The 115,343-nt window shown below is 72.1% G+C and carries 92 protein-coding genes and 2 tRNA genes (1 of these 94 running past the window's edge); 27 read left to right on the top strand and 67 right to left on the bottom strand.

Annotated elements, in window-relative coordinates:
- Positions 1–180: 180 nt before the first annotated feature.
- Positions 181–735, top strand: a complete 555-nt coding sequence (locus tag R2E43_RS25610; RefSeq protein ID WP_003976277.1) for a GNAT family N-acetyltransferase — start codon at positions 181–183, stop codon at positions 733–735.
- Here the strand turns inward: R2E43_RS25610 and R2E43_RS25605 are convergent.
- Complete coding sequence (locus tag R2E43_RS25605) at positions 732–1,427, bottom strand: TerB family tellurite resistance protein (RefSeq protein ID WP_011028407.1); 696 nt, start codon at positions 1,425–1,427, stop codon at positions 732–734. The two genes, R2E43_RS25610 and R2E43_RS25605, sit on opposite strands and share 4 nt — an antisense overlap.
- Before the next feature lie 184 nt (positions 1,428–1,611).
- Positions 1,612–3,333, bottom strand: a complete 1,722-nt coding sequence (gene leuA, locus R2E43_RS25600; RefSeq protein WP_003976275.1) for a 2-isopropylmalate synthase — start codon at positions 3,331–3,333, stop codon at positions 1,612–1,614.
- 362 nt (positions 3,334–3,695) lie between these two features.
- Here leuA and R2E43_RS25595 point away from each other — a divergent pair, with 362 nt between their 5' ends.
- The 7 genes from R2E43_RS25595 to R2E43_RS25565 all read left to right on the top strand — a co-directional run bounded on the left by R2E43_RS25595 (position 3,696) and on the right by R2E43_RS25565 (position 9,825).
- A complete protein-coding gene (locus tag R2E43_RS25595) occupies positions 3,696–4,766 on the top strand; it encodes a M4 family metallopeptidase (RefSeq protein WP_003976274.1) in 1,071 nt (356 codons plus the stop codon).
- Positions 4,767–4,787: 21 nt separating this feature from the next.
- Positions 4,788–5,054 carry a protealysin inhibitor emfourin gene (locus R2E43_RS25590; protein ID WP_003976273.1) on the top strand — a complete coding sequence of 89 codons (267 nt, stop codon included), beginning with the start codon at positions 4,788–4,790 and terminating at the stop codon, positions 5,052–5,054.
- Between the two features lie 57 nt (positions 5,055–5,111).
- Positions 5,112–6,458: a GH1 family beta-glucosidase gene (locus R2E43_RS25585; protein ID WP_011028409.1), complete on the top strand. Its 1,347-nt coding sequence runs from the start codon at positions 5,112–5,114 to the stop codon at positions 6,456–6,458.
- 105 nt (positions 6,459–6,563) lie between these two features.
- Complete coding sequence (locus R2E43_RS25580; RefSeq protein ID WP_003976271.1) at positions 6,564–7,643, top strand: PhoH family protein; 1,080 nt, start codon at positions 6,564–6,566, stop codon at positions 7,641–7,643.
- A gap of 12 nt (positions 7,644–7,655) precedes the next feature.
- Positions 7,656–8,153: an rRNA maturation RNase YbeY gene (gene ybeY, locus R2E43_RS25575; RefSeq protein ID WP_003976270.1), complete on the top strand. Its 498-nt coding sequence runs from the start codon at positions 7,656–7,658 to the stop codon at positions 8,151–8,153.
- Entirely contained in the window at positions 8,150–9,454 is a 1,305-nt protein-coding gene (locus tag R2E43_RS25570) for a hemolysin family protein (RefSeq protein WP_011028410.1), read from the top strand. Before ybeY ends, R2E43_RS25570 begins: the two co-directional genes overlap by 4 nt.
- Positions 9,451–9,825, top strand: a complete 375-nt coding sequence (locus R2E43_RS25565) for an MmcQ/YjbR family DNA-binding protein (RefSeq protein WP_136208392.1) — start codon at positions 9,451–9,453, stop codon at positions 9,823–9,825. Before R2E43_RS25570 ends, R2E43_RS25565 begins: the two co-directional genes overlap by 4 nt.
- On the opposite strand, the gene R2E43_RS25560 is transcribed toward R2E43_RS25565, so the two are convergent.
- Positions 9,787–11,280, bottom strand: a complete 1,494-nt coding sequence (locus R2E43_RS25560) for an MFS transporter (protein WP_003976267.1) — start codon at positions 11,278–11,280, stop codon at positions 9,787–9,789. The two genes, R2E43_RS25565 and R2E43_RS25560, sit on opposite strands and share 39 nt — an antisense overlap.
- Before the next feature lie 103 nt (positions 11,281–11,383).
- Here R2E43_RS25560 and R2E43_RS25555 point away from each other — a divergent pair, with 103 nt between their 5' ends.
- The 3 genes from R2E43_RS25555 to era all read left to right on the top strand — a co-directional run bounded on the left by R2E43_RS25555 (position 11,384) and on the right by era (position 13,691).
- Positions 11,384–12,277 (top strand): helix-turn-helix transcriptional regulator, encoded by an 894-nt coding sequence (locus R2E43_RS25555; RefSeq protein WP_003976266.1) that lies wholly within the window; start codon positions 11,384–11,386, stop codon positions 12,275–12,277.
- Positions 12,278–12,315: 38 nt separating this feature from the next.
- The gene (locus tag R2E43_RS25550; RefSeq protein ID WP_136208394.1) at positions 12,316–12,672 is read left to right on the top strand and encodes a cytidine deaminase; all 357 of its coding nucleotides are present in this window, start codon (positions 12,316–12,318) and stop codon (positions 12,670–12,672) included.
- Positions 12,673–12,737: 65 nt separating this feature from the next.
- Positions 12,738–13,691, top strand: a complete 954-nt coding sequence (gene era / locus R2E43_RS25545) for a GTPase Era (RefSeq protein WP_016326176.1) — start codon at positions 12,738–12,740, stop codon at positions 13,689–13,691.
- A 22-nt stretch (positions 13,692–13,713) separates the two neighbouring features.
- Here era and R2E43_RS25540 read toward each other — a convergent pair whose 3' ends face one another.
- The 4 genes from R2E43_RS25540 to R2E43_RS25525 all read right to left on the bottom strand — a co-directional run bounded on the left by R2E43_RS25540 (position 13,714) and on the right by R2E43_RS25525 (position 18,694).
- Entirely contained in the window at positions 13,714–14,850 is a 1,137-nt protein-coding gene (locus R2E43_RS25540) for a carbohydrate kinase family protein (RefSeq protein ID WP_247703356.1), read from the bottom strand.
- A 133-nt stretch (positions 14,851–14,983) separates the two neighbouring features.
- A complete protein-coding gene (locus tag R2E43_RS25535) occupies positions 14,984–16,369 on the bottom strand; it encodes an MFS transporter (RefSeq protein ID WP_003976262.1) in 1,386 nt (461 codons plus the stop codon).
- 64 nt (positions 16,370–16,433) lie between these two features.
- On the bottom strand, positions 16,434–17,729 hold the full coding sequence (locus tag R2E43_RS25530; RefSeq protein ID WP_011028417.1) for a glucarate dehydratase family protein: 1,296 nt from the start codon (positions 17,727–17,729) through the stop codon (positions 16,434–16,436).
- A complete protein-coding gene (locus R2E43_RS25525; protein ID WP_011028418.1) occupies positions 17,726–18,694 on the bottom strand; it encodes a 5-dehydro-4-deoxyglucarate dehydratase in 969 nt (322 codons plus the stop codon). The genes R2E43_RS25530 and R2E43_RS25525 overlap by 4 nt, the downstream gene beginning before the upstream one ends.
- A gap of 114 nt (positions 18,695–18,808) precedes the next feature.
- Here R2E43_RS25525 and R2E43_RS25520 point away from each other — a divergent pair, with 114 nt between their 5' ends.
- Both R2E43_RS25520 and R2E43_RS25515 read left to right on the top strand, forming a co-directional pair.
- Positions 18,809–19,606: an IclR family transcriptional regulator gene (locus tag R2E43_RS25520; protein WP_011028419.1), complete on the top strand. Its 798-nt coding sequence runs from the start codon at positions 18,809–18,811 to the stop codon at positions 19,604–19,606.
- 173 nt (positions 19,607–19,779) lie between these two features.
- On the top strand, positions 19,780–21,129 hold the full coding sequence (locus R2E43_RS25515; protein ID WP_011028420.1) for an MFS transporter: 1,350 nt from the start codon (positions 19,780–19,782) through the stop codon (positions 21,127–21,129).
- Between the two features lie 19 nt (positions 21,130–21,148).
- Here the strand turns inward: R2E43_RS25515 and R2E43_RS25510 are convergent, their stop codons facing one another.
- From R2E43_RS25510 to R2E43_RS25490, 5 genes are all read right to left on the bottom strand, one after another.
- The gene (locus R2E43_RS25510) at positions 21,149–22,147 is read right to left on the bottom strand and encodes an adenosine deaminase (protein WP_161270038.1); all 999 of its coding nucleotides are present in this window, start codon (positions 22,145–22,147) and stop codon (positions 21,149–21,151) included.
- A 20-nt stretch (positions 22,148–22,167) separates the two neighbouring features.
- Positions 22,168–23,073: a ribonuclease Z gene (locus R2E43_RS25505; protein ID WP_003976257.1), complete on the bottom strand. Its 906-nt coding sequence runs from the start codon at positions 23,071–23,073 to the stop codon at positions 22,168–22,170.
- Between the two features lie 28 nt (positions 23,074–23,101).
- The gene (locus tag R2E43_RS25500) at positions 23,102–23,455 is read right to left on the bottom strand and encodes a histidine triad nucleotide-binding protein (protein WP_003976256.1); all 354 of its coding nucleotides are present in this window, start codon (positions 23,453–23,455) and stop codon (positions 23,102–23,104) included.
- 357 nt (positions 23,456–23,812) lie between these two features.
- Complete coding sequence (locus tag R2E43_RS25495) at positions 23,813–27,016, bottom strand: S41 family peptidase (RefSeq protein ID WP_332056603.1); 3,204 nt, start codon at positions 27,014–27,016, stop codon at positions 23,813–23,815.
- Positions 27,017–27,083: 67 nt separating this feature from the next.
- Positions 27,084–27,572 carry a hypothetical protein gene (locus R2E43_RS25490; protein WP_016326181.1) on the bottom strand — a complete coding sequence of 163 codons (489 nt, stop codon included), beginning with the start codon at positions 27,570–27,572 and terminating at the stop codon, positions 27,084–27,086.
- A gap of 99 nt (positions 27,573–27,671) precedes the next feature.
- Between R2E43_RS25490 and R2E43_RS25485 the strand changes: the two genes are divergently transcribed.
- Positions 27,672–28,049, top strand: a complete 378-nt coding sequence (locus R2E43_RS25485) for a hypothetical protein (protein WP_332056602.1) — start codon at positions 27,672–27,674, stop codon at positions 28,047–28,049.
- 40 nt (positions 28,050–28,089) lie between these two features.
- On the opposite strand, the gene R2E43_RS25480 is transcribed toward R2E43_RS25485, so the two are convergent.
- The 4 genes from R2E43_RS25480 to hrcA form a co-directional block, all read right to left on the bottom strand.
- Positions 28,090–28,839 carry a 16S rRNA (uracil(1498)-N(3))-methyltransferase gene (locus R2E43_RS25480; RefSeq protein ID WP_003976252.1) on the bottom strand — a complete coding sequence of 250 codons (750 nt, stop codon included), beginning with the start codon at positions 28,837–28,839 and terminating at the stop codon, positions 28,090–28,092.
- Complete coding sequence (locus tag R2E43_RS25475) at positions 28,836–29,930, bottom strand: nitronate monooxygenase (protein WP_030863710.1); 1,095 nt, start codon at positions 29,928–29,930, stop codon at positions 28,836–28,838. The genes R2E43_RS25480 and R2E43_RS25475 overlap by 4 nt, the downstream gene beginning before the upstream one ends.
- 88 nt (positions 29,931–30,018) lie before the next feature.
- On the bottom strand, positions 30,019–31,155 hold the full coding sequence (dnaJ, locus tag R2E43_RS25470) for a molecular chaperone DnaJ (protein ID WP_003976250.1): 1,137 nt from the start codon (positions 31,153–31,155) through the stop codon (positions 30,019–30,021).
- Positions 31,156–32,172, bottom strand: coding sequence for a heat-inducible transcriptional repressor HrcA (gene hrcA, locus R2E43_RS25465; protein WP_003976249.1), 1,017 nt, complete (start codon positions 32,170–32,172; stop codon positions 31,156–31,158).
- A gap of 184 nt (positions 32,173–32,356) precedes the next feature.
- Here hrcA and R2E43_RS25460 point away from each other — a divergent pair, with 184 nt between their 5' ends.
- Positions 32,357–33,100, top strand: a complete 744-nt coding sequence (locus R2E43_RS25460) for an MBL fold metallo-hydrolase (protein ID WP_093456131.1) — start codon at positions 32,357–32,359, stop codon at positions 33,098–33,100.
- A gap of 34 nt (positions 33,101–33,134) precedes the next feature.
- Positions 33,135–33,959, top strand: a complete 825-nt coding sequence (locus tag R2E43_RS25455; RefSeq protein WP_106517873.1) for a DUF3097 domain-containing protein — start codon at positions 33,135–33,137, stop codon at positions 33,957–33,959.
- Here the strand turns inward: R2E43_RS25455 and R2E43_RS25450 are convergent.
- The 5 genes from R2E43_RS25450 to lepA all read right to left on the bottom strand — a co-directional run bounded on the left by R2E43_RS25450 (position 33,937) and on the right by lepA (position 42,593).
- Positions 33,937–34,527 carry a Uma2 family endonuclease gene (locus R2E43_RS25450; protein ID WP_016326184.1) on the bottom strand — a complete coding sequence of 197 codons (591 nt, stop codon included), beginning with the start codon at positions 34,525–34,527 and terminating at the stop codon, positions 33,937–33,939. The genes R2E43_RS25455 and R2E43_RS25450 overlap by 23 nt on opposite strands.
- Positions 34,528–34,631: 104 nt before the next feature.
- Positions 34,632–35,864 carry a radical SAM family heme chaperone HemW gene (gene hemW, locus R2E43_RS25445; RefSeq protein ID WP_016326185.1) on the bottom strand — a complete coding sequence of 411 codons (1,233 nt, stop codon included), beginning with the start codon at positions 35,862–35,864 and terminating at the stop codon, positions 34,632–34,634.
- A 71-nt stretch (positions 35,865–35,935) separates the two neighbouring features.
- Complete coding sequence (locus R2E43_RS25440; RefSeq protein WP_332056601.1) at positions 35,936–38,314, bottom strand: SpoIIE family protein phosphatase; 2,379 nt, start codon at positions 38,312–38,314, stop codon at positions 35,936–35,938.
- A gap of 225 nt (positions 38,315–38,539) precedes the next feature.
- Positions 38,540–40,417, bottom strand: a complete 1,878-nt coding sequence (locus tag R2E43_RS25435) for an AMP-dependent synthetase/ligase (RefSeq protein WP_189282974.1) — start codon at positions 40,415–40,417, stop codon at positions 38,540–38,542.
- A gap of 307 nt (positions 40,418–40,724) precedes the next feature.
- Positions 40,725–42,593, bottom strand: a complete 1,869-nt coding sequence (gene lepA, locus R2E43_RS25430) for a translation elongation factor 4 (RefSeq protein ID WP_003976242.1) — start codon at positions 42,591–42,593, stop codon at positions 40,725–40,727.
- Between the two features lie 237 nt (positions 42,594–42,830).
- Between lepA and rpsT the strand changes: the two genes are divergently transcribed.
- Entirely contained in the window at positions 42,831–43,097 is a 267-nt protein-coding gene (rpsT, locus tag R2E43_RS25425) for a 30S ribosomal protein S20 (RefSeq protein ID WP_003976241.1), read from the top strand.
- A gap of 294 nt (positions 43,098–43,391) precedes the next feature.
- On the opposite strand, the gene holA is transcribed toward rpsT, so the two are convergent.
- From holA to leuS, 8 genes are all read right to left on the bottom strand, one after another.
- Positions 43,392–44,381 (bottom strand): DNA polymerase III subunit delta, encoded by a 990-nt coding sequence (gene holA / locus R2E43_RS25420; RefSeq protein WP_181924133.1) that lies wholly within the window; start codon positions 44,379–44,381, stop codon positions 43,392–43,394.
- 65 nt (positions 44,382–44,446) lie between these two features.
- The gene (locus R2E43_RS25415) at positions 44,447–44,692 is read right to left on the bottom strand and encodes a hypothetical protein (protein WP_037666679.1); all 246 of its coding nucleotides are present in this window, start codon (positions 44,690–44,692) and stop codon (positions 44,447–44,449) included.
- 31 nt (positions 44,693–44,723) lie between these two features.
- Positions 44,724–45,605, bottom strand: coding sequence for a YceI family protein (locus tag R2E43_RS25410; RefSeq protein ID WP_136208399.1), 882 nt, complete (start codon positions 45,603–45,605; stop codon positions 44,724–44,726).
- A gap of 442 nt (positions 45,606–46,047) precedes the next feature.
- Positions 46,048–48,633, bottom strand: a complete 2,586-nt coding sequence (locus tag R2E43_RS25405) for a ComEC/Rec2 family competence protein (RefSeq protein WP_332056600.1) — start codon at positions 48,631–48,633, stop codon at positions 46,048–46,050.
- Positions 48,630–49,697, bottom strand: a complete 1,068-nt coding sequence (locus tag R2E43_RS25400; protein WP_011028432.1) for a ComEA family DNA-binding protein — start codon at positions 49,695–49,697, stop codon at positions 48,630–48,632. The genes R2E43_RS25405 and R2E43_RS25400 overlap by 4 nt, the downstream gene beginning before the upstream one ends.
- Before the next feature lie 154 nt (positions 49,698–49,851).
- Complete coding sequence (locus R2E43_RS25395; protein ID WP_003976234.1) at positions 49,852–50,697, bottom strand: DegV family protein; 846 nt, start codon at positions 50,695–50,697, stop codon at positions 49,852–49,854.
- Positions 50,698–50,788: 91 nt separating this feature from the next.
- The gene (locus tag R2E43_RS25390) at positions 50,789–51,565 is read right to left on the bottom strand and encodes a hypothetical protein (RefSeq protein WP_011028433.1); all 777 of its coding nucleotides are present in this window, start codon (positions 51,563–51,565) and stop codon (positions 50,789–50,791) included.
- Between the two features lie 168 nt (positions 51,566–51,733).
- On the bottom strand, positions 51,734–54,634 hold the full coding sequence (leuS, locus tag R2E43_RS25385) for a leucine--tRNA ligase (protein WP_003976232.1): 2,901 nt from the start codon (positions 54,632–54,634) through the stop codon (positions 51,734–51,736).
- A 536-nt stretch (positions 54,635–55,170) separates the two neighbouring features.
- On the opposite strand from leuS, the gene R2E43_RS25380 reads away from it, so the two are divergent.
- Both R2E43_RS25380 and R2E43_RS25375 read left to right on the top strand, forming a co-directional pair.
- Complete coding sequence (locus R2E43_RS25380; protein ID WP_003976231.1) at positions 55,171–56,457, top strand: ferric reductase-like transmembrane domain-containing protein; 1,287 nt, start codon at positions 55,171–55,173, stop codon at positions 56,455–56,457.
- Entirely contained in the window at positions 56,454–58,064 is a 1,611-nt protein-coding gene (locus tag R2E43_RS25375) for an NADH-quinone oxidoreductase subunit NuoF family protein (RefSeq protein ID WP_016326195.1), read from the top strand. The genes R2E43_RS25380 and R2E43_RS25375 overlap by 4 nt, the downstream gene beginning before the upstream one ends.
- A gap of 57 nt (positions 58,065–58,121) precedes the next feature.
- On the opposite strand, the gene R2E43_RS25370 is transcribed toward R2E43_RS25375, so the two are convergent.
- The 9 genes from R2E43_RS25370 to R2E43_RS25330 all read right to left on the bottom strand — a co-directional run bounded on the left by R2E43_RS25370 (position 58,122) and on the right by R2E43_RS25330 (position 63,333).
- A tRNA-Ala gene (locus R2E43_RS25370) sits at positions 58,122–58,194 on the bottom strand.
- A gap of 140 nt (positions 58,195–58,334) precedes the next feature.
- Complete coding sequence (locus tag R2E43_RS25365) at positions 58,335–58,568, bottom strand: hypothetical protein (protein WP_003976229.1); 234 nt, start codon at positions 58,566–58,568, stop codon at positions 58,335–58,337.
- Between the two features lie 378 nt (positions 58,569–58,946).
- Positions 58,947–59,019 (bottom strand) — tRNA-Ala (locus R2E43_RS25360).
- Between the two features lie 108 nt (positions 59,020–59,127).
- On the bottom strand, positions 59,128–59,799 hold the full coding sequence (locus R2E43_RS25355) for a histidine phosphatase family protein (RefSeq protein ID WP_003976227.1): 672 nt from the start codon (positions 59,797–59,799) through the stop codon (positions 59,128–59,130).
- A complete protein-coding gene (rsfS, locus tag R2E43_RS25350) occupies positions 59,796–60,242 on the bottom strand; it encodes a ribosome silencing factor (protein ID WP_003976226.1) in 447 nt (148 codons plus the stop codon). Before rsfS ends, R2E43_RS25355 begins: the two co-directional genes overlap by 4 nt.
- Positions 60,243–60,335: 93 nt before the next feature.
- Positions 60,336–62,114, bottom strand: a complete 1,779-nt coding sequence (gene pdtA, locus R2E43_RS25345; protein WP_003976225.1) for a polydiglycosylphosphate transferase PdtA — start codon at positions 62,112–62,114, stop codon at positions 60,336–60,338.
- 16 nt (positions 62,115–62,130) lie between these two features.
- Positions 62,131–62,847 carry a nicotinate-nucleotide adenylyltransferase gene (nadD, locus tag R2E43_RS25340; protein ID WP_003976224.1) on the bottom strand — a complete coding sequence of 239 codons (717 nt, stop codon included), beginning with the start codon at positions 62,845–62,847 and terminating at the stop codon, positions 62,131–62,133.
- Positions 62,848–62,906: 59 nt separating this feature from the next.
- The gene (locus tag R2E43_RS25335; RefSeq protein WP_003976223.1) at positions 62,907–63,074 is read right to left on the bottom strand and encodes a hypothetical protein; all 168 of its coding nucleotides are present in this window, start codon (positions 63,072–63,074) and stop codon (positions 62,907–62,909) included.
- A gap of 97 nt (positions 63,075–63,171) precedes the next feature.
- Complete coding sequence (locus R2E43_RS25330; protein WP_030869987.1) at positions 63,172–63,333, bottom strand: hypothetical protein; 162 nt, start codon at positions 63,331–63,333, stop codon at positions 63,172–63,174.
- A gap of 141 nt (positions 63,334–63,474) precedes the next feature.
- On the opposite strand from R2E43_RS25330, the gene R2E43_RS25325 reads away from it, so the two are divergent.
- Positions 63,475–64,683, top strand: a complete 1,209-nt coding sequence (locus R2E43_RS25325; protein WP_011028434.1) for a M48 family metallopeptidase — start codon at positions 63,475–63,477, stop codon at positions 64,681–64,683.
- A gap of 13 nt (positions 64,684–64,696) precedes the next feature.
- On the opposite strand, the gene R2E43_RS25320 is transcribed toward R2E43_RS25325, so the two are convergent.
- The 5 genes from R2E43_RS25320 to proB all read right to left on the bottom strand — a co-directional run bounded on the left by R2E43_RS25320 (position 64,697) and on the right by proB (position 69,695).
- On the bottom strand, positions 64,697–65,767 hold the full coding sequence (locus R2E43_RS25320; RefSeq protein WP_003976220.1) for an SCO2583 family membrane protein: 1,071 nt from the start codon (positions 65,765–65,767) through the stop codon (positions 64,697–64,699).
- A gap of 86 nt (positions 65,768–65,853) precedes the next feature.
- Positions 65,854–66,423: an SCO2584 family spore wall biosynthesis protein gene (locus tag R2E43_RS25315; RefSeq protein WP_319217247.1), complete on the bottom strand. Its 570-nt coding sequence runs from the start codon at positions 66,421–66,423 to the stop codon at positions 65,854–65,856.
- A gap of 123 nt (positions 66,424–66,546) precedes the next feature.
- A complete protein-coding gene (locus tag R2E43_RS25310; RefSeq protein ID WP_003976218.1) occupies positions 66,547–67,833 on the bottom strand; it encodes a glutamate-5-semialdehyde dehydrogenase in 1,287 nt (428 codons plus the stop codon).
- 71 nt (positions 67,834–67,904) lie between these two features.
- On the bottom strand, positions 67,905–68,435 hold the full coding sequence (locus R2E43_RS25305; RefSeq protein WP_011028437.1) for a hypothetical protein: 531 nt from the start codon (positions 68,433–68,435) through the stop codon (positions 67,905–67,907).
- Between the two features lie 135 nt (positions 68,436–68,570).
- Positions 68,571–69,695, bottom strand: coding sequence for a glutamate 5-kinase (proB, locus tag R2E43_RS25300; RefSeq protein ID WP_011028438.1), 1,125 nt, complete (start codon positions 69,693–69,695; stop codon positions 68,571–68,573).
- Between the two features lie 995 nt (positions 69,696–70,690).
- On the opposite strand from proB, the gene R2E43_RS25295 reads away from it, so the two are divergent.
- The 4 genes from R2E43_RS25295 (at position 70,691) to R2E43_RS25280 (ending at position 80,828) form a co-directional block, all read left to right on the top strand.
- A complete protein-coding gene (locus R2E43_RS25295) occupies positions 70,691–72,850 on the top strand; it encodes a hypothetical protein (RefSeq protein ID WP_332056599.1) in 2,160 nt (719 codons plus the stop codon).
- Positions 72,851–73,078: 228 nt separating this feature from the next.
- Complete coding sequence (locus R2E43_RS25290; RefSeq protein ID WP_332056598.1) at positions 73,079–75,310, top strand: bifunctional glycosyltransferase/CDP-glycerol:glycerophosphate glycerophosphotransferase; 2,232 nt, start codon at positions 73,079–73,081, stop codon at positions 75,308–75,310.
- Between the two features lie 23 nt (positions 75,311–75,333).
- Positions 75,334–78,927 carry a bifunctional glycosyltransferase/CDP-glycerol:glycerophosphate glycerophosphotransferase gene (locus tag R2E43_RS25285; RefSeq protein ID WP_332056597.1) on the top strand — a complete coding sequence of 1,198 codons (3,594 nt, stop codon included), beginning with the start codon at positions 75,334–75,336 and terminating at the stop codon, positions 78,925–78,927.
- Between the two features lie 170 nt (positions 78,928–79,097).
- Positions 79,098–80,828, top strand: coding sequence for an FG-GAP repeat domain-containing protein (locus R2E43_RS25280; protein WP_093456141.1), 1,731 nt, complete (start codon positions 79,098–79,100; stop codon positions 80,826–80,828).
- A gap of 76 nt (positions 80,829–80,904) precedes the next feature.
- On the opposite strand, the gene R2E43_RS25275 is transcribed toward R2E43_RS25280, so the two are convergent.
- The 11 genes from R2E43_RS25275 to R2E43_RS25225 all read right to left on the bottom strand — a co-directional run bounded on the left by R2E43_RS25275 (position 80,905) and on the right by R2E43_RS25225 (position 98,630).
- On the bottom strand, positions 80,905–83,733 hold the full coding sequence (locus R2E43_RS25275; protein ID WP_011028443.1) for a stealth conserved region 3 domain-containing protein: 2,829 nt from the start codon (positions 83,731–83,733) through the stop codon (positions 80,905–80,907).
- A 6-nt stretch (positions 83,734–83,739) separates the two neighbouring features.
- Entirely contained in the window at positions 83,740–84,729 is a 990-nt protein-coding gene (locus R2E43_RS25270; RefSeq protein ID WP_011028444.1) for a hypothetical protein, read from the bottom strand.
- The gene (locus R2E43_RS25265) at positions 84,729–86,537 is read right to left on the bottom strand and encodes a stealth family protein (protein WP_003976207.1); all 1,809 of its coding nucleotides are present in this window, start codon (positions 86,535–86,537) and stop codon (positions 84,729–84,731) included. The genes R2E43_RS25270 and R2E43_RS25265 overlap by 1 nt, the downstream gene beginning before the upstream one ends.
- A 211-nt stretch (positions 86,538–86,748) precedes the next feature.
- Entirely contained in the window at positions 86,749–88,185 is a 1,437-nt protein-coding gene (gene obgE, locus R2E43_RS25260; protein WP_003976206.1) for a GTPase ObgE, read from the bottom strand.
- A gap of 110 nt (positions 88,186–88,295) precedes the next feature.
- Positions 88,296–88,550, bottom strand: coding sequence for a 50S ribosomal protein L27 (rpmA, locus tag R2E43_RS25255; RefSeq protein WP_003976205.1), 255 nt, complete (start codon positions 88,548–88,550; stop codon positions 88,296–88,298).
- Between the two features lie 14 nt (positions 88,551–88,564).
- Entirely contained in the window at positions 88,565–88,885 is a 321-nt protein-coding gene (rplU, locus tag R2E43_RS25250; RefSeq protein ID WP_003976204.1) for a 50S ribosomal protein L21, read from the bottom strand.
- 198 nt (positions 88,886–89,083) lie between these two features.
- Positions 89,084–90,145 carry an iron-containing alcohol dehydrogenase family protein gene (locus R2E43_RS25245; protein WP_030869951.1) on the bottom strand — a complete coding sequence of 354 codons (1,062 nt, stop codon included), beginning with the start codon at positions 90,143–90,145 and terminating at the stop codon, positions 89,084–89,086.
- A gap of 152 nt (positions 90,146–90,297) precedes the next feature.
- Complete coding sequence (locus R2E43_RS39020) at positions 90,298–92,631, bottom strand: Rne/Rng family ribonuclease (RefSeq protein WP_387845655.1); 2,334 nt, start codon at positions 92,629–92,631, stop codon at positions 90,298–90,300.
- 1,924 nt (positions 92,632–94,555) lie between these two features.
- On the bottom strand, positions 94,556–95,332 hold the full coding sequence (locus R2E43_RS25235; RefSeq protein ID WP_003976201.1) for a TIGR03936 family radical SAM-associated protein: 777 nt from the start codon (positions 95,330–95,332) through the stop codon (positions 94,556–94,558).
- Between the two features lie 48 nt (positions 95,333–95,380).
- The gene (locus R2E43_RS25230; RefSeq protein ID WP_329432044.1) at positions 95,381–96,457 is read right to left on the bottom strand and encodes a hypothetical protein; all 1,077 of its coding nucleotides are present in this window, start codon (positions 96,455–96,457) and stop codon (positions 95,381–95,383) included.
- 49 nt (positions 96,458–96,506) lie between these two features.
- Positions 96,507–98,630, bottom strand: a complete 2,124-nt coding sequence (locus tag R2E43_RS25225) for a TIR domain-containing protein (protein ID WP_332056595.1) — start codon at positions 98,628–98,630, stop codon at positions 96,507–96,509.
- 205 nt (positions 98,631–98,835) lie between these two features.
- On the opposite strand from R2E43_RS25225, the gene R2E43_RS25220 reads away from it, so the two are divergent.
- Positions 98,836–98,982 (top strand): hypothetical protein, encoded by a 147-nt coding sequence (locus R2E43_RS25220; RefSeq protein ID WP_016326208.1) that lies wholly within the window; start codon positions 98,836–98,838, stop codon positions 98,980–98,982.
- Positions 98,983–99,164: 182 nt separating this feature from the next.
- Here R2E43_RS25220 and R2E43_RS25215 read toward each other — a convergent pair whose 3' ends face one another.
- Positions 99,165–99,350, bottom strand: a complete 186-nt coding sequence (locus R2E43_RS25215; RefSeq protein ID WP_003976198.1) for a hypothetical protein — start codon at positions 99,348–99,350, stop codon at positions 99,165–99,167.
- Between the two features lie 204 nt (positions 99,351–99,554).
- On the opposite strand from R2E43_RS25215, the gene R2E43_RS25210 reads away from it, so the two are divergent.
- A complete protein-coding gene (locus tag R2E43_RS25210; protein ID WP_332057133.1) occupies positions 99,555–101,111 on the top strand; it encodes a recombinase family protein in 1,557 nt (518 codons plus the stop codon).
- A gap of 135 nt (positions 101,112–101,246) precedes the next feature.
- Here the strand turns inward: R2E43_RS25210 and R2E43_RS25205 are convergent, their stop codons facing one another.
- Positions 101,247–102,182 (bottom strand): hypothetical protein, encoded by a 936-nt coding sequence (locus tag R2E43_RS25205; RefSeq protein ID WP_011028450.1) that lies wholly within the window; start codon positions 102,180–102,182, stop codon positions 101,247–101,249.
- Between the two features lie 163 nt (positions 102,183–102,345).
- On the opposite strand from R2E43_RS25205, the gene R2E43_RS25200 reads away from it, so the two are divergent.
- Positions 102,346–103,047: a hypothetical protein gene (locus R2E43_RS25200; protein WP_332056594.1), complete on the top strand. Its 702-nt coding sequence runs from the start codon at positions 102,346–102,348 to the stop codon at positions 103,045–103,047.
- Positions 103,048–103,086: 39 nt separating this feature from the next.
- On the opposite strand, the gene R2E43_RS25195 is transcribed toward R2E43_RS25200, so the two are convergent.
- From R2E43_RS25195 to R2E43_RS25145, 11 genes are all read right to left on the bottom strand, one after another.
- Complete coding sequence (locus R2E43_RS25195) at positions 103,087–103,272, bottom strand: hypothetical protein (protein ID WP_332056593.1); 186 nt, start codon at positions 103,270–103,272, stop codon at positions 103,087–103,089.
- Between the two features lie 23 nt (positions 103,273–103,295).
- On the bottom strand, positions 103,296–105,245 hold the full coding sequence (locus tag R2E43_RS25190; protein ID WP_003976193.1) for a TIGR03960 family B12-binding radical SAM protein: 1,950 nt from the start codon (positions 105,243–105,245) through the stop codon (positions 103,296–103,298).
- A 114-nt stretch (positions 105,246–105,359) separates the two neighbouring features.
- Positions 105,360–106,556 carry a rod shape-determining protein RodA gene (gene rodA, locus R2E43_RS25185; RefSeq protein WP_003976192.1) on the bottom strand — a complete coding sequence of 399 codons (1,197 nt, stop codon included), beginning with the start codon at positions 106,554–106,556 and terminating at the stop codon, positions 105,360–105,362.
- Positions 106,553–108,862: a penicillin-binding protein 2 gene (gene mrdA, locus R2E43_RS25180; RefSeq protein WP_011028453.1), complete on the bottom strand. Its 2,310-nt coding sequence runs from the start codon at positions 108,860–108,862 to the stop codon at positions 106,553–106,555. Before mrdA ends, rodA begins: the two co-directional genes overlap by 4 nt.
- Before the next feature lie 52 nt (positions 108,863–108,914).
- Positions 108,915–109,586, bottom strand: a complete 672-nt coding sequence (mreD, locus tag R2E43_RS25175; RefSeq protein ID WP_003976190.1) for a rod shape-determining protein MreD — start codon at positions 109,584–109,586, stop codon at positions 108,915–108,917.
- Positions 109,587–109,599: 13 nt separating this feature from the next.
- Positions 109,600–110,643: a rod shape-determining protein MreC gene (gene mreC / locus R2E43_RS25170; protein WP_030869935.1), complete on the bottom strand. Its 1,044-nt coding sequence runs from the start codon at positions 110,641–110,643 to the stop codon at positions 109,600–109,602.
- A gap of 182 nt (positions 110,644–110,825) precedes the next feature.
- Positions 110,826–111,845 (bottom strand): rod shape-determining protein, encoded by a 1,020-nt coding sequence (locus tag R2E43_RS25165; protein WP_007449816.1) that lies wholly within the window; start codon positions 111,843–111,845, stop codon positions 110,826–110,828.
- Between the two features lie 319 nt (positions 111,846–112,164).
- Positions 112,165–112,578, bottom strand: coding sequence for a nucleoside-diphosphate kinase (gene ndk, locus R2E43_RS25160; protein WP_003976187.1), 414 nt, complete (start codon positions 112,576–112,578; stop codon positions 112,165–112,167).
- A gap of 124 nt (positions 112,579–112,702) precedes the next feature.
- Positions 112,703–113,059 carry a DUF4233 domain-containing protein gene (locus tag R2E43_RS25155; protein WP_003976186.1) on the bottom strand — a complete coding sequence of 119 codons (357 nt, stop codon included), beginning with the start codon at positions 113,057–113,059 and terminating at the stop codon, positions 112,703–112,705.
- A gap of 6 nt (positions 113,060–113,065) precedes the next feature.
- On the bottom strand, positions 113,066–114,589 hold the full coding sequence (gene folC, locus R2E43_RS25150) for a bifunctional tetrahydrofolate synthase/dihydrofolate synthase (RefSeq protein WP_003976185.1): 1,524 nt from the start codon (positions 114,587–114,589) through the stop codon (positions 113,066–113,068).
- Positions 114,590–114,881: 292 nt separating this feature from the next.
- Positions 114,882–115,343, bottom strand: the 3' end of a protein-coding gene (locus R2E43_RS25145) for a valine--tRNA ligase (RefSeq protein WP_016326212.1). The gene runs 2,163 nt beyond the window's last position; the window shows 462 of its 2,625 coding nt (coding positions 2,164–2,625); its start codon lies off the right edge, out of view; the stop codon is at positions 114,882–114,884.

The raw sequence follows: 115,343 nt of genomic DNA, 5'->3' as shown, positions 1-115,343 counted from the left end.
TACGCCATCCTCATCCGCCCGGCGCACGTCGGGCGCATGGTCGCACACCCGAACTCGCCCTTGCATGAGGGAAGTTGGACGCTCACTCTAGCCAGAAGCAGACACTGGCCGCCACATGAGTCCTTCACTCGACCGTGTGGGGCACGGATGCCCAAGAGTTGACGCAGACCAGGGGGTTGCATGACCGCCGAACCGCTGGAACGTTCCCTCGACCACGACCCGCTCACCCGGCCCGGACTGCCACCGGACGACCTGCCACTGGACCTGCGCACGGCACGGGAGTCCGACCTGCCGGAGCTGCGGCGGCTGGACGAGGAGGTCTTCCAGGACTTCGCCTATCCCGGGTTCCTGCTGCGCCAGCTCTTCGACATGTACGAGGAGCACTTCCTGGTCCTCGACGACGGCACGGGCAGGCTGCGCGGCTACGTGCTGGCCGCCACCCGGACGCTCGGCCGGGACAGCTGGATCCTCGGCCTGTGCGTGACCCCGGACCGGCGCCGCCACGGGCTGGGCCGGGAGCTGATGCGGGAGGTCCTGAGCCGGTTGCGCCGGGACGGCATACAGGTCGTCCGCCTCACGGTGGAGCCCGCCAACCTCGCCGCCATCTTCCTCTACCGTTCGCTGGGCTTCCGCCCCGAGGAACCCGACGGCGGCCTGCGTCCGGACTACTTCGGTCCGGGTGTGCACCGCCAGATCATGCGGCTGGACCTCGCGCCGGACCGGGGCCTGCCCTAGGAGGGCGTGCCCGCCGACTCCAGGAGGCGGGTGACGTCGTCGGAGCAGATGGTCAGGGCCGCGCCGACGGTGGCCAGGGCGTCGCGTTCGGCGGGGGTGTAAGGGCCGTCCGCCAGGGCGATGCGGGCACCCTGCAACAGGATCGACTCGCGGCCGACGGCGGCGAGGTGCGGTGCCAGCGGGTCGAGGGCCTCGTGCAGTTCTATCGCCAGGCCCGGCACGCAGGGTTCGCCGCGGACCCGGCCGGTGTCCGCCTCCAGCGCCTCGACGAGCGCGTTCAGCTGCTCCTCGGTGCAGTCCTCGAAGCCGGCCGCGCGCACCGCGACGGTCGCGGTCTCCAGCGAGGTGCGGGAGCAGGTGCCGCCCGCGGTGAGGACCGCGAGGGCGACGGTGTGCACGGCGTCGCGGAGCATCGCGGAGAAGCGGGTGGTGGTCGGGTGGTCGAGGACGTCGGTGCCGTAGTGGCGGCGGCAGGCGGCGCACTCGACGGTCGGCGCGGACTCGCCGCGGGGCAGCACGGGCACGCCGAGCAGGGTGAAGCGGCGGCGGCCGGTGAGCCGCGTGTAGTTGCGGTCGCCGCCGCAGCCGGGGCAGAAGAACTCGCCGTCGCCGACGGGCGTCCACGCGGTGCGGGTGCCCAGGATGCGTGGCAGCCGGGCAGCTCGGCCGTTCGGTCCCCGTCCAGGCAGCACGTCGCACCTCCATAACGGCGCGACAGCATCGTCGCGCTGGCGTGATGTTAGCCACATCACCGACGCGGAGTCAGTACCCAGGACGAGACCTTTCCGTGACCATCACAGATATATGGCCGGTATATGACGGGGTCCCGCCCACCGGTTTCCGGCGGGCGGGACCTCAAACCGCTGATTCGGCTGGTCAGCGAGTCGCGCGGTTGACGGCGGAGACGACGGCCTTCAGCGAGGCGCGCGTGGTGTTCGCGTCGATTCCGATGCCCCACAGCACCTTGTCGCCGATCGCGCACTCGATGTAGGAGGCGGCCTGCGCGGAGGCGCCCTCGCTCATCGTGTGCTCCTGGTAGTCCAGCAGCCGTACGTCGATGCCGACGCCCTGCAGTGCGTGGAAGAACGCCGAGATCGGGCCGTTGCCGCTGCCGACCAGGGTGGTCTCCGCACCGTCGACCGTGGCGTCCACGGTGAGGGTGTCGACGCCGTCGCGGTCGGTCGTGGTCTGCCCGTTGGCCACCTGGATGCGGCCCCAGGGGTTGTCCGGATTGGGCAGGTACTCGTCCTGGAAGACGTCCCAGATCGCGGTCGGCGTGATCTCGCCGCCCTCGGCGTCGGTCTTGGCCTGGATGAGCTTCGAGAACTCGATCTGCATCCGGCGCGGCAGGTCCAGGCTGTGGTCGTTCTTCAGGACGTACGCGATGCCGCCCTTGCCGGACTGCGAGTTGACGCGGATGACGGCCTCGTAGGAGCGGCCGACGTCCTTGGGGTCGATGGGCAGGTACGGGACGGCCCACTCGATGTCGTCGACGGTGACGCCCCTGGCGGCCGCGTCGGCCTCCATGGCGTCGAAGCCCTTCTTGATGGCGTCCTGGTGGGAGCCGGAGAAGGACGTGTAGACCAGGTCGCCCACGTACGGGTGGCGCGGGTGGACCTCCATCTGGTTGCAGTACTCCCACGTGCGACGGATCTCGTCGATGTCGGAGAAGTCGATCTGCGGGTCGACGCCCTGGGAGAACAGGTTCATGCCCAGGGTGACCAGGTCGACGTTGCCGGTGCGCTCGCCCTGTCCGAACAGGCAGCCCTCGATGCGGTCGGCGCCGGCCATCAGCGCCAGCTCGGCCGCCGCCACCGCCGTACCGCGGTCGTTGTGCGGGTGGACGGACAGGCAGACGTGCTCGCGGCGGGACAGGTTGCGGCCCATCCACTCGAAGCGGTCGGCGTGCGTGGACGGCGTGGAACGCTCCACCGTGGCGGGCAGGTTGAGGATGATCTCGCGGCCGGGGCCGGGCTGGTAGGTGTCCATCACCGCCTCGCAGACCTCCAGGGCGAAGTCCAGCTCGGTGTCGGTGAAGATCTCCGGCGAGTACTGGTAGCCGAACTCCGTCTCCGGGCCCAGCAGCTTCTCGGCGTACTCCATGACCAGGCGGGTGCCGTCGACCGCGATCTGCTTGATGTCGTCGCGCGAGCCGCGGAAGACGACCCGGCGGAAGACCGGGGCGGTGGCGTTGTACAGGTGGACGGTGGCCCGCCGGGCGCCCTTCAGGGACTCCACCGTGCGCTCGATCAGGTCCTCGCGGGCCTGGGTCAGTACGGAGATGGTGACGTCGTCCGGGATGGCGCCGGGCTCCTCGATGATGGAGCGCACGAAGTCGAAGTCGGTCTGGCCGGAGGCCGGGAAGCCGACCTCGATCTCCTTGTAGCCCATCTTGACCAGCAGGTCGAACATGGCGCGCTTGCGGACCGGCGACATGGGGTCGATCAGGGCCTGGTTGCCGTCGCGCAGGTCGGTGGAGAGCCAGCGGGGAGCGGTGGTGATCCGCTGGTTCGGCCAGGTGCGGTCGGCGATGTCGACCTGGTCGTAGCCGCGGTACTTGGCGGTCGGCATGGGGCTGGGCTGCTGGCGGTTGGCCATGATGGCGTGGGCTCCTCGTGATGTCCGCGGATCTCGGCGGTGTCCGCGTCGTCCGCGTGTCCGGAAGGACGGCCGACGGCACCACCAAGCTCCGCGGGGAGGGAGTCGGCCTCTACAGGCCCTCGCCGCGGCAGCTAAGGAGAAGCAGCCCGAATCGCATGATGCCCAGCACCCTAGCCGAGTCACGCGGGTCACGCGGGTCCGTATCAGTATGCGGGACCGGGGTGAGAAAGGGGACAAAAAGTGCGGTATACCACTCCCGGCCGGATCGCGGGGGTCCCTTCCCGCCTCTTCCCACCTCCGTGCACCGATCCCGGTTGCGGGTAGTGACAGGGCGGTCACGCAGTGCGAGAGTGCCGGACATGACGCCACACGGGGGCTTCCAGCCCGTCTTCTGCACGATCGTCCCGCCCCACGTCCTCGACCGGCTCGCCCGCAACACGGACCCCGTGCTCGCCGGGCCCGCCCGCCGCACCATCCAGCGCGACGCCGCCGAACGCACCCGCCGCGGCCTGACCGCGGTCGTCGGCGCCCCCTCGGTGGCCCCGCGCGCGGACGCGGAGCCCGGGAAGCCGCAACGCACGATCTACGACGCCGGCCACGGCACCGACCTGCCGGGCGACCAGGTGCGCGGCGAGGGCGACGAGCCCGGCCAGGACGCCACCGTGAACCGCGCCTACGCGGGGCTGGGCGCCACCTTCGAGCACTACCTCGAGGTCTACCGGCGCGACTCCATCGACGGCGCGGGCCTGCCGCTGGACGCGACCGTGCACTACGACCGCGAGTACAACAACGCCTTCTGGAACGGCGAGCAGATGGTGTTCGGCGACGGGGACGGCGAGATCTTCCTCGACTTCACCGTCGCCCTGGACGTGATCGGCCACGAGCTGACCCACGGCGTCACCCAGCACACCGCCAACCTGACCTACTACGGCCAGCCCGGCGCCCTGAACGAGTCGGTCTCCGACGTCTTCGGCTCCCTCATCAAGCAGTACGCGCAGGGCCAGACCGCCGCCGAGGCCGACTGGCTGATCGGCGCCGGACTGCTCGCCCCGCGGGTGACGGGCGAGGCGCTGCGCTCCATGAAGGCGCCGGGCACGGCCTACGACGACGACGTGCTCGGCAAGGACCCGCAGCCCGCGACGATGGACGACTTCGTGCGCACCGGCCGTGACAACGGCGGCGTGCACATCAACTCCGGCATCCCCAACCACGCCTTCTACCTGCTCGCCACCGCGCTCGGCGGGCACGCCTGGGAGCGGGCCGGGCAGCTCTGGTACGACGTGCTGACCGGCGGCGAGCTGGCCGAGGACGCGCTGTTCGCGGACTTCGCGACGCTGACGGTGAAGGCCGCCCGGGAGCGCTACGGCGACGGGGACGAGCTGGAGGCGGTCGGCAAGGCCTGGGAGCAGGTCGGGGTGCGGACGCTGTAGTTCCGTACTAGACACGGGTCCATGCGGATTCAGGTGAGGCGCACAGGAGGCTTCGCGGGCATCGAACGCCACGCGGAGGTCGAGACCGCGGGACGCCCCGACGCGGACGAGTGGCACGCCCTGGCCGAGCGGGCGGTCGCCGACGGCCGGAGCACCCCGCCGGTCGGGGTGCCGGACGGGTTCAGCTACCAGCTCACCGTGGACGGGCGGACGGTGTACGCCGCCGATCCCCGGCTGACGGACGAGCAGCGCGCGCTGATCTCGCGGGTGCTGAAGGAGGGCGCGTAACGCCGCCCGCGCGCACGGGCGTTGACTTCGCTCACCGCGGGTACGGATGATCCGCGCATGGCGACTGACGACGCGATGCCGGCGAAGCCGATGCCGCGGTTCCCGGACGGCTTCCTGTGGGGCGTGTCCACGTCCGCGCACCAGATCGAGGGTGCGGCCGGGCTGCGGGGGCCGTCCGTGTGGGACGCGTTCACGGCGGAGCCCGGCCGGGTGAGGGACGGCTCGACGGCGGCGGTGGCCTGCGACCACTACCACCGCTACCGCGAGGACGTGGCGCTCCTCGCCGGCCTGGGCGTGGACGCCTACCGCTTCTCCGTCTCCTGGCCCCGGGTGGACTCCCCCGGCGGCCTGGACTTCTACGACCGCCTGGTGGACGAGCTGTGCGCGGCGGGCGTGCGGCCGGTGCCGACGCTGTTCCACTGGGACCTGCCGGCGGGCCTGGACTGGCTGGAGCGGGACACGGCCGCCCGGTTCGCCGAGTACGTGTCACTCGTCGCGGAGCGCCTCGGCGACCGGGTCGGCAAGTGGATCACCCTCAACGAGCCCGCCGAGCACACCCTGCTCGGCCACGCCCTGGGCGTCCACGCCCCCGGCCGGGAGCTGCTCTTCGACGCCCTCCCGGTCGCCCACCACCAGCTCCTGGCGCACGGCCTGGCGGTGCGGGCGCTGCGCGCGGCGGGCGCGACGGACGTGGGGATCGCCAACTCGCACGGTCCGACGTGGCCCGCCTCGGACGACCCGGCGGACCGGGAGGCGGCGGACTTCTACGACCTCCTGCTGAACCGGATGTTCGCCGACCCGCTGCTGACCGGGCGGTACCCGGAGGGCGTCGGCGCGCTCATGCCCGGTTCCGCCGAACGGGTCGAGGCCGACCTGGAGGTCATCGCCGAGCCGCTGGACTGGTACGGCGTGAACTACTACGCGCCGACCCGGGTGGGCGCCCCGCAGGGCGCGGAGATCGAGTTCGGCGGGGTGACGCTCCCGGCCGAACTGCCCTTCTCGGTGCGCCGGATCGAGGGGCGGCCGGTGACGGACTTCGGCTGGCCCGTGGTCCCGGAGGGGCTGACGGAGCTGCTCACCGGTTTCCGGGACCGCTACGGCGACCGGCTCCCGCCGGTCGTGATCACGGAGAACGGCTGCTCCTACGAGGGCCTCGACGACCATGACCGCATCGCCTACCTCGACGGGCACGTGCGCGCCCTGCACCGGGCGATCGAGGCGGGCGTGGACGTGCGCGGCTACTTCGTGTGGTCGCTCCTGGACAACTTCGAGTGGGCCGAGGGGTACGCCCGCCGCTTCGGACTGGTCCATGTGGACTTCACGACGCTCGCGCGCACGCCCAAGGCGTCGTACGGCTGGTTCCGGGATCTGCTCGACGGGCAGCGGCGGGTACCGGTCGGATAAACCCCTCGGTGCTGTCGGCGGGGAGTCGTACGCTGGAGTCAGCAGACACACCCGTCACGCGGCGGACGCCGCAGAGGAGGACGAGCAGGCCTAGAGCGCCGGCCCATGACTCAGACACCCTCAGCCCACACCCCCGCGCAGGGGCAGGCGAGCGCACGGATCACCGTCCCCGCCCAGCACCCCATGGTGACCGTACTGGGCTCCGGAGACTCCCTCCTGCGCGTGATCGAGAAGGCCTTCCCGGCGGCCGACATCCATGTCCGGGGCAATGAGATCAGCGCCGTCGGCGACACCCATGAGGTCGCCCTCGTACAGCGCGTGTTCGACGAGATGATGCTGGTGCTGCGCACGGGGCAGCCGATGACGGAGGACGCAGTGGAACGCTCGATCGCCATGCTCAAGGCGAGCGAGAACGGGGAGAGCGACGGCCAGGAGACCCCGGCCGAGGTGCTCACGCAGAACATCCTGTCCTCGCGCGGCCGCACGATCCGCCCCAAGACGCTGAACCAGAAGCGGTACGTCGACGCGATCGACAAGCACACCATCGTCTTCGGCATCGGCCCCGCGGGCACCGGCAAGACCTACCTGGCGATGGCCAAGGCGGTGCAGGCCCTGCAGTCCAAGCAGGTCAACCGCATCATCCTGACCCGCCCGGCGGTCGAGGCCGGGGAGCGGCTCGGCTTCCTGCCGGGCACGCTGTACGAGAAGATCGACCCGTATCTGCGCCCGCTGTACGACGCGCTGCACGACATGCTCGACCCGGACTCGATCCCGCGTCTGATGGCGGCGGGCACGATCGAGGTCGCGCCGCTGGCGTACATGCGCGGCCGTACCCTGAACGACGCGTTCATCATCCTGGACGAGGCGCAGAACACCAGCCCCGAGCAGATGAAGATGTTCCTCACCCGGCTCGGCTTCGAGTCGAAGATCGTGATCACGGGTGACGTGACGCAGGTCGACCTGCCGGGCGGCACGAAGTCGGGGCTGCGGCAGGTGCAGGAGATCCTGGAGGGCGTCGAGGACGTCCACTTCTCCCGGCTCACGTCGCACGACGTCGTCCGGCACAAGCTGGTGGGCCGTATCGTCGACGCCTACGAGCAGTACGACAGCAGGAACGGCACCGAGAACGGCGGCCACAACGGCGGCCGGACACCGAGACACGGTGCCAAGGCCAAGGGGAAGTAGACCAGCACGACCATGTCGATCGACGTCAACAACGAGTCCGGAACCGAGGTCGACGAGCAGGCGATCCTCGACATCGCCCGCTACGCGCTCGCGCGGATGCGCATCCACCCGCTCTCCGAACTGTCGGTGATCGTCGTGGACGCCGAGGCCATGGAGCAACTGCACATCCAGTGGATGGACCTGCCCGGCCCCACCGACGTGATGTCCTTCCCGATGGACGAGCTGCGTCCGCCGTCCAAGGACGAGGAGGAGGCGCCGCAGGGGCTGCTCGGCGACATCGTGCTCTGCCCCGAGGTCGCCGCCAAGCAGGGCGCCGAGGCGCCGACGGAGCACTCCATGGACGAGGAGCTCCAGCTCCTGACCGTCCACGGGGTGCTGCACCTGCTCGGGTACGACCACGAGGAGCCCGACGAGAAGGCCGAGATGTTCGGTCTGCAGGCCGCGATCGTGGACGGCTGGCGTGCGGAGAAGGGCCTGACCGGCCCGTCCCCGGCCCCGACGGTCTCATGAGCTTCCCGCTCGTCGCCGGCGCCGTCGCCCTGGTGGTGGTCGCCTGGCTGGCCGCGTGCGCGGAGGCGGGGCTCGCGAGGGTCTCCAGCTTCCGCGCCGAGGAGGCGGTACGGTCCGGGCGCCGGGGCGGCGAGAAGCTCGCCCAGGTCGCCGCGGACCCGACGCGCTACCTGAACGTGGCGCTGCTGGTGCGGGTCGCCTGCGAGATGGCGGCCGCCGCGCTGGTCACGTACGCCTGTCTCAGGCAGTTCGACGGCACCGGCGAGGCGCTGATCATCGCCATCGCGGTGATGGTGCTGCTCTCCTACGTCGCCGTCGGGGTCTCGCCGCGCACCATCGGGCGCCAGCACCCGCTGAACACGGCGACCGCCGCGGCGTACGTGCTGCTGCCGCTGGCCCGGATCATGGGCCCGATCCCGTCGCTGCTGATCCTCATCGGCAACGCGCTGACTCCGGGCAAGGGCTTCCGCCGGGGGCCCTTCGCCTCGGAGGCGGAGCTGCGGGCGCTGGTGGACTACGCCGAGAAGGAGTCCCTGATCGAGGCCGAGGAGCGCCGCATGGTGCACTCGGTGTTCGAGCTGGGCGACACCCTCGTGCGGGAGGTCATGGTGCCGCGCACCGACCTCGTGGTCATCGAGCGCTACAAGACCATCCGGCAGGCCCTCACCCTCGCTCTGCGCTCCGGTTTCTCCCGGATACCGGTGACCGGCGACAGCGAGGACGACATCGTCGGCATCGTCTACCTGAAGGACCTGGTCCGCAGGACGCACATCAGCCGGGACGCGGAGAGCGACCTGGTCTCCACCGCGATGCGCCCGGCGTCCTTCGTGCCGGACACCAAGAACGCCGGTGACCTGCTGCGCGAGATGCAGAAGGAGCGCAACCACGTCGCCGTCGTCATCGACGAGTACGGCGGCACGGCGGGCATCGTCACCATCGAGGACATCCTGGAGGAGATCGTCGGCGAGATCACCGACGAGTACGACCGGGAGCTGCCGCCGGTGGAGGAGCTGGGCGGGGACCGCTTCCGGGTCACCGCCCGCCTGGACATCGGCGACCTGGGCGAGCTGTACGGCCTGGACGAGTACGACGACGAGGACGTGGAGACGGTCGGCGGTCTGCTCGCCAAGGCGCTGGGCCGCGTCCCGATCGCCGGGGCTTCGTCGATCGTGGAGCTGCCCGACGGCCGTGAGCTGCGGCTGACGGCGGAGGCCGCCGCGGGCCGCCGGAACAAGATCGTGACGGTGCTGGTGGAGCCGGTGGGCGCGGCGAAGCCGGCCGAGGAGGCCGTGTCCGAATGACCCCCGGGGAACTGCGCGACCTCTGCCTGTCCTTCAACGCCGCGGTGGAGGACTTCCCCTTCAACCCGGAGACCTCGGTCTTCAAGGTGCTGGGGAAGATGTTCGCGCTGACCTCGCTGGACGGACGCCCGCTCACCGTCAACCTCAAGTGCGACCCGGACGACGCGCTCCGGCTGCGCCGCGAGCACCCGGGCCTGATCGTGCCCGGCTGGCACATGAACAAGCGGCACTGGAACACCGTGACGGTGGGTGCCGGGCCGGACGCGGGACGGCTCCCGGACCGTGTCGTCCGGGAGCTCGTGGAGGACTCGTACGACCTCGTCGTCGCCGGTCTACCGCGCGCGGAGCGGCTCCGCCTCGACCGCCCCTGAGCCCGCCGGGCGGTTGCTGCGCAGCCCCACCGCGACCAGTACGGCCGCCGCCAGCACGATCGCCGCGTCCAGGACCAGCACCGTGTGGACGCCGGAGCGCAGGTCGGTCGCGGTGGTGGCGAGCACGCCGAGCAGCGGGATGCCGACGGTGATGCCGACCTGCTGGGTGGAGGTGACCAGGCCGGTCGCCAGGCCCTGCTCCTCGTCGGGGACGCCGGAGGTGACGGTCAGGCCGTAGGAGATGATCGCGCCGAGGTGGCACATGCTGGCGAGGGACACGGCGGCCGTGGCGAGCACCACCGACCAGCTTCCCTCCCCCATCACCAGCAGCGGCAGCCCCAGCAGGCCCTGCCCGGCGAGCGAGCCCACCAGGGTGCGGCGGGCACCGAAGCGGCCGATGACGCGCGGGGCGAGGGAACCGGCCACCACCGACAGCAGGCCCTGCACCCCGAAGACCAGGCCGGTCTCGAAGGCGCTCAGACGCAGGACCTCCTGGAGGTACAGGGTGAGCACGAAGACCACCGTCGACATCGTCGAGAAGGTGACCAGGCCGCCCAGGTTGCCCCAGGCCACCGTGCGGCGGCGCAGCATCGGCAGGGAGACGAGGGGCGCCGCGCTGCGGGACTCGACGGCCACGAAGGCGGCCAGGAGCAGCAGGCCCGCGCCGAGGGTGACGAGGACGTCGGTGCGGCCGAAGCCGTGCTCGGCGGCCGTGGTGAGGGCGTAGATCAGGGAGAGCAGGCCGCCGGTGACGGTGACCGCACCGGGGACGTCGAGGCGGGGCCGCTCGGGGAGGGGGGCGCGTCCCACGCCTTCGAGGCTGCGGGGGAGGGAGTCGGGCAGCAGGCGGGGCGCGAGGGGCAGCACGATCAGGGCGAACAGGGCGAGCAGGCCCATGGTGGAACGCCAGCTCAGCAGGTCGGTCAGGACGCCGCCGGCCACCATGCCGACGGTGAAGCCGAGCGAGAGCAGGGTGCCGGAGATGCCGAGGGCGCGGTCGCGGGCGGGGCCCTCCGGGAAGGTCGTCGTCAGCAGCGACATGCCGGTCGGGACGATGGCCGCCGCGCCGAGGCCCTGGAGGGCGCGCCCGGCGAGGAAGGAGGCCGGGTCCCAGGCGAGGGTGGCCAGCAGGGAGGCGGCGCCGAAGAGCGCGAGCCCGGCGAGGAAGAGCCGCCGCCGGCCGTAGAGGTCGCCCATGCGGCCGAAGAGCAGCAGGAACCCGCCGGACGGCAGCGCGAACGCGGTGACCGCCCACTGGAGGGCGGAGGTGCTCATGCCGAGGTCCGCGCCGAGCACGGGCAGGGCGACGTTCAGGACGGAGAAGTCGAGCGCGACCATGAACTGGGCCGCGCAGAGCACGAACAGGATGAGCCGGTCGCGGGCCGAGAGCCGGGGAGCGGCCTGCTGTTCGGCAACGGGGGCCGGGGTGGGAGTCGGGGTGGTGTCGATCGCCATGGACATGAGCCTCGGGCCCCCGGAATAGTTGTGGGGAGACGCCGATTGTCCTGGTGGTGCCACCACCAGGCACCGGCGGGTTGGCTACGGGGGGAGTGCGTACGTGCCGGACGTGATCACGAGGGCCGGGACCGCGGGCCGGGACCGGCGCCGCAGTGAGCTGCGGGAGTTCTTGATGAGCCGCCGGGCGCGGGTGTCCCCGGCCGAGGTCGGCCTGCCGGACGGCGGGGCGCGGCGCCGCACGCCGGGGCTGCGCCGCGAGGAGGTGGCCGTGCTCGCCGGGGTGGGCGCGTCCTGGTACCAGTGGCTGGAGCAGGGCCGCGACATCTCCGTCTCCCCGCAGGTGCTGGACGCGGTCGGCCGGGTGCTGCGGCTCAGCAACACCGAGCGCCGCCATCTGTACGTGCTGGCGGGGCTGAACCCGCCCGCGGCCGAGGTGGAGCCGTCGAAGCGGGACATGTGCGAGGGGCTGCGGCGCCTGATCGACACGTGGATGCCGTATCCGGCGCACATCATGGACCGCTACTACAACTGCGTGCTGTACAACGACGCGGCGGCGACGGTGCTGGGCATGCGGCCCGAGACGACGTGGAACTGCATCCTCGACTTCTTCACCGACCCCCTCTACCGCTCCCGGGCCCGCAACTGGGAGCACAACGCGCGCACGGTCGTCGCCCAGTTCCGCGCCACCTGCGCGGCCAACCCGGACGACGAGGGCTTCCAGCAGGTACTGGCGGACCTGACGGGGGCCAGCGCCGAGTTCGCCGCGCTGTGGGAGGAGCGGGACATCGAGGACGCGGGGCAGATCCGCAAGGAGCTGGACCACCCGCTGGTCGGCCTCCTCAGCCTGGAGTCGACGGCGCTCCAGGTCCCGGCCCGCCCCGACCTGACGATCGTGCTGCACACGCCGCTGGAGGAGGCGAACACGGCGGCGAAGCTGGAGTGGCTGGCGTCGCCGGAGGGCCGGCGCGGGGCGATGTACCCGGTGGCGGGGTGAGCGGTCCGGCACCCGGCGGGGCTCCGTATGCTCACCCCATGACCACCGAGACTCCCGGCCTCGACCCCGAGGACCGCAAGATCGTCACCCTGGCCCGCTCGGCCCGCGCCCGCAACGGCGTGCCCGAGGGCGCGGCCGTTCGCGACGAGACCGGCCGCACGTACGTCGCCGGGACCGTCGCCCTGGACTCCCTGAAGCTCAGCGCCCTGCGTACGGCGGTGGCGATGGCGGTGGCGTCCGGCGCGAAGTCCCTGGAGGCCGCGGCCGTGGTGACGGAGGCCGGGTCGGCGTCGGACGAGGACCGGGCGGCGGTACGGGACCTGGGCGGGGCGAAGACGCCGGTGCTGGTGGCCGCGCCCGACGGCACGGTGCGGGCCGCGGTGAGCGCGGGCTGACGCGCGCGGGCCCGGCGGACGACCGTGGTACGGCGGGGCTTCGGGGATCAGGGACAATGGGCGCCATGAGCGTTCGTACCCAGTCATCCGAAGAACCGGCCGAGACTGTTCACCGGGCCGGCTTCGCCTGCTTCGTGGGCCGTCCCAACGCGGGCAAGTCCACCCTGACGAACGCTCTGGTCGGGCAGAAGGTGGCGATCACCTCCAACCGCCCGCAGACCACCCGGCACACCGTGCGGGGCATCGTGCACCGCGAGGACGCGCAGCTGATCCTGGTGGACACCCCGGGGCTGCACAAGCCGCGCACCCTGCTGGGCGAGCGGCTGAACGACGTGGTGCGCACCACGTGGGCCGAGGTGGACGTCATCGGCTTCTGCCTGCCGGCGAACGAGAAGCTGGGCCCCGGCGACCGCTTCATCGCCAAGGAGCTGGCGGGGATCAGGAAGACCCCGAAGGTCGCGATCGTCACCAAGACCGACCTGGTGGACTCCAAGACGCTGGCCGAGCAGCTGATCGCGATCGACCAGCTGGGCAAGGAGCTGGGGATCGCCTGGGCGGAGATCGTCCCGGTGTCCGCCACGGCGAACCAGCAGGTGGACCTGCTCGCCGACCTCCTCACCCCGCTGCTGCCCGAGGGTCCGGCGCTCTATCCCGAGGGCGACCTGACGGACGAGCCCGAGCAGGTCATGGTCGCGGAGCTGATCCGCGAGGCCGCGCTGGAGGGCGTACGGGACGAGCTGCCGCACTCCATCGCGGTGGTCGTCGAGGAGATGCTCCCGCGCGAGGACCGCCCCGCGGACAAGCCCCTCCTGGACATCCACGCCAACGTCTACATCGAGCGCCCCAGCCAGAAGGGCATCATCATCGGCCCCAAGGGCAAGCGCCTGAAGGACGTCGGCATCAAGTCCCGCACCCAGATCGAGGCCCTCCTCGGGACCCCGGTCTTCCTGGACCTGCACGTGAAGGTCGCCAAGGACTGGCAGCGCGACCCGAAGCAGCTGCGGCGGCTCGGGTTCTGACGCTCCCGAGGAGCGCCGGCGGTCAGGGTGTCGGGCGGCGGAAGCCGATCGTCGGGACCGCGCGGCGCAGGGGCCAGGAGCCGGGCTGGGCGTCGGGGACCAGGTCGGCCAGGAAGGCGTAGCGGCGCAGGGCCGTCGGGTCCTGGCTCTCGACCGACTGGACCTTGCGCCACCAGGTGGCGATCTCGCACCAGCCGGGTGCCGCCAGCGAGCCGCCGAACTCCTGGACGGACAGGGCCGCGGTCAGGCCCGCGAAGGCGAGCCGGTCGGCGAGCGGCCAGCCGGCCAGGGTGCCGGTGACGAAGCCGGCCACGAACACGTCCCCGGCGCCGGTCGGGTCCAGGGCCTCCACCTCGATGGCCGGGACCTCGGCGCTCTCCCCCGTGCGCCGGTCCACCGCGTACGCGCCGTCCGCGCCGAGGGTGACCACGGCGAGCGGCACGTGCTCGGTCAGGGCGTGTGCGGCGGCGCGGGGACAGGTGGCGCCGGTGTAGCGCATGGCCTCCTCCGCGTTCGGCAGGAAGGCCTCGCAGTGCGCCAGGTCGGGCAGTCCGGCCAGGTCCCAGGCGCCGGTGTCGTCCCAGCCGACGTCGGCGAAGACGCGGGTGCCGCGCGCGGCGGCCTGGGCGATCCAGGGGGCGCGGACACCGGGCGTGAGGGAAGCGACGGCCGCACGCGCGCGGGGCGGGCAGTCGGGAGACGGCTCCTCCGGCGGCGGTTCGTGGCCGTGGGAGACCATCGTGCGCTCCCCCTCGTACGCCATCGAGACCGTCACCGGCGAGTGCCAGCCGGGCACGGTGCGGGACGGGGACAGGTCGATGCCCTCGCCCTGGGCGAGCGCGTCCCAGCAGTAGTCGCCGTAGTGGTCGTCGCCGAAGGCGGCGGCCAGCGAGGTGCGCAGGCCGAGGCGGGCCAGCGCGGTCGCCATGTTGGCGATGCCGCCCGGGCTCGACCCCATCCCCCGGGCCCAGGACTCGGTCCCGCGCACCGGGGCGGAGTCGAGCCCGGTGAAGATCACGTCGAGGAAGACCGTACCGGTCAGATACACGTCCCAGGGCGGGTCCTGCGGGGTGCGCAGGGCGGCCAGGGGATCGACCTGGGGGTGGCGGTGCGATCCCTCGGGCGAGACGTGGCGGTGCGTTCTCTCGTCGGCCGGCATGACCGGAACGTCGGTCGCGCCGGGCACGTCGGTGGACACGGTGGACGCTGTCACGGTGCGCTCCCTGGCATGGTGCGGACCCCGCCAGTGTGCACCACGCCACCGACAGTGCGGTGGTGCCGGCCGCGTGGCGTCAGGCGGTGGCAGGACCCGGCTGCGCGGTCCGGGCGGCGCCCGGGGTGGTCTCCGGCGCGGGCGCCGCGACCGCCCTGGCCGGCCGGGTGCGGACCCGGTCGTTGCGTCCGCCGCCGCGCACCAGCAGCACGCTCAGCGCGGCCAGGAAGCCGACGACGGTCAGCCCGACCAGGCCGCCCTTGGTCGAGCCGGTCGTGTCCTCGATGATGCCGAAGGCGGTGGGGGCGACGAACCCGCCGAGGTTGCCGATCGAGTTGATCAGCGCGATGCCGGGGGCCGCGGCGCGGGCGTCGAGGTAGCTCTGCGGGATGGTCCAGAAGACCGGGGAGGCCGGTTTGAAACCCATCGCGGCCAGGCACAGCGCGCCGAGCCCGACCCAGGGCGAGACGAACACGGCCAGCAGGGTGCCGCACCCGCCGAGCAGGAGCAGGACGACCAGCACGGGCCGGCGCCTGCCGATGCGGTCGGAGACCCGGCCGCTGACGAACAGGGCGGCCAGCGCGCACAGCCACGGCACGGCGGTCAGCAGCCCCACCTGGAAGTCGCTGACCCCGCCGATGTCGTCCACGATCGACGGCAGCCAGAAGGTCACCGCGTACAGGGCGACGTTGATGGCGAAGTAGATCCAGAGGAAGAGCAGCATCTGGGGGTCGGCGAGCAGCTTCCAGCGGGAGACCCCGGCCGCCTTCCCGCCGCGCCGGGCGTCGCGTTCGTCCTGCTCGGCGTCGATGGCCGCGACCAGGCCGGACTTCTCCTCGTCGGTCAGCCACGTGGCCTGCTCGACGCCCGAGTCGAGGAAGCGGTAGACGACGAAGCCGAGGACGACGGAGAAGACGCCCTCGATGAAGAACATCCACTGCCAGCCCGCGTGGCCCCAGATCCCGTGCAGCTCCATCAGCGCGCCCGAGACGGGGCCGACGATGACGGTGGCGGTGCCGGAACCCATCAGGAAGATCGAGGTGGCCCGGCCCCGGTGGGAGTCGGGGAGCCAGCGGCTGAAGTAGTAGATGACGGCCGGGAAGAAGCCCGCCTCGGCGACGCCGAGCAGGAAACGCAGGGCGTAGAACATCTCCACGCTGTCGACGAAGGCCATCGCGGTGGCGACGACACCCCAGCTGATCATGATGCGGGTGAGCCACACCTTGGCCCCGAACCGCTCCATCAGCATGTTGGAGGGGACCTCGAAGATGGCGTACGCGATGAAGAAGATGCCGGCGCCGAGGCCGAACGCGGCGGCCGACAGGCCGACGTCGGCGCGGAGTTCGTCCTGGGCGAAGCCCAGGTTGACGCGGTCCATGTAGTTCGCCACGAACATGACGAAGAAGAGCGGGACCACGCGGCGGAAGATCTTGCGGACGGCGGACTGTACGGCGGGGGAATGCACCTCGGGGACTTCGGCGGACACGAGCGGCTCCGGTCGTGGCAGGGAAGGGAGAGGGGGAACGGCTTCACCAGCGGGGCACGGACGGGGTGACCCACTCCGGGTCGGCGACCCGCATCGCCGCCGCGTCGTCGCGGTCGCGGAGCGTGCCGTCGTCGTCGAGCCAGCGCCGGTGCAGGAACGCCAGGCGCTCGCGGTCGAGTGCGACGCCGAGGCCGGGGGCGTCGGAGACGGCGACCTTGCCGCCGTCGAAGGCGAGCCGTTCGGTGAGCACGTCCTCGGACTGCCAGGGGTAGTGGGAGTCGCAGGCGTGGTGGAGGTCGGGAACGGTGGCCGCGACGTGGGTCATCGCCGCGAGGCTGATGCCCAGGTGGGTGTTGGAGTGCATGGAGACGCCGACGCCGAAGGTGCGGCAGACGGCGGCCAGTTGCTGGGTGTTGCGCAGTCCGCCCCAGTAGTGGTGGTCGGAGAGCACGACCTGCACGGCGCCCTTGGTGAACGCCTCCTGGATCTCGGCGAACGTCGTCACGCACATGTTCGTCGCGAGCGGCACCCCGGTCTTCGCGGCGACCTCGGCCATCGCCGGGGTGCCGAGCGCGGGGTCCTCCAGGTACTCCAGGACGTCCCCGAGTTCCGCCGCGACCTTCAGGGAGGTCTCCACGGACCAGGCGCCGTTGGGGTCCAGGCGCAGGGGGTGTCCGGGGAACGCCTCGGCGAGGGCCTTGACCGCGGCGATCTCCTCCTCCGGCGGGAAGACGCCGCCCTTGAGCTTGAAGGAGGTGAAGCCGTACCGCTCGGTGAAGGCGCGGGCCTGGGCGACGACTCCTGCCGGGTCGACGGCGGCGCCCCAGTCGTCCTTCTCGCTCGCCACGCCCTCGGGGTGGTCGGCCCACTTGTAGAAGAGGTACGCGCTGTACTCGACGGCGTCGCGGACCTTGCCGCCGAGCAGCGCGTGCACGGGCAGGCCGAGCGCCTTGCCGAGGGCGTCGAGGCAGGCGACCTCGAAGCCGGAGACGACGGACAGGCGCAGCTTGTCGGCGGTCTGGACGCCGCGCAGTCCCCCGACGTCCACCTGTCCGAAGACCCGGGAGGAGTCGACGGCGACCTCGTCGGCGAGGGTGAACAGGCCGTTCAGGTCGGACACCTGACGGCCGACCAGCTTGGCGGCGAACGGGCGGGCCAGCTCCAGGTACTTGGCGTCGCCGTAGGTCTCGCCGACGCCGGTGACGCCGTCGGCGGTCTCCACCTCGACGATCAGGCGGGGGGTGTACGGCTGGTGCACGCCCTGGGTGTTCAGCAGGGGCGGGTCGGCGACCAGGATCGGCGTCAGGTGGACGGCCGTGATGGTGAGATCGCGGGTCACAGGGCGGCTCCTACGAGGTCGAGTCCGGTGGTGAGCAGGGTCGTGAGGGCGGCGAGGTCGGCGGGCGACGGGTCGGTGAGGGGGGCGCGGACGGGGCCGACGGGGCAGCCGCGCAGCCGGGCCGCCGCCTTCACCAGGGACACGGCGTAGCCGGGGACGCGGTCGCGCAGTTCGACGAGGGGGACGTAGAAGTCGCGCAGCAGCTTGTCGACCGTGCCGGTGTCGCCGCCGCGCAGGGCGGCGAGGAAGGCGTTCGCGATCTCGGGCGCGAAGGCGTGCACGGCGGAGGAGTAGGCGGGTACGCCGACGGCGGCGTAGGCGCGGGCCTGGACCTCGGCGGTGGCGGCGCCGTTGAAGAACAGGAAGTCGTCGGGCGCGGCGAGGACCGCGCGCTGGAGGCGGTCGAGGTCGCTGTGGCCGTCCTTGAGGCCGATCACGCCGGGGACGCGGGTCAGGCGCCGGACGGACTCGGCGGTGTAGGCGACCTGGCCGCGCTGGTAGGCGATGAGCGGGAGCCGGGTGCCCGCGGCGATCCGCTCCATCTGGGCGACCAGTCCGTCCTGCGGGGCGGCGGTGAGGTAGTGCGGCATGACGAGGAGGGCGTCGGCACCCGCGTCCTCGGCGATGCGCGCGAACCGCAGGGCCTGCGCCCAGCCGTAGCCGGTCCCGGCGACGACCGGCACGCTCCCGGCCGTCTCTTCGACGGCGATGGCGACCGCCTGCCGGTACTCGTCCTCGTCCAGGGAGAAGAACTCGCCGGTGCCGCAGGCGGGGAAGAGGGCTCCGGGACCGGCGGCGAGCCGTTCGGCGACGTAGGCCCGGTATCCGTCGGCGTCGAAGGAGCCGTCCTCGTGGAAGCTGGTCAGCGGGAAGGACAGCACGCTCGCCGCCATGCCTTCGCGCAGCCGCCGGACGACGGCTGCCCGACCGGTGCCGGGGTCGGAGCCGGGGCCCGCACTCGTCATCTCCATCAACTCTCACTGTCTCCGTATGTAGATGTCGTCTACGTATGGAGATGGAGATTAGAGAGGTGACCGTCGGGCGTCAATGGGTCGGGGGCATCCGATTACGATCGGCCCATGTCGGAGACTGGGGACGCGACGCCGGGCGGCGTCCGCGAGGTGAAGTCCGCGGCGCGCACAGTGGAGTTGCTGGAGGTGCTGGCCGCGCGCGGCGACCGTCCGGCCCGCCTCCAGGAACTGGCGGACGAACTGGGGGTGCCGCGCAGTTCGATGTACGCGCTGCTGCAGACCCTGATCTCGCGCGGCTGGGTCCGCACCGACGTCACCGGCTCGCTCTACGGCATCGGCATCCACGCCCTGCTCACCGGCACCAGCTACCTGGACTCCGACCCCCGGGTGCGGGCGGTGCGGCCGTATCTCGACGAGGCGTCCGAGGCGCTGGGCGAGACCATCCACCTGGGGCGGCTGGACGGGCACGACGTGGCGTACCTGGCCACCCGGGAGTCGCACGAGTACCTGCGCACGATCAGCCGGGTGGGACGCCGGCTGCCCGCGCACGTGGGCGCGCTCGGCAAGGCGCTGCTGGCGGAGCGGCCGGACGCGGACCTGCCCGAGGGGCCGTACGAGGCGTTCACCCCGAACACGCACACCGGCAGGGAGGCCCTGGCGGCCGACCTCGCCCGGACCAGGGAGCGCGGATACTCCGTCGACCGCGAGGAGGGCGTGGCCGGCATCGTCGGTTTCGGCTTCGCGCTGCGCTACGACGTCCCGGCGCTGGACGCGGTCAGCTGCTCGGTGCCGGTGGCCCGGCTGACGCCGGATCACGAGGCGCGGATCGTGGCGGTGATGCGGGAGATCAGGGCAAAACTGGAGGCGACGGTTCCGGTCGGAGGCGGCTCGATCCACTGGCGTTAGCGACTGCTGCTACCCAGCCTTCAAACCCCCAAACAGGTATGTGACCTAGATCACATCATCTCGCCTGTTTCGGGGCTCCTTCCGCTTGATACAAATTGCCCGCGCGTCCTCGTCGGTCGACGGTCGTCGCTCCCTCCCTTCCCACCGTCCTTTCGCATGCCCTGGGAACGCCCGTGTTCGCCCCCCGCACCACACCCTGGCCCCTCGTCGCCCTCTTCACGGCCGGGTACCTGCCTCCGTACCTGCTGCCCACCACCGTCGGCAGACTCGACACCAGCCTTCCGCTGTCCACCACGCAGGCGGGCGCCGTCGGCAGCGCGCTGCTGCTGAGTTCGGCGACCGCGGGCTTCCTGCTGGCCTCCCGGGTCCAGCGGTTCGGCGCCCGGACACCGGCCCGCCTCGGCCTCGTACTGGCCGTCCTCGGCTACGGCGCCGCCGCGCTCACCACCGCCGTCCCGGCCGTCGTCCTGGGCGCGGTGGTGGGCGGTTTCGGATCGGGGACGGCCATGACGGTCGCCGCCACCCGGATCGCCGCCGAGAAGGATCCCCACCGCGCCTCCACGGCGGGCCTGCTGAGCGTGTCCGCGCTGGCCGGTGCGGTGTACCTGACGGTGCCCCACCTCGGCCGGGCGCACGGGCTGCCGCTGGCCGCGATCGCCCTGACGGCGCTGGCGGTGTGGCCGCTGACCGGCCGCCTGCCGGGCCCGGCGGCCGCCTCCCCGGCCGCACCCGGCGCCGACGCCACCGCCCCGCTCCCCCACCGCCGTTCGGGACTCGTCCTCGCCGTCACCGTGCTGTGCTGGTCCCTGGCCCAGAACTCCCTGTGGGGCGTCAGCGGCCGGATCGGGCTGACGCAGGCCGGACTGGGCGACGCCACCCTCGGCGTCGTGTTCGCCGTCGCGCTGGGCGCGGGCCTGGTGGGCGTGCTGGTGGCGGGTGCGCTCGGGCCGCGGCTGGGCCGGGCGATGCCCGTCGGCGCCGGCACGGTGCTCATCGCGGGCTGCATCGCGGTGAGCGCGTCGGCGACGACCCCGACGGCCTTCGCGACCGGCGAGATCGCCTGGAACACCGTCTACCCGGTCGTCCTGTCGTACCTGATCGGCCTCGCCGCCTCGCTCGACGCGCGCGGCCGGTGGGCGGTGCTCGTCGGCTCGGCGTCCTCGCTGGGCACGGCGGCCGGACCGCTGGCCGGCAGTGTCCTGTCGGCGCAGGCCGGTTACGCGGGCATGGGGCTGGTGCTGGCCGCCGGGCTGCTGCTGGTCGCCGCGCCGATGACCGCCGTCGCACTGCACACCTCGGGGCGCCCGCTGCTGCCCGGCGCGATCCGCCGCCGCGGCGGCACCCCGGCCGCGCTGGTCGCCGCCGCCACCGGAACGCCGAGCGGTGCGGTGCCCGAGATCGGTGCCGTGGAGCAGCCGGTCGTGGAGATCGACGTGGAGGTCCCGGCGGTCGCCGTCCAGGGCGCCTACGACACGGCGGGGCCCCGGCAGGCGGCGGCCGCACCGGGGTCCGGGCCGGGCTGAGACCCGCGCGCGGGATCCGCTACGCGGCGGGGAACCGGTACGCCTCGACCTCCGCGAGGTACCGCGCCCGCAGTTCCTCGTCGTCCTCCAGGAAGGAGGCGAGGAAGGAGTTGCGGGCCAGCTCCCGCAGCCGCTCCCCGGTCAGGCCGAGGGCCTGGCGCACGGCGTCGAAGTTGTCGCCCGCGTAGCCGCCGAAGTAGGCCGGGTCGTCGGAGTTCACCGTGCACATCAGGCCCGCGTCGAGCATCGCGGGCAGCGGGTGGTCGGCGAGGGTGTCGACCGTGCGCAGCCGCACGTTGGACAGCGGGCACAGAGTGAGCGGGACGCGCTCGCGCACCAGCCGCTCGACCAGCGCCGGGTCCTCCACCGAGCGCAGCCCGTGGTCGATCCGCTCCACGCCGAGGACGTCCAGGGCCTCGACGACGTACGCGGGCGGGCCCTCCTCGCCGGCGTGCGCGACCCGGCGCAGGCCGAGGGCTGCGGCGGCCTCGTACACCTCGCGGAACTTGACCGGCGGGTGGCCGACCTCGGCGGAGTCGAGGCCTACGCCGGTGATGCGGTCGAGGTAGGGCCCCGCCGCGTCCAGCGTCCGCATCGCCGACTCGGCGGACTCGTCGCGCAGGAAGCAGAGGATCAGCCGGGTGGAGACGCCGTGGTTCTCACGGCTGGCGCCCAGTGCCCGCCACAGCCCTTCTACGACCGTGCCCATCTCCACGCCCCGGGCGAGGTGGGCCTGCGGGTCGAAGAAGATCTCGGCGTGCCGGACGCCCTGGGCGGCGGCGCGGGCGAGGTAGGCGTCGGCGAGGTCCTCGAAGTCCCGCTCGGTGCGCAGGACGGCCATCAGTTCGTAGTACAGGTTCAGGAAGGACTGGAGGTCGGCGAAGCGGTACGCCTCGCGCAGGGCGTCCTCGTCCGCGTACGGCAGGGACACGCCGTTGCGGGCGGCCAGCGCGAAGGCAAGCTCCGGTTCCAGGGTGCCTTCGATGTGGAGGTGCAGTTCAGCTTTGGGCAGGGGCATCAGAGCATCGTACGGCGGTTTCACCGACGTTTCGGAACCGGTACGCGGGTGAGGTCGCGGGCCACGGTCAGCTCGCCCGCGTAACCGGCCGCGCGTGCCTGGCGTTCGAACTCCTCGGGATCCGAGTAGCGCTGGCTGAAGTGGGTGAGCACCAGGTGCCGCACGCCCGCGTCCCGGGCCACCCGGGCGGCCTGGCCGGCGGTGAGGTGGCCGTGGTCGGTGGCGAGGGTCTCGTCCTCGTCGAGGAAGGTGGACTCGATGACGAGCAGGTCCGAGCCCTCGGCGAGCGCGTGCACGCCCTCGCACAGCCGGGTGTCCATGACGAACGCGAACCGCTGGCCGCGGCGGACCTCGCTGACCTCGTCGAGCGCGACGCCGCCCAGCGAGCCGTCGCGCTGGATGCGGCCCACGTCGGGTCCGGTGATGCCGTGCGCGGCCAGGCGCTCGGGCAGCATGCGGCGGCCGTCGGGCTCGGTGAGCCGGTAGCCGTACGACTCGACGGGGTGCGACAGCCTGCGGGCGTCCAGGGTGTAGGCGGGGGTGACCGCGAGGGGACCGTCGGCGGCGACCGGCACCTCGGTGAGGGCGACGGTCTCGCGGTAGGCCGTGGCGTACCGCAGGCGCTCGAAGAAACGCTGCCCGGAGCGCGGGTAGTGGGCGGTGATCTCGTGCGGGACGCGGTCGAGGTTGATCCGCTGGATCACCCCGGCGAGGCCCAGGCTGTGGTCGCCGTGGAAGTGCGTGACGCAGATCCGGTTCAGGTCGTGGGCGGCGACCCCGGCGCGCAGCATCTGGCGCTGGGTGCCCTCGCCGGGGTCGAACAGGATGCCCTCGCCGTCCCAGCGCAGCAGGTAGCCGTTGTGGTTGCGGTGCCGGGTCGGGACCTGGCTCGCGGTGCCGAGGACGACGAGTTCGCGTACGGACATGGTGGGTGGTGGTCCGGTCCTGTCCGGGTTATCCGGGGGGCCATTCGAGGCCGCGGCCGCCGAGCACGTGGGCGTGCGCGTGCCAGACGGTCTGGCCGGCGCCGCTGCCGGTGTTGAAGACGGTGCGGTAGCTGTCCAGCTTCTCGTCGTCGGCGACGGCCTGAGTCTCGCGCAGCACGTCGGCGGCGAGCTGCGGGGCCTCGGCGGCGAGGGCGGCGGCGTCCTTGTGGTGCGCCTTGGGGATCACCAGGACATGGGTGGGGGCCTGGGGGTTGATGTCCCGGAACGCGACGGTGGTGTCCGTCTCGCGGACGATCGTCGCGGGAATCTGCCCTGCGACGATCTTGCAGAACAGACAGTCGTCCTGGGGTTCGCCAGCCACTTGGCTCTCCTCACGCCGGTGATCTTCTGATGGGCATCGTATCCGCCACCGCCGCAGCCGCGGGAGTCGTGCCTCCGTCCCCCGGCTGCGGGCAGTCGTGCCGCTCCGACCGCGGGCAGTCGTGCCGCTTGGGGCGGCACGGGTGGGCGCGGGCGGCACCCCGTTCCGCCGGGCTGCGCACCCCACCCCCACGCCGGCCTGGGCGCCGCACGCCGTGGCGGACGCCGGGTGGGGCGCTCGCCGGCGCGTGCCGGGTGCCGCTGCGCCCACCCGTGCCGCACTGGGGGGACTCCCAGGCCGATCAGGCACTGGGGGGGAGGCACGACTGCCCGCAGCGGCGGCGGGGAGCGCCGCAGGTCAGGGCAGGCTCGGCGGTGTCTTCGCCGGGGTTTCCTCCAGAGCCGCCAGCGCGAGCGCGATCGCCTCGTCCAGTTGGGGATCGCGGCCCGCCGCGTGATCCTGGGGGCGCTGCGGGACCTCGACGTCGGGGTCGACGCCGTGGTTCTCCACCCCCCAGCCGTATCCCTCCAGCCAGAACGCGTACTTGGGCTGTGTGATCAGCGTGCCGTCGACCAGCCGGTAGCGGCTGTCGATGCCGATGACGCCGCCCCAGGTGCGGACCCCGACGACCGGGCCGATGCCCAGCGCCTTGATCGCCGCGTTGACGATGTCGCCGTCGGAGCCGGAGAACTCGTTGGCGACCGCGACGACCGGCCCGCGGGGCGCGTCCTGCGGGTAGCTGGTCGGCCGCATGCCGCGCGGCAGGTCCCAGCCGACGATGCGCCGGGCCAGCTTCTCCACCACCAGCTGGGAGGTGTGCCCGCCGCGGTTCTCGCGGACGTCGACGACCAGGCCCTCCCGGGCCACCTCGACGCGCAGGTCGCGGTGGATCTGGGCCCAGCCGGGCGCCTGCATGTCCGGGACGTGCAGGTAGCCGAGCCGGCCGCCGGACTTCTCGTGGACGTAGGCGCGGCGGTCGGCGACCCAGGCGTGGTAGCGCAGCGGCTCCTCGTCGGCGAGCGGGACGACGACGGCGTGCCGCACCTCTCCGCCGCCGGACGGGGAGACGGTCAGCTCGACCGGCTTGCCCGCCGTACCGACGAGCAGTGGTCCGGGACCGGTGACCGGGTCCACGGCCTGTCCCGCCACCGCGACGATCGCGTCCCCGGCGCGCACCGCGACCCCGGGTGCGGCGAGCGGGGAGCGGGCGTCGGGGTCGGAGGTCTCGGACGGCAGGACGCGGTCGATGCGCCAGGCGCCGTCCTCGTGACGGGAGAGGTCGGCGCCGAGCAGGCCCTGCCGGGCGCCGGAGCCGTGGCCGCCGCGCGGGGTGACGTAGGCGTGCGAGGTGCCCAGCTCGCCGTGCACCTCCCACAGGAGGTCGACCAGGTCGTCGTGGGTGGCGACGCGGTCCAGGACGGGCCGGTAGCGGTCCAGGACGCCGTCCCAGTCGACGCCGTTCATGTCGGCCCGCCAGTAGTGGTCGCGCATGATGCGGCCGGTCTCGTCGAACATCTGCCGCCACTCGGCGGCCGGTTCGACGGTCTGCCGGACCCGGCCCAGGTCGACGGTGATGTTGGTGTCGCTGTCCTCGTCGCCGGAGGCCCGCCGGTCGCTGGGGACGACCTTGAGCCGGCCGTCGGTCCACAGCAGCACCCGCTTGCCGTCGCCGCTGACCTCGAAGTGGTCGGCGTCGCCGCCGAGGTGCTCGACGCGCTGCTGGGCGAGGTCGTAGCGCTCCAGCTCGGTGTTCGGGTCGGGGTCCTCCGGGTTGGCGCGGGAGGCGCCGAGGACGCCGGTGAGCGGGTGGCGCAGCCACAGGACGCCGTCCTTGGCGGCGCGCAGCCGGGAGTAGCGGGCGGCCTCGACCGGGAAGGGCACGATGCGGTCGGCGAGGCCCTCGATGTCGATCCGGGTGGTGGGGGTGCCCTCGCTGTCGGGGGTCTCCTCGCGGTCCGGGGTCTCGAACGGACGGCCGTGGCGCTGCGGACCGAAGGGCGAGGGGGTGGTCGCGGCGAGGGTGATCAGGTAGGGCCGGGCGCCCTCGACGAAGGCCAGGTCGAAGACGTGCTCGTCGTAGACCGGGTCGAAGGAGCGGGTGGAGAGGAAGGCGAGGTGCTTGCCGTCGAGGGTGAAGGCCGGCGAGTAGTCCTTGAAGCGCAGCGGCGTCGCCTCGCTCACCGACAGGTCGGTGGTGTTGGCGAGCTTGAGCTGGCGCAGCGGCTCCGGCCCGGGGTGGGACCAGGCGAGCCAGGAGGAGTCGGGCGAGAAGACCAGGCCGGAGGCGTCGCCGTCCTCGCTGCGGTCGACCTCGCGGACCTCGCCGCTCTCGCGCTCGACGAGCAGGACCCGCCCGTCGTGCGAGGCGACGGCGACGCGGCTGCCGTCGGGGGCCACCGCGAGGTGCAGCACCCGGCCGAGCTGCCCGGCGGCCAGGCGCCGTGTGGTGGCGCCGGGGGCGAGTCCGGTGGCGGGCGCGAACTCCAGGGCGTCCTCGCCCTCGGCGTCCGTCACCCACACCACCCACTCCTCGCCGTCGACGCGGAAGGTGCGCGGCAGCCGGGTGCGCACGCCCGGGGTGGCCGCGAGGGCGCGGGCGGGTCCGGAGCGGTGGGTGACCCAGTGCACGCCGCCGCGTACGGCGACGGCGCTGCCGCGCGCGGTGTGGTCGGGGGACGCGGAGCCGAACCAGCGGGCGGCGTTGACCGGGTACGACTGGAGGTCGACGCGGGCGCCGCCGAGCCGGATGTCCACGCGGCGCGGTTCGGCGCCGTCGAGGTCGTCGAGGGTCCACAGCTCACCGGCCGACGCGTAGACGACGCGGCTGCCGTCGGTCGCGGCGTGCCGGGCGTAGAAGCCGTCGACCGGTGTGTGCCGGCGCAGGTCGGAGCCGTCGGCGAGGGAGGAGTAGAGGGCGCCGGTGCCCTCGTGGTCGGAGAGGAAGGCGATCCGGTCGCCGACCCAGAAGGGGTACTCGATGTTGCCGTCCAGGCCGTCGTGCAGGCGGACGAACTCGCCGTCGTCCTCGCGGTCGATCCACAGCTTGCCCGCGGTGCCGCCCCGGTAGCGCTTCCACCAGGCGGCCTCGCGGCCCATCGGCGCGGACAGCAGCACGGTGTGCGGGCCCTGGGCGACGTCGCCGACGGGTCCGTACGGCAGGGTGGTCGCCGGGCCGCCGTCGAGCGGGAGGGCGCGGGCCCAGCTGCGGCGCAGGCTGGCCTGGCCGTAGGTGCTCAGGGCGAGGACGCGGCCGTCGGCGGTCCAGCCGCGTACCTGGGTCCTGATGCTGCCCCAGTGGGTGAGGCGCTTGGCGGGGCCGCCCTCGACGGGGGCGACGTGCACCTCGGGGGCGCCGTCACGGGTGGAGGTCCAGGCGACCTTGGTGCCGTCGGGCGAGATCCGCGGGTGGTTCACCGGCACGTTGTCGGCGCTGACCCGCCAGGCACGGCCGCCGTCGAGCGGGGCGAGCCACACGTCGTCCTCGGCGGTGAAGGCGACCAACTCGCCGTGCGGGTGCGGAAAGCGGAGGTAGGCAGGCGCTGCGGGCTGAGTCACCCCCATACCCTATGCAGGGGCGCGCCCCGCCGACAGAGGTTTGGATCACTTCCCGGCCATGGCCCCGGCCCGGTCACTTGCCCTCGACCGGCCCGCAGTGCGGGTCGGCGGGGCACCAGATGGTCCGGGTGACGGTCACGGTGGGCCCCGGCCCGTTCCGGGAGGGCCGGTCGGCGGGCGGGGCGCCGGTGGCGTCGCAGTTGCCCAGCCCCTTCACCCGGAACCACTCCTTGCCGTCCACCTTCGCGGTCAGGTTCCCGCGCACGCAGGCGCCGTTGACGACCTTGGTGACCTTGCCGTCGACGGTGATGTCCTGGCCGGCGTCCGTCCTGCCCTCGCAGTGCACGGAGGCGACCGCGTTCTCGCTCGCCGAGGCCGTGGTGCCCTTGTCGCCGTAGGAGGCGGTGCAGGTGAGCCAGCGCACCTCCGCCTTCTGCCGCTGAAGTTCCCGGGTCACGGTCTGGTCGGTCGTGTAGGCGACCGTCGCGGAGCCGAGTCCGCCCGGCTCGCACGCGACGAGCCCGCCGACGGCGACGGCCGAGCCGACGACCACCGGAGCCATGCGCCGAATCCGCCTCAATGCCCCCATGGAGGGCAGCCTGCCACCGCCCGGGGGCCGGCGGTAGGGCGCATACGGCCACTCCTCACTACCGTGGGCGCCATGGGCAACGACCGCAGACAGCGCAGGCTCGTCATGGACGACCTCACCACCTGGCTGTGGACTCACCGGCAGAAACGGGGCCGCGACGGCGTCTGGCGGGACGCGCTCACGCTGTACCGGGACGGGGTCCGGGTCCGGTTCGTCTTCCGCGCGGGTGCGCCCGACTCCGGCCGGTGGACCACGGAGGGCGGCTACTGGTACGAGGGCTGCGTGGGCGACGACCGCGGCAACCTGCTCAACCTGCGCGAACCCGGTGTCGTACGGGCCCTGGTCGAGGCGGCCGGGCGGCGGGCGCTGCTGCCCGGGCCCGGGGGCCGGCCGGTGGAGCTGGACGGCTGGGAGCTGTTCCCCGCCGTGGTCGCCGCCGCCGACGGCTGACCGGGGCCGTCACAGGACCGGACCGGTCAGCCGGGCGCCGTCAGGACCAGCGGCCGGTGCGGGCCAGGAGTACGGCGGTCGCGGCGGTGCCCGCGGTGGAGGTGCGCAGGACGCTGCGGCCCAGGCGGTAGGGGTCCGCGCCCGCCTCGGCGAAGAGGGCCAACTCGTCCGGGGACACCCCGCCTTCGGGGCCGACCACCAGCACGATGTCGCCGGAGGCGGGAAGTTCGGCGTCGGACAGGGGGACGTCGCCGCTCTCGTGGAGGACGGCGGCGAAGTCGGCCGCGGCCAGAAGTGAGGCAACCTGCTTGCTGCTCGCGGCGTCCGCGACGTCGGGGAAGCGGACCCGTCGGGACTGCTTGCCCGCCTCCCGGGCCGTCGCCCGCCACTTGCCGAGCGCCTTCAGGCCGCGCTCGCCCTTCCACTGCGTGATGCACCGGGACGCCGCCCAGGGCACGATCGCGTCGACCCCGACCTCGGTCATCGTCTCGACGGCCAGCTCACCGCGGTCGCCCTTGGGCAGGGCCTGGACGACGGTGATGCGGGGCTGCTCGGCGGGCTCCTCGCGCACGCCGCCCGGCACGGTGACGACCAGTCGGTCCTTGCCCTCGGCGGCCTTCACCGTGCCCTCGGCCCAGTGGCCGCGCCCGTCGGTGAGGACGACGTCCTCACCCGCCCGCAGCCGCTTCACGGAGACGGCGTGGCGTCCCTCGGGGCCGTCGAGGACGTACTCCCCCGCGGGCAGGTCCTGCGGCCGCAGCGAGTCGACCACGAACACCGGTGCCGTCATCGGGCGCCGCCCCCCGTCGCGTAGCCCGACAACCCCGACAACGCTGTCCCGGCGGCGGCGAGTTCGGCGACCAGCACCTCCACCAGCTGTCCGGCGGGCAGCTCCCGGGCCATCCGGTGGCCCTGTCCCGCCCACAGCGCCATGCCCTGCGCGTCGCCCGCCTTCGCCGCCGCCTTGCGCACCGGCGCGGTGAGGTGGTGCACCTCGGGGTAGGCGGCGGGGGCGTAGGGGCCGTGCTCGCGCAGGAAGCGGTTGACCAGGGCGCGGGCCGGGCGGCCGGAGAAGGCGCGGGTGAGTTCGGTGCGGACGAACAGCGGGTTGGTCAGCGCCTGCTTGTGCAGGTCGTGCGCGCCGGACTCGGAGGTGGCGAGGAAGGCGGTGCCCAGCTGGGCCGCGCTCGCGCCGGCCGCGAGGACCGCGGCGATCTGGCCGCCGCGCATGATGCCGCCGGCGGCGACGATCGGCAGGCTCACCGCCTCCCGGACCTGGGCGACCAGCGACAGCAGTCCGGTCCCGGCGCCGCCGGTCTCCGGGTTGTCCCGGTGGGTGCCCTGGTGGCCGCCGGCCTCCATGCCCTGGGCGATCACCGCGTCGGCGCCGGACTGCTCGACGGCCCGGGCCTCGTCCGCGGTGGTCGCGCCGACCAGCGCGAAGGTGCCCACGCGGTGCAGGGAGTCGACGACCTCGCGGCTGGGCACGCCGAAGTGGAACGACACCACCGGCACGGGGTTGTCCAGCAGGACGGCGACCTTGGTGTCGTAGCCGTCGTCCCGTCCGCAGTCGGGGTCGCCCAGCTCGGTCTCGTACCAGGCGGCCTCGCCGGCCAGCTGGTGGGCGTAGACGTCGACGGCGGCGGGATCGGCCGTCTCCGGCTGCGGGAGGAACAGGTTGACGCCGAAGGGACGGCTGGTGAGCCCCCTCAGCTGTTTGATCTCCTGGTACATCCCGTCCGCGGTCTTGTACCCGGCGGCCAGGAAGCCCAGCCCGCCCGCCTCGGACACCGCGGCCGCGAGCCGCGGCACGGAGACGCCGCCCGCCATGGGCGCCTGCACGATCGGGTAGGGGAAGAGATCGGTCAGTGCGGAGGACATGACGGCATGTTGTCACGTCCTCCACACAAGTCCGAATCCGGGCTTCCGTTGGCATACGCCAGGAGCATCCGCATCGCGGCGTACGGCGTCAGCGCCCGTTGAAGGCGTCCTTCAGCCGCGAGAACAGCCCTTGCTGCCCCGGCTGGAACTGCCCCGTCGGGCGTTCCTCGCCGCGGAGCTTGGCCAGCTCGCGCAGGAGGCGTTCCTGTTCGGGGTCGAGCTTGCCCGGGGTGGTGACCTCGACGTGCACGATGAGGTCGCCGCGACCGCCGCCGCGCAGGTGGGTGACGCCCCGGCCGTGCTTCGGGATCGACTGGCCGGACTGGGTGCCCGGGCGGATGTCGACCTCCTCCATGCCGTCGAGGGTCTCCAGCGGCACCTTGGTGCCGAGGGCCGCCGCCGTCATCGGGATGGTGACCGTGCAGTGCAGGTCGTCGCCGCGCCGCTGGAAGGTGGAGTGGGGCAGCTCGTGGATCTCGACGTACAGGTCGCCGGCCGGGCCGCCGCCGGGGCCGACCTCGCCCTCGCCCGCGAGCTGGATCCGGGTGCCGTTGTCGACACCGGCCGGGATCTTCACGGTCAGGGTGCGCCGGGAGCGGACCCGGCCGTCGCCCGCGCACTCGGGGCACGGGGTCGGGACCACGGTGCCGAAGCCCTGGCACTGCGGGCAGGGGCGCGAGGTCATGACCTGGCCCAGGAAGGACCGGGTGACCTGCGAGACCTCGCCTCGACCGCGGCACATGTCACACGTCTGGGCCGACGTGCCCGGCGCCGCGCCCTCGCCGTTGCAGGTGTTGCAGACGACCGCGGTGTCGACCTGGATGTCCTTGGTCGTACCGAAGGCGGCCTCGTCCAGCTCGACCTCGATGCGGATCATCGCGTCCTGGCCGCGGCGGGTGCGCGAGCGCGGCCCGCGCTGCGACGCCGTGCCGAAGAACGCGTCCATGATGTCCGAGAAGTTCCCGAAGCCACCCGCGCCGAAGCCGCCCGCGCCACCGCCGGCGGCCTGCGAGAGGGGGTCGCCGCCGAGGTCGTAGACCTGCTTCTTCTGCGGGTCCGACAACACCTCGTAGGCGGCGTTGATCTCCTTGAACCGCTCCTGGGTCTTCGGATCGGGGTTGACGTCCGGGTGCAGCTCGCGCGCGAGCCTCCGGAACGCCTTCTTGATCTCGTCCTGGGAAGCGTCGCGGCGCACGCCGAGTACGGCGTAGTAGTCCGTGGCCACCTACGACTCCGCCAGGATCTGTCCGACGTACCGTGCCACTGCGCGTACCGCTCCCATCGTTCCCGGGTAGTCCATGCGGGTCGGTCCGACCACGCCGAGCTTGGCAACCGCCTCGCCGCCCGAACCGTAGCCGACCGACACGACGGACGTTGAGTTGAGTCCCTCGTGGGCGTTCTCGTGACCGATCCGTACGGTCACGCCCGGATCCTTCGCCTCGCCGAGCAGCTTGAGGAGCACCACCTGCTCCTCCAGCGCCTCCAGCACCGGCCGGATCACCAAGGGGAAGTCGTGCCCGAAGCGGGTCAGATTGGCGGTGCCGCCGATCATCAGCCGCTCCTCGTTCTCCTCGACCAGCGTCTCCAGGAGAGTGGAGAGCACGGTGGAGACCGTACCGCGATCCTCGGCCTCGAAGGGCTCCGCCAGATCTTCCACCAGAGCCGGCACGTCCGCGAAACGGCGCCCCGCGACCCGGCTGTTGAGCCGCGCCCGCAGATCGGCCAGCGACGCCTCGCCGAACGGCGCCGGGCAGTCGACCATCCGCTGCTCGACCCGCCCGGTGTCCGTGATCAGCACGAGCATCAGGCGCGCGGGCGCGAGCGAGAGCAGCTCCACGTGCCGCACGGTCGAGCGCGTCAGCGACGGATACTGCACGACGGCGACCTGCCGGGTGAGCTGCGCCAGCAGCCGCACCGTGCGGGCCACGACGTCGTCGAGGTCGACGGCGCCCTCCAGGAAGTTCTGGATGGCACGCCGCTCGGGCGCGGTCATCGGCTTGACGCCCGCCAGCTTGTCGACGAAGAGCCGGTAGCCCTTGTCGGTCGGGATGCGCCCCGCGCTGGTGTGCGGCTGCGCGATGAACCCCTCGTCCTCCAGGGCCGCCATGTCGTTGCGCACGGTGGCCGGGGAGACGCCGAGGTTGTGCCGCTCGGTGAGGGCCTTGGAGCCGACCGGTTCCTCGGTGCCGACGTAGTCCTGGACGATGGCGCGCAGCACCTTCAGCCTGCGTTCACTGAGCATCGGCGCGCACCTCCAGCTGTCGTCCGCCCGTTTCGGCCCGTCTGGCCCTGTCTGACCGGCCTGACCGGTCCGATCTGTCCGCCCTGGCACTCATGGCTCGCGAGTGCCAGACTTCCCCGGCCCAGTGTACGGCCGTGGGGTACGCCCCCGGCAAGGCCGGGACCAAGCCGTTAGCGTCGTCGCCGTGACGGTGACTTGGGAAGAGCTGGGCTGGGAGCGGCTGGCGGACGGGGTGGGGCGGTGCCGGCTGCCGGGCTGGGACTGCACGGCGGGGCTGGTGCTCGGCGCCGACGCGGCGCTGATGGTGGACGCCGGGTCGAGCCTCGACGAGGGCGCCCGGTTGCGCGAGGGGGCGCGGCGGCTCGCCGGCCGCCGTGTGACGCATCTCGCGCTGACCCACCCGCATTTCGACCACGTCTTCGGCGCGGCGGCGTTCACGGGCGCCGAGGTGTACGGCGCGTACGGCGCGGCGGGTACGGGCGCGCTGTTCGCGCCGGGCGGACAGGGGCGTCAGGCGCTGCGCGCGGACGCGGTGGCGGAGGGGCTGGACTCCCGGGCGGCCCGGGAGGCGGCCGAGGCGCTCTCCCCCGTCCGGCACGAGGTCCGGGGCGAGCAGCCGCTCGACCTGGGCGGCGGACGGCGGGTCCTGCTGGCCGACGTGGGGCCGGGGCACACCGGGCACGACCTGGCGGTGCTGGTGCCGGGCTCCCCGGACGTCCTGTTCTGCGGCGACCTGGTCGAGGAGTCCGGCGAGCCGCAGGCGGGGCCCGACGCCGTACCGTCGCACTGGCCGGCCGCCCTGGACCGGCTGCTGGAGCTGGGCGGCGACGACGCGCTGTACGTCCCCGGTCACGGAGCGGTGGTGGACGCGGCGTTCGTCCGGGTCCAACGGGACGCGCTGGCCGCCCGGTTCGGCGTGTCGCGTTGATCACGGGGCGGGCGTTCCTCGTATCGTCGGCAGAATGCGCCAGTACTCCGCCGACCTGACCCCTCCGTGGAAGAAACCGCAGCCGGTTCCCGAGGTGCCCGCCGATCCCGGCCTGGTGGTCGAGGAGCCCGGCACCGGGTTCTGCGGCGCGGTGATCCGCTGCGAGGCGGGCACGGTGACCCTGGAGGACCGCTTCGGCAAGCACCGCGTCTTCCCGCTGGAACCGCGCGGCTTCCTGTTGGAGGGGCGGGTGGTGACGCTGGTCCGCCCGCCCTCCCCGTCCGGTCCCGCGCGGTCCGCCCCTTCCCGTACGGCGTCCGGTTCGGTCGCCGTCCCCGGCGCCCGCGCCCGGGTGGCGCGCGCCGGGCGCATCTACGTCGAGGGGCGGCACGACGCCGAGCTGGTCGAGAAGGTCTGGGGCGACGACCTGCGCATCGAGGGGGTGGTGGTGGAGTACCTGGGCGGCGTGGACGACCTTCCGTCGATCGTCGCCGACTTCGCCCCGGGCCCGGACGCACGGCTGGGCGTACTGGTGGACCACCTGGTGCCGGGTTCGAAGGAGTGGCGCATCGCGGAGGCGGTGACGAGCGAGCACGCGCTGGTCGTGGGCCACCCGTACATCGACATCTGGGAGGCGGTGAAGCCGGCGTCGGTCGGCATCGACGCCTGGCCCCGGGTGCCTCGCGGTCAGGACTGGAAGACCGGAGTGTGCAGGGCGGTGGGGTGGCCGGCCGAGAACACGGGGGCGGTGTGGCAGGCGATCCTGGCCCGGGTGGACTCGTACAAGGACCTGGAGCCGGAGTTGCTGGGGCGGGTGGAGGAGCTGATCGATTTCGTCACGGGTAGCGGTGGGGCCTGACCTTCTCGTAGACGGCGAACTCGCTGGTGTCCAGTTCGACACCGACGGGTTCCAGCGGCGTGATGTCACCGAACTTCGTGAGTCGCTGACACCGGTAGTCAGCGTGTTCACCACGGCCCGTCGGCTCGGTGAGTAGGACGCACTGCCCCATGACCGGGTCGATAATCAGGTAAGCGGGCACCTTGGCTGCCGCGTAGATTGAGCGCTTGACTCCGTAATCACGGTCAACGCTTGTCTTGGAGACAACTTCGACAAGCATGGTGATGACCTCGGACGGCATTAGGCGTCCATGCTCAGGTCCAGCACCCCGTTCGATCACTACGAGATCCGGCTGAGGTTCACTGGACTCTTCGAGGATCGCAATGTCCTGAGTCTGGAGTCGCCGCCAGCGGCTGCGGGGAATCTGGTCCACCACCGCTTCCACGATGTCGTTGTGAGCCACGTCAGGCCCCGCCATCATCACGATTTCCCCCCGGAGGAGCTCGACCTTGAATCCCTCGGGGAACACGAACTCCTCGAAGAACTTCACGATGCCGGTGGTCATTGGTCGGTCATCCACAGCGGTCATCTCCGCAGCCCTCCGGTTTCCGCCACCGTGCGATTGCGGCAGCAGCTTACGAACCAGGTTAGGGACCGAACCCGCGTTCCGCACCGATCCACTCCCCCGAGTGATCAGTCCACCAGGTCCCGTACCACCGCGTCCGCCAGCAGCCGCCCGCGCAGCGTCAGCACCGCGCTCCCGGCCTCGTACGGCCCCTCCTGGAGCAGCCCCTCCGACAGTGCCCGCCGCGACGCCGCGAGCCCCGCCTCCCGCAGCAGCGACAGCGGGACGCCCTCCCGCAGGCGCAGCTCCAGCAGGATGCGCTCCACGCGCCGGTCCTCGTCCGTGAGGATCTCGCGCCCCGCGCCCGGCGACTTGCCCGCCGCCAGCGCCCCCGCGTACGCCCCCGGGTGCTTCACGTTCCACCACCGCACGCCCCCCACGTGGGAGTGCGCGCCCGGTCCCGCGCCCCACCAGTCGGCGCCCCGCCAGTACAGCTCGTTGTGCAGGCAGCGCCCCGCGTCGGAGGTGGCCCAGTTGGACACCTCGTACCAGTCGTAACCGGCCGCGGACAGTGCCTCCTCGGCGATCAGGTACCGGTCGGCGTGCACGTCGTCGTCGGTCATCGGGACCTCGCCGCGCCGGATGCGGCGGGCGAGCTGGGTGCCCTCCTCGACGATCAGGGCGTACGCCGAGACGTGGTCGGGTCCGGCGCCGAGCGCGGCGTCCAGGGAGGCCCGCCAGTCGTCGTCGGACTCGCCGGGGGTGCCGTAGATCAGGTCGAGGTTGACGTGGTCGAAGCCGGCCGCGCGGGCCTCGGCGACACAGGCCTCGGGGCGTCCCGGGGTGTGGGTGCGGTCCAGGATCTTCAGGACGTGCTGCTTGGCACTCTGCATGCCGAAGGAGATCCGGTTGAAGCCGCCCGCGCGGAGGGTGGCGAGATACGCCGGGTCGACGGACTCCGGGTTGGCCTCCGTGGTGATCTCCGCGTCCGGTGCCAGGCCGAACTCGTCGCGGATCGCGCCCAGCATCCGCACCAGGTCGCCGGCGGCCAGCAGGGTGGGCGTACCGCCGCCGACGAAGACCGTGCGGACCTCGCGGGGGTCGTCGCCGAGCACCTTGCGGGCCAGGCGGACCTCGTCGACGAGGGTGTCGGCGTAGTTGTCGCGGGAGGCGAGGACGCCGCCGGTGCCGCGCAGCTCGGTGGCGGTGTAGGTGTTGAAGTCGCAGTAGCCGCAGCGGGTCGCGCAGTACGGCACGTGCAGGTAGAAGCCGAGGGGGCGGTCGGCGGCCCCGGCGAGCGCGGACGCGGGCAGGGCGCCGTCGGCGGGGACGGGCTCGCCGTCGGGGAGTGCGGAGGGCATGCGTTCCATTGTCCCGCACCCGGCCGGATCCCCTGCCCACCCCGTTCCCTGCGCCCGTTCACTGCGCCCGTTCATTCCGCCTGGAGCACCAGCAGCGCCAGGTCGTCCTCCGGGGGCCGGGGCCCGAACTCGTGCACCAGACGCCTGATCCGCTCGGCGACCAGCTCGGCGTCCAGACCCGCGCACCCGGCCAGCGCCGCGGCGAGCCCGTCGCCGTCGTCGAACTGGCGGGAGCCGCTGCGCCGCTCCGTGATCCCGTCGGTGACGCACAGCAGGGTGTCGCCGGACCGCAGCTCGAAGGTCTCGCTGACGTACGTCGCGTCCTCGACGACGCCGAGCAGGGTCTGCGGGCACGCGACGGCGGACACCGTGCCGTCGGGCCCGAGGAGCAGCGGCAGCGGGTGTCCGGCGGACGCGAGGGTGCAGCGGACGCCGCCGTCGAAGGGGACCAGCTCGCCGTAGAGCAGGGAGAGGAAGCGGGTCTGCGGTCCGTCGCCCGGGGCAACCGGTGGGCCTCCGGCGGCGACCAGCGCGCGGGCGGCGGCGTCGGCGGCCTCGGTGGCGTCGTCGAGGAGGAGCTGGTTGAGGCGGTCGAGGACGTCGGGGACGCCGTACTGCTCGCGGGCCAGCAGCCGCAGCCACGGCCGGGCGAGGCCGATGACGACGGCGGCCTCGGGGCCCTTGCCCTGGACGTCGCCCACGGCGAAGCACCAGCGGCCGTCGCCCGCCGGGAACAGGTCGTAGAAGTCGCCGCTGGGGCCGCCCTTGTCCCGCGGTTCGTAGACGAGGGCGCTGCGCACACCGGGGATCTCCGCGACGGCGCCGGGCAGCAGGCCGCGCTGGAGTACGGCGCTGATGGTGGCCTGCCGGGCGTACTGGCGGGCGGCTCCGATGGCGAGCGCCACCCGGCGGCTGAGGTCCTCGACCAGGCCGGTGATCTCGTCCGGGAAACCGGTGGGGCCGAGGGCGCCGGGGGTGTCGGCCCGTCCGATGACCAGGGTGCCCAGCGGCCTGCCGCCGGCGACCAGGCGGTAGGCGAGCGCGGTGCCGTGCGTGCCGTCCGGGCCGAGGGCGTCGCCGGGCCACGGGTGGCCGACGGGGCCGGAGCGCCACGGGTCGCGCGGGCGGGGCGGATCCTTTTCCAGGGCGGCGCGCAGCTCGTCGAGGTGGCCCTCGCCCGAGTGCCACACGCGGGCCAGCCGGGCGCCGACGGCCGCGCCGGTGTCGTCGGTCCAGGCGCCGCGGCCCAGGGACTCGTCCTCCAGCCACACCCCGCACCAGTCGGCGAGCCGGGGCACGATCAGCTGGCCGGTGAGGGAGGCGACCAGGTCCTCGTCGAGCTGTCCGGCCAGCAGGTCGGAGGCCTCGGCGAGGAACGACAGGGCGCCGCGGCCCAGCCACTCACGGTCGCGGATGCCGCGCCGGGCGGTGCCGCTCACGCCGTCCGGCAGCTCCGGCCACCGCGGCGGCTCCGACCGGCGGCCGGGGGTCCCGCGTCGGTCGAGGGCCCCGCGTCGGCCGGGGCTCGCGTCGGCACCGGCGTCGGGGTCCATGTCGGGGCTCGCGTCCGCGCTGACGCCCGGGTCCACGTCGAGGCTCGCGTCCGCGCCGGCGTCCGGGTCCACGTCGGGGCCCGGGTGCGTTTCGGGGCGTGGCTTCGCTTCGGGACCGGGGCTCGCTTCGAGGCCGGGGTTCGCTTCGCGGCCCGGGGCCGCCGCCCAGGGGGCCGGGTCGGGTGTCGGGGCGCCCAGCGCCGACGGGCCGCCCTGGGACCGGCGGTCGTCGTGGCCGTGCCGACCGCCGTACTGGCCGCCGTACTGCCCGCCGGAGCCTCCGTCCTGGCCGTCCCGCCCCTCCCCCGGCGGCCACGCACCCGGCGAGTCGGTGCGTCGTGCCCCGCGCCCTCCGGCAGACGCCTCGGTCTGCCCGGCGTCGTCCGTGCCCGGGGCCGACAACCGTGCCCACACCGTCTTGGTGCCCGGGCGGTAGGTGATCCCCCAGGCCTCCGCGAGCGCGGCGACCAGCCGCAGGCCGCGCCCGTACTCGGCGGAATCGTGCGGCGTCTCGGGGTCGGCGCTCCTGGGCGCGCGGGACGGGTGCTGGTCCGTGGCCTCGACGACGAGCGCGCCGGTCCCCTCCACCTGGAAGCCCACCTCGACATCGGTGCCGGCGTGCACCACCGCGTTGGTGACCAGCTCGCTGACGACGACCAGGGCGTCGGCGGCGAGGTGCTCGGTCAGCTGCTCCGTGCCGGGCAGACCGAGCGCGGACCAGTCGGCGAGCGCCGCCCGCACCATCGCGCGGGCGGCGCCCGGCGCGAGGGAACTGCCGAGCAGGGTCACGCGCGCCCGCGCGCACTCCTCGAAGCCCTCGGCGGATGCCTCCGCGGTGTGTGCGGGCACCGCGCTGGCGCGGGAGGCGGTCTCCCGCTGCGTCGGAATGGCCCCCATGGACGTCTCCCCGGGCAGTTCGTGCGAATTCCTCGCAGTCGATGCCGACAGAGTGACAGACCGGCCCCGCCCATAAGCACGGAGTTACCGAAGTGGGCCGCCACGGATGAGAACCGTGCTAGGCGAACGTTCGAAGACGGCCGGAAGCCGGTCGGAAACCGGACGTCTTCGAACACTCGCGGCTTCAGGACGGTACTGGGCCCACGCCTGGCGCGAGCCCTCGTACTACGCCTCGCGCGAGCCCTCGTACATCTCCTCGATCAGGTTCTTGTACTCCCGCTCCACCACCGGCCGCTTCAGCTTCAGGCTCGGGGTGATCTCGCCGTGCTCGACGTCGAGGTCGCGGGGCAGCAGGCGGAACTTCTTGATGGTCTGCCAGCGCTGGAGACCCTCGTTGAGCTGCCTGACGTAGCCGTCGACCATCTCGACGGTCGCGGGCGCCGCGACGATCTCGGCGTACGGCTTGCCCGCCAGGCCGTTCTCCCTGGCCCACTCCGTGATCGCGAGCTCGTCGAGGGCGATGAGCGCGGTGCAGAAGTTCCGGTCGGCGCCGTGCACCAGGATGTTGGAGACGTAGGGGCAGACCGCCTTGAACTGGCCCTCGACCTCGGCCGGCGCGATGTACTTGCCGCCGGACGTCTTGATGAGGTCCTTCTTGCGGTCGGTGATGCGCAGGTAGCCGTCGGGCGACAGCTCGCCGATGTCGCCGGTGTGGAACCAGCCGTCGGCCTCCAGGACCTCGGCCGTCTTCTCGGGCAGCTTGTGGTAGCCCTCCATGATGCCGGGGCCGCGCAGCAGGATCTCGCCGTCGTCCGCGATGCGCACCTCGGTGCCGGGCAGCGGCTTGCCGACGGTGCCGGTGCGGTAGGCCTCGCCGGGGTTGACGAAGGAGGCGGCGGAGGACTCGGTGAGGCCGTAGCCCTCCAGGATGTGGATGCCGGCGCCGGCGAAGAAGTAGCCGATCTCGGGCGCGAGGGCGGCCGACCCCGAGACGCAGGCGCGCAGGCGGCCGCCGAAGGCCTCGCGGATCTTGGCGTAGACGAGCCGGTCGGCGACGGCGTGCTTGGTGCGCAGGCCGGCGGGGGCGCTCGCGGTGCCGGTGCGCTTGAAGTTGTCCTGGGTGACCTTGGCGTACTCGCGGGCGATCCCGGCGGCCCACTGGAAGATCTTGTACTTGGCCCCGCCGCCCGCGCGGGCCTTGGCGGCGACGCCGTTGTAGACCTTCTCGAAGATGCGGGGGACGGCCGCCATGTAGGTCGGCTGCACGACCGGCAGGTTCTCGATGATCTTGTCGACGCGGCCGTCGACGGCGGTGACGTGACCGGCCTCGATCTGGCCGGAGGTCAGCACCTTGCCGAAGACGTGGGCGAGCGGCAGCCACAGGTACTGCACGTCGTCCTTGGTGACCAGGCCGGTCGCGGCGATCGCCTTGGCCATGTACGACCAGCAGTCGTGCGGGAGCCGGACGCCCTTGGGCCGGCCGGTGGTGCCGGAGGTGTAGATGAGGGTGGCGAGCTGGTCCTTGGTGAGCGCGCCGACCCGCTCCTTGATGAGCTGCGGGTCCTTCTCCAGGCGGGCCGCGCCCCGGCGCTCCAGCTCGTCGAGGGTGAGGACCCAGTCCTCGGAGGTGTCCGCGCCGGTCGCGTCGACCACGACCACGTGGGTGAGGTCGGGCAGCTCCGCCTTCTTCTCCTTCGCCTTGGCGAGCTGCGCGGCGTCCTCCGCGATCAGCACCCGGCTCTCGGAGTCGGAGAGGATGTACGCCGATTCGCCGGCGTTGGTCTGCGGGTAGACGGTGGTCGTCGCCGCGCCCGCGCACATGATGCCGAGGTCGGCGAGGATCCACTCCAAGCGGGTGGAGGAGGCCAGCGCCACCCGCTGCTCCGGCTGCACGCCCAGCTCGACCAGGCCGGCCGCGATCGCGTAGACCCGCTCGGCGGCCTGCGCCCAGGTCAGCGACTTCCAGTCGTCGGGGCCCTCGCCCGCGGCCGGCGGCACCGGGTAGCGGTACGCCTCGGCGTCCGGCGTGGCGGCCACCCGCTCCAGGAAGAGTCCCGCCACGGAGGGCGGACGGTTCTCGATCAGTGTCTGTGTGTCGCTCACGACATCCTCCGGGCCCGCGACGGTGCGGCTGGCTCGTTGCGGCTGGCTCAGGTGTGGCTGGTTCACTCTCGGGCGGTGTTCAACGGTGCTGAGGCGGTGACGCGGACCGTTGTCCGATCACTTGTTTAACTCACGAGTAACTACGGGGCAGGCATCAGGGTAAAGGGCGACCGGCCCCCGCGTAAGAGCCCGCGCCCTGTCATTTCCTACAGACGCCTGCCCGTGACATGCGAAGAGACCCGCCGCACTTTCGCACGACGGGCCCCTCGATGCCCGTTTCGCCCGGACTTGGCATGCGGCGTGGCGGTTACTTCTTGCCCTTGCCCGACCCCGCGCTGTCGTCGCTGGACAGGACGGCGATGAAGGCCTCCTGAGGAACCTCCACGGAACCCACCATCTTCATCCGCTTCTTGCCTTCCTTCTGCTTCTCCAGCAGCTTCCGCTTGCGGGAGATGTCACCGCCGTAGCACTTGGCGAGGACGTCCTTGCGGATGGCGCGGATGGTCTCGCGGGCGATGACCCGGGAGCCGATGGCGGCCTGGATGGGCACCTCGAAGGCCTGGCGCGGGATCAGCTCGCGCAGCTTGGCGACCAGCCGTACGCCGTACGCGTACGCCGCGTCCTTGTGGGTGATCGCCGAGAAGGCGTCCACCTTGTCGCCGTGCAGCAGGATGTCGACCTTGACCAGGCTGGAGGTCTGCTCGCCGGTGGGCTCGTAGTCGAGCGAGGCGTAGCCGCGCGTCTTCGACTTCAGCTGGTCGAAGAAGTCGAAGACGATCTCCGCGAGGGGCAGGGTGTAGCGGATCTCCACCCGGTCCTCGGAGAGGTAGTCCATGCCGAGCAGGGTGCCGCGCCGGGTCTGGCACAGCTCCATGATCGAGCCGATGAACTCGGTCGGCGCGAGGATCGTGGCGCGCACGACCGGCTCGTACACCTCGTTGATCTTGCCTTCGGGGAACTCGCTCGGGTTGGTGACGGTGTGCTCGGTGCCGTCCTCCATGATCACGCGGTAGACCACGTTGGGCGCGGTGGCGATGAGGTCGAGGCCGAACTCGCGCTCCAGCCGCTCGCGGATCACGTCGAGGTGGAGCAGGCCGAGGAAGCCGACGCGGAAGCCGAAGCCGAGGGCGGCGGAGGTCTCCGGCTCGTAGACCAGGGCGGCGTCGTTGAGCTGGAGCTTGTCCAGCGCCTCGCGCAGCTCGGGGTAGTCGGAGCCGTCCAGCGGATACAGGCCGGAGAAGACCATGGGCCTGGGGTCCTTGTAGCCGCCGAGCGCCTCCGTGGCGCCCTTGTGCTGGCTGGTGACGGTGTCGCCGACCTTGGACTGGCGGACGTCCTTCACACCGGTGATCAGGTACCCCACCTCGCCGACGCCGAGGCCGTCGGCGGAGAGCATCTCCGGCGAGTTGGTGCCGATCTCCAGCAGCTCGTGCGTGGCGCCGGTGGACATCATCCGGATCCGCTCGCGCTTGTTGAGCTGGCCGTCGATGACCCGGACGTACGTCACGACGCCGCGGTACGAGTCGTAGACGGAGTCGAAGATCATCGCGCGGGCGGGGGCGTCCTTGACGCCGACCGGGGCCGGGACCTCGGCGACGACCTTGTCGAGCAGCACGTCGACGCCGAGGCCGGTCTTGGCGGAGACCTTGAGCACGTCGTCGGGGTCGCAGCCGACCAGGTTGGCCAGCTCCTCGGCGAACTTCTCGGGCTGCGCGGCCGGCAGGTCGATCTTGTTCAGCACGGGGATGATCGTGAGGTCGTTCTCCATCGCCAGGTACAGGTTGGCGAGGGTCTGGGCCTCGATGCCCTGGGCGGCGTCGACGAGGAGGATGGTGCCCTCGCAGGCGGCCAGCGACCGCGACACCTCGTAGGTGAAGTCGACGTGCCCCGGGGTGTCGATCATGTTGAGGATGTGCGTGGCGCCCTTGTCGTGGGACGGGGCCCATGGCAAGCGCACCGCCTGGGACTTGATCGTGATGCCGCGCTCGCGCTCGATGTCCATGCGGTCGAGGTACTGGGCGCGCATCTGCCGCTGCTCGACCACACCGGTCAGCTGGAGCATCCGGTCGGCGAGCGTGGACTTGCCGTGGTCGATGTGCGCGATGATGCAGAAGTTGCGGATCAGCGCCGGGTCGGTACGGCTCGGCTCGGGCACATGGCTGGGGATCGCGGGCACGCAGGGTCCTGATTCTTGAGGCGTCCGCAGTGTCTGCGGTCTCGGGTCTCGGGTCGGATCGATACGTAGCCTCCATGGTCCCACGGGTGGCGACCCGGGATGGGTTTGGGACCCTCGACGGGCCGCTGGTAGTGTGGGTGGCTGTGTCTCTTGCCCTCTCAGCTCGAGGCACTCCTTCAAGAAATCATCGGCACGGGACCCTCGCGGCCTCGTGCCTGAACCTGCAAAGGCTCATTCGTGGCGAACATCAAGTCCCAGATCAAGCGGAACAAGACCAACGAGAAGGCCCGGCTGCGCAACAAGTCGGTCAAGTCCTCTCTGAAGACCGCGATCCGCAAGGCCCGCGAGGCCGCCGCCGCGGGTGACGTCGAGAAGGCCACCGAGTTCCAGCGCGTCGCTTCGCGCGAGCTCGACAAGGCCGTCTCCAAGGGCGTCATCCACAAGAACCAGGCCGCCAACAAGAAGTCGGCGCTGGCGCAGAAGGTCGGCGCTCTCAAGGGCTGAACCCGTCGTCTGGATTTATCTGGTGTGACCGCCGGAAGGACCCAGAGCGGGCCCTCTCTCATCCGCTCCCGTCCGGCACCCAGGATCCGTGCGCGGCCTGCGTTCGCCACGCGGGCATGGATCCGCGAGCTTGATCCGAAGGCCCCGGTGGCCGTCCTTCCCCAGGACGGACGCCGGGGCCTTCGGTGTGAGCGGGAGGTGCCGCCCCGGGGCGGGGTCCTGACCTCAGGCCCTGAGGCCAGGGTCCTGAGGTCGGGGCCTTGAGGCCGGGGCCTTGAGGCCGGGGTCCTGAGGTCAGGTCCGGCCCCGTGAACGCGCCGCCCGCGCGATGATCACCACGGCCTTCTCCAGGGCGTACTCGGGATCGTCCCCGCCGCCCTTCACCCCCGCGTCGGCCTCGGCGACCGCGCGCAGGGCCACGGAGACGCCGTCCGGGGTCCAGCCGCGCATCTGCTGCCGGACGCGGTCGATCTTCCAGGGCGGCATCCCCAGCTCGCGGGCGAGGTCGGCGGGGCGTCCGCCGCGGGCGGAGGACAGCTTGCCGATGGCCCGCACGCCCTGGGCGAGCGCGCTGGTGATCAGCACCGGCGCCACTCCGGTCGCCAGCGACCAGCGCAGCGCCTCCAGCGCCTCCGCCGCGCGTCCCTCGACCGCCCGGTCGGCGACCGTGAAGCTGGAGGCCTCCGCCCGCCCGGTGTAGTACCGCCCGACGACCGCCTCGTCGACGGTCCCCTCGACGTCGGCGGTCAGCTGGGACACCGCCGAGGCCAGCTCCCTGAGGTCGCTGCCGATCGCGTCGACCAGGGCCTGGCAGGCCTCGGGCGTGGCCGACCGCCCGGCCGTGCGGAACTCCGCGCGCACGAAGGCCAGCCGGTCGGCGGGCTTGGTCATCTTCGGGCAGGCCACCTCGCGCGCCCCCGCCTTGCGGCCGGCGTCGAGGACGCCCTTGCCCTTGGCGCCGCCCGCGTGCAGCAGGACGAGGGTGATCTCCTCGGCGGGGGCGCCGAGGTAGGCCTTGACGTCCTTGACCGTGTCGGCGGACAGGTCCTGCGCATTGCGTACGACCACGACTTTGCGCTCGGCGAAGAGCGAGGGGCTGGTCAGCTCGGCGAGGGTGCCGGGCTGCAGCTGGTCGGGGGTGAGGTCGCGTACGTCCGTGTCGGCGTCGGCGGCCTTCGCGGCGGCCACCACCTCCTGCACGGCACGGTCGAGCAGGAGGTCCTCCTGGCCCACGGCAAGGGTCACCGGGGCGAGAGGGTCGTCGTTCGCAGTCTTCCTGGCCATCGCGACAAGCATCGCACGCACGACTGACAACGCCGGACGGGCCGCTGCCGGACGGGCCCCGCGGCTTAGGGCTCCTCGCGCCAGCCCTCCCACTCCCCCGCGAACGCGTCCAGTTCACCGGGGTCCAGCGCTTCCCGCTCGTCGTGCAGGAGGACGAGCCACTGGGCGTCCTCGGCGTCGTCCTCGCCGGCCAGGGCGTCCCTCAGGATCCGCGGTTCCTCGTCGGTCCCGAACCGCTCGCCGAGTTCCTGGGCGGCCTGCTCCGCGGCGTCGCGGTCGGGCAGCACCAGTACATGTCTCACGTCGCTCACGGATGCCATTGTCGGTCAGCCCCGGGCACGGTCAGCCCTTGGGCACCGTCTGCACGTCGAGGTCGATGCGGATGCTGGGGCCCACCACGGCGATGCCGCGGGCCAGCATCGTCTGCCAGCTCACCGTGAAGTCGTCGCGGTGCAGCTCGGTGGTGGCGCGGCAGGCCGCCCGCGTCTCGCCCTCCATGCCGTTGCCGAGTCCGAGGTACTCGGTGTCCAGGGTGACCGTGCGCGTCACACCGTGCAGGGACAGCGCCCCGGTGACGGCCCAGCGGTTGCCGCCGCGGTGCGCGAACCGGTCGCTGTAGAACTCCAGGGTCGGGTAGCGCTGCACGTCAAGGAAGTCGGCCGACCGCAGGTGGTCGTCGCGCATCTTCACGTTGGTGTCGATGGAGGCCGCGTCGATCACGACGTGCATCGCCGACTGCTCCATGTCGTCGGCGATGCGCACCGCGCCCGCGAAGGAGTTGAACCGGCCGTGGATCCGGGCCAGCCCGATGTGCCGCGCGGTGAAGGCGATCGAGGAGTGGGCCGGCTCGATCTCCCAGTCACCCGGCGCGGGCAGCTCCGGCGGCTGCGCCACCTGCAACGTCACGTCCCCGAGCGAGGCCAGCGTGTCCTCGGCGACCGTCACGGAGGCCCGGTACGGGGTGTAGCCCTCGGCGGACACGGCGAGCCGGTACTCCCCCGCGGGCACCGTTGCCACGAACGACCCGAAGGGGTCCGTACCGCCGCCGACCACCTTGCGCCCCATGGCGTCGCTGACCGTGAACTCCGCATGGGTCACCGGGGCGTTGACGGGGTCGAGGACGCGGCAGCTCAGCACTCCCGCGTCCGGCGGGGTGTGCACCGCCGCCAGGGGACCCGTCCGTTGCATCCGCTTCGTTCGGCTTCCCAGCAAGCGGCCGATCATTTGCGACACCCTCTGCACGACATCGGAAATCTAGTTGACGGAGAAACATTCGATCACCGATGTGGCTTTCGAGGCAACACGGGGCCACATCGCGGGAAACCGTCGCATGTGCTGGGAGTGGCCGGGACTGGACCCGTGTGCTCCGGTTTCACCGCAACGGGCGGGATTTCTCACAGCCGGGACACAGGGGGCATGGACCGGCGACCGGCCGAAGTGCGACCGGGGAGGTGCTGTGCCACCAGGCGCCGGACGCGGCCGGGCCGGCCCCGCCCGGGGCGCCGGGTCCGCACCGCACCCCCGCCGTGTCCGGCCCCGCCCGGGGAGCAGAGTCCGCACCGCACCCCCGCCGCGTCCGGCCCTGCCTCGACCACCCCGAACGTCCCCCGGGATCCACCTGCCCAGCCGGCGGAGGCAGGCATCGGCCGGGACCGAATCCATGCCCTCAGTCGCCCGCCACCCGCAGCTCCCTCCCCCTCCCCGCGACCGCCACCGAACCGCTCCGGTCCGTGCGCAGCACCGTCGCTCCCTGGGCGCGCAGTGCCGCGACGGTGCCGGGTGCCGGGTGGCCGTAGGTGTTGTCCTCGCCGCAGCTGATGAGCGCCAGACGCGGGGCGATCCGGCGCAGGAACGCGAAGTCCTGGTGGGCCGAGCCGTGGTGGGCCACCTTCAGCACGTCGACGTCCTTCAGCGCCGCTGCCGCCGGGGAGCGGGCCAGCTCCCGCTGGGCCGGGGGCTCCAGGTCGCCGAGCAGGAGCACGCGCATGCCCGCCGTCCGGACCAGGAGGGTGACGCTGGCGTCGTTGGGGCCGCCCTCCGTGCCCGGTGCGGTGCTGGCCGGGGGGCTCGGCGGGGGCCAGACCACCTGCCAGGACAGCGGGCCGGAGCGTCGCTGCTCGCCGGTGGCCGCGTGCCGCACGGGGATGCGCCGGGCCCTCGCCTGTCGGCGGACGAACTCGGCCTGGTCCGCGGGCTCTTCGAGGGCGGTCGTCTCGATCGCGCCCACCGTGCGGCCCCGCAGCACCCCGGGCAGCCCGGCCACGTGGTCGGCGTGGAAGTGGGTCAGCAGGACGAGGGGCACGCGGGTGATGCCGAGGGCGCGCAGGCAGTGGTCGACGAGGGCGGGGTCGGGGCCCGCGTCCACGACCACGCCCGTCCCCTCGCCCGCCGCGAGGACCAGCGCGTCCCCCTGGCCCACGTCGCACATCACCATCCGCCACCCCGGCGGGGGCCACCCCTTGATCAGCCGGGCCAGCGGGGGCGGTTGCACCACGACGAGGATCAGGAGCAGCGCGCAGGCGCCGCACCACCAGGGGTGCCGCAGCAAGCGTCGGCCTGCCAGCAGCACGCCTACCGTGACGAGGGCGAGCAGCGCCGCCCCGGCCCAGCTGCCCGGCCAGTCCACTCCCGCGCCGGGCAGCGCGGCCCCGGTGCGGGCGATCTCCGCGATCCACTCGGCCGGCCAGCTCCCGCACCAGGCCAGGCTCTTGGCCAGGGGCATCGCCGCCGGCGCCGTCGCCAGGGCCGCGAAGCCGAGCACGGTGGCCGGGACCACCGCGAACTCCGCCAGCAGGTTGCACGGCACCCCCACCAGGCTCACCCGCGCCGACAGCACCGCGACCACCGGCGCGCACAGGGCCTGCGCGGCACCCGCGGCGGCCAGCGCCTCCGCGAGCCGGGGCGGGACCCGGCGCCGGCGCAGCGCCGCGCTCCACCGGGGAGCGAGCGTGAGCAGCGCCCCCGTGGCCAGCACGGAGAGCAGGAAGCCGTAACTGCGGGCCAGCCAGGGGTCGTAGAGCACCAGGAGCAGGACCGCCGTCGCCAGGGCCGGCAGGAGTGATCTGCGGCGTCCGGTGGCCAGGGCGAGCAGGGCGACGGACCCGCAGGCGGCCGCCCGCAGCACGCTGGGGTCGGGCCGGCACACGACGACGAAGGCCGACGCGAGCAGCCCGCCGAGCAGTGCGGTCGTCCGCAGCGGCAGGCCGAGGCGGGGGGCCAGTCCTCGGCGCTCACTGCGCTGGGCCAGGCCCGGTGGGCCGAGCAGCAGTGCGAGCACGATCGTGAAGTTGGCGCCCGACACGGCCAGGGTGTGTGTCAGGTCGGTCTCCTTGAACGCCTCCTCCAGCTCCGGTGTGACGCGTGAGGTGTCGCCGACGACCAGGCCCGGCAGCAGCGCTCTCGCGTCCGCCGGCAGGTCCTCGGTCGCCTCGCGCAGGCCCTCCCGCAACCGTCCCGCCAGGCGCTGCGCCGCCGACGGCTCCGCCAACACCTCGGGTGGCCGCCGACCGGCACGTACCCGCAGCACCGCGGCGATCCGGTCGCCGCGCTCTCTCGGGGGCGAGAGCCGTGCGGTGACGCGGAGCCGTGTGGTCGGCAGCAGGGTCAGCCAGCGGGCGGACGCGGGCCGGGTGGCGGACCGCTCGTCTCCCCCGCCGACGTCGACGAGGACGAGCACCGGCGTCCGGGTCGTCACCGTCTCGCCGGCCGCCCCGGCCGCCCCGGCCGCCCCGCTCACCCGCCGCACCTCGGCCTCGATGAGCACCGTGGGCGGCACCGCCCGGTCGCCCCGGACGCGCGGCCGGGTGAGGCGGGGGTCGCCGGTGACCTCCACCTCTGCGGTGACGGTGGCGTAGTGCCGGGCCGCCGCTGGGACGGGCCCGCGGCGCAGGTCGGCGCCGTGCAGTGCGGCCGAGGCGGCGGACGCGGCGACGCAGAGGAGCAGGGCGGCGACCGGTGCGCGGGAACGTCCCCGCGGCGACGCCGACAGCAGTGCCCCGGCCAGGAGCAGAGCGCCCGTCACCACGCCCACGGCCCAGCCGGCCGGCACGTCCAGCGTCACCGCCGCCGTCGCCCAGGCCGCGAGGGCGGGCGGGACCAGGCGCAGGTCGGCGGGGCCCTCCTGCCGGGGGTGCGCCGCGCCCAGCCGGTGGCCGGAGGCGGCGTGCACGGCGGCGCGCGGGGGCCTGGCGGGGGGCCGGCCGGAACCGGCGAGCCCGTCCGGCCGGTCCGCTCCGGGCAGGTGCCTGCTCATGGCCGCACGAGATCCCGCAGGTCGGCGAAGCGGCGCTCGCCGATGCCGTTGACCTCGCGCAGTTCGTCGACCGAGCGGAAACCGCCGTGCTGGGTGCGGTAGTCGATGATGTGCTGGGCGAGGACCGGGCCGACGCCGGGGAGGGTGTCGAGCTGGTCGGTGGTCGCCGTGCTGAGGGACACCGGTGCCGCGGGTCCCGCCGCACCCGTCGGCCCGTCCGGGGCGGGACCCGCTCCCGGCCGGGGCACGGGCGCGGGCGCCCCGACGATCACCTGCTCGCCGTCCACCAGGAAGCGGGCGCGGTTCAGTCCGTCGGTCTTCGTGCCGGGCCTGACCCCTCCGGCGGCCCGCAGGGCGTCCGCGACGCGTGAACCGGCCGGGAGGCTGTGGACCCCGGGGTCGCGGACCTTGCCGCCGACGTCCACCACGATCTCGGGCCCGGCCGTCGCCGTGGCCGCCGCCTTGGGTCCGGACCCGCCGGCCGTGTCGCGGTCCTCGGCCGTCGGCTCCGGTTTCCCGGCTCCGTATGCCGCCGCCTCCCGCACCACCTCGGGCGCCGCCACGGGATGGGTGCGGCCGGTCCAGAAGTGCTGGACCGCGAAGACCGCCGCGACGACCAGCAGCACCGAGAGCGCGGCCACACTGCGCCGCTCCAGCCCGCACCGCGTCTGCAACCACAGCGGCATCCGCTCCCGCAGCGCCGACCCGGCACGCTCCCGCCAGGCCGTCCCGGGGCCGGTGGGAGCGTCGAGACCGGGCAGCGGCGACCCCTGGCGGGCGGGAGCGTCGAGACCGGGCAGCGGCGGCCCCTTCCCCGTCTCCCCGTGGGCCCCCTCGTGCCCCGCGTGGTCGTATCCCTCGGCGCGCTCGGCGAACAGCGTCTCCGCCCTGCGCCGCAGCTCCTCCGGCGCCGCGTGCCGACGACCGTGCCGGGCGTGGGAACGGTGGCGGGCGTGGGTGCGGGAGCCGGGTGCGCGGCGGTGGGCGAGGCGGCCGTCGGAGGCCGGGGCGCGGCCCGGGCCACTGGTCGCGGACGCGGTGCGTGAGCGTGATCGAAGAGCCATGCGAGGAGGATCGGGCACCTCGGCGGCCCCGCGACGATCATGCTCGATTTCCGGGGACTACCCACGGGTTGTGGAAAACTCCGTCCCCCTCACGGGTGCGGCGCAGCGCCCGCACCCGCCCGCCCCACACCGCCCCACACCGCCCGGCAGACGCTCACCGCGACGAGACCACGACCCCCAGCAGCCCCGGCCCCGTGTGCGCGCCGATCACCGCGCCGACCTCGCTCACGTGCAGGTCGGCCAACCCGGGAACCCGGTCCCGCAGGCGGTCCGCCAGGGCCGACGCCCGGTCCGGGGCGGCGAGATGGTGCACGGCGATGTCGACGGGCGCGCCGCCCGCCCGGTCGGCGGCGATCTCCTCCAGCCGGGCGATGGCCTTGGACGCCGTCCGGACCTTCTCCAGGGGTTCGATGCGGCCCCCCTCCAGCTGGAGCAGGGGTTTCACGGCGAGGGCGGAGCCGAACAGCGCCTGGGCCGCCCCGATCCGGCCGCCGCGGCGCAGATAGTCGAGGGTGTCGACGTAGAAGTAGGCGGAGGTGCCCGCGGCGCGCTTCTCCGCGGCGGTGACGGCCTCGTCCACCGTGCCGCCCGCCTCCGCCGTCTCCGCGGCGGCGAGCGCGCAGAACCCCAGGGCCATCGCGATCATCCCGGTGTCCACGACGCGGACCGGGACGGGCGCCTCGCGCGCCGCGACGACGGCCGCGTCGTGGGTGCCGGAGAGTTCGGCGGACAGGTGCAGGGAGACGATGCCGTCGGCGCCGGACTCGGCGATCCTGCGGTAGGTCTCGGCGAAGAGCTCGGGGTTCGGGCGGGAGGTGGTGACGGGCCGCCGTTTCTGCAGTGCCTGGGCCAGGGAACGGGTCGAGATCTCGGTGCCCTCTTCCAGGGCCCGGTCGCCCAGGACGACGGTCAGGGGTACCGCGGTGATGCCGTGCCGCTCCATCGCCCGGGCCGGGAGGTAGGCCGTTGAATCCGTGACGATAGCGACATGGCGGGACATGAGCTGGAGGTTACCTGGCGTAGTGCCCGTGCGGCAGTCCGGCCCCGGCGACCGGGCGTTCACAGGGTCGCGACCGGTTCGGCGGGGTCGGTCAGGTCGTGCTCTCCGGGCGGGCCTTCTTCTGCCACGGGTACACGGGGCTCGCGGCCGGCGGGGTGATGGCGGGGCGGGCGGGGTTCCCCTCCGCCGGCTCCCGCGCCGGGGAGTCCGGCCAGGTCTGCCGGGCGGACGCGGCGTCGGCGGGCGGGGCCTCGGGCCAGGACGGCGGCGCGGGCGGCGCCTCCCCCGGGCCGGTCCCGGCCGCCGCCTCCGCCTGCGTCTTCGTCTCCGTCCAGTGCCGCAGGGCACCGGCCTCCACGTCGATCTGCGCGCTCAGCGAGTCCAGGTCGTCGTCCGCGAAGTGGCGGGCGCGGTCGCGGGCCGCCCAGCGCAGGGCGTCGGCCGACCGTGTGATGCGCTCGGTGCGCTCGCGCAGTCCGGGCAGGCGCTCGGCGAGGGTGGCGCGGTCCGGCTCGGACTCCAGGCGCCGCAGCTCGCCGTCCAGCTCGAAGCCGTGGGCGCTGAGCCGCTCGAAGAGGGCGAGGGACTCCTTGAGGGATTCGTCCTCGGCCACGCGCGCGTGCAGCGCGTCCTGCGTGGCCCGCATGGAGGTGCGCAGCGTCAGCCGCAGTTGTGCCAGCTCGGCCGCCGGACCCACCTGGACCAAGGACTTGGCCCGCAGGGTGTGGTCCTCGACGGTGCGGCGGGCCTGGGAGATGCCGCGGTCCACGCTGCGCTTGGCGGCGCCGACGGCCTTCACCGTGGCGTAGACACCCAGCACTACGGCGAGCAGGAAGAGCAGGGCGAAGACGGTGAGCGCTGCTTCCACTGGGCTCCTCCTCCGAGCATCCGGCCCGCGGGCCGGACGGCCACGGCGCGGCACCCGTCGTGCCGCTCTTCCACGGTAAACGCAACGGGCAGGCCCAGGGTTCCGCAAGAACCCCGAACCTGCCCGCACCGGACCCGTAGGGGGCGCCCGAGACGCCCCGGTCACCGCCTAGGCGGGGACGATGTTCACCAGCTTCGGCGCCCGCACGATCACCTTGCGGATCCCGGCCCCGCCCAGCGCGGCCACGACCTTCTCGTCGGCCAGCGCGGCCTTCTCCAGGTCGTCCTCGGAGATGGAGGGGGCGACCTCCAGCCGTGCCTTGACCTTGCCCTTGATCTGGACGACGCAGGTCACGGTCTCGTCGACGACGTAGGCCGGGTCGGCGACCGGGAAGTCCTCGTGGACGACGGAGGACTCGTGCCCCAGCTTGCGCCACAGCTCCTCGGCGACGTGCGGGGCCAGCGGCGCGACCAGCAGCACCAGGCGCTCGGCGACCGACCGCGGGACCGGGCCCCCGGCCTTGGTCAGGTGGTTGTTCAGCTCGGTGACCTTGGCGATGGCGGTGTTGAACCGCATGCCCTCCAGGTCCTGCCGCACACCGTCGACGGCCTTGTGCAGGGCGCGCAGGGTGCCGGCGTCGATGTCGCTCTCCGCGACGTCCGCCACGGACAGCTCGCCGGTGTCCTCGTCGACGACGTTGCGCCACAGCCGCTGCAGCAGCCGGAACTGGCCGACCACCGCGCGCGTGTCCCACGGCCGCGACACGTCCAGCGGGCCCATCGCCATCTCGTACAGGCGCAGCGTGTCGGCGCCGTACTCGGCGCAGATCTCGTCGGGGGTGACCGCGTTCTTCAGGGACTTGCCCATCTTGCCCAGCAGCCGGGAGACCTTCTCGCCCTGGTAGTAGTAGGCGCCGTCGCGCTCCTCCACCTCGGCGGCCGGTACGGCGATGCCGCGGCTGTCCCGGTAGACGTAGGCCTGGATCATGCCCTGGTTGAACAGCTTGTGGAACGGCTCGGCCGAGGAGACGTGCCCCAGGTCGAACAGCACCTTGGACCAGAAGCGCGCGTACAGCAGGTGCAGCACGGCGTGCTCGGCGCCGCCGACGTACAGGTCGACGCCGCCGTGCGGCAGGCCCTCGCGCGGGCCCATCCAGTACTGCTCGATCTCGGGGTCGACCAGCCGCTCGCCGTTGTGCGGGTCCAGGTAGCGCAGCTCGTACCAGCAGGAGCCGGCCCAGTTGGGCATGGTGTTGGTCTCGCGGCGGTACTTGCGCGGGCCGCGGCCGTCGCCCAGGTCCAGGGTGACGTGGACCCAGTCCTCGTTGCGGGACAGCGGGGTCTCGGGCTTGGTGTCGGCGTCGTCCGGGTCGAAGGTGCGCGGGGAGTAGTCCTCGACCTCCGGCAGCTCCAGCGGCAGCATCGAGTCGGGCAGGGGGTGGGCGATGCCGTCCTCGTCGTAGACGATCGGGAAGGGCTCGCCCCAGTAGCGCTGGCGGCTGAACAGCCAGTCGCGCAGGCGGAAGTTGACGGTGCCCGCACCGGCTCCGGCGCGCTCCAGCCACTCGGTGACGCGCTCCTTGGCCTCGACGACGCCCAGACCGTCCAGGGAGACGTCCGTACCGGAGGAGTTCACGATCTTCGCGTCGTAGGAGGCGAAGGCCTCGTCCCACGTCGACGTGTCGGTGCCGCGGCCGTCCGTCGGCTCGACGACGCACCTGACGGGCAGCTCGAAGGCGCGCGCGAACTCGAAGTCGCGGGAGTCGTGCGCCGGGACGGCCATGATGGCGCCGGTGCCGTAGCCCATCAGCACGTAGTCGGCGACGAAGACCGGGACCTGCTCGCCGTTGACCGGGTTGGTGGCGTACGCGCCGATGAAGACGCCGGTCTTGTCCTTGGCCTCGGCCTGCCGCTCGACGTCGGACTTGGAGGCGGCCTGCGCGCGGTACGCGGCGACGGCCTCGGTCGGGGTGGCGTGGCCGCCGGTCCACGCGTCGCGGGTGCCCTCGGGCCAGACGGCCGGGGTGAACTTCTCGACCAGCGGGTGCTCGGGCGCCAGCACCATGTAGGTCGCGCCGAACAGGGTGTCGGGGCGGGTGGTGAAGACGGTGATGCGCTCGCCGTCCACGGGGAAGTCGACGCGGGCGCCCTCGGAGCGGCCGATCCAGTTGCGCTGCTGCAGCTTGATCGCCTCGGGCCAGTCCAGCTGGTCCAGGTCGTCCAGCAGCCGGTCCGCGTAGGCGGTGATGCGCATGTTCCACTGGCGCAGCTTGGACTTGAAGACGGGGAAGTTGCCGCGCTCGGAACGGCCGTCGGCGGTGACCTCCTCGTTGGCCAGCACGGTGCCCAGTCCGGGGCACCAGTTGACCGGCGCGTCGGAGGCGTAGGCCAGGCGGTACTCGCCCAGCACGTCGGCGCGCTCGGCCTCGCTCAGGCTGCTCCACGCCCGGCCCGCGTGGCCCGGGACCTCCCGCTCACCGGAGGCGAACTGCGCGACCAGCTCGGCGATCGGACGGGCCTTCTTCGCCTCGTCGTCGTACCAGGAGTTGAAGATCTGCAGGAAGATCCACTGGGTCCACTTGTAGTACTCGGGGTCGATCGTGGCGAACGACCTGCGCCTGTCGTGGCCCAGACCCAGCCGGCGCAGCTGGCTCTGCATGTTCTTCATGTTGGCTTCGGTGGACACGCGCGGGTGCGTGCCGGTCTGCACGGCGTACTGCTCGGCGGGCAGGCCGAAGGCGTCGAAGCCCAGGGTGTGCAGGACGTTGTGGCCGGTCATCCGCTGGAAGCGGGCGAAGACGTCGGTGGCGATGTACCCCAGGGGGTGGCCGACGTGCAGGCCCGCACCCGAGGGGTACGGGAACATGTCCATGATGAACTTCTTGGGCTTGGCGACCAGCTCCGGGTCGCCCGCCAGGTCACCCTTGGGGTTCGGCGCGGCGTACGTCCCCTCGGCGTCCCAGAAGTCCTGCCAGCGTGCCTCGATCTCGGCGGCCATGGCAGCCGTGTAGCGGTGCGGCGCGGCATCCGCCGACACAGGGGCGGTCGCCGCGGGGTTCGTCTCGCTCATGATCCTCAAAGCTCCATCGATCGTCTCTGCCAGCGGCTGCGACCTTCATGACCTGCGGCTGCGAAGGCCGGGAAATGAAAAATCCCCTCGCACAGGAGGGGACGCCGCGCCGATTCCGGCCACCGGACTACGACCGGGGTCGGGACTGATCAGCGCGGCTCGCTAAGCAGAAGGCGTACGGCACGCATGGCGTCAGGGTACCGCAGTCGCCGAGGGGGCCGCGACGGGCTTCCGCGCCACGCACGGCCGACCGGAATCCGGGGCCCGGCATCCGGAAAACGGAGGCGAACCTGAACCAAGGTCAAAGGTTACTTCGCGTAACGACCACTAAGGGACACCAGCACGAGCGCGCTGTCATTTGATAACAACGCAATAACTCAAACCCCCTACCCACGGGTATGGCGCCACTTAGAGTGCGGCAGCGGGACCGCTTTCCCGAACCGCTCCGGAGTTGCCCCCATGAACCCTCCCCCGATCCACCCCCGCGACACCAGTCCGCCGCCTCCCCTCACGTCCCTGACGTGGGGAGGCCTGTCGTGGTGACGAACGACAGCACGGTGGACGACACCTTCGCCCAGTTCCTGAACTTCGGCGCCGGCGTCCTCTCCCTCGTCTTCCTCAGCTGCTCGGTGATCTGGGGTCTGCTCGCCCAGGACCGGATCGTCCTCGACACCCGGCAGCGGATCCTGGCCCAGGCGGTGCACCGGACCACCGCGGTCGCCTCGGTCGTCTTCCTGCTGGTGCACATCGTGGTCAAGCTGGTCCTGGACCACACCACCTGGGTCGCCGCGGTCCTCCCGTTCGGGCTCCTGGCCACGGAGGACGAGGCGTTCGGCGGCCGGGCCGTCCTCATCGGCTTCGGCACCCTGGCCAGCATGCTCATGATCTTCGTGGGGGTCACCGGAGCCCTGCGCAACCGCTTCGCCTCCCCGGCCCCGGTCGCGGCCCGCTGGCGGGCCATGCACATGCTGGCCTATCCGGCGTGGTGCCTCGCCCTGCTGCACGGGCTCTACGCGGGTCGCGCCGCGAAGCCGGTCTTCGTGGTCCTGTACGCCCTGTCCGTGGTCGGCGTCATGGCGGCCCTGGCACTGCGCGCGGCGCCCCGCCCGGTCAAGCGCAAGGTCGCCGACCGGATCGCCGGCCTCCTCGGGACCGGGGAGCGGCCCGCCCGCGAGGAGGACGAGGAGGCGGCGGAGAACCGGCCGAGGGCCACCGCCGCCCTGCCCGGCTACGAGGGCGCCGGGCGGTCCCGGTCACGCGGCGCGTCCCCGTCCGCCCCGCTGTACGAACCCGCGGAGCGCCTCACCGCGCCGGAGCCCCCGAGCGGCTTCGCGGCGGCCTACCGTGCCGTGTCCGGCCCCTCGGGCGCGGGCCGGCCGCCGCTGACGGCCGACCCCGCCGCCGCCCGGCTGCCGTCCGACCTGCGGCCCACCGAGGCGATGCCGGTCGTGGACGGCGGCGGCAGCACCTCGGGCAGCTGGCCCATACCCTCGCCGCCCCCGGTCGGCGAGGCACCCCCGTCGGCCTACGACCCGCTCAACGACACCGGACACACCATCCCGGTCTACGGCACCACGGAGGCGGTGGACCACTCCGCGGCCTACTCCGCGCAGTACTCCGCGCCCCCTGCCCCGGGCTACGGCTCGAGTGACGTGTACGACACCCGTGAGACGAACGCGGTCCACGACACGTACTACCCCAGCGACACGTACAACAGCGGTCCCGCCCCTGAACCAACCCCCGGTGCGCCGTCGCCGTCCCACGACTTCGACGCACCGGGTTCCGGTGAACCTTGGAACACGCCTTCCGGAGGCTTGAATTGAACGAGGCCCTGCCCGACGTCCCGGAGGTCCGCGTGGTCGGGCTTCCCCAGCTCACGTCGGGCTTCGACCTTGTCGAGCGGCTCGATCTGCCGATGCACCTCAAGGTGCACGGCCCGCTCGAACCGTTGGGCGGGGAGCAGCTCGCGCAGCTCTCCGAACGCATCAACCTGAAGGGCCGCGGCGGCGCGGGCTTCCCCTTCCACAAGAAGCTGCGCTCGGTCGCCGAGGCGGCGATCAAGCGCGGCGTACGGCCGGTCGTGGTCGTCAACGGCAGCGAGGACGAGCCGGCCTGCCGCAAGGACACGGTCCTGATCAACCGTGCCCCGCACCTGATCCTGGACGGCGCGCTGCTGTGCGCCGAGGCCATGGGCGCCCGCACCCTCGTCATCGGGGTCACCCGCGAGTCCACCCAGCGCTCCATGGAGGCCGCCCTGGCCGAGCGCGGCCTGAGCAACGGCCGCCGGTCCGCCCTCCGCGCGCGTGTGCAGCGCAATCCGGTGCGCATGGTGACCGGTGCGGCGGCCTCGCTGATCCGCTCCATCGACGGCGGCCCGGCGATCCCGCCCGGCCGCAAGGTCAGCGCCTCCAGGAGCGGCGTCGGCGGCGCGCCGACCCTGCTGTCCAACGCCGAGACCTTCGCCCAGCTGGCGATCGCCGCCCGCATCGGCCCGGAGCGCTACGGCAACACCGGCCTGTACGACGAGCCGGGCACCGTGATGCTCACGGTCTCCGGCGCGGTGGCCCGGCCGATGGTGATCGAGGTCCCGACGGGCGTGCCGCTGCGCTACGTCCTCCAGCTGGCCGGCGCTCCGCCGGTGCCGCAGGGCGTGCTGACCGGCGGCTACCACGGCAAGTGGATCGACGCGGCGACCGTCGACGAGGCGATCGTCTCCCGCAACTCCTTGCAGCAGGTGGGCGGCTCGCTCGGCGCGGGCGCGATCCTGCCGATCGGTCAGGACACCTGCCCGCTGGGCGAGTCCCTGCGGGTGGCGCAGTGGCTGGCCGAGGAGAGCGCCGGCCAGTGCGGCCCCTGCTACCTGGGCCTGCCGGCCGCCGCGCGGGGGCTGGAGGACATCCTGAACGGCGGCGGTCCGGCCGCCCTGGAGGCGGTCAAGCAGGTCGCGAAGAACGTGAAGCGGCGCGGTGCCTGCTCGCACCCGGACGGCTCGGCGATGTTCCTGGAGTCGACCGTCAAGGCGTTCACGGACGACCTGGCCGCCCATGTCCTCGGCAACGGCTGCGGTCGGCCCGTGGAGGGCGTTCTGCCGCTCTTCGAGGGGGGCAGGGCCCCGACCGGCGTCCCCGGCGGCGGGGAGGAGAACGGCCCGAGCCGCCAGAAGATCTTCGTCGACTGGACGCTGTGCCGGGGACACGGGCTGTGCGCGGACATCCTCCCGGAGGTCTTCCAGCTCGGCGCCGACGGCTTCCCGACCGTCGCGCAGGCCGAGGTGCCGCGGTTCGCGGAGGCCAAGGCGGTGCGGGCGGTGCGCCGCTGCCCGGCGCTGGCGCTGCGGATCGAGGAGGACACCCGCGGGCAGGCGCCGGCCTCGCGCACCAACCTTCCGGTGCTGTCCCAGGGCCGGGGCCGCCGGGCGCTCGGGCGCTGAGGCCGCGGACGACGAAACCCCCCCGGATCAGAGATCCGGGGGGGTTTCGTCGAACTGTGGAGCTAAGGAGAATTGAACTCCTGACCTCCTGCATGCCATGCAGGCGCTCTACCAACTGAGCTATAGCCCCTTGTTGTCCGCCGCCCGGTCTCCCCGGCGGCGACGCCAACATTACACGGTCGACCGGGCACAACACCAAATCGTTTCCGCTTTGCCCGCTTTGCCCGCTTTGCCCTCTTGCGGGCTCGTCACACCGCCGCCGTCACGCCGTCACGCCGTCACGAACGAGTAGAAGCGTTTGAGCGTGCAGTGCTCCTCGAGGAGCCGGCCGTAGATCGGCTCGCCCTCGAGTTCGCGGTACGTCTCGATGGGGTCGCCTTTTATGATCAGCGCCCGCGCGCATTCCTCGCACCAGTACTGGTAGTCGGGGTTGACCGGCTCCATGTCGCGCACGATGGGCGTGCCGCTGCCGCACCAGTCGCACTTCCGCCTGTGTGCACCCATCGATCAGCTCCAGCTGTGGCCGCAGGCCGTGCACACGTAAGAGATTCCGCCGTTGTCGCCGAGGACTTGGGCCACATGCCCGGAACCGCAGGAAGGGCAGCTGAGGCGGGTGACCGTGTTCCTTGCCATCGCTCCGCCGAGGAGGTGACCGACCTCCTCGAGGATGCTCCCAGGCATCGCCACTCCCTCCCGTCGGGCTGCGGTCCCCTTCCGGCCGTTTGATTCTGCCACGGCCGGGCCGACCCGGTCAGCGACGCATCAGTACCGGTCCGGACACGGAGTCCCACCGACGTATACGCCCGTGGGGCGCATGTTGCTCAAGCGGGCGGAGACGAAAAATCCCGCCCCCCGAAGGGGACGGGATTCGTCCGTGGGTTGTGGAGCTAAGGAGAATTGAACTCCTGACCTCCTGCATGCCATGCAGGCGCTCTACCAACTGAGCTATAGCCCCTGGTGCCACGCGACCCGAGCCGCATGGTCCTGCTCTTCGTCCGCTCCGCTCGGCGGGGCGAACAAGAAGAACTTTAGCCTGCGACCTGCCGGAAAGTGAAATCGCCGTTCAGACGTCGTCGCCGATCACCGGTTCCGGCAGGGTGCCGGCGTTGTGCTCCAGCAGGCGCCAGCCGCGGGCGCCCTCGCCCAGCACGGACCAGCAGCAGTTGGTCAGGCCGCCGAGGCTCTCCCAGCTGTGCGGTTCCAGGCCGAGCAGGCGGCCGATGGTGGTGCGGATCGTGCCGCCGTGGCTGACCACGACGAGGGTGCCGTCCTCGGGGAGCTTCTCGGCGTGCCGGAGCACCACGGGGGCGGCGCGGTCGGCGACCTCGGTCTCCAGCTCGCCGCCGCCGCGGCGCACGGGCTCGCCGCGCTTCCAGGCCGCGTACTCGTCGCCGTACCTGGTGATGATCTCCTCGTGGGTCAGCCCCTGCCAGACGCCCGCGTAGGTCTCCCGCAGGCCCTCCTCCAGGGTCACCTCGAGGCCGGTGAGCACGGACAGCTCGGCGGCCGTGTCCGCGGCGCGCGCGAGGTCGGAGGCGACGATCGCGTCGGGCCTCAGGTGCAGGAGCAGTCCGGCCGCGCGGCGGGCCTGGTTCACGCCGGTCTCGGTCAGCGCGACGTCCGTGCTGCCCTGGAAGCGGCGCTCCACGTTCCACGCGGTCTGGCCGTGCCGCCACAGGATGACGCGGCGGCCGCGGCCCGGCCTGCCCGCCGTCACCTCACCGGTGGCGCTCATCGCCAGTCCTCGTCGGTGTGCGTCGCCTCCTCGGCGGCCTGGAGCTTCGCGTGCTCCTCCGCCTTGCCGCGGGTCTCCTTGGCGTCGGCGGGCAGCTCCAGCTCGGGGCAGTCCTTCCACAGCCGCTCCAGGGCGTAGAAGACGCGCTCCTCGCTGTGCTGGACGTGGACGACGATGTCGACGTAGTCGAGCAGGACCCAGCGGGCCTCGCGGTCGCCCTCGCGGCGCACCGGCTTGGCGCCGAGTTCCTTGTTCAGCCGCTCCTCGATCTCGTCGACGATCGACTTGACCTGGCGGTCGTTGGGCGCGGAGGCCAGCAGGAAGGCGTCCGTGATCGACAGCACGTCGCTGACGTCGTAGGCGATGATGTCGTGCGCGAGCTTGTCGGCCGCCGCCTGGGCGGCGGCGTTGATGAGTTCGATGGAGCGGTCGGTCGCGGTCACTGCCTGGCTTTCGGGTCGGCGGTCGGTTGACCTCAAGGGTCTCACGACCGCCGACACGGGCCCACGCGGAAACCGTCCGCCGCGCTCCGCCCCCTACGACGCCGGCTTGTAGTCCTGCCCGAGCACCACCGAGACCCGCGCGTTCGCGGAGACCTTCCCCTGGGTGACGGAGTCGGTGGGCAGTCCCAGGGTCTTGGCGACCTGGACGGCGTTCTCCTTGTCGGCGGCCTCCGCGTAGACGACCTCCGAGGTGGCCTCGGTGCCGGAGGCGGTACCGCCCGACACGAAGGTGAAGCCGCCGTTGAGGAGGACGACGCGGGCCTTGCCGGTGCGGTCCTCCTCGCCGGTGGCGTTGCGGACGGAGACGCTGACGGCCGCGTCCTTGTCGGGGCTCTTGGCGGTGCCGCCGAGGACGTCCTTGACGACGCTGTCGCTGGCCTCGGCGCTGAGCCCGCCGCCGTCCTGGACGGGCAGCAGCGCGGTCTTGAAGTCGCCGCCCTTGGCGCGGTCGGAGAGCCCGGCGAGGAAGGTGCCGAGGTCCTTCTCGGTCAGCGGCGGGTCGAGGATCATGCCCAGGGTCTGGACGGTGGTCGTCGCGGCCTGCGGGTCGGAGGACAGCTTGCGCAGCACCCCTTGCATGACCTGCCCGAACCGCTGGAGCTGGGCGTTCGCCTCCTCGCCCTTGGCGCTGTAGGTGGCGTAGGCGACGGCCATCTTGCCGCTGAGGGTCTGGCCCTCGCCCTTGTGCACGAGGGGCGCGGCGCCCTTGTCCTTGGACTCCGGGTCGGGGACGTCGGCGTCGGTGTCGACGTCGATGTTGCCGACCAGGTCGACGAGGATCTGGAGGTAGGGCGTGTCCAGCCGCCAGGTGCCCTCGATGTCGGTGCCGAGGGCGGAGTCGAGGGCGGTGCGGGTCGCGTCGGGGCCCTCGTCGCCGACGGACTTGTCGAGCGTGGTGGTGCTGCCGTCGTCGCCGGTCAGGGCGAGCGCGTTGGGCACCAGCACGGCGGTGCCCTGCTTGGTGGTGGTGTTGTTCACGAGCAGCGCGGTGGAGGTGCCGCCGCCCTTGGTGTCGTGCAGGTGGACGGCGATCACGTCGCGCTTCTGGGCGTCGGCCGTCGTGGTGCCGCCGGTCTTGTCGTCGGAGGAGGACAGGCCGGGCAGCTTCCCCGCGTACCAGAGGTAGCCGACGCCGCCGACCGCGACCAGCGCCAGCACGACGACCAGGGCGACGATGCGCGAGCGGGCGCGCCTGCGGGCCTCCTCGCGGCGCTCGGTGCGGTTCTCCGTGAACTTCATCCAGTCGATGACGTCCTCGGAGTCGCCGGCCGGCTCCTCGACGAAGGCGAACTGCTCGGTGCGGTAGTCCCCGCCGGGTCCGGCCGCCTCGGCGGGGTCCGTGCGCTCCCGCTCCTCGGGCGGGCCCGCCTGCTGCGGGATGTGGGCGGTCTGCTCGGCGACCCGGGGCTGCGGGCCACTGGTCGCGGCCCGGCCGTACGGGTCGTACGGCGACTGCGCGGGCTGCTGGCCGGTGTCGTGGCCGCCCTGGGAGCCGTAGGGGTCGTAGGGCTGCTGGACGGGCTGCTGGCTGCCGGTGGCGTACGGGTCGTAGCCGTAGCCCTGCTGCCCGTACTGCTGCTGCCCGTACTGCTGCCCCGGCTGCCCGTACTGCTGCCCCGACGGTCCGTAGGGCTGCCCCTGCTGCCCCTGCTGCTGCGCGTACGGGTCGTACTGCTGCTGGTGGCCGGGCTGGGCGTGGCCCTGGCCCTGCGGCTGTCCCTGGGCCTGGCGGTACACGGGGCGGCCGTACTCGTCGTAGCCGACGAGTTCGTACTGGTCGTCGCCGTGTCCCGCGTCGTATCCGTCGTTCACCGGTGCCCCTCTCGGCTCACTCGCCGCGGTACAGGTGGCGTTTGTCGATATAGCGCACGACTCCGTCGGGCACCAGGTACCAGACGGGATCGCCCTTGGCGACTCTCGCACGGCAGTCCGTGGAGGAGATGGCGAGGGCGGGGACCTCGACGAGCGAGACGCCGCCCTTGGGGAGCCCGGCGTCCGTGAGGGTGTGGCCGGGCCGGGTGACACCGATGAAGTGGGCGAGGGAGAACAGTTCCTCGCTGTCGCGCCAGGTGAGGATCTGGGCGAGGGCGTCGGCCCCGGTGATGAAGAACAGGTCCGCGTCCGGGTTGAGGGCGCGCAGGTCGCGCAGGGTGTCGACGGTGTAGGTGGGGCCGCCGCGGTCGATGTCGATGCGGCTGACGGAGAACTGCGGGTTCTCGACCGTCGCGACGACCGTCATCAGATAGCGGTCCTCGGCCGCGGAGACCGCGCGGTGGCTCTTCTGCCACGGCTGCCCGGTCGGCACGAACACCACCTCGTCGAGCTGGAACTGCGCGGCGACCTCGCTGGCGGCCACGAGGTGGCCGTGGTGGATCGGGTCGAAGGTGCCGCCCATGACGCCCAGGCGTCGCTTGCCGGCCGACGGGCCGTCGGCCGGACCGTTCACCGGGCCCTGGACCGGACCGGTGGCGCGGGCGGGCACCGCGTTCTGCGTGCCGCGCGCCGGCGCGTGCGCCGGGCCGGTAGGCGTGTCGTGCTCTCCCATGCGAGCAGACCCTACCGGCCCGCCCGGGGTGCCCCGGTCGCGCCCACGGAGCCGCGGGCTCAGCGGTCGCGGTTGAACCGGGTGGTGATCCACAGCAGGAGCAGCAGGATGACGAACGCGCCGATGCCGGTGACGTAGGGGCTGAGGCTCTCGTGGTTGCCGCCGTGCTCCTCGCCGCCCTCGGCGGCAAGGGTGACGAACTGGGCGGCGCTGAGGGGAAGGCTCATCTTCGGCAGGACCTATCCGGTGTGGGCGGGACAAGACGTCCGCTCATCGTATGCGGGCGCGCGAGGACCGGGGCGACCGGGGAACCTTCGGGTCTCCTCAGTCGTCCTTCTGCTTGTACCCCCGCAACAGGAACCACCCGGTCAGCACACAGCCCACCACCATGACGATCAGGACGATCCGGAGCAGACTCCCCGGCCCCTGCTGCTCGGCGGCGGTCGCGGCCCCGGCGAGCCAGTCGGTGTGGGGGATGTGCTGCATGGCGTGGACTCCTTCGACGTACTGCCCGTCCACGGTATCTCCGCCTAGGCTGGGCCCGGCTCGGGGGGCGCAAAGGACCGCACAAGGGTTCGCAAAGACCGTACGTACGTCCAGGTCACACCTACGCGCATGGGGGAAGAGATGTCCGACGGCCACCACAACGGGCACGAGCACGTGCCGAGCAGGCAGCGCAGGCGTTTCCCCGGGATCTCCTCACGGGCGTACGAGCATCCGGCCGACCGCAGTGCCCTGGTGGCGCTGCGCAAGCTGAGCGGCTTCGACACGGTCTTCAAGGCGCTGAGCGGTCTGCTGCCCGAGCGGAGCCTCAGGCTGCTGTTCCTGTCCGACTCGGTGCGCGTCTCGGACCGGCAGTTCGCCCATCTGAACGTCATGCTGCGCGACGCCTGCTACATCCTGGACCTGGAGAAGGTCCCCCCGATGTACGTCAACCAGGACCCGGTGCCGAACGCGATGTGCATCGGCCTGGACGAGCCGATCATCGTCGTCACCACGGGCCTGGTCGAGCTGCTCGACGAGGAGGAGATGCGGGCGGTCGTCGGGCACGAGGTCGGGCACGCCCTGTCCGGGCACGCGGTCTACCGGACGATCCTGCTCTTCCTGACCTCCCTCGCCGTCCGGGTCGCCTGGATCCCGCTGGGCAACGTGGCGATCATGGCGATCGTGACCGCGCTGCGCGAGTGGTTCCGCAAGTCGGAGCTGTCCGCCGACCGCGCGGGACTGCTGGTCGGCCAGGACCTCCAGGCCTCCATGCGGGGCCTGATGAAGATCGCGGGCGGCAACCACCTGCACGAGATGAACGTGGACGCGTTCCTGGAGCAGGCCGAGGAGTACGAGGCGGGCGGCGACCTGCGCGACTCGGTGCTGAAGATCCTGAACGTGCTGCCCCGCTCGCACCCCTTCACCACCGTGCGGGCCGCCGAGCTGAAGAAGTGGGCGGCCTCCCGGGACTACCAGCGGATCATGGACGGCCACTACCCGCGCCGCGACGAGGACAGGAACACCTCGGTGCGGGACTCCTTCCGGGAGTCGGCGTCCCACTACGCCACGCATGTGCGCAGCTCCAAGGACCCGCTGATGAAGCTGGTCAACGACATCGCGGGCGGCGCCGGTGACCTCGGTGACCGGATGCGGCGGGGCTTCGGCGGCTTCACGGGCTCCCAGCCGAGGCCGCCCGAGGACGACGGTGGGCCGGCGCAGGGCCCGGGAGGATCCGGCCGGCCCGATGGACCCGACCGACCCGAGGGGCCCGAGGGGTCCGGGGGGTCCGAGGAGCCCGGCGGCGACGGTCCGGAGTCTCCCCGGGACGGCTCGCCGCGCGACGGCGCCTGACCACCTCCCGCGCTCACACCTTCGGCCGGGCGTTCTCCGCGAGGGTGCCGCACAGCGCCGTGGCGTTGCCCGAGGTGTACGGGTCGGTGCCGGCCGGGACGCCGGCCCCGGCCTCCTGGCCGGCCAGCAGCGGACGGAGCTGGTTCGCCGCGTCCTCGGCGCAGGAGAGCGGCCCGGCCTGGACGTAGGAGGCGACGAGCCGGGTCTGGTGCAGCCGCAGGTCGTCCCGGTCGAAGCGGAAGTGCAGCTCGCGCCGGAGGGTGAACAGCGACACCTCGCCCCGGGCGTCGTCGGCCGGTCGCAGCGCGTACACCATGGTGTGGTCGGCGGTGACCTCCAGGGTGGACGCGTCGCTCTCCACGGCCCGCAGGCTCCCGTCCACCCGGATCTCGGGGTCGGCCAGCTCGGCCCGGGCCGGGTCGAAGCGGACCAGCCATCCCGTGGGAGTGTGCCGGCCGTCGGAGGCGGGTTTCTCGAAGCTCTCGTCGAACTGGTGGAGCTGGTCCGGGTCCAGCAGCACCCGCACCGAGCGCACCTCCTCGCCGCCGAGCACCTCCGGGTCGAGCGCCGAGCGGACGATGTAGTTCTTGGCGGTGGTGAGCGCGTTGAACACCTGGTCCTCGGAGAAGTGCGCCGTGCGCCTGGCCCCCGGCAGCGGGATGCCCTGGGCCGCGGTCCTGAAGTGCGCGGCGGGGCTGTGCGCGTACAGGAACGCCGCGTCGTCGGCGCCGGGCACCCTCTTGCGCGGGGCGAGCGGGACGACGGTCATCCGCACCGGCTCGGCGGCCCGCTGCCCGGTGGAGCTCTGGTAGGGGTGCCGTACGCCCATGTAGATGGCGGTGCCGAAGGCCACGGCTATCAGCAGGACGAGGATCAACGCCTGCCGGGACAGTCCGGCCCGGCGCAGGGGCGGGCGGCGGCGTACGGCGGGCGCGTGGTCGGTGATGCGCTCCTGGGCGGAGAACTCCTGGAGCCGGGCAGCGCGCACGAACGACTCGTCGAAGACGACGGATCGGTACTCGTCCTCTCCGCCTCCGGGGCCGCCCTCGGGCGTTCCTCCGGGCGGACCGCCAAGCCCTGCCATACCTTCAGAGTGGGTCCGCGGAAGGTCGCGTAAACGCGCCGCCACAGGTCAAGTTGGGACAGCTTGCCGACGCCCCGGGGGGCAGCTCAGGGGCTGCGCGGGATCACCGAGACGGCCGGCTGGGAGTAGTCGACGGAGGCCGAGGGGGCCGCGGTGCCGCCCTGCTCCCGGCCGGTGGAGGCGGGGGGCGGCACCTGCTGCGTGCCGCCGCCCGAGGACGCGCCCCGGTAGACGGCCACGAAGGCCAGTGCGACCATCCCGATGCCCATCGCGAGGGCGAGCAGCCAGGCGACGGGGCGGTGCCAGCGGACCTGCTTGCCGTAGGCCGCGGGAGCGCCGTAGGGGCGGTCGAGGAGGTCGCGGTCGTCGTCCGGGTCGTCGAGTTCGGGATCATGGCCGAAATCGCCGTACCCGTCGTCGTAGCGATCGGCTCTGCTGCGGCCTCGGCGGGCGGCCTCCGCCTCGGTGGCCTCGGCTCTGGCCTGCGCGGCGGCCAGGAGGCGCTCGACGGCGGTCGGCTCGTGCACCGCGGCCGCCCGTACGAAGGCCTCGTCGAAGACCACGGAGGCGAACTCTTCGTCCGACACCCCGCGGTCGTGGTCGTCGTCGGGCTCCCTGCCGTCCGGGAACGGCGTGCCCCCCACGTCCTCCGGCACGGCTCCAGAGTAGACCTGGGAGGTCGTTTTGGGCAGACGGCGGGGAAATTCATCCGGTGGGTGAGATGCCCCGATCGGTGCATCCGCGGCCCTCCCCCGGGCCACCCGCGGCCGCACCCGCCGTCAGCGCCGCACGTGCCCGTCGCCGGTGACGATGTACTTCGTGCTGGTCAGCTCCGGCAGCCCCATGGGGCCCCGGGCGTGCAGCTTCTGCGTGGAGATGCCGATCTCGGCGCCGAAGCCGAACTGGCCCCCGTCGGTGAAGCGGGTGGAGGTGTTCACCGCGACGGTGGTGGAGTCGACCAGCTGGGTGAAGCGCCGGGCGGCCTGCTGCGAGGTGGTCACGATGGCCTCGGTGTGGCCGGAGGTCCACAGCCGGATGTGCTCGACGGCCCGGTCCAGGGAGTCCACGACGGCAGCCGCGATGTCGTACGACAGGTACTCGGTCTCCCAGTCCTCGGGGGTCGCCTCGACGACGTTCGCGCCGGAGTCCTTGGCGTGGGCCATCACCCGCTCGTCGGCGTGCACGGTGACCCCGGCCTCCGCGAGTGCGGCCAGCGCGCGGGGCAGGAACTCGGCGGCGACGTCCTGGTGCACCAGGAGGGTCTCGGCGGCGTTGCAGACGCCGACGCGCTGGGCCTTGGAGTTGATCAGGATGTCGACGGCCATGTCGAGGTCGGCGTGCGCGTCGACGTAGACGTGGCAGTTGCCGGTGCCGGTCTCGATGACGGGGACGGTGGACTCCTGGACGACCGTGCTGATCAGCGAGGCGCCGCCGCGCGGGATGAGCACGTCGACCAGGCCGCGGGCCCGCATCAGCTCGCGCACGCTCTCCCGGCTCTCGCCGGGCACCAGCTGCACGGCGTCGGCGGGCAGCCCGGCCCCGCCCACGGCGTCGCGGACCACCCGGACCAGGGCGGTGTTCGACCGGTAGGCGGAGGAGGAGCCGCGCAGCAGCACCGCGTTGCCGGACTTCAGGCACAGGGCGGCGGCGTCGACCGTGACGTTGGGCCGGCCCTCGTAGATGATGCCGACCACGCCGAGCGGCACCCGGACCTGGCGCAGGTCGATGCCGTTGGGGAGGGTGGAGCCGCGCACGATCTCGCCGACCGGGTCGGGCAGCGCGACCACGTCGCGCACGTCGGAGGCGATGGCGCGGACCCGCTCCGGGGTCAGCGTGAGGCGGTCGACGATGGCCTCGCTGGTCCCGGCGGCGCGGGCCTTGGCCACGTCCTGGGCGTTGGCCTCGACGATCTCGCTCGTACGGACCTCCAACGCGTCCGCGACGGCGAGCAGCGCGTCGTCCTTGGCCGCCCGCGGCAGCGGCGCGAGGTCGGCCGCGGCGGACTTGGCCCGGTAGGCGGCCCGGGTGACCGGTGACATCGAGTCGTACGGCGAGAGCGTGGTCATGGTGGAAGGGTAGTGCGCACGCTCCGGGCGGCCCCTGCCGTCCCACCCCGCGAGATGCGCCGGGAGAGGGGTCAAAACGGGTGAACGCCGACCGGCGTGGCGGGTGCCGGTCCGTACCCCGCGGCGATGCGCTGGTGGTAGGTGGCCCGGTCGATGACCTCCAGGCCGACGATCTCCCAGGGCGGCAGCCCCGCGGTCTGCCGGTGCTCGCCCCACAGGCGCAGCGCGACGGCGGCGGCGTCGTGCAGGTCGCGGGCCTCCTCCCAGTACCGGATCTCCGCGTGGTCGTCGGCGTACCGGCTGGTCAGCAGGAAGGGGTGGTCGTGCGCGAGCTGTTCGAGCGCCCGGCGCACCTCGGTGAGCGGGGCGCGGGCGCCGGAGACGCTGAGCGTGACGTGCCACAGGCGCGGAGTGTGCTCGGGCTCCTCGCCGTGGAAGCGGTCGCCGGCGGCGACGCTGGTCAGGGCGCGCTCCTCGCCGCCCGCCCGGTTCGCGCCCCGGGCGCCGCCGGGGCGCGCGCCCGTGCCGCCGCGGGCGCCCGCACCACCGCGGGAGGCGGTACCACCGCGGGGCGCCGCCGTCCCAGGGCGTACTCCGCTCACGACGGCCTCCTTCACGCACACGGCTCGGCCCGGTGGTCGGCCGGACTTGTCCCTGAGGAAAGTTGAGCAGGCCGCACGAGATCGCGGGGCGGTTTTGCGGAACGTCCACCACCGATTCGGGGACGTTTCGACCCATTACGGGTGCAGGATCACCAGATCGTCCCTGTGTACGACCTCACGTTCGTACGCGGGTCCGAGTTCGCGCGCCAGTTCCCGGGTGGAGCGGCCGATCAGCCGGGGCATCTCCTTGGCGTCGAAGTTGACCAGCCCGCGGGCCACCGCCCGGCCCGTGCCGTCCCGCAGCTCCACGGGGTCGCCCGCGGCGAAGTCGCCCTCGACGCCCGCGATGCCGGCCGGCAGCAGCGACTTGCGGCCCTCGACGACCGCGCGGACCGCCCCGTCGTCGAGGACGAGCGCGCCCTGCGGGGCGGAGGCGTGCTGGAGCCACAGCAGCCGGTCGGCGGAGCGCCTGCCGGTGGCGTGGAAGTACGTGCCGGTGTCGCCGCCGGCCAGGGCGTCGGCCGCGTGGACGGCGCTGGTCAGCACCACGGGGATGCCGGCGGCGGCGGCGATCCGGGCCGCCTCGACCTTGGTGACCATGCCGCCGGTGCCGACCCCGGCCTTGCCCGCGCTGCCGATGTCGACGCCCGCGAGGTCGCCCATGTCCCGCACCTCGGCCAGCCGGGAGGTGCCCGGCCTGCTCGGGTCGCCGTCGTAGACGCCGTCCACGTCGGACAGCAGCACCAGGAGGTCGGCGCGGACCAGGTGGGCGACGAGGGCGGCCAGGCGGTCGTTGTCGCCGAAGCGGATCTCGTCGGTGGCGACGGTGTCGTTCTCGTTGACGATCGGGAAGGCGCCCATCGCCAGCAGCTTGTCCAGGGTGCGGGAGGCGTTGCGGTGGTGGGCGCGGCGGCTCATGTCGTCGCTGGTCAGCAGCACCTGGCCGACGCGGACGCCGTAGCGCGCGAAGGAGGCGGTGTAGCGGGCGACCAGCAGTCCCTGGCCGACGCTGGCGGCGGCCTGCTGGCGGGCCAGGTCCCTCGGGCGGCGGGGCAGGCCGAGGGGGGCGAGCCCGGCGGCGATGGCGCCGGAGGAGACGAGGACGACCTCCTTGTCGGCGCCGCGCATCTTGGCGAGCACGTCGACGAGCGCGTCGACCCGGTCGGCGTCCAGGCCGCCCGCGGCGGTGGTCAGCGAGGAGGAACCGACCTTGACCACGATCCTGCGGGCCTCGCCCACGGCCTGCCTTGCCCCTGCCACGGCCCCGTCCGCCTCTCCCGTCGACACGCGCCGATCCCTGCGCCCGCCAGGCAATCTACGCGAAGGGGAACGCACACCGCACCGGAGTTCACGCTGCGGACAACACCCACGGACCCCGCCGCATCCTCGCCGCGCCGGCCAGCACATCGGCGCGGCGCCGCCACCGCATCCTCGCCGCGCCGCCGCCGCATCCTCACCACGGACCCCGCCGCGTCCGGCGACGTCCTGGCCGCGTCCGGCGACGTCCTGGCGGTGTCCGGCGACGTCCTGGTGGTGCCCCGCGACGTCCTTGCCGCGTCCCGCGACGTCCCCACCCGGCTCGGGGCGCGCTCCCCCGGCGGCCCCACCGCGCCGCGCCCCGTCACCACCGACTCCCGCCGCCGACCCCACCGCATCCCAGCGACGTCCTGGCGGTGCCCGGCGACGTCCCCACCCGGCTCGGGGCGCGCTCCGCCAGCGGCCCCACCGCGCCGCGCCCCGTCACCACCGACTCCCGCCGCCGACCCCACCGCATCCCGGCAACGTCCTGGCCGTGCCCCGCGACGTCCCCACCCCGCTCGGGGCGCGTCTCCGCCGGCGGCCCCACCGCGCCGCGCCCAGCTCCGTCACCACCGACTCCCATTGCGGGCCCCACCGCATTCCCGCCGCACCTCGCCACGGACCGCGTCGCATCCCCGCGACGTCCTTGCCCCGTCGCGCGACGGCTCGGGCTCGTCTCCGCCGCGACCCCGAGGTGCCCTCACCGCGTCCCTGCCCGGCACCACCGTTTCCCGCGGCACCCCGCCGCATTCTCGCCACGGACCGCGCCGCATCCCCGCGACGTCCCGCTACGTGCCGTAACGCCCCCGCCCGCGCCCCGGGCGGGGATCCGCCGCGTTCTCGGCATCGTCCGCGCCGATCCGGGCCCGTCACCGCTGGTTTTCCCGCCGTGCCCGGAGGTCGGGGCAACACGCGCGTGTCGTCGGGCGGTCACCCCGCGTTAACCCGGTTGTCCGATGCGCGACGAGCCTGGAGCTACCGCAGTGCCCCTATCCCTGCCCCGCCGCCGTCTCCCCCGCCACCCCGGGCGGCGGACCGCCGTGAAGCTACTGGTCCTGGCCGTGCTGGCGGCCGCCTTCGCCGCACAGGCCGTGGGCGCCCTGATGCCGCACGTGCCGCTGCTGCTCGCGGCGAGCGCCGGTTCACTGGCCGCCGAGGGGGTGCTGTACCGGTGGCAGCGGGGGATGGTGTCGCTGTTCGCCAAGTCGCACGCCGACGTCACGGTCCGGCACGTGCTGCGCGACCTGCTGCTCGTGGTGGGTCTGCTGCGCCTCGGCGAACAGCACCGGGAGGGCGTCTACGCCCCGCTCGTCGCCGGGCTGCTCGTCCTCTACGCCCTGCACTGGTCGATCCAGGCGGTGTCCGTCCTGGTCCGGCGTACCCGGACGCTGCCCGTGGTGACCCGGAACATCGACGCCTCGGCGCTGCGGCTGACCCCGGCGCCCCCGGTGCTGCTGCGCCGCCCGGGGCCCCGGCTGGCGGTCTTCGGGCTGCCCGCGACGGCCGGGCTGCTGGCGACGGCGGCGACCGACGCGCCGCTGTACGGGGTGGCCGGGCTCGCGCTGTCGCTGGGAGCGGCGCTGACTGGCCTGGGCGCGCTGCTGCTGCGGCTGCTGCCGGGGCGCAGGCCCGCCGGTGAGCAGGAGGTGCTCGACTGGTTCGACGCGTGGCTCGCCCGGTACCGGCCGACGGTCGGCCTGTACTTCTCGGGCGGGGCGTCCTCGGCGTACCAGGCGAACATGTGGCTGGAGCCGCTGGCGCGGCTGGACGGGCGGCCGGTGATCGTGCTGCGGGAGCGGCACATGGTGCAGCGGATCGCGGCGACCGACATCCCGGTGGTGTGCCTGCCGAAGGTGTCCACGCTGATGCGCCTGGAGCACTCGACGCTCCGGGTCCTCCTCCACCCCTCCAACTCCGGCAAGACCTCGCAGGTCCTGCGCATCCCGACGATCAAGCACGCCTTCGTCAACCACGGGGAGAGCGACAAGCTGTCCTCGTGCAACCCGTACGCGAAGGCGTACGACGAGGTGTGGGTGGCGGGCCCCGCGGCGCGCGAGCGGTACGCGCTGGCGGACGTGGGCGTCGAGGACAAGGACGTGGTGGAGATCGGCCGCCCGCAGCTGGACGCCGTACGGCCGTACGCGGGGCCGCCCGCGCCGGGGGCGTTCACGACCGTCCTGTACGCGCCGACCTGGGAGGGCTGGGACGGCAATCCCGGCAACACCTCGGTGGTCGAGGCCGGGGAGAATTTGGTGCGGGCACTGCTCGCCGACCCGGGCGTACGGCTGCTGTACAAGCCGCATCCGCTGACGGGGTCGGTGGACCCGCGGGCCCGGGCCGCCGATCTGCGCATCCGGGAGCTGGTGCGGGCGGCGAACCGGGAGCGGGGCGGTCCGCGTCCCGACGTGTCGGCGGCCACCGCCCTGACCCGGCGGGCGGCGGAGCTGGACCGGCTCACCGCGGCGAGCTTCCGGCCGGCGGCGGACCAGGCGGAGCGGATGCTGCGGCAGCCGGCGCCGGAGGCCGGGCGGGCGGCGGCCGTACGGCGGGCCGAGACCGCGTGGGAGGAGGCGTACTGGGCGTCGCTGCCCGCGTGGGAGCACCAGGTCGTCACGGACGCCCGGCCGCCGCTGTACGCCTGCTTCAACCGGGCCGACCTGCTGATCAGCGACGTGTCGAGCGTGATCAGCGACTTCCTGGCGAGCGGCAAGCCGTACGCGGTGGCCAACACCAGCGCGCTGGCCGAGGACGTGTTCCGCAAGTCGTTCCCCACGGTGGCGGCGGCGACCGTGCTGGAGCCGGACGCGTCCGGGGTGCCGGCCCTGCTGGCGGCGGTGCGCCGTGCGGAGCGGGACGAACTCGCCCAGGAGCGTGCCGCGTTGGCCCTGCGCCTGCTGGGTCCGGCCGAGCCGCCGTCCCGGGAGCGCTTCGCCGGCGCGGTGCGGGACCTGTGCGCGGCGGCCGGCGAACACCGCACCCGCAGGGCCGAACGCCTCGCCGCGGATCTCGTCGCGGACCCCTCCGCGGACCTCGCCGTTCCCGGCCCCCGGCTGGAGACCGGCGCACCCCCACTGGCATCAGGGGGAGTTGAGCGGGCCGGCCGTCCCGTCGACTAGTCGGTCACTCCCCCGGCCGGGCATGCGAAGAAGTTGTCACTGCCCTGTGGGCGTTCTGGGCACATGTGTGGATACTCATAAGAGCCGCCGGGGCAGGACCGGACATATCCGGCACGGGATCGGTCATACCCGACAACAGGACCGTTACCCTTGGCCGCACATCACAGGCTTTCCCACTACCGTACGCGGCAACGCACGGACAGCTCCCCCTTCGAACAGGTTGCAAGGATGCCCAGGTTCTCCCTCATCGTCCCGGTGCACAAGGTGCAGGGCTACCTGCCCGAATGCCTCGATTCGGTGCTCGGCCAGGACTACGTGGACTTCGAGCTCATCGCAGTGAACGACTGCTCGCCGGACGGTTCGGGGGCCATCCTCGACGAGTACGCGAGGCACGACGCGCGCATCCACGTGATGCACCTCACCGAGAACGTGGGGCTGGGACGCGCGCGCAACGCCGGGATGGAAAGGGCGCAGGGCGACTACGTCCTGTTCCTGGACAGTGACGACACCCTGACGGAGGGTGCGCTCACCGCGATAGCGGACCGCCTCGACGCCACCGACGACCCCGAGGTGCTCGTCTACGACTACGCCCGTACGTACTGGAACGGCAGAGTCAGCCGCAATCAGCGGGCGGACCTGCTCCGCGACACCGGCCCGGGCGTGTTCTCCCTCGCCGACCGTCCGCAGCTGCTCGACCTGCTCCAGATCGTCTGGAACAAGGCGTACCGGCGCGACTTCATCGCCCGCACCGGGCTCACCTTCCCGCCCGGGTACTACGAGGACGCGCCCTGGACGTTCGGCTCCCTGATCACCGCCGAACGGATCGCCCTGCTGGACCGGGTCTGCGTGTACTACCGGCAGCGGCGCGAGGGCGGCAACATCCTCAAGACGGTCAGCCGCAAGCACTTCGACATCTTCGACCAGTACCGGCGGGTCTTCGACTACGTCGACGCGCACGAGGAACTCGCCGAATGGCGCGGCCCGTTGTTCCGCAAGATGGTCGACCACTACCTGACCGTCCTGGAGAGTCCGGGCCGGCTGCCGCGGGACGCGCGGGCCGAGTTCTTCCACCGCGCCTCCGCCGACTACCGCGCCCGCGTGCCGAAGGGCTTCACCCGGCCGGGCGGCGGTCGCGGCCACAAGTACACGATGCTGGAGCGCGACGCCTACACCACGCTGATGAGCGCGCTCGCGGCGGTGAAGGCGCGCCGACGGGTCAAGAAGGGCATCCGCGGCGCGCTCAACCGGTCCAAGCGCGGCGCGATGGGCGCCTTCTACCAGTCGCAGCTCAGACTGCCGCTCGACGACAACCTGGCGCTGTTCTCCGCCTACTGGAGCCGCGGTGTCTCCTGCAACCCGGCCGCCATCGACGCCGAACTGGCCCGGCTGGCCCCGGGCATGCGCCGCGTCTGGGCGGTCCACGCGGACCACGCCGACCGGGTGCCCAAGGGAGTGCGGGTCGTCCGGGTGGGATCACGCGAGTACTGGACGGCCCTGGCCCGCGCCAAGTACCTGGTGAACAACGTGAACTTCGCGGACTCCGTGGTCAAGCGCGAGGGCCAGATCCACGTCCAGACCCACCACGGCACCCCGCTGAAGACCATGGGCCTGGACCAGCAGAAGTACCCGGCCTCCACCGACATGGACTTCGAGAAGCTCCTGGAGCGGTGCGACCGCTGGGACTACAGCATCAGCTCCAACCGGTTCTCGACCGTCATCTGGGAGCGGGTCTACCCCTGCTCGTACGCCACGCTGGAGACCGGCTACCCGCGCAACGACGTCCTCGTCAACGCCACCGCCGAGGACGTGCGCGCGGCCCGCGCCGCGCTCGGGCTGGCCGACGGCACCAAGGCGTTCCTCTACATGCCGACCCACCGCGAGTACCAGCCGGGCTTCACCTCCGCCCTGGACCCGGCCCGGTTCGCCCGCGAACTCGGTCCGGACGTGACGCTGCTGGTGCGCGGCCACTACTTCTACGGCGACTCCCCGCAGACCGCCGCGCTGCGCCGCACCGGCCGCATCGTGGACGTGTCCGGGCACTCCCGGGTGGAGGACCTGTACCTCGCGGCCGACGCGCTGATCACGGACTACTCCTCGGCGATGTTCGACTACGCGGTACTGGACCGTCCGATCGTCAGCTACGTCCCCGACTGGGACGTCTACTCCGCGGTGCGCGGCACCTACTTCGACCTGCTCCAGGAACCGCCCGGCGCGGTGGCCACCACCCAGACGGAGCTGCTGGGGCTGCTCACCTCCGGCACCTACGACACCCCGGAGACGACCAAGCGCCGGGACGGCTTCCGCAGGCGCTTCTGCGAGTTCGACGACGGGCGCGCGGCCGAACGGGTCGTCCGACATGTCTTCCTGGGCGAGGAGAGCCTGCTGCCCGTCGTCCCGTTCGACGACCGTTCCCACGCCCCGACCCCTGCCCAGGCGCTCGAACCGGTCGAGCGGGCCTGACCACGGAAGGAATCGCACCCAGCATGGCCCCTCGGCTCAGTGTCATCGTCCCGATCTACAACGTGGAGCGCTATCTCCCCGCCTGCCTCGACTCCCTGGCCGCGCAGACCTTCGGCGACCTCGAGGTGCTGATGGTGGACGACGGTTCGCCGGACGACTCGGCCTCGATAGCCGCCGACTACGCGGCCCGCGATCCGCGCTTCAAGCTGATCCGCAAGGAGAACGCCGGTCTGGGCGCGGCGCGGAACACGGGGATGACACGGCTGGCCCCCGAGTCGGAGTACGTCGCCTTCGTGGACAGCGACGACATGATCCCGCCGGACGCCTACCGGCTGATGGTGGAGTCTCTCGACGAGAGCGGCTCGGATTTCGTCACGGGCAACGTCCAGCACATCAACAGCACCAAGATCTGGCAGTCCCCCATGCACCGCATCCTGGCCGGCGGTGCGGTCAGGCGGACGCACATATCGCGGAACAAGAAGCTGCTGACCGACCGAATAGCCTGCAACAAGGTGTTCCGCCGCTCGTTCTGGGAGAAGCACGACCTCTCCTTCCCCGAGGGCGTGCTGTACGAGGACGTCCCGGTGATCCTGCCGGCGCAGTTCCTCGCCGAGGCCGTGGACATCATCAGCGAGCCCACGTACTACTGGCGGCTGCGCGAGGGCGAGGCCGCCCCCTCCATCACCCAGCGCCGGACGGAGCCGAAGGCGGTGCGGGACCGTGCGGCGGCGGTGGAGTCCGTCAGCCGGTTCTTCGCCTCCCGGCCCGGCGAGTCGGGCGCCGAGCTGAAGCACGCGTACGACCACACCGCCCTCACCGGTGACCTGCGGATCTTCCTGAACGTCCTGCCGGACGGCGACGCGGAGTTCCGCGCCGAGTTCCTGCGTGTGATCAACAAGTACCTGGACCAGGTCGATCCGCGGGTGGTCATGGAGCTGCCGGCGACCGCCCGCATCAAGTGGCTGCTGGTGCGCAAGCACGCGCTGGACGACCTCGTGGACCTGATCAAGGCGGAACGGCGCGGCGACGCCGTGAAGATCAGCGGGCTCGTCCGCAAGTACGTCAGTTACCCCACGGTCGAGGCGGCCGCCGCCGGACTGCCGAAGAAGGCGCGCCGGATCGACCCGGACCTGAGGCTCCACGCCCCGCTGCAGGACATCCGCTGGGACGGCGGCAGACTGCGGCTGTCCGGGCACGCGTGGGTCGACCAGATCGACCAGTCGGGCAGGCGCAGCGCCGCCAAGGTCCTGGTGCTGAAGAAGGACGGATCCCGGCGGGCCACGGTGGTGCCGCTGCGCAACACCCACGTGCCCGAGGCCACGTCGCTGTCCGGCCGCAAGCACAACAACTACGACTGGTCGGGCTGGGCGGCGGACCTCGACCCGCTCAAGCTGCGCAGGGGCTCCCAGTGGGAGGAGGGGACCTGGCGGGTGGGCATCGGCATCGCCACCGCCGGTCTGCTGCGCAAGCGCGCGGTCCAGGTGAAGGGCCCGACGCGGGCCAACCACCCGCCCTACCAGTGGCTGGACGACGACTTCCGACTGCTGCCGACGCCGGTCAACGGGGCGCTGCGGCTGACCGTCGAGCGGGTACGCGCCCTGATAACGGGCCATCGGGCGGTCGGCGCGGACATCGAGATCGACGGTGAGATCCGCGTGCCGCTGGGCACGGGAGAGAGTGTCTCGCTGCGCGTCACCAACAAGAAGAGCGGCGAGCGGCTGCACTACCCGGTCACGCTGAGCGCGGCCGACGGCGCGCACACCCCGTTCACGGTGCGGGTGCCGATGCGGGACGTCGCCCTGCTGCCGGAGCACCAGGACGTCGTGAAGGAGGAGAACGCGGCCGGCGGTGCCGACCCCGCGGCCGCCTCCCGGCGCAACTGGAGCACCCAGCTGGTGGCGGTGGCTCCCGACGGGGGCGAGCGTTGTTTCTCCACCGTGGTCCGGGAGGGCCTCGCGGACGGGGAGATGCGGCTGCCGGCGTCCCTCGCGGAGAACGCCGACCGCAACGAGATAGCCCTGGTCTCGGGGCACAACGGCTATCTGAAGTTCTCCGGCCGCCCCCTCCAGGCGAAGATCACGTCGGTGCGCTGGACCGGTGACCGCTATGTCGTCGAGGGCGTGAGTGCCGCCGACATCGACGGGGCGGACTTCGTGGTGAAGGCCCGGGACCGGTTCGACGAGAAGACCGTGGCCCTGCGCACCTCACCGGACGGTTCGTTCGCCGCCGAGTTCACGCCGGCGTCCATGTCCGGTCCCGACGGAACGCTGCCGCTCAAGAGCGGGCGCTGGAACTTCTTCCTGCGCACCCCCGACGGCCACGACATCCCGTTCCTCGTCGACCGGCTCGCCGTGGACGGCTTCCCGGTGCTCGGCGCCGCCAAGGACCGGGAGTACGAGTTCGAGTCCCGCTGGTACAACTTCCCGCAGCTGCACTGCCCGTCCGACCTGTCCGTCCTGGAGCGCGGCGCCTACCGTCAGGAGCGGCTGCGCAAGGACGTGTACGAAGCGGGGCGGACCCAGCCGCTGCGGGACGCGGTGCTGTTCATCAGCTACAACGGCAAGCAGTACTCGGACTCGCCGCGCGCGATGCACGAGGAGCTGCTGCGCCGGGGGGCCGACCTGGAGTACCTGTGGCTGGTCCGGGACGGTCAGGTGGACCTGCCCGACACCGCGCAGAAGGTGCGGTTCTGGAGCACCGAGTGGTACGAGGCGCTGGCCCGCTGCCGCTACATCGTCACCAACGCGCACCTGCCGCACTGGATGGAGCGCCGTCCGGGGCAGGTGATCGTGCAGACGTGGCACGGCACCATGCTGAAGAAGATCGGCCTGGACATCGAGGCGCCGAAGTTCGACCCCCAATACCACGAGCGGCTGATCCAGGAGGCCCGCAACTGGACGATGCTGGTCTCCTCCAACCGCTTCAGCACGCCGATCCTCAAGCGCGCCATGGGCTTCGACGGAAAGATCATCGAGACCGGGTACCCGCGCAACGACTACCTCTACGCGCCGGACCTCGCCGAGCGTGCCCGGGAGATCAAGGAGCGGCTCGGCGTGCCCTCCGACAAGCGGGTGATCCTCTACGCGCCGACCTGGCGGGACGACCTCTCGCACCGGCGGGGGCAGTTCAAGTTCGACCTGCGCATCGACGTCGAGGACGCCCGTGCGCGGCTGGGTGACGACCACGTGCTGCTGATCCGCCGGCACTCCAACGTCGTGGACAGCATTCCCGGCGCGGGCAACGGCTTCGTGCACGACGTCTCGGAGTACCCCGACATCGCAGACCTGTATCTCGCCGCCGACGTGCTGGTGACGGACTACTCCTCGGTGATGTTCGACTACGCGCACCTGAAGCGGCCCATGCTGTTCTTCACGTACGACCTGGAGCACTACCGGGACAAGCTGCGGGGCTTCTACTTCGACTTCGAGAACGACGCGCCGGGTCCGCTGATCCGCACCTCGGAGGAGCTGGTGAGCGCGCTGGGCGACCTGGACAAGGTGTCGGCCGAGTACGCGGACCGCTACCGGCGCTTCCAGGAGCTGTTCTGCGACCTCGACGACGGCCGGGCCGCGGCGCGCGTCGTGGACCTGATGCTGGAGCAGGCGCGGGAGGTCTGAACCGTCACGCCGAAGCCGGGCCCGGGACTGCGCGGGGCCCGGCTTCGGCGTTTCCATGCCGAAAAACATCTGTCAGAGAGTCACAGGTTTCACATACAATCCGACGATCATCGGCAGTGATCACATCTTCTTCACCCTGCCGACTCTTCGACATCACTTGTGGGGGCCCCTTGTTCACATCACGCGCGCGCCTCAGAACGCGCCGCTCCCGCCTGCTCACCTGCACCGCCCTCGCGGTCGCGGCGGGCATGCTGGTCACCACTCCCGCCGTCGCCGCCGACAAGCCCTCGCCGGGCATCGAGGTGCCGACGCCCAAGTCGGAACTGCCCAAGCTGGACCGCGCCCAGCCCGAGCGGAAGCAGGCTCCGCGGATGCGCGCCGCCGCGGCTCCCGCGCCCCGCTTCGACGTGGACGGCGACGGGTTCAGCGACATGCTCCTGCGCCTGCAGGACGGCAGCACGCAGGTCGGGCTCACCACCGCGGACGGGTTCACCCCGTACACGATCAACGTCGACGACTACGAGGAGAGGCAGAAGGACGTCATCACGCCCGGCGACCTCGACGGAAACGGGGGGCCGGAAATCCTCACGCTGTCGTCGACGGGCACTCTGTCCCTGTTCCAGAGCTGGGGCGCGGACAGCACCGGGTACGCCACCTGGAGCGGGACGGGCTGGCAGATCTACAACAAGGTCTTCGCGCCCGGGGACGTCACCGGTGACGGCAGGCCCGACCTGCTCGCGCGGACCTACGGCGGCGACCTGTACCTGTACCAGGGCACGGGCAGCGTCGACTCCCCGTTCCGCGGCCGGGTGAAGGTCGGCGGCGGCTGGGAGATGTTCGACCAGCTGGTGGGCATGGGCGACATGAACGGCGACGGCATCGGCGACGTCGTGGCCCGCACTCGCCTCGGCTACCTCTACTTCTACGCCGGCAAGGGCAGCGCCACCGCCCCGCTCGCCACCCGCGACCTCCTGGGCGAGGGCTGGACCGGCTACAACCAGATCATCGCCGCCGACGACTGGGACGGCGACGGGCTCGGCGACCTGCTCGGCCGCACCCGCTCCGGTGACCTGTACTTCTACCGGGCCGACGGCACCGGCAACTTCGAGGCCAAGCAGCAGGCCGGGACGGGCTTCCAGCCGGTGGAGTTCTTCGCCGGCAGCGGTGTGTACCCGCACTTCGGCAAGGCGTCGCTGGTCGGCATGGACACCCGCGGCACGCTCTACTGGTACGGCGTGAAGAACGACGGCCAGTTGACCGGCCGCGAACAGATCAGCGACACGGGCGGCTGGTCGGGCGCCCGGGTGGCCTACGCGTCGTCGCTCGACAAGGACGGGTACGCGGACCTGCTGGAGCTGTACGACGGCGTGCTGTACAACTACGCCGCAACGGCCGACGAGAGCCTGGCCACCGGCTGGGGCAAGTACAACCTGTTCCTCGGCCCGGGCGACCTCAACGACGACGGCAAGGGCGACCTCCTCGCCCGGGACACCTCCGGCACCCTGTACCTCTTCCGGGGCAAGGGCCACGGCGCCTCCCTGTCCTCGCCGCTGAAGGTCGGCGGCGGCTGGAACGCCTACGACAAGCTCGTCGGCGCAGGTGACTTCACCGGGGACGGCCGTACCGACATCGTCGCGCGCACCCCGGCTGGCGAGCTGTACCTGTACCGCGGTACCGGCGTCAGCACCTCGCCGTTCGCGGGCAAGGTGGACCTGGGCTCCGGCTGGCAGCAGTACAACAAGCTGGCCTCGCCGGGCGACATCGACGGCGACGGCCGCGCCGACCTGCTCGCGGCCAACTCCGGCGGCGACCTGTACCGCTACACCTCCTACACCGACGGGCGGTTCAAGGCCCGGGTGAAGCTGGGCACCGGCTGGAACACCTACCGGAACCTGTACTGACGCACACCGCACACGAAGGGGGCTGCCGGCACGTGCGTGCCGGCAGCCCCCTCCCCGTTGCCCGGGTGTCTCCGCGTCAGCGCTCGTACGGGCTCTTCACGGGGAAGTAGGCCCGCAGGAACGCCTCGACGATGCGGGCCTGCTCGTGCTCCGGAACCTCGGCGTCCTGCGACTCGCCGAGGCAGAAGACGTCGTGACCGCGCATGGCCAGCAGCCGCGTCAGCTCCGGGTGGCGGCTGTAGGTGCCCACGTCGATGTACGCGCACCGGATGCTGCTCGGCACCGACGCCCCGGTGAGGTAGCCGTAGTGGTGGTGCAGCGAGGACACCATGGAGATGTCCTGCCACCCGCGCATCGGCGTGGCGGCCGTGCGGGCCACGCTCTCCGGGAAGTCCTCCTCGATGCTCTCCAGCACGCTCCGGCGCAGCGGGTGCGGCGCGTGCACGAAGCTGTTCGCCACCGTCACCCCGAACCGCTCCTCCAGCAGCGCGCGGTTGTTCTTCGCCGCGGCGAAGTAGCCCTCGTCCTCCTCGGTCGGCTCACCGACCGGCACCGTCGTCGGCGACCAGAAGAACCGGCTCGCGCCGTTCGGCAGGAAGAAGCGCTGGGCCCCGACCGGCCGCCCGATGAACACGTCGTCGTTCAGGTACAGGAACTGCTCGGACAGGCCGTCGATGTGGTGCAGCTGGCTCTCGATGGAGTGGGAGTTGAACGTCGGCAGGCAGTCCTGGTCGGTGAAGATGTCCCGGTGCGAGACGACCTCGATGCCCTCGTGCTCGGTGTTGAGCCACTCGGGGGTCTGGTCGTCGGTGACGAGGTAGATCTTCCGGATCCAGGGCGCGAACATGGCGAGCGACCGCAGGGAGTAGCGGAGTTCGTCGCGGTTGCGGAACCGGGCGGCCTCGTCGCCGGAGCTCTCCGCCTCCAGCCCGAGGGCGGCGCGCCGACGGGCCCGGCGCTCCTGCCAGCGGGGGTCGGAGTCGTCGACCCAGGTGTACACGGCGTCGACGGGGAAGGTGATGTCGCTCACCAGTTTCCTGGTCAGCGGCTCCAGCGTCGGGTACTCGCGGTCCTTCACGCGGGTGCGGGCGTCGGGGGTCAGGGACGGCAGCTTGGGACCGACGGCACTGGGCCTGAGCGGCGCGACGAACTGACCGTCCCCGCCCTCCTCTTCCGGCACCTGCCGCCAGAACTCGATGTCGCAGCCGTACGCGGGGCCGAAGCGCAGCGTGCGGGTGGAGGTCACCACGGGGCGGAACACCCGCAGACCGGCCACCTCGCCCACCGCCTCGAGCCGCTCGGCGAGCAGCACACCGGGCGCGTGCGTACGGGGCTTGAGAAGTTCGGCGTAGACGGCCTTGCCCTCGTAGGCGCCGGCGAGCGCCTTGCGGACCCGGGTCTGTTCGGCCGCGTCGACGGCCAGCCGGCGCCTGGGGTTGTCGTCGCGGTCGCGCAGGAGCACGTACGGGATGCCGCTCGACTCGAGCGCCTCGACGACCGTCTCGAAGTTGCGCTGGACGATCTCCGAGCCCTGGAGGTCGTCACGGACCTCGGACAGGCGGCCGCCGGCCCGCACCAGGGAACGGTCGGACGCGCCGATGACGACTTCGCGGGCCCGCTGGTCGCCCGACGAGGGCGCCGTGCGGTCGGCGGCCACGGCGGCGTGGAAGCGGCCCGCGCCGCCGTGGGCCACCCGGTGGGCTATGCGGTCGGCGCGCTCCGCCATCCGCCGCGGGTCGTCACGCCGGGAGACGAGCTCGGTGAAGAGCTCCTCCCACTGCTTGACGATCACGTCGGCCGCGAACCGGGTGGACCCCTCGTGGGCCTTCTCACCGTAGGAGCGCAGCAACGCCTCGTCGCCCATCAGGCGGGAGATCGCCTCGGCCAGGGACTCGACGTCGTTGGGCGGCACCAGCAGGCCGTCCTCGCCGTGCCGGATGATCTCGGCGGGCCCGGTGACGATGTCGTACGCCACGGCCGGGACACCGGCCGCGAACGCTTCCAGCAGCACCAGCGGGAAGGCCTCGCCGTCCTGCGACGGAAGAATGGTCAGGCTGGCCCTGGCCCACTCCTCGGTCATGTGCTGGCTGGGGCCGAGAAGCTCCACGGAGTCGTGCAGGCCCAGGCCCTGGATGAGGTTGCGCAGCCGGGACATCTGGGGTCCGTCGCCGAAGATGCGCAGCCGCCAGCCCGGGTGGTCCGGCAGCGCCTTGGCGAAGGCCTGGATGGCGTGGTCGACCTGCTTGTCCGGCACGAGCCGGCGCGGCATCACGATGGTCTTGCCGGTCAGGCTGGAGCGCGGCCGGAAGCCCTCCGGGATCGCGTTCGGGATCGCGGCGAGGCGGGGGGCGGCCTTGCCGAGGGACTCCTCGAGCCACTGCTTCGTGCGCTCGGTGAGCACCACGAGCGCGTCGATGGCGGGCGCCCGCAGCAGCAGCGGCTCACCCGTACCGCCCCGCAGCTGGGAGGGCCGGTGCTCCTGCTGGATGGTGATCACGCGGGAGGGCGCCAGGTCGGCCACCGCCGACATCAGCGCGGGCGAGGTGGTGATCAGCACGTCCGTGTCGATGGTCCGCAGCGCGCGCTGCATCTCGACGTCGGACAGCGCGTCGAAGGTCGCCTCCCACTTCGGGCTGATCAGGTCGCTCGGCAGCCCGGCGAGGTGCCGGCAGTCCTCGGCGGTGAGGTCGCTCTCGCGCACCGGGCGCTCGGTCTTGCCGGTGCGGTCCACCAGGTAACGCACCGACACCCGCTCGTCGACGGAGAAGAACGGCTGCTCGCGCGTCTTGAAGACGCTGAGCACCTCGATGTCGTGGCGGGGAGCCAGGTGGGTCGCCTGGGTGTAGACGGCCTGTTCCGTGCCGCCCATCTCGTCACCCCAGGTGAGGAGAAAGGTGATTTTCATCTGTTGTCAACTTCCAGAGGGAATGAGCGCGGCACGGAAGGCCAGGCTGCCGACGGGCGTGTAGTAGGGGTTGATCCGCAGCGCGGTGCCGTCGTCCGCGGTGAGCAGCCGGTTCGGCATCCGGAAGACGTCCCCGGGGCTGCGTACGTCGGTCCGTCGCCGGCACAGCTTCAGCGACCGGCCGCGCGGCCGGCGCAGCCGTACGTCCCAGATCTGCTCCTTGGAACCGGAGGCGCCGAAGTCGGCCGTGTGCACGGTGCAGGTGAAGACGTCCCCCTGCCAGGTCGCCGGGAGGGTCCGGCTCACCTTGCCGTTCCTGCGGATCAGTTCCACGTCCCCGCTGCACGCCTCCGCCGGGGAGTTGACCAGCCGGCCCCGCAGCGTGATCTGCGACCAGCCGATGTCGACGGACACGATCTCGGCCTCGGCGTGGTCCCTGCCCAGGGAGAGGTAGGCGCGGCCGGTGCTCGACGCGATGACGCGGCAGTAGGTGCCGTCGGCCCGCACGGGCTCGGGCAGCGTGGGGCCGTCGGGCATCAGCCGGGGGGCCGCGGCCAGCGCGAAGCGGCGTTCCTGGCCCCGGACGTCGGTGAAGACGACGGACAGCCGCCACTGCCCGGCCTCCAGCAGGAACCTGCGCATCCCCGCGGGCACCGGCGGACTGTCGGCGCGCACGTTCTCCAGCAGGTCGACCACCGAGGTGCCCCGGGCCTCGACGCGTCCGTCGCCGCGCTGCACCAGGGTCAGCGGGATCACGACCGGGGAGGAGCCGCCGCCGAGGACCAGCGACGCGGACGCCGCGGTGAGGTCGTCGGGCACGGTGACGCAGACGTTGAGGGTGCGGCCGTCCAGGAGGGAGAGGTGGTCCGCGGCGACGCGCGGCCAGTCGTCAGGACTCGGCGGGACGAGGACGAGGCTGTCCAGGCGTGAGCGCGCCGAACGCACGGCGGCGTAGCCCTTGCGCATCACCTGGTGGGGGGTGGGAAGTTGTTTCATCAGTCGTCTGCACCGCGCTCGTAGGGGCTCGGAAACGGGAAGTACTCGTCCAGGAAGCGGGTCATCAGAGCCTGCTGGTGGGCGAGTTCGGACTCGGTGGAGGTCGTGTCGTTCAGGCAGAAGACGTGGGCCTCACGCTCGGCGAGCAGCCGGCCGAGCACCCGTTCGGCGCCCGGCTTGCCGACGTCGAGGTAGCGGTACACGAGTTGGTCGCCGGGGAAGGAGCGCCCCGTGTGGAACGCGTAGTAGTGGTGGAGCGACGAGGTGACCGAGATGTCTCCGGCGCTGCGGAAGCGGCTTGCCGCGGTACGCCGGTGCTCGTCGGCGAAGTCCGTCTCGATCGCCTCCAGCACGCCGCGGTGCAGGGCGTGCGGCACGTGCTTCATCTTCCGGAAGATGGTGCTGCCGCCGAAGCGCTCGGCGATCAGCCGGCGGTTGTTCTTGCCGGCGGCGGCGACCGGCGGGTCCTCGCTGTTGGGCTCGCCGAAGGGTATGAGCGCCGGCGAGAGGTAGTACTGGCCGAGGCCGTTGGGCAGGAAGAAGTGCTGGGGCAGCGTCTCCCGGCCGAGCATCACGTCGTCGTTGAAGTAGAGGAAGTGCTCGGAGAGCCCGTCGATGTGGTGCAGCTGGCTCTCGATCGCGTGCGAGTTGAAGGTGGGCAGCGACGTGGGCTCGCTGAATATCTCCTTGTGGCTCACCACCTTCAGCCGCGGGTGGTCCGTGTTCAGCCAGTCGGGAGTCTGATCGGCGGTCACCAGGTAGATGTTGCGCACCCAGGGCGCGTACAGGTTCAGGGAGCGCAGTGAATAGCGCAGTTCGTCCCGGCTGAGGTAGCGCGCCGCGTTGGCCGCCTCCTCGTGGTACGGGCGGTCGGAGAACTCCGCCCGGCTGCGTATCCACGCGGGGTCGGAGCCGTCGACCCAGGTGTACACGACGTCGATGGGGAACGTGCGGCGTCCGACGCTCCCGGCGGCGAAGGCGGGACGGGTCCGCACCAGTCCGGGACGCGGGCCGCCAGCGGCGCCATCCCCGGCGTCGAGGTCCTCGCCGGCCCGCGGGATCCTGTCCTCGGGCAGCGGGGCGAGGTCGGTGAACAGGGACTCGTCGGCCTCCGTCGCCTCCTCCTCGACCGGGACGGCCTCGGCGACCGGGTTGCGGCGGGGGGAGACCAGTTCGCCGCCCTCCTGGTGCCAGAACTCTATGTCGCAGCCGTACCGCAGGCCGAAGACCATGCGGCCGGTCTCGTCGGTGCGGTACCAGGTGCAGCGGAAGACCGGGGATCCCGACACCCGCTTCCACGGACCGGTCCCGAAGGCAGGCAGGGCGGCCTCGTCGAGAGGCTCGCCCTTGCCCACGGGTATCACGTAGCCGGGTCTGACCCGGCAGGCCTGACGCAGGGCGGTGATCACGTGCTCGCGGTCGTCCTCGCGGACCGCCACCGCGGTGGACGTCTCGGAGGCCGACCGCACGCAGAAGTAGTCGATGCCCGCGTGCCGCAGCGCCTCGGTCACGTCGTCGAGGTTGGCGCGCCGGGCGTCCAGCGGAGTGGCCCTCGGTACGACGTGGGCGATACGCGGCGCCTTGCCCACGCTGACGACCCGCCGGTCGTGGCGGGCCAGCAGCTTGCGGTGGCTGCGGGCGACGCGCACGCGATTGATCTGGTCCCGCTTGGCTGCGGCGGCCGCGATGCCCTCTTTGACCTGCTGCCGGAAGCCGCTGTCCACGTGCTCGGCGATCACACGTCGCGCACCCACCGGGACTACACGCCGGTAGACACCGACCAACCGGGGTGCTTCAGGATTTCGCACTGCGGGAACTCCTCCGACGGGACCGGTGCCGAGACCACGATCCCCTTGACGACGACGCGGGCGGATACAGACACGTCAAGTATGCAACGCGTTCACTCCACGTCCCCCTGCGCGCGGCGCACCAACGAACATCAGCATCTGTGATATAGGAGACAGGCAGCCGTGCAACCCCGACGCCGTCTCAAGCGTCGGGGGCTGCCTCGTGCGTGGCTCAGAACGGCTCGAAGCCGTCGAACTCCTGCTGGGCCTCGTCCCGTTCGGCGTCCCGGTCCCGGCGTCGCTGGGCGGCCGGGCGGGGCGCCTCGAAGCGGTGGTCCTCGCCGCGGCGGCCGAGCATCTCGGCGCCCGCCGTGACCGAGGGCTCCCAGTCGAAGACGACCGCGTTGTCCTCGGGGCCGATGGCCACGCCGTCGCCGTTCCGGGCGCCCGCCTTCATCAGTTTGTCCTCGACGCCGAGGCGGTTGAGCCGGTCGGAGAGGTAGCCGACGGCCTCGTCGTTGTTGAAGTCGGTCTGGCGCACCCAGCGTTCGGGCTTCTCGCCGCGCACCCGGAACAGGCCGTCCTCCTCGCGGGTGACGGTGAAGCCGGCGTCGTCCACGGCCTTGGGCCGGATGACGATCCGCGTGGCCTCCTCCTTCGGGCGGGCGGCCCGCGCCGTGGCGACCAGCTCGGCCAGCGCGAAGGACAGCTCCCTGAGGCCCATGTGCGCCACGGCCGACACCTCGAACACCCGGTAACCGCGCGCCTCGAGGTCCGGCCGGACCATCTCGGCGAGGTCCTTGCCGTCGGGCACGTCGATCTTGTTGAGGACGACGATCCGCGGCCGGTTGTCCAGGCCGCCGTACTCGCGCAGTTCGGTCTCGATGACGTCCAGGTCGGAGAGCGGGTCGCGCTCGGACTCCAGCGTCGCCGTGTCCAGGACGTGCACCAGCACGCTGCACCGCTCCACGTGCCGCAGGAACTCCAGGCCCAGGCCCTTGCCCTGGCTGGCGCCGGGGATGAGACCGGGGACGTCCGCGACGGTGTACACCGTCTCGCCCGCCGTCACCACGCCCAGGTTGGGGACGAGCGTCGTGAAGGGGTAGTCGGCGATCTTCGGCTTGGCCGCGCTCAGCACGGAGATCAGCGAGGACTTGCCGGCGCTCGGGTAGCCGACCAGCGCCACGTCGGCGACGGTCTTCAGCTCGAGGTGGATGTCCTGGAGGTCGCCGGGCTCACCGAGCAGCGCGAAGCCGGGCGCCTTGCGCCGCGCGGAGGCCAGCGCCGCGTTGCCGAGGCCGCCCCGGCCGCCCTGCGCGGCGACGTAGGAGGTGCCGTGGCCGACCAGGTCGGCCAGCACGTTGCCCGCGCCGTCGAGGACGACGGTGCCGTCGGGCACGGGCAGGACCAGGTCCTGGCCGTCCTTGCCGGAACGGTTGCCGCCCTCGCCGGGCTTGCCGTTGGTGGCCTTGCGGTGCGGGGAGTGGTGGTAGTCGAGGAGCGTGGTCACCGACTGGTCCACGGTGAGGATCACGTCGCCGCCCCGGCCGCCGTTGCCGCCGTCCGGGCCGCCGAGCGGCTTGAACTTCTCACGGTGGACGGAGGCACAGCCGTGGCCTCCGTTACCCGCGGCGACGTGCAGTTCGACGCGGTCCACGAAGGTGGTCATGGGATGTGCCTCCAGTTACTGCCTACTGCGGGAATGTCTCTTGGGTAACACGCGAAAGGCGGACCCGCTTCCCCTCGGGGAAGTGAGGCCCGCCTCGCGAAAGTGTCCGATCAGGCGACCGGAACGATGTTCACGACCTTGCGGCCACGGTGGGTGCCGAACTGCACCGCACCGGCCTGCAGCGCGAACAGCGTGTCGTCGCCGCCGCGGCCGACGCCGGCGCCCGGGTGGAAGTGGGTGCCACGCTGGCGGACCAGGATCTCACCCGCGTTGACGGCCTGACCGCCGAAGCGCTTCACGCCGAGCCGCTGGGCATTCGAGTCGCGACCGTTCCGGGTGGACGATGCGCCCTTCTTGTGTGCCATGTCTCCTCAGTCCCTTACTTCGCAGCCGCGGGGATCTCAGTGACCTTGATCGCCGTGTACTGCTGGCGGTGGCCCTGACGACGGCGGTAGCCGGTCTTGTTCTTGTAGCGCAGAATGTCGATCTTCTGGCCCTTGTGGTGGTCCACGATCTCGGCCTGGACCTTGATGCCGGCCAGCACCCACGGGTCGCTGGTCACAGCGTCGCCGTCGACGACGAGCAGGGTCGAGAGCTCGACCGTGTCGCCGACCTTGCCGGTGGAAATCTTGTCAACCTCAACGATGTCGCCGACAGCAACCTTGTGCTGGCGACCACCGCTGCGCACGATGGCGTACACGCGGATCTCACTCTCTCGCTCGGAACGGCACCCCCGCAGTCCAGCCACCCGGTGACACACGGACAGCCTCTCCCGGCCGGGGCCACGAGGGCCCGCACCCGGAAGGAAAGAGGTTTACGGGGATGTGACGCGTCAGTCGACACGCCGACGCTCAAGATTACGGGGCCGCACGACAGGGGTCAAACCGGGCCCCGCGCCTCAGCCGGAGACCGCCGCGACGTACTCCGCGTACGCCTCCCCCGCCCGCGCGGGCGACAGGTCGAGGTGCTCCAGGATGGTGTACCGGCCGGGCCGGGTCTGCGGCGCGAACCCGACGGCCCGCACGAACTCCTCGTCGCCGAACCCGATCTCCCGGGCCACCACCGGCAGCCCGTGCCGGCGCAGCGTGTCCGCCATCAGCAGGGCGCCCTCCCGGTCGCCGCGCAGGTACGTCGCGAAGGCCGCGCCGATGCCGACCTGCTCGCCGTGGCTGGCCGCGCGCCGGGGATACAGCAGGTCGAGGGCGTGGCTGATCTCGTGGCAGGCACCGGAGGAGGGACGGGTGTGCCCGGCGATGGTCATGGCGATGCCGGACAGCACCAGGCCCTCGGTCAGCACGGTCAGGAACCCGTCGTCGCCGCAGCCTCCCGGGTGGCGCAGCACGGCCTCGCCGGCCTGCCGGGCGAGGGCGGCGGCGAGGCCGTCGACCTTCTCCCCGTTCACCCGGTGGGCCAGCTCCCAGTCGGCGACCGCGGAGACGTTGGAGACGGCGTCGCCGATCCCGGAGCGCACGAACCGGATCGGCGCCTCCCGGATCACCGCGAGGTCGACGACGAGCGCGATGGGCGTCGGCACACCGTACGAACCGCGGCCCGCGTCGTTGTCGAGGATCGAGACCGGCGAGCAGATGCCGTCGTGGGACAGGTTGGTCGCCACCGCGACCATGGGCAGGCCCACGCGGGCCGCGGCGAACTTGGCGCAGTCGATGACCTTGCCGCCGCCGAGGCCGACGACCGCGTCGTAGCGCCCCGACTTCATGCCGTCGGCCAGCCGCACCGCGTCGTCGATGGTGCCGCCGCCGACCTCGAACCAGTCGGCGCCGGGCAGCGACGGCTCCAGCCGTCGGCGCAGCCGGGCCCCCGAGCCGTCGGAGATGGCCACGGCCAGCTTCCCGGACTGGGAGATCCGCTGGTCCGCCAGGACGCTCGCCAGGTCGTCCAGGGCACCCGGCCGGACGTCCACGACGAGCGGCGAGGGGATGAGCCTCGTCAGTACCGGCACGTGGTCTCCTCTCCTCGCCGGGGCGGGCGCCCCCGGCTGTTTGATGATGCGCGCGGGGGCGGCCGGGGAAACGTGTGGCCCCGGCCGAACGGGATTCCGTTCGGCCGGGGCCACACGTCGTGCGACAGGCGCCGGATCGGGCGGGTGCCGGATCAGCCCTCGTCGGTGGCGGCCGAGACCGAGGACGGCGCCTGCTGGGCGGCCGCCGCGGTCTTCTTCGACGCCGTCTTCTTGGCCGTGGCCTTCTTGGCGGTCGTCGTCTTGGCCGCCTTCTTGGCCGTGGCCTTCTTCGCGGTCGTCGTCTTCTTGGCCGCGGTCTTCTTGGTGGCGGCCTTCTTCGCCGTCGCCTTCTTGGCCGTCTTGCGGGCCGCCGCCTTCTTGGCCGGGGCGGCCTCCTCGGCCTCCGGCTGCGCGTCCGAGGCCTCCTCCGCCGGGGCCGACGGGACGACCACGACGGCCGCCTCCTCGGACGCGGTGGACGTGGTGGGCTTGCGCACGGCGCGGCGCCGCGGACGGGCCGGGGCGGCGGTCTCGGCCGGCTCGGCGGCGGCCGGGGCCGCCTCCGGTGCCTGCTCGGGCTCCGGCGCGGACGGCTCGGACACCGTGGCGCTGGTCTCCGGGACCGTCAGTACGGCGGCCTCGGCCCCCTCGGGCGAACCGGCCGGTGCGGACACCTTCCGGGTGGCCCGACGGCGGGTACGGCCCTTGGGAGCGGCCTCCTCCGGCGCGGGCGCCGCGGTCTCGGCCGCCGCGGCCGGGGCGGGGGCGCCGGAGACGGCGTCCTCGACGGCGGCCGGCTCGGCCAGCACCTCGGCGGCGGGCTCGCGCCGCACGGGACGCTCGACCTCCTCCCGCACCGTGACGTCCTGCGCGGTCGGCGCCCCGGCGGGCGCGGCCTCCGCCTTCACGGACTCCGCCTTCGCCTCGCCCTTCGCCGCCCTGGGCGCACCCGCCGGGGCGGACGCCCTACGGCTCGCGCGACGCCGGCCGCGACCGCGCGTGGCGGCCGCCTCGGCCTCGGCGGCGCTGCTGTACAGCTCCTCGTCCGCGCTGAAGTCGGGCGCCGGGAGGGCGACCGGCTCGGCCACCTCGGCGGCCACCTCGGTCTCGGACTCGGTGTCCGCCTCCTGCTCGGGCGTCGGCCCGGTCTCGATCCCGGCGACGGCCTCGTGCTCGTGCTCGTGCGGCTGCTCGGCCCCGGCCCGCGCCCGCTTGCGGCGCTTGCCACCGCCGCCCCCGGCCGACGACGGCTGGTCCAGGTGGACGATGACACCGCGGCCGTTGCAGTGGACGCAGGTCTCCGAGAAGGACTCCAACAGCCCCTGGCCGACCCGCTTGCGGGTCATCTGGACCAGACCCAGCGAGGTCACCTCGGCGACCTGGTGCTTGGTACGGTCCCGGCCCAGGCACTCCAGCAGGCGCCGCAGCACCAGGTCCCGGTTGGACTCCAGCACCATGTCGATGAAGTCGATGACGATGATGCCGCCGAGGTCGCGCAGCCTGAGCTGGCGCACGATCTCCTCGGCCGCCTCCAGGTTGTTCCTGGTGACCGTCTCCTCGAGGTTGCCGCCCTGACCGGTGAACTTGCCGGTGTTGACGTCGACGACGACCATCGCCTCGGTCCGGTCGATCACCAGCGAACCGCCGCTGGGCAGCCAGACCTTGCGGTCCAGCGCCTTGGCGAGCTGCTCGTCGATCCGGTACGTGGCGAAGACGTCGACCTCGCTGGTCCACTTGGACAGCCGCTCGGCGAGGTCCGGCGCCACGTGGGACACGTAGCCGTGGATGGTCTGCCAGGCGTCGTCGCCGCTGACGACGACCTTGGAGAAGTCCTCGTTGAAGATGTCGCGCACGACCCGGACGGTCATGTCCGGCTCGCCGTAGAGCAGCGAGGGCGCGTTCGAGCTGCCGCCGCCCTTCGCCTTCTTCTGGATGTCCTCCCACTGCGCCTGGAGCCGCTCGACGTCGCGGCGCAGCTCGTCCTCGCTGGCGCCCTCGGCGGCGGTGCGCACGATGACGCCCGCGTCCTCCGGGACGATCTTCTTCAGGATCGACTTCAGCCGGGACCGCTCGGTGTCGGGCAGCTTGCGGCTGATGCCGGTCATCGAGCCCTCGGGCACGTAGACCAGGTAGCGGCCGGGCAGCGAGACCTGGCTGGTCAGGCGGGCACCCTTGTGACCGATCGGGTCCTTGGTGACCTGCACCAGGACCGGCTGGCCGGACTTGAGCGCGGACTCGATGCGGCGCGGGCCGTTCGCCATGCCCAGCGCCTCGAAGTTGACCTCACCGGCGTACAGGACGGCGTTGCGGCCCTTGCCGATGTCGATGAAGGCGGCCTCCATCGACGGCAGCACGTTCTGCACCTTGCCGAGGTAGACGTTGCCGACGTACGAGGTGGCCTGCTCCTTGTTGACGTAGTGCTCGACGAGCACCCCGTCCTCCAGGACGCCGATCTGGGTGCGCTCGCCGTGCTGGCGGACGACCATGACGCGCTCGACGGCCTCGCGGCGGGCCAGGAACTCGGCCTCGGTGATGATCGGCACGCGCCGGCGGCCCTGCTCGCGGCCCTCGCGGCGGCGCTGCTTCTTGGCCTCCAGACGGGTCGAGCCCTTGATGGACTGCACCTCGTCGGACGGCTCGCTCTTCTCCCGCGCCGGCCGCGGCTCGCGCACCTTGACCACGGTGCGCTCGGGGTCGTCGGTGGCCGAGTCGGCCTCGCCCGAGCCGTCCCCGGCCCGGCGGCGACGGCGACGACGGCGCCGGCTGCTGCTGGAACCGCCGCTCTCGCCGGCGGCCTCCTCGCTCTCCTCGGCGTCCTCGTCCGCCTGCTCGGCGGTGTCCGATCCGTCCTGATCGGCCTGGTCGGCGGTGTGCTCGCCCTCACCGTCGGTCAGGTCGCCGTCGGCGGAGTCGCCCCGGCGACGGCGACGGCCGCCCCGGCGACGACGGCGGCGCGAACCGGACTCCTCGTAGCCGTCGGCGTCGTCGTGCTCGTCGCCCGACTCGTCGGCGTCGGCCTCGGCCTCGGCCTCGGCGGGGCTCTGAGCCTGGGTTTCGGCCGCGGGCTCGTCCTCGGTGACGGCCGACGCGGCCCGCTCCTCGGCGGCCTCCTCGGCGGCGGCACCCCGGCGCTTGCGGCGGCGGCGGGAGGCGGCGGACTGCTCCTCCGGAGCGGCCTCCACGCCCTCCTCGGCCGGCTTCGCCGTCTCGGCACCGGCCGCCTCGGCGGCGGCCTCGGCCGCGGCCCGCTCGGGCGTCTGGAACTGCGGCTCGGCGAACACGGGCGCCTGGAACACGGCGACCGCGGGACGCGACGGGCGCTTGGGCGCCTCCGCCTCGTCGGCCGCCGCGGCGGCGGTCTGCGCCGGGGCGGCGAAACCGGTGGCGGCCTTGCGGGTGGACCGGCGGCGCGCACGACGCGGCGCGGCGTCCTCGCCGGACTCGGCGGCCTCCGCGGCCTTGGCGGGCGCGGCGCTCTCCGCGGCCCTGGCGGGCTCGGGGGCCGCGGCGGCCTCCGAGTCGCCCGCTTCGGCCGGGGCGGACACGCGGCGCGTGGCACGACGGCGGGTACGGCCCTTGGGCGCGGCGCTCTCGGCCTCGGCCTCGGACTCCGCCTCCTCCGTCTCGGCCACGGCAGGCTCCGGGACCACGGCGGGCTCCGGGGCCGCGGCGGCGGCAGGCTCGCTGACGGTCGGCTCGGCGGCCGAGGTCACACTGCGCGTGGCACGACGGCGGGTACGCCCCTTGGGCGCGGCGCTCTCGGTGGCCGCGACGGACTCCGTGGTCTCCTCGGCCGGCACCGGCGTCTCGGCGGTGGGGGCCGCGGACACGACGGTCTCGGCCGCCTCCGCGGCCTCGGGAGCCCCGGCAGGCGCGGAGGCCCGACGTACCGCACGGCGCCGGGGCCGGGCGGGAGCCGCGGGCTCCGGCGTCGGCTCGGGGGCCTCGGCCGCCTCGGCGGGGGCCGTCCCGGCCGGCGCGACGGTCTCCGCCGGCGCCTCGGAACCGCCGGACGGCGGACCCGCCGGGCGTGAAGCGGCCCTGCGCCGACGGCGCGGCGGCAGGGTGTCGCTGGGGGTGTTCGACTCGGAGTCCGTCGTGGTCGAGGACTCGGTGGGTTCGGTCGGTTCGAGCATGCGGGGGTTTCTCCCGTCAGGCTCCCGGGCGCCGCGCCTGGTCCGGCATCGACATGTCGACCGCCGGTGACGTCCGCGGCTCGCGCGATGCGCGGTCGCCGCCGTCCGGGGCGCGGGCGCCGCTCGGAAGCTCATCCGTGTCTTGTCTCGCCGGTTCCGTACCCCTTGTCGTGCACGGCCTGGCGAAAGTCTTGTGGTCGGTGCGCTGCCCGACCCAGGTGGCTCCCGAGTTCGAGGGCGGCGCTACGACGTCCGTCCCTACGCGGAACCTTCCTTACGCCGACGCCGTCGCGGCGGCGGAAGCGGCGGCCGGATGCGGCTCGGGCGCTTCTGCCTCGCGGTCGGGCGCGAGCGGGTCGGTCACCGCACCGGTCTCTTCATCGAACAGCCCCTGCGCCAGCCTGGTCACCGCTGCGGGGACCGGCGGCGCCAGGTCGGCCACGGCGCGAAGACCGGACAGGACGTCGTCGGGTCGTACGGCAGGCGTCACGTGCCGAACAACCAGCCGCAGTATCGCACAGGGCCGGTCGCTCGGCCTATCAGCCGGTGAACCGTGCGTGGTGACGCTCTCCAGATGCGCGACGGCGGAGCGGGTGTCGAAGGTGCGGACGCCGTTCTTCGTACGGCGCTGCACCTCCACCACCGGGGCCGCGTCGAAGGCCGCGACGGCCCTCTCGGCCTCGGCGGGTTCCACACCGTCCAGCCGCAGCTCCCACACGGAGGCCGTCAGCCGGTCGGCGAGCCCGGAGGTCCGGGCCTCCACCGCGTCGACGACGTCGAGCCCGGTGGGCAGCGACGCGTCCAGGAGCAGCCGCAGCCGCTCCGGATCGCGCGCTTCGGTGAGCGCGATCTCCAGATACTCCGCCTCACTGCCCGTGCCGGTGGGTGCGGCATTGGCGTACGACACCTTCGGGTGCGGGGTGAACCCCGCCGAGTACGCCATCGGCACCTCGGCGCGGCGCAGCGCACGCTCGAAGGCGCGCTGGAAGTCACGGTGGCTGGTGAACCGGAGGCGGCCGCGCTTGGTGTAGCGCAGACGAATGCGCTGCACCGCGGGAACGGGCGGCGGGCCTACGGGCTGTCGCTTGCCCAGTGTCGTTCAGTCCTTCGTGAGAGCGGTCGTACTGCTACCAAGAGTACGTGCCTCGACGGCGGATGGTTCCCTCCGGTCCACCGGCTTCCGCTCGGCGGGCTCCCCGAAGAGCATGCGGCGCACGTCGGCGCGGGCCTGCCGTGCGGTGAGCCGGGCCGTGGCCAGCGCCTGCCGGGCCGCCCGGCCCGCGCCGCGCCCGGCCTCGGCGAGGGGCCGCAGGACGGTGTCCCGCACGGCGTGCCCCACCGGGGTGAGCACGCTCCGGTACGCCCACCGCGCCGGTTCCGCCACGGTCCACCGCAGGAGGGTGCCGAGGAACCGCCCGACGACGAGCGAGAGGTGCCCTGCGATCCGCCAGGCGTGGCCGAGGGCGTCCGCCACCTCCCGTCCGACGACGGCGAGGAACCGGCCGACCGGAGCGAGTACCCACCGCCACACGGCGAGGGCCGGCAGCACCAGCAGCACCCGGACGGTCCAGTACAGGACGAACCCCACACCGGTGACGACCAGTCCCACTCCCCGCGCCACCTGCCGGCCGCACCAGGCGAGCGCGTGCCCGACCGGGGCCAGCACCCACCGGTACAGCCACACCGCCGGTACGACGGCCAGGTACCGCCCGAGCCACGCCAGACCGGCGTACAGCCCCCGCCCGATCGCCGCGAGCACCACGCCCACCCGGGTGAAGAACCAGGCGAGCGCGTACCCGACCGGCGTCAGCACCCACCGGTACAGCCACGCCGCGGGCACCACGAGGAGCACGTGCCCCAGCCGGCCCACGCCCTTGGCGAGCGGCACGAGAACGTACCGCCACAGCCCGACCAGCGGCCACACGAAGACGGCCCGCCCGAGCCACGCCAGCGCCCGCCCGACGGGACGCAGCACCGTGTCCCGCAGGAACCGCCCCGCGACGACCAGCGCGTCCCACACCATGCGCACCGGCACGACCAGCACCAGCACCACGATGCGCACCGGAATCCGGATCGCCACGGCGAGGCACCCCTCGGCGTCCGACCGCCGCACCGGCTCCCCCTGCCCCGCCTGCTGCCGCGCACCGGGCGCCTTCTCCAGATCCACCATGCACATGAGGACGCCGCTCGACCCGATTCGGATCCCGCGATGTCGCGGCCCGCGCCTATTCGCCGCCCGGGACGGTGCGCGCCGGTTCCGCGTGCTCCAGCAGCTCGCGGACGAGGGCGACGAGGGCGTGCGGCGTCCTGGCCAGGGCCTGCGGCAGGGCCCGGGCCTCGGGCGGGACGATGTCCGAGCCGTCGAGATTGATGATCCAGAGCTGGATCTCGCCCACCGCGTGCCTGCGCAGGGCCAGCTCGATCTCGTCGTAGCAGAACCTGCTCAGGGCGTACGACCTGCTCCACAGGACGACGAACAGGTCCGCGGACAGGACCGCGTCCTCGATCGTGGGGTTGACCATGCGGTCCGGCCGCAGTTCCTTCTCACCGACCAGCGCGGTGATCCCTGCACCGGAGAGGTACGTCTCCAGGGCCTGCGCGAACGCGGCGTCGGGCCTCGCACGGCTGATGAAGACACGACGGGGCGGCCACCGGTAGTTGTGCGGCGTGCGCAGCCGGGCGGTCACCAGCTGGTCCGCGATCTTCATGGCATCGGGCACCGCGTCCCGGTCCATGAGCCGGCGGTGTTCGAGAGCGGGATAGACCGCGGTCCAGTCCCGCCGCTGGTACGCACGCCGGGACGCGCCACCGAGGAACTCGAACGGCACGATCGGCTTCCGGCGCGCCTCCGCCAGGTGGAGCACCGTGTTCGCGGTCTTCGAGACGCGGCCCCCGATCGCGATCACGACGTCGGCCTCCTCCATCGCCTGGATCTGGCACAGCAGCCACGCCTGTTCCCGCGAGTCGTCGTCCTCGGGCCCCGGGTAGTACCAGTTCTTGATCTCCGTGTCGTGACCGGACCCCAGCATCGCGAGCATCTCCGTCTGCCTCTCGGCGACCTCAGGGTGCCGCGGACTGTGCAGATGGACGATGCGGCCCGCGCCGGACTGGACGTAACCGATCACCGCGTGGAGGTCGGCGGAATCCGGGAAGGGGCTGCACACGATTAGTTCCGCACCGGCCTTCGCGACGGCCTGCCCCAACTGCTCGCAGACGTGCGCGAGCTGGGACTGCTCGTAGTCGGGGTACGTCGTCTCGCCCGTCACACCGCCGAGGACGTAGACGGACCTGATCCTCGACAGGGCGGCGGACTCCGCGACCACCTGCGGCGAGGCCAGGCGCCGGCCCAGCAGCTTGAACAGGACCTCGGCCGAGGAGCGCGCCGCGAACTGCTTGTACCGGTCGTCCTTGCGCGGATCCGCGTGGTCCATGACCCCTTTGGCGACCACCCAGTCGGACAGCCCCAGACGGTGGGCGACCTGCGCGATGACGGCGGACTCCATCTCCAGGCCCGCGACGGAGCGCACGCCCCACTGCTTCAGCCGGCTCCAGGTGAGCCCGTCCTTCACCACGACGTTGCCGCTGGCCATGGGCCCGACGACGACGGCGAACGGCAGCTCCCGCGGGCCGTCCAGGTCGTCGTAGACGAGTTGCTCGATGAGCGCGTACCCCGCGTCCGTCAGCGACAGGGCGGCGCCGTCCCGGGCCACCAGGCCGTCGGCCTGCAAGCCCTGGATCTGGTCGGTCCAGGACGCCTGGGAGAGGAAACGGGAGCGGGCCGGGTGCCGCCTGGGGTCCTCGCCGGCGTAGAGGCGCTCCATCAGCCAGATCCGTGCCTCGTGCGGGGAGGCCTCGCCGAAACTGGGCAGGTCGGACGTCCCGAGGTCCTGCGCGGCGCGCAGCCACCCCTCCGGCGCGGGGATCTGGCGATGGTCCCCCTCGAAGCCGTCCTCCGTACGCTTGCCCTCGTCGTAGGCGTACGCCAACTCGGCCACCACGACGTCACCGAGCGCCGCGTGCGCCGGGTTGCCCGCGCACACTCCGCACATGGCGAGACAACGGGGCCGCAGGCGTTCCACGAGCGTGGACACGACCGGCGCGGTCGCGGTGGCGCCCATCCGGGTGGGTCGTGCCAGGGCGACGGTCATGCTCCTGCCGTCGGCCAGGACGTACGCGCCGACGAGAAACGGAAGCAGGGACTCCGACTCGTGTTCCTCCCAGGCCGCGACACCGGGATGCCCCGCGTACCCCGCCGAGCCGGCCGCGCGGGCCGCCTCGTACTCCTCCTTCAGCGCCGTGATGATCAGTACGTCGACCCCGCCCGCCGCGGCGTCCGCCCCCAAGCCCATACCCCGCTCCCCAGTCGCGCGCGTCGAACGGCACACGTCCCCGGCTGACCACCCGTCACGCGCGGGGCACGACCAGACCGTACCCCTCCCTGACAGCGTCCGGGCATGTCTGCTGCCTCGTGCGCGGCCGCTTGCACCGCGGTGACCAGGATGTCCCGCTAGCGGCGGGCGTTCGGCTCGCGCTGACTTCGATCACGCCTTTCGCATGGCCGACGGGTTGGTGGAGCGCCACCAGATCAGCGGGAACGCCGCTGCCGGGCCCCGAGAAATCGATGTGCTGCTCGCCGATATGAGTGGTTACGAGCAGGCGAACCGATGGACACGGGATGCGCTGGCCGACGACGCCGGGTGAAGCCAGGCCCGGCCTCTCGCACGCCAGGTCCTCATCGAGTTGACTGGCGAGTGGGAGCACCCGCTACCCAGCATCCAAGTGATCCGCTGACGCGGATGATCGCCTGGCCCGCTGGGGGTGTCACTTCGGTTGGATGTGTCTGATCCTGCAGGTCACCTCGGGTCCCGCTCCATCCCTCACCCTCACACCCACTCGACGTCCGACGAGACGGCCGAGGGGGGACCAGGCGGCGGCAGCGGCGTTTTCAGTGCCTTCTTCGCCGGCTGCCGCTGATCCTTCTGCGAGCCGAGCGAGTTCAGCGCCGCCGCCGCAGCCGACTGCGTGCCGTCAGCCAGAGCATCAGCGATGCAGTGAAGCGGCTCGCTCATCCCAGGCCCCACGTTCCTGCTGGGCAGCCGGACTTCTTGACCGTCAGCGGCAGCAGCTTCTTGCCCGTCGGACCGACCTTGATCTCGGTGTCCATCGCCGGGCATATGGAAAAAAGCCTAAAACTATCCGCGAGCTGCGCCACGCTGTCTGACATGAGGAAACGAGGACAGCGCCGACTCGCGGCAGACCGAGCGGCCTACAGCGTGGAAGCCGAGTGGACCGAGGCCGACCTTGCCCTGTTGGAGGAGCTCACACGGGCTGAGGCCCTACTCCCCCAGAACGCACCCCGGGCGCTCTTATCCATCCGCTTGTCCGTACTGACAGACGACACGACGTCGCCGGTACGGCAGGAGCTCGATCTCCGCATCCTGGCAAGGGAACGCGGGAGTCGAGTCGTCGGCGTCGCCTCCGATCTGAACGTGTCGGCGACGAAGGTTCCGCCATGGAAGCGGAAGGAACTCGGGGAGTGGCTGAACAACCGCTCCCCCGAGTTCGACGAGCTCTTGTTCTGGAAGCTCGACCGCTTCGTACGTCGTCTCTCCGATCTCTCGACGATGATCGAGTGGAGCCTGAAGCGCGGGAAGAACCTGGTCTCCAAGAACGACAGCCTTGATCTCACGACGACCGCCGGAAAGATCATGGTCACGATCATCGGCGGCATCGCCGAGATCGAGGCGGCCAACACCTCGACCCGGGTTGCGAGTCTGTGGGACTACGCGAAGTCGCAGGAAGACTGGATCATCGGGAAGCCGGCGTACGGCTACGTCACGGACGAGGACGACACGGGGAAGGTCGTTCTCGTCATCGATCCCGAGGCGGCCAAGGCCCTGCACTGGGCCCGACGCATGGCGCTCCGGGGACGCTCCGCCGGGTTCATGGTGCGCTGCTTGAAGCGGTCCGGCCTGATGACCCAGGGGCTCACCGTGGCAACGCTCCTCCGACGGCTGCGCAACCCTGCGCTCCTCGGCTACCGAGTAGAAGAGGACAAGAACGGCGGGCAGCGACGATCGAAGCCGCTCCTCGGCAAGGACGGCAGGCCGCTCAAAGCCGCCCCTCCCCTCTTTACTGAGGAAGAGTTCGAGACTCTCGGCGCCGCTCTCGACAAGCGCAGGAAGAACCAGCCGCCGCGCCGTGTCGGCGGTGCGACGCAGTTCCTCGGAGTCCTGCTGTGCGCCGACTGCAAGACGAACATGACCGTGCAGATCACGAACAACACGCACGGGACGTACCAGTACCTGCGGTGCCGCAACTGCAAGAGCGGCGGACTCGGAGCGCCCAACCCGGAGCGGGTCTACGAGCGCCTGGTGCAGGACGTACTCAAGGTCCTCGGAGACTTCCCCGTGCAGGTCCGTCAGTACGCCGAGGGCGCCGAGGCCCGCAAGGAGATCAAGCGCCTTCAAGAGACCGTCGCGCTGTACATGACGGATCTCGAACCCGGAGGCCGGTACACGAAGACGCGGTTCACGAAGGAGCAGGCGGAGGCGACGTTGGACAAGCTCATCAGTGAGCTCGAAGCGATCAACCCCGAGACCGCGAAGGATCGGTGGGTCAACGTCCACGGCGGCAAGACGTTCCGTGAGCACTGGCAGGAAGGCGGCATGGAGGCCATGTCCGCGGACCTGTACCGGGTCGGGATCCGCTGCGAGGTGACCCGCACGAAAGTGCCGAAGGTCCGAGCCCCCAAGGTGCACCTCCGCCTACTGATCCCGAAGGACGTACGCGAGCGACTCGTGATCCGAGAGGACGACTTCGCGCAGTGAGGGAGCGGGCCAGGCGGCCAAGACAGGTGACAGGGACGGCCGGGACGATACACGTGGACCGCGTAACCACCCGACGTGAAATCCCCCGCTCGGTCGCGCAGCCCCAACCGCCGCCACAAACCAACGGATCCGAAGTCACGGATGACGACCAGTGGCCCGCAGATCAGCCGCGTGTCGCCGCAGCTGTTCGGTTTCAGTTAGATCGCGCTCCACCTCATCGATCCAGCCCCTGATGCGATCCTCATGCGCAGAATGCTTCAAGCACGCTCGCAGCGCGGTCGCAAGGACCTTGAGCTTGTTTTCATAGAACGAGACGTATTCCTCCATCCCTATCGCGTGCGGATAGAACGAGCCGTTGAAGATCACAGCGACTTCAGCGAGGCCCTGCGGGGCCAGTTCACGAACCCTATTGGCGATCTGGGAAATATATTCCTTGATTTCGACGGGACTCTCCCAGGACGGCGGACCATAGGCCGGAACCATCATCGGTTCAGACATTGTCTGCCGCCTCACCTTTCTACCCTTACCGCCTTCCAAGAAAAGGCACACTTGATAGAATTCCCTTCCTCGTGCAGCATCTTTTGCAACAAGAGAAAGCGCAAAGCGGTCCACGTCTCCCGGATCGATTTCCAGGTTGACCGTTTTTCCGTAACTCCCTTCAAGCAGCGGAAAGTTGATGGCGTAGGAGCCGCTAGGCCCAATTCGCCGCTCGCTCATAACCCCCGGCTCCGACACCGGAACCGGCATCCTGACCACGCTCGGCGAGTCGATAGGGGGGACGTAAAGTGCACCCTTCAGCTCTACCTTCAACCGTCTGACTAATCCCTTTCGATCTCCGTCGTTGCGCACAGCAATATCCAGCAGGGGCCGGTCGGGAACAATTGCATTCAGTAGTTGTACGTCGGTTTCCGGCTCTGCCAGGAGGTCCGCTCCCTCGCATACCCAGACGTCGAATATACTGACATCTCCGTCCAACTTTCGGCGGGCTCTGAGTGCCGCCCATGCGGCCACAGCCGCCGCAACGACAGTTGTGCCCCAACCCCCGATGGCCACGATTATCCCGTCGGACATGATCCTCCCCAAGCAGAGGGCGAGTGGTGCTCACATCGCCCACCTCATGCCCCGCAATGTACTGCCGCAGGGGCTCGGCCCTCCCCGCTCCGATTCAACTGTTCGCAGCGTTTCCCATGCAGCGACCGAGGCGTTGTCAGCGGCGTGCGCTTCGATGTGCTGCATGACCGTTCACGACGTGGCCCGCACCCTGCCCGGCATCCCGGCCCTGCACGATCTCTGCCGTTCCCTCTCGATGGCGGAAGCCATCGTGAACCCCGGCGGCGAAGGGCGGCACCACACCTTCAACCGCTCCTGGTCTCGGACGGAAGAGCTTGCCTCGATGCGGAACGGCTCCGGAGACGAGTTCGACATCGTCTTCTCGGCCGCCGGCGCGTACGTGCGCGGCTTCGCCCATGAATCGCCGCTCAGTCCGTATCACCAGCGAGACGACTACGAACCCTGGCCGGGGGTGGTGGACGCCGTACCCGCCGCCTTCCAGCGCTATGTGCATGAGCCCCTCTTCACCGACGAGGATGGCACGCCCGTCGTGACGGTGTGCCTGTGGCGCCATGCGGTTGCCGACCGCTGGGAGACCGGAGACATCGACTTCCCCGAAGGGCACCCCGATCCGGACGGCACGACCGGACTGTTCGGCCTTCTGGCGAGACCGGAGCCCGAAGCCTTCAAGGCGTTCGCCGAGGACTACTACGAGACCGCGGTTTCCCTTGAGGCGCTGCGGCACATCTACGACCTGCGTCCTCTCGACCAAGCCGTGATCGCCATGCTCAATCCCCTGGCGCCCGTGACAGATGTCGTGCAAGACGCCCTTGCCATCGGCTACCCCATCTCCCCCGCCCTGCGGACCGGTCCCCGGACCGACTGACCCTGCCGTAGCAGGTCACCGCAGGCCGCTCTCCGGCCCTCACACCCACTCCACGTCCGACGAGACGTCCGAAGGGACGGCAGGCGGCGGCAGCGGCGTTCTCGGTGCCTTCTTCGCCGGCTGCCGCCGATCCTTCTTCAAGCCGAGCGCGGTCAGCACCGCCACCGCATCCGACTCTGTGACGTCAGCCACAGCGTCAGCGATGCGGTGAAGCGGCTCGCTCATCCCACAGCCCCCGTATCCGCGGGTCAGTCGGACTTCTTGACCGTCAGCGGCAGCAGCTTCTTGCCCGTCGGGCCCGTTTGTGGCCATGTGTCGAACTGGGGGCAGACGCCGCAGTCGAAGCACGGGGTCCAGCGGCAGTCGTCGACCTCGGTCTCGTCGAGGGCGTCCTGCCAGTCCTCCCAGAGCCACTCCTTGTCGAGGCCGGAGTCGAGGTGGTCCCAGGGCAGGACCTCCTCGTAGCCGCGCTCGCGGGTGGTGTACCAGTCGACGTCGACGCCGGTCGGCTCCAGGGCCTTGTCGGCGCAGGCCATCCAGCGGTCGTAGGAGAAGTGCTCGCGCCAGCCGTCGAAGCGGCCGCCGTCGTCGTAGACGGCGCGGATGACGGCGCCCAGGCGGCGGTCGCCGCGGGAGAGGAGGCCCTCGACGATGCCGGGCTTGCCGTCGTGGTAGCGGAAGCCGATGGAGCGGCCGTACTTCTTGTCGCCGCGGATCTTGTCGCGGAGCTTCTGGAGGCGGGCGTCCGTCTCCTCCGCCGACAGCTGCGGGGCCCACTGGAAGGGGGTGTGGGGCTTGGGGACGAAGCCGCCGATGGAGACCGTGCAGCGGATGTCGCCGGAGCCGGAGACCTCGCGGCCCTTGGCGATGACCCGGGTGGCCATGTCGGCGATCTGGAGGACGTCGTCGTCGGTCTCGGTGGGCAGGCCGCACATGAAGTACAGCTTCACCTGGCGCCAGCCGTTGCCGTAGGCCGTCGCGACGGTGCGGATGAGGTCGTCCTCGGAGACCATCTTGTTGATGACCTTGCGGATGCGCTCGGAGCCGCCCTCGGGGGCGAAGGTGAGGCCGGAGCGGCGGCCGTTGCGGGTCAGCTCGTTGGCCAGGTCGATGTTGAAGGCGTCGACGCGGGTGGAGGGGAGGGACAGGCCGATCTTGTCCTCCTCGTACCGGTCGGCGAGGCCCTTGGCGACGTCGGCGATCTCCGTGTGGTCGGCGGAGGAGAGGGAGAGCAGGCCGACCTCCTCGAAGCCGGTCGCCTTGAGGCCCTTGTCGACCATCTCGCCGATGCCGGTGATGGAGCGCTCGCGCACCGGGCGGGTGATCATGCCGGCCTGGCAGAAGCGGCAGCCGCGGGTGCAGCCGCGGAAGATCTCCACGGACATGCGCTCGTGGACGGTCTCGGCGAGCGGGACCAGGGGCTGCTTGGGGTAGGGCCACTCGTCGAGGTCCATGACGGTGTGCTTGGAGACCCGCCACGGGACGCCGGAGCGGTTGGGGACGACGCGGGCGATGCGGCCGTCGGGGAGGTACTCGACGTCGTAGAAGGCGGGGACGTAGACGCCGCCGGTCTTCGACAGGCGGAGGAGGAGTTCCTCGCGGCCGCCGGGGCGGCCCTCGGCCTTCCAGGCGCGGATGATCGCGGTGACTTCCAGGACGGCCTGTTCGCCGTCGCCGATGACCGCGCAGTCGATGAAGTCCGCGATCGGCTCGGGGTTGAACGCCGCGTGGCCGCCGGCCAGGACGATCGGGTCGTCGATGCCGCGGTCCTTCGCCTCCAGCGGGATGCCCGCCAGGTCCAGGGCGGTGAGCATGTTGGTGTAGCCCAGCTCCGTGGAGAAGGAGAGGCCGAAGACGTCGAAGGCGCCGACGGGGCGGTGGCTGTCGACGGTGAACTGCGGGACGGAGTGCTCCCGCATCAGCTCCTCGAGGTCCGGCCAGACGCTGTAGGTGCGCTCGGCGAGGACGCCCTGCTGCTCGTTGAGCACCTCGTACAGGATCATGACGCCCTGGTTGGGCAGGCCGACCTCGTAGGCGTCGGGGTACATCAGGGCCCAGCGGACGTCGCAGGATGCCCACTCCTTGACCGTGGAGTTCAGCTCTCCGCCGACGTATTGGATCGGCTTCTGCACATGCGGGAGCAGTGCTTCGAGCTGCGGAAACACGGACTCGGCGGCCGGGGAGGCTTCGGCAGGCATCTCACGGGACCTTCGTGTGCTGACAAGGGGGACCATCCAGCCTAACCCGGCCGGACCGGTCCCCCTTACCGCTCACCCCCCGGGCGCCGTACCGCTGCCGCCCCGGGCGCCGTACTACGCCGACATCGGTCTCTGCACGGTGATCGACTGGAGCAGGCCGACCGCTATCCAGACGGCGAACATGGAGGAGCCGCCGTAGGAGACGAAGGGCAGGGGCAGGCCGGTGACCGGCATGATGCCCAGGGTCATGCCCACGTTCTCGAAGGTCTGGAAGGCGAACCACGCGACGATCCCGGCGGCGACCACCGTGCCGTACAGGTCGGGGGTGCTGCGGGCGATGCGGCAGCCGCGCCAGAGGACCACGCCGAGCAGGGCGATGATGAGTCCGGCGCCGAGGAAGCCCAGTTCCTCGCCGGCGACGGTGAAGACGAAGTCGGTCTGCTGCTCGGGGACGAAGCGGCCGGTGGTCTGGGAGCCCTCGAAGAGGCCTGAGCCGGTGAGTCCGCCGGAGCCGATGGCGATGCGGGCCTGGTTGGTGTTGTAGCCGACGCCCGCGGGGTCGAGGGCGGGGTTGGCGAAGGCGGCGAAGCGGGCGATCTGGTAGTCGTCCAGGATGCCGAGCTGCCAGACGGCGAGCGCGCCCGCGGTGCCGGCGCCGAGCAGGCCGAAGATCCAGCGGTTGCTGGCGCCGGAGGCGAGCAGGATGCCGAGCACGATGATGACCATGACCATGACCGACCCGAGGTCGGGCATGAGCATCACGATGAGCATCGGCACGGTGGCCAGGCCGAGGGCCTGGAGCACGGTGCGGTGGTCGGGGTGCGGCCGGTCCCCCGCGTCGACGCGCGCGGCCAGCAGCATCGCCATGCCCAGGATGATCGTGATCTTCACGAACTCCGAGGGCTGCAGCGAGAAGCCGCCGGGGAGCTTGATCCAGGAGTGGGCGCCGTTGATGGTCGAGCCGAGGGGGGTGAGCACCAGCAGGATCAGGAACACCGAGAAGCCGTACAGGAGCGGCACGGCGGTGCGCAGGGCGCGGTGGCCGAGCCAGACGGTGGCGACCATCAGGGCGAGCCCGATGCCGGTGTTCAGCAGGTGCCGGGTGAGGAAGTAGTACTGGTCGCCCTGGTTGAGTTCGGTGCGGTTGCGGGTCGCGGAGTAGACGAGCAGCGAGCCCATCAGGGAGAGCGCCACGGCGGCCAGCAGTATCGGCCAGTCGAGCCGCCGGGCCATGGAGTCCCGTGCGAACAGGCGGGTCCAGCCGGCCTTGTCGGGGCCGTACCCGGAGACGTGGAAGCTGTTGCCGGTCATACGCGTGCCCTCCGGCTTCTTCCCCTGCCGCCCGGCCGGGCGCCGCGCCCGGCGCCGCGTGCGCCGCCGCGCCGCCGGTGGCGCCGGGTGTCGCGGTTCTCCCCGTTCTGGTTGGGGGTGGTCGCGGGCTGGTCGCCCTCCTCGACGGGGGCGTACTCCTCGTCCGGGGAGGCCTTCTCGTCGGGCTGGAGCTGCTTGACGACGTCCTTCGGCATCTTCGGCGAGAGGATCGTGCCGTCGGTCTTGATCTTCGGGAGGCTCGCCTGCGGCTTGGGCAGCAGCGCCTTCTTCGGGTCGATGTCGCCGTCGTCGGAGACGCCGTACAGCGCGTCGTAGATGTTGCGGACGGCGGGTCCCGAGGCGCCGGAGCCGGTGCCGCCCTGGGAGATCGTCATGACGATCGAGTAGTCCTTGGTGTACGTCGCGAACCAGGACGTGGTCTGCTTGCCGTAGACCTCGGCGGTACCGGTCTTGGCGTGCATCGGGATCTTGTCCTGCGGCCAGCCGACCTGGGCGAACCGCCAGGCGGCGGTGCCGCGGCTGGCGACGCCGGCGAGGGCCTCGTCCATCTTGGTCAGCGTGGTCTTGCTTATGGGCAGCTTGCCGTGGGCCGTGGGCTCGATCTCGCGGACGGTCTTGCCGTCGGGGCTGACGACGGCCTTGCCGATGCTCGGGTCGTAGAGGGTGCCGCCGTTGGAGATGGCCGCGTAGATGGTGGCCATCTGGATGGGGGTGACGAGGGTGTCGCCCTGGCCGATGGAGTAGTTGATGGAGTCACCGGCGCGCATCTTGTTGCCGCTGTGGCAGTTCTCGTACGCGATCTTCTCGACGTAGGAGCCGTCCTTCTTGCCGGACTTGCACCAGGCGTCCTTGTTGGCCTCCCAGTAGTCCTGCTTCCACTGGCGGTCGGGGACGCGGCCGGTGACCTCGTTGGGGAGGTCGATGCCGGTCTTGGCGCCGAGGCCGAACTGGTGGGCGGCCTTGTAGAAGTAGTCGTGGGGGTTCTTGGGGTTCATCCCGCCGTCCTTCTTCCACTCCTGGTGGGACAGGCGGTAGAAGACGGTGTCGCAGGAGAGCTCCAGGGCGCGGCCGATGGTGATCATGCCCTCGTTGGCCGACTCGAAGTTCTTGAAGACCTGGCCGCCGACGTTGTAGGCGCTGGAGCAGTCGTAGTTGCCGTCGAAGTCGTAGCCGGCCTCGACCGCTCCGGCCGAGGAGACGACCTTGAAGATGGAGCCGGGGGCCGCCTGGCCCTGGGTGGCGCGGTTGAGCAGCGGGTAGTTGGAGTCCTTGCCGGTGAGCTTCTTGTAGTCCTTGGCGGAGATGCCGCCGACCCAGGCGTTGGGGTCGTAGTCGGGGTTGGAGGCCATGGCGACGACGCGGCCGGTCTTGGCCTCCATCACCACGACCGCTCCGGCGTCGGCCTCGTAGGTCCGGTTGGTGTTGCGGTCCATCTCCTTGCGGGCGGCCTTCATCGCCTCGTTCAGCTCGTACTCGGCGACCCGCTGGACGCGGGCGTCGATGCTGGTGACGAGGTTGGAGCCGGGGGTGCCCGGGTCGGACTCGGCCTCGCCGATGACGCGGCCGAGGTTGTCGACCTCGTAGCGCGTGACGCCGGCCTTGCCGCGCAGCGCCTTGTCGTACTGGCGCTCCAGACCGGAGCGGCCGACCTGGTCGGAGCGCAGGTAGGGCGAGTCGGTGTCCTGGGCCTTCTGCAGTTCCTCGTCGGTGACCGGCGAGAGGTAGCCGAGGACCTGGGCGGTGTTGGACTTGCCGGGGGCGGCGTAGCGGCGTACGGCCATGGGTTCGGCGGTGATGCCGGGGAAGTCCTCGGCGCGTTCGCGGATCTGCAGGGCCTGCTTGACGGTGGCCTCGTCGGTGACGGGGATCGGCTGGTAGGGCGAGCCGTTCCAGCAGGGCTGCGGGGTCTCGGCGTCGCAGAGCCGGACCTTGTCGATGACGTCCTGGGGCTTCATGCCGAGGACGCCGGCGAGCTTGGTGAGGACGGCCTTGCCGTCGTCCTTCATCTTCAGCAGGTCGGTGCGGGAGGCGGAGACGACGAGCCGGGTCTCGTTGTCGGCGAGGGCGACGCCGCGGGCGTCCAGGATCGAGCCGCGGGTGGCGGGCTGGACGACCTGCTGGACGTGGTTGCCGGAGGCCTCCTCGGCGTACTCGTCGCCCTGGCGGATCTGGAGGTACCAGAGGCGGCCGCCGAGGGTGGCGAGGAGGGAGAGGACGAGGATCTGGATGACGACGAGCCGGGTCTGGACGCGGGTGCTGCGGCCGGTCTCGGGGATGTTGGTCACTGGTTCTGGCTCCCCCTCACGAAGTGTGCGCTGCTGGAATGCTGCCGCGTCGTCACAGCCGCTTGACCCCCTTGATGCGTCCGGCGCGGGCCACGCGGGCGCGGGCCGTCTTCACCCGCAGCGCGTTGCGCTGTCTGCCGATGCGCAGGCCGGTGCCCGAGGAGAGCCAGCCGGAGGAGATGTCGGGGCTCTGGGCGGCGGAGTTGGTGTCGGCCAGCGGGTCGTGTTCGGCGCGCCGGGCGAGCGCCATGATGCCGGGGACGACGAAGGGCGCGAGCAGCAGGTCGTACAGGGCGGCCGTGAACAGCAGGCTGGGCAGGCCGACGTGGCGGGCGGCGGTGTCGCCGACGAGGGCGCCGACGCCCGCGTAGAGCAGGGTGGTGCCGACGGCGGCGGCGACCACGACGACCATGGGGCCGGTGGCCGAGCGGAGCCGTCCGTTGTCCGGTCTGGCGAGTCCGGCGAGGTAGCCGATGACGCAGAGCACGAGGGCGTAGCGGCCGGCGGCGTGGTCGGCGGGCGGGGCGAGGTCGGCGAGGAGTCCGGCGCCGAAGCCGACGAGGGCGCCGCCGACGTGGCCGTAGACCAGGGCGAGGCCGAGGACGGTGAGCAGCAGCAGGTCGGGGACGGCGCCGGGCAGGTGGAGGCGGGCGAGGACGCTCACCTGGATCACCAGGGCGACGACGACGAGGGCGACGGACAGCAGGATCCGGTTGACGCGCATGGGGTGATGGCTCCTACGGCTCGGGCTGCTCGTTCTGCTGCTCTGTCTGGTCGTTCTGGCCGGTCGCGTCGTTCTGGCCGGTCGCGTCGTCCTGTCCGGTCGCGTCGTCCTGTCCGGCCTCGTCGTTCCGGGTCTGGCCCTCGGGGTCGGCCCCGGGGGTGACGGTGACGGTCACGGTCGGCGTGGGCTTCGGCTGCTTCTTGTCCGGGAGCACCGTGTCGCGCGGGTCCTTCGACGGGGCCTGGACGACGACGCCGACGATGTCGAGCTTGGTGAAGCTGACGAACGGCGTGACGTCGAGGATGCGGGTGAGGTCGCCGCCGTTGGGGTCGACGCGGGTGATGGTGCCGACGGGCACGCCCGGCACGAAGGGCTTGTCGGCCTGGGAGCCGAAGGTGACGAGGCGGTCGCCCTTCTTGACGTCGGCCTTGCCGTTGAGGAGTTCGACGCGCAGCGGGCGGCTGCCCTGGCCGGAGGCGAAGCCGAGTTCGTCGCCGGACTCCATCCGGGTGCCGACGGTGAAGTCCGGGTCGTTGGCGAGCAGCACGGTGGCGGTGTTGGGGCCGACGGTGGTCACGCGTCCGACGAGGCCGTCACCGTTGAGGACGGTCATGTCGCGCTTCACGCCGTCGTTGGCACCGGCGTCGATGGTGATGGTCCAGGAGAAGCCCTGGGCCGCTCCTATGGCGATGACCTGGGCACCCTTGATGCCGTACTGTCCGGCGCCGGCCAGCCCGAGCATCTTGTCGAACTGCTTCAGCCGGCTGCGGCCGCGCTCGTCGCTGCCGAGCTTCGCCTTGAGGGCCGCGTTCTCCGTCTCCAGCCGCGCGAGCCGGTCGTGCCGGTCGCCGGAGTCGCGGACCGCGGAGACCGCGTTGCCGACGGGGTCGACCGCGGAGGAGACCCCGTTCTCGATCGGACCGAAGACGTTGGCGGCGGCCTGCCGGGCACCGTCGACCGGTGAGTCCTCCCCGCCGCGGATGTCCACCGTGATCAGTGCGAACGCGATGGCGATCAGCAGTACCAGGAGCAGCCGGCTCTCTTTCGTGTCCCTCACGTGCGGCGGCCGTGCCTTCCTCGTCGGAATTCGGGAATCTCGGAATGTACGTGGCGGTGTTCAGGAATTGAGCTGATTCGGTACGTCGGGCGCTTCACGCGCATCCGGTACCGCAACCCTCTATATCAACGATCCGCCGCACGAGAGGAGATCGTCTCGTACGGCGGAACCGAAGTGTTACGTCATCTGCGGGGCGAGGCGTCCAGCACCTGCTGGAGCGCCTCGAACTCCTCGACGCACTTGCCGCTGCCGAGCGCCACGCTGTCCAGCGGGTCCTCGGCGATGTGGATCGGCATCCCGGTCTCCCGGCGCAGCCGTTCGTCGAGCCCGCGCAGCAGCGCGCCGCCGCCGGTCAGGACGATGCCCCGGTCCATGATGTCGCCGGACAGCTCCGGCGGACACTTGTCGAGGGTCGTCTTGACGGCGTCGACGATGGCGTTGACCGGCTCCTCGATCGCCTTGCGCACTTCGGCGGCGGAGATGACGACGGTCTTGGGCAGCCCGGAGACGAGGTCCCGGCCGCGGATTTCGGTGTGCTCGTCGGAGTCGAGGTCGTACGCCGAACCGATCGTGATCTTGATCTGTTCGGCCGTGCGCTCACCCAGCAGAAGGCTGTACTCCTTCTTCACGTGCTGGATGATCGCGTTGTCCAGCTCGTCACCCGCGACGCGGATGGACTGGGCCGTGACGATGCCGCCGAGCGAGATGACCGCGACCTCCGTGGTGCCGCCGCCGATGTCCACCACCATGTTGCCCGTGGCCTCGTGGACCGGCAGGCCGGAGCCGATGGCCGCGGCCATGGGCTCCTCGATGATGTGCACCTGCCGGGCGCCGGCCTGGGACGACGCCTCGATGACGGCGCGGCGCTCGACGCCGGTGATGCCCGAGGGCACACAGACGACGACCCGCGGCCGAGCCAGATACCGCCGCTTGTGGATCTTCAGGATGAAGTAGCGGAGCATCCGCTCGGTGATCTCGAAGTCGGCGATGACGCCGTCCTTCAGCGGGCGCACGGCAACGATGTTGCCGGGCGTGCGCCCGATCATCTTCTTCGCTTCGGCGCCGACCGCGAGGATGCCACCGGTGTTGGTGTTGATCGCGACGACGGACGGCTCGTTGAGTACGATCCCGCGACCCCTGACGTACACCAGCGTGTTGGCGGTCCCGAGGTCGACAGCCATGTCACGGCCGATGAACGACATTGAGTTCCCCATCAGGATTCGACTGGCCTTCCCAGGAGCTTTTGAGGGCTTTTCAGGTAGGCGAAGTGGGTGCAGTGACGCGTGGAGGCTTCCATCGTAGACGCGCTTTCGCGAACACTGCGCGAGGGTCTTCGCCATTGTCAGCAGATGGCGCACCGCCTCGCTTGTGGAGACGGGCCAACGGTGGCATCCGTTCCCCCGAACAGGCGCGCATATGCCACAGGGCGGTCGCTTTTACGCGACCGCCCCGGCTCCGCCCGGTCCATTCGACTGACATGGCGTCAGAAAAAAGGCGCTCCCGGCGTGTCCCGAAGAAGGATCAGACCCGGCCCGGGAAGAAGATCTTCAGCTCGCGCTCGGCGGACTCCTCGGAGTCGGAGGCGTGGATCAGGTTCTCGCGGACGATCACGCCGTAGTCCCCGCGGATGGAGCCCGGGGCGGCGGCGATCGGGTCGGTCGGACCGGCCAGCGCGCGCACGCCCTCGATGACCCGCTCGCCCTCGACGACCATCGCCACGACCGGCCCGGAGGCCATGAACTCGACCAGCGGCTCGTAGAAGGGCTTGCCCTTGTGCTCGCCGTAGTGCTGCTCCAGCGTCTCGGTGTCCAGGGTGCGCAGTTCCAGCGCGGTGATCTGCCAGCCGGCCTTGCGCTCGATGCGGCTGATGATCTCGCCGGTCAGGCCACGACGGACGGCGTCGGGCTTGAGGAGGACGAGGCTGCGCTGGGTCACGAGGGCTCCCTTGGAGGTGTTCGAGATGTGCGGTCGTGCGGGTGATGACAGAGGTTACCGGGCGTGTCGCGGCGTCCGTCACGCAGCGTCAGGCCTACCGGGCCCCGTCGGCCGCGTTCCGCACTCAGGCGGGGTCGGGTGCGGAGGCCTCGGCCTGGGCCGCGAACCGCGCCTTCGCCTCGTCGATCTTCCGCCCGTAGTGCACGGAGGCCCACCACAGGGCGGCGAAGATCGCGCCGAGGAAGAACATGGTCGGCACCACGAAGCCGGCGGCGATCAGCGCGATCTGCAGCGCCCAGCCGAGGGCGATCCCGCCGGGCCGGGTGATGACCCCGCACAGCAGCACGCTGAGGACCATCGCGATGCCGCTGACCGTCCACACCGTCCCCATGGACAGGTCCGGGTCCTTCATGGCGACCAGTCCGGCGAAGCCGATCACGAAGAACTCGCCGATCAGCGTCGAAGCACAGAGCGTACGCACGGTTTCTCAGCCCCTCCTCAGGAGCAGTCGGGCCTCGCCGACGGTGATGACGGAACCGGTGACGAGCACACCGCCGCCGGCGAACTCGCCCTCCTCCTCGGCCAGCGTGATCGCGGCCTCCAGGGCGTCCGGCAGCCGCGGCTCGACCTGGACGCGGTCGTCGCCGAAGACCTCGACGGCGACCGCGGCCAGCTCGTCGGCGTCCATCGCGCGGTGGCTGGAGTTCTGGGTGACGACGACCTCGGCGAAGACCGGCTCGAAGGCTTCGAGGAGCCCCCGCACGTTCTTGTCGGCGCTGGCGCCGACCACCCCGATGAGGCGGCTGAACTGGAAGGCCTCCCCCACCGCCTCGGCGGTGACCCGGGCGCCGGCCGGGTTGTGCGCGGCGTCGAGGACCACGGTCGGCGAGCGCCGCACCACCTCCATCCGCCCCGGCGAGGCGACGGAGGCGAAGGCCTTGCGCACGGTGTCGACGTCCAGCGGCTCGGGACGCTGCGCGCCGACGCCGAAGAACGCCTCGACGGCGGCCAGCGCGACCGCCGCGTTGTGCGCCTGGTGGGCGCCGTGCAGCGGCAGGTAGACCTCGGTGTACTCGCCGCCCAGTCCGCGCAGGGTGACCAGCTGCCCGCCGACGGCGACCTCGCGGGCCACGACGCCGAACTCCAGCCCCTCGCGGGCCACGGTGGCGTTGACGTCGACGGCCTTCTTCAGCATCACCTGCGCCGCGTCCACCGGCTGCTGGGCCAGGATGACGGTGGCGTCCTGCTTGACGATGCCGGCCTTCTCGACCGCGATCTCGCCGGGCGTCCCGCCGAGCCGGTCGGTGTGGTCCAGGTCGATGGGGGTGACGACGGCCACGTCCCCGTCGATGACGTTGGTGGCGTCCCAGGAGCCGCCCATCCCGACCTCGACGACGGCCACGTCCACGGGTGCGTCGGCGAAGGCGGCGTACGCCATGCCGGTCAGCACCTCGAAGAAGGACAGCCGGTACTCCTGCTGCGCGTCGACCATCTCGACGTACGGCTTGATGTCCTCGTAGGTCTCGATGAACCGCTCGGCGGAGATCGGCGCCCCGTCCAGGCTGATCCGCTCGGTGATCGACTGCACGTGCGGCGAGGTGTACCGCCCGGTGCGCAGATCGAAGGCGCCGAGCAAGGCCTCGATCATGCGGGCGGTGGAGGTCTTGCCGTTGGTCCCGGTGATGTGGATGGAGGGGTACGAGCGCTGCGGCTCGCCCAGTACGTCCATCAGCGCGGCGATCCTGGTGACGGACGGCTCCAGCTTGGTCTCGCCCCAGCGGCCGGCCAGCTCCGTCTCGACGGCGCGCAGGGCCGCGTCCACCTCGGGGTCCTCCGGGCGCCCGGGGACGTCGGCCTCCGGGGGGCCGCCCTGGGTGCGCAGGGTGCGGCTGCCGGCCTCGATGACGGCGAGGTCGGGGTCGCGGGTGGTCTCCGCGTCGATGATCTCGTCGAAGGAGTCGAGGGGGGCGGAGGGGTCGGGCTGGTCGTTCTGGCCGGGGTTGTCGCTCACGGGGACCAGTCTACGTACCCGGTCCCCCGTAACCGCGGGCAGTCGGGCCGCCTGGGGCGATGGGGGTCCCCCCGCTCGAGCGAAGCCGAGAGTGGGGGAGGGTGGGCGCGGCGGCACCCCGTCAGCGCCGGGCCGGGCGACCCACCCGCCGTCAACCGAGGGTGCCCGGAGCCGATCGGGCCCGAGGCGCCTTCGGTTGCCGTCACGGTGGGTGTGCTCGCCCGCGCCTGCGGGGTGCCGCCGCGCCCACCCGTGCCGCCCCAGCGGCACGACTGCCCGCAGGCGGCGGCGACTACGCCTCCGGCAGCTTCTCCAGCTGGGCGGTGATGCGGGTGATGTCCTCGTCCGCCTTGGCCAGGCGGCCCCGGATCTTGTCCACGACCTGGTCCGGTGCCTTCGCCAGGAACGCCTCGTTGCCGAGCTTGGCGTTCGCCTGGGCCTTCTCCTTCTCCGCCGCCGCGAGGTCCTTCGCCAGCCGCTTGCGCTCGGCGGCGAAGTCGATGACCCCGGAGAGGTCGAGGGCCACCTCGACGCCGGCGACCGGCAGCGTGGCCGTCGCCGTGAAGGCGTCGCCCTCCGGCTGGAGCCGCAGCAGCTGCCGGACGGCCGCCTCGTGGGCCGCGAGCGCGCTGCCCGCGAGGGTGAGCCGGGCCGGGACCCGCTGGCCGGGCTGGAGCCCCTGGTCGGCACGGAAGCGGCGGACCTCGGTGATGACCGACTGGACGGTCTCGATCTCCCGCTCGGCGCCGGCGTC

The sequence above is a fragment of the Streptomyces violaceoruber genome (assembly GCF_033406955.1).
Lineage (GTDB): Bacteria > Actinomycetota > Actinomycetes > Streptomycetales > Streptomycetaceae > Streptomyces > Streptomyces violaceoruber.
Note: the sequence above shows the minus strand (reverse complement) of the source record. Positions and strands in the feature narration are given on the sequence as shown.

Bases quoted from the DNA above. Each gene is read 5' to 3' on its own strand.
- R2E43_RS25610 (WP_003976277.1), top strand. From the start codon at position 181: ATGACCGCCGAACCGCTGGAACGTTCCCTCGACCACGACCCGCTCACC.
- leuA (WP_003976275.1), bottom strand. From the start codon at position 3,333: ATGGCCAACCGCCAGCAGCCCAGCCCCATGCCGACCGCCAAGTACCGC.
- R2E43_RS25595 (WP_003976274.1), top strand. From the start codon at position 3,696: ATGACGCCACACGGGGGCTTCCAGCCCGTCTTCTGCACGATCGTCCCG.
- R2E43_RS25590 (WP_003976273.1), top strand. From the start codon at position 4,788: ATGCGGATTCAGGTGAGGCGCACAGGAGGCTTCGCGGGCATCGAACGC.
- R2E43_RS25585 (WP_011028409.1), top strand. From the start codon at position 5,112: ATGGCGACTGACGACGCGATGCCGGCGAAGCCGATGCCGCGGTTCCCG.
- R2E43_RS25580 (WP_003976271.1), top strand. From the start codon at position 6,564: ATGACTCAGACACCCTCAGCCCACACCCCCGCGCAGGGGCAGGCGAGC.
- ybeY (WP_003976270.1), top strand. From the start codon at position 7,656: ATGTCGATCGACGTCAACAACGAGTCCGGAACCGAGGTCGACGAGCAG.
- R2E43_RS25570 (WP_011028410.1), top strand. From the start codon at position 8,150: ATGAGCTTCCCGCTCGTCGCCGGCGCCGTCGCCCTGGTGGTGGTCGCC.
- R2E43_RS25565 (WP_136208392.1), top strand. From the start codon at position 9,451: ATGACCCCCGGGGAACTGCGCGACCTCTGCCTGTCCTTCAACGCCGCG.
- R2E43_RS25560 (WP_003976267.1), bottom strand. From the start codon at position 11,280: ATGGCGATCGACACCACCCCGACTCCCACCCCGGCCCCCGTTGCCGAA.
- R2E43_RS25550 (WP_136208394.1), top strand. From the start codon at position 12,316: ATGACCACCGAGACTCCCGGCCTCGACCCCGAGGACCGCAAGATCGTC.
- era (WP_016326176.1), top strand. From the start codon at position 12,738: ATGAGCGTTCGTACCCAGTCATCCGAAGAACCGGCCGAGACTGTTCAC.
- R2E43_RS25540 (WP_247703356.1), bottom strand. From the start codon at position 14,850: ATGCCGGCCGACGAGAGAACGCACCGCCACGTCTCGCCCGAGGGATCG.
- R2E43_RS25525 (WP_011028418.1), bottom strand. From the start codon at position 18,694: ATGACGAGTGCGGGCCCCGGCTCCGACCCCGGCACCGGTCGGGCAGCC.
- R2E43_RS25520 (WP_011028419.1), top strand. From the start codon at position 18,809: ATGTCGGAGACTGGGGACGCGACGCCGGGCGGCGTCCGCGAGGTGAAG.
- R2E43_RS25510 (WP_161270038.1), bottom strand. From the start codon at position 22,147: ATGCCCCTGCCCAAAGCTGAACTGCACCTCCACATCGAAGGCACCCTG.
- R2E43_RS25505 (WP_003976257.1), bottom strand. From the start codon at position 23,073: ATGTCCGTACGCGAACTCGTCGTCCTCGGCACCGCGAGCCAGGTCCCG.
- R2E43_RS25495 (WP_332056603.1), bottom strand. From the start codon at position 27,016: ATGGGGGTGACTCAGCCCGCAGCGCCTGCCTACCTCCGCTTTCCGCAC.
- R2E43_RS25490 (WP_016326181.1), bottom strand. From the start codon at position 27,572: ATGGCTCCGGTGGTCGTCGGCTCGGCCGTCGCCGTCGGCGGGCTCGTC.
- R2E43_RS25485 (WP_332056602.1), top strand. From the start codon at position 27,672: ATGGGCAACGACCGCAGACAGCGCAGGCTCGTCATGGACGACCTCACC.
- R2E43_RS25480 (WP_003976252.1), bottom strand. From the start codon at position 28,839: ATGACGGCACCGGTGTTCGTGGTCGACTCGCTGCGGCCGCAGGACCTG.
- R2E43_RS25475 (WP_030863710.1), bottom strand. From the start codon at position 29,930: ATGTCCTCCGCACTGACCGATCTCTTCCCCTACCCGATCGTGCAGGCG.
- hrcA (WP_003976249.1), bottom strand. From the start codon at position 32,172: ATGCTCAGTGAACGCAGGCTGAAGGTGCTGCGCGCCATCGTCCAGGAC.
- R2E43_RS25455 (WP_106517873.1), top strand. From the start codon at position 33,135: ATGCGCCAGTACTCCGCCGACCTGACCCCTCCGTGGAAGAAACCGCAG.
- R2E43_RS25450 (WP_016326184.1), bottom strand. From the start codon at position 34,527: ATGACCGCTGTGGATGACCGACCAATGACCACCGGCATCGTGAAGTTC.
- hemW (WP_016326185.1), bottom strand. From the start codon at position 35,864: ATGCCCTCCGCACTCCCCGACGGCGAGCCCGTCCCCGCCGACGGCGCC.
- R2E43_RS25440 (WP_332056601.1), bottom strand. From the start codon at position 38,314: ATGGGGGCCATTCCGACGCAGCGGGAGACCGCCTCCCGCGCCAGCGCG.
- holA (WP_181924133.1), bottom strand. From the start codon at position 44,381: ATGGCCAGGAAGACTGCGAACGACGACCCTCTCGCCCCGGTGACCCTT.
- R2E43_RS25410 (WP_136208399.1), bottom strand. From the start codon at position 45,605: ATGATCGGCCGCTTGCTGGGAAGCCGAACGAAGCGGATGCAACGGACG.
- R2E43_RS25405 (WP_332056600.1), bottom strand. From the start codon at position 48,633: ATGAGCAGGCACCTGCCCGGAGCGGACCGGCCGGACGGGCTCGCCGGT.
- R2E43_RS25400 (WP_011028432.1), bottom strand. From the start codon at position 49,697: ATGGCTCTTCGATCACGCTCACGCACCGCGTCCGCGACCAGTGGCCCG.
- R2E43_RS25395 (WP_003976234.1), bottom strand. From the start codon at position 50,697: ATGTCCCGCCATGTCGCTATCGTCACGGATTCAACGGCCTACCTCCCG.
- leuS (WP_003976232.1), bottom strand. From the start codon at position 54,634: ATGAGCGAGACGAACCCCGCGGCGACCGCCCCTGTGTCGGCGGATGCC.
- R2E43_RS25365 (WP_003976229.1), bottom strand. From the start codon at position 58,568: ATGGGTGCACACAGGCGGAAGTGCGACTGGTGCGGCAGCGGCACGCCC.
- R2E43_RS25355 (WP_003976227.1), bottom strand. From the start codon at position 59,799: ATGAGCGCCACCGGTGAGGTGACGGCGGGCAGGCCGGGCCGCGGCCGC.
- nadD (WP_003976224.1), bottom strand. From the start codon at position 62,847: ATGGGAGAGCACGACACGCCTACCGGCCCGGCGCACGCGCCGGCGCGC.
- R2E43_RS25335 (WP_003976223.1), bottom strand. From the start codon at position 63,074: ATGAGCCTTCCCCTCAGCGCCGCCCAGTTCGTCACCCTTGCCGCCGAG.
- R2E43_RS25330 (WP_030869987.1), bottom strand. From the start codon at position 63,333: ATGCAGCACATCCCCCACACCGACTGGCTCGCCGGGGCCGCGACCGCC.
- R2E43_RS25325 (WP_011028434.1), top strand. From the start codon at position 63,475: ATGTCCGACGGCCACCACAACGGGCACGAGCACGTGCCGAGCAGGCAG.
- R2E43_RS25320 (WP_003976220.1), bottom strand. From the start codon at position 65,767: ATGGCAGGGCTTGGCGGTCCGCCCGGAGGAACGCCCGAGGGCGGCCCC.
- R2E43_RS25310 (WP_003976218.1), bottom strand. From the start codon at position 67,833: ATGACCACGCTCTCGCCGTACGACTCGATGTCACCGGTCACCCGGGCC.
- R2E43_RS25295 (WP_332056599.1), top strand. From the start codon at position 70,691: ATGCGCGACGAGCCTGGAGCTACCGCAGTGCCCCTATCCCTGCCCCGC.
- R2E43_RS25290 (WP_332056598.1), top strand. From the start codon at position 73,079: ATGCCCAGGTTCTCCCTCATCGTCCCGGTGCACAAGGTGCAGGGCTAC.
- R2E43_RS25285 (WP_332056597.1), top strand. From the start codon at position 75,334: ATGGCCCCTCGGCTCAGTGTCATCGTCCCGATCTACAACGTGGAGCGC.
- R2E43_RS25275 (WP_011028443.1), bottom strand. From the start codon at position 83,733: ATGAAAATCACCTTTCTCCTCACCTGGGGTGACGAGATGGGCGGCACG.
- R2E43_RS25270 (WP_011028444.1), bottom strand. From the start codon at position 84,729: ATGAAACAACTTCCCACCCCCCACCAGGTGATGCGCAAGGGCTACGCC.
- obgE (WP_003976206.1), bottom strand. From the start codon at position 88,185: ATGACCACCTTCGTGGACCGCGTCGAACTGCACGTCGCCGCGGGTAAC.
- rpmA (WP_003976205.1), bottom strand. From the start codon at position 88,550: ATGGCACACAAGAAGGGCGCATCGTCCACCCGGAACGGTCGCGACTCG.
- R2E43_RS39020 (WP_387845655.1), bottom strand. From the start codon at position 92,631: ATGGTCGTCCGCCAGCACGGCGAGCGCACCCAGATCGGCGTCCTGGAG.
- R2E43_RS25230 (WP_329432044.1), bottom strand. From the start codon at position 96,457: ATGTGCATGGTGGATCTGGAGAAGGCGCCCGGTGCGCGGCAGCAGGCG.
- R2E43_RS25225 (WP_332056595.1), bottom strand. From the start codon at position 98,630: ATGGGCTTGGGGGCGGACGCCGCGGCGGGCGGGGTCGACGTACTGATC.
- R2E43_RS25220 (WP_016326208.1), top strand. From the start codon at position 98,836: ATGGCCGACGGGTTGGTGGAGCGCCACCAGATCAGCGGGAACGCCGCT.
- R2E43_RS25215 (WP_003976198.1), bottom strand. From the start codon at position 99,350: ATGAGCGAGCCGCTTCACTGCATCGCTGATGCTCTGGCTGACGGCACG.
- R2E43_RS25205 (WP_011028450.1), bottom strand. From the start codon at position 102,182: ATGTCCGACGGGATAATCGTGGCCATCGGGGGTTGGGGCACAACTGTC.
- R2E43_RS25200 (WP_332056594.1), top strand. From the start codon at position 102,346: ATGACCGTTCACGACGTGGCCCGCACCCTGCCCGGCATCCCGGCCCTG.
- R2E43_RS25195 (WP_332056593.1), bottom strand. From the start codon at position 103,272: ATGAGCGAGCCGCTTCACCGCATCGCTGACGCTGTGGCTGACGTCACA.
- R2E43_RS25190 (WP_003976193.1), bottom strand. From the start codon at position 105,245: ATGCCTGCCGAAGCCTCCCCGGCCGCCGAGTCCGTGTTTCCGCAGCTC.
- rodA (WP_003976192.1), bottom strand. From the start codon at position 106,556: ATGACCGGCAACAGCTTCCACGTCTCCGGGTACGGCCCCGACAAGGCC.
- mreD (WP_003976190.1), bottom strand. From the start codon at position 109,586: ATGCGCGTCAACCGGATCCTGCTGTCCGTCGCCCTCGTCGTCGTCGCC.
- R2E43_RS25165 (WP_007449816.1), bottom strand. From the start codon at position 111,845: ATGTCGTTCATCGGCCGTGACATGGCTGTCGACCTCGGGACCGCCAAC.